This window comes from Bradyrhizobium sp. STM 3557 (genome assembly GCF_045571465.1).
In the GTDB taxonomy this organism is placed as follows: domain Bacteria; phylum Pseudomonadota; class Alphaproteobacteria; order Rhizobiales; family Xanthobacteraceae; genus Bradyrhizobium.
This window is the reverse complement of sequence record NZ_CP120697.1, coordinates 4,481,968-4,595,120: the sequence shown is the minus strand read 5'-3', so window position 1 is coordinate 4,595,120 and position 113,153 is coordinate 4,481,968. Positions and strand designations below refer to the sequence as shown.

Sequence of the window (113,153 nt, the reverse complement as noted above, 5' to 3'; positions counted from 1 at the left end):
CCAACGTCTGTTCGTGCTGACCGGCGCCGGCCGCAGCACCAATTCGGGCATTCCGGACTACCGTGACAGCCACGGCAATTGGAAGCGGCCGCAGCCGGTGACGTTCCAGGCCTTCATGAGCGACGCGCCGACCCGGCAGCGCTATTGGGCGCGCAGCCTGATCGGCTGGCGGCGCTTCGGCCGGGCGCGGCCCAACGACACCCACCATGCGCTGGCGCGGCTCGAGGCGCAGGGCCGCTGCGAATTGCTGGTGACCCAGAACGTCGACCGGCTGCATCAGGCGGCCGGCAGCAGCCGCGTGATCGACCTGCACGGCCGGCTCGATCTCGTCCGCTGCATGGACTGCGAGCGACGGATACCGCGCGCGGAGTTTCAGGATGAGCTGGCGCAGGTGAACGCGGAATGGCTTGCGCTTGATGCGGCCGACGCACCGGACGGCGACGCCGATCTGGAATGCGCTGATTTCGCTGCCTTCTGCGTGCCGTCATGCCGCGCCTGCGGCGGGTTGCTCAAGCCCGATGTCGTGTTCTTCGGCGAGAACGTGCCGCGCGATGTCGTCGCGACCGCGCAAGCCCATCTCATGCAGGCCGATGCGATGCTGATCGTCGGCTCCTCGCTGATGGTTTATTCCGGCTTCCGCTTCGTGCGGGCCGCCGCGGACCGCGGCCTGCCGATCGCAGCCGTCAATCTCGGCCGCACCCGCGCCGATGATCTGCTCACCTTGAAGGTCGAGGAGCCTTGCGAGGAGCGCTTCCTGCTCGACGATGAAAGGGAAAAATTGCTGGCGTGATCGGATTTGCCCGTGATCCGCGCTGACCGCGAATGTAACATGCAAGTCTTGGCTTCATGACCTTCTCGGACCTCGCGTCCGACTGCGGGCGTGTCCGCTCAGGGCTCAATCGGAAGTAAGCGATCGAACGACCGATAGGCAGCTTGTGAACCCACACCGGAAGTCGTGTCAGAATGGCCTTAGGAGGATGCTGAATGGCACAGCGAAGCGATGTACAGTTAGATGCGCCGATCGTATCTAGGCCGGGTGCGCCGGCAATTTCCGCTGTCGGGACATCATTGGTTGTTCACGAGTGGACTGGCTCCGGTCCCCCCTATGTGCACATTCACCACTCGGACGACGGAGCATGGCATGTGTTGGAGGGATCACTGCGGTTCAGACTTGCGGACGGGGAAGTTGACGCCCCCGCAGGAACCACGGTCTTCGTGCCCGCCGGTTCGCCGCACGCTTATTGGGAGACTGAGCCGAGCCGCTATCTAATTTTCCTGACGCCAAGGCTCGATCGCCTCATTTCCCGGCTGCACCGCCTCACCGATCAATCCAAATTGCCTGCCATACTTGCCGAATTCGACACCGTGCTGGTGGAAGAGCGCGCGAACTGAGTCCGCAACCGGCCCTTCTGCGAATTCGGATGAGCGCGAAAAATTGCTGGCGTGATCAGATTTGTCCGCGATCCGCGCTGAAAGCGGATGTATCATGCAATGCTTGGCGTTCATGAGCCGTATTATTTCAGCTCTGGGAATATTGCTTGAATGAAAGATGCATGGATTCGAGTTGCCGGGGCTCTAGCCCTGGCCGTGCTCGCGTTGGCCCACTGGAAGTGGCTGAAGCAATCGCAAGGGTGAGAAGAACTGCTACGACTCGAATCTCTCCTTGTTCTTACCCAGATGAGGTATGCGCGGTATGATTAGCATCGCCAAGGTCGATATCGTAGCAATCGCCGAGTAGCCGAATCCGATCGCCATCCCGATCGCGCCGGCAGCCCAGAGGCTTGCGGCAGTCGTAAGATTCTTGACGCTCATACCTTCCTTGATGATGAGACCCGCGCCCAGAAAGCCAATTCCGGAGACTATCTGTGCCGCGATGCGCGATTTCGAGGCCGGATCAACGGTCACCGACATGAAGGTGAAGAGCATTGCACCCACAATGACGAGCGTGTGTGTGCTAATTCCAGCGTCCTTCCCACGCGATTCTCGCTCAGCTCCCACGGCGAAGCCGAGCGTCATCGCGAGCAACAGGTCCAGAATGTATTCGATTTCGACGGGACCTATGATGGAATGCAGCATGCGATCCAAACTCAGCCGAGTGGGTATGTGTTCCCCAGAAAATCGCCAAGGAGGTGGCACTTTTACGAGCGAGTTTGTCGCAGAATCTCGTTGTCAACTGCTGTGTTCCGCGCGCGATGACCAGTTTCGAAGCAATACCCTATGGCAGGTCACCCCTCAATTTTGTGCGAGGTTGGTTTGGCGAAAAGTCTCGCGGCGCCGAATTGGTCAATCAAGCACTCCTTGAGTGCGGCGCGCGCTATGCTCGTCCAACACTCTGGCTCCATGGCCAGGGTGATCTTGAAACGGCGCGAGTCCATCGCGCGAACTGGCGATGTGGCAGGTGACCGCAAGCGCGCGACAACCGGCGGAGAGAGTTCGGCGACCTGCGGAAAGGGCCCTAGTCGCCATTCGCCCAGGCGGCGAGGATCGCGCGTTCTTCCGGCGTGATCTCGGTGACATTGCCCGGCGGCATCGCGCCCGACCAGGCGGCATTGCGCGCGATCAGCCGCATGTTGCGGCGGATGTGCTCGGCACTGTCGAGCAGCACCGCCTTCGGCGCCGTGACGATGCCGTCCCACACCGGCTCGGACGCATGGCACATGCTGCAGCGGGAGGTCACGATCTCCTCGACCTGCGCGAATGTGGGCGCAGCGGGCAGCGCGGTGACGGCGGATTGCCTCGGGCCTGCGGCCGAGAGCAGGGCGATCGCGATCATGCCGATAGCCGCAATGCCCCACACCCACCAGGGTGAGGGCCGGCCCTTGTGCCGCTCGTTGAAGAAATGCCGGATCACCGGGCCGAGCGCGAGCACGATCGCGACGATCACCCAGTTGTAGCGGGTCGCGAACAGCAAGGGATAATGATTGCTGATCATCAGGACGAGGACCGGCAGAGTGAGATAGTTGTTGTGGACCGAGCGCTCCTTGCCCGCTTTGCCGAGCTTCGGGTCCGGCGACTGGCCGGCCAGCAGTGCGGCGACGATCTTCTTCTGGTTCGGAATGATCACCGCAAAGACATTGGCGACCATGATGGTGCCGATGATCGCGCCGATCTGGTTGAAGGCGCCGCGACCGCTGAGGACATGGGTGAAGGCAAAAGTGAGCGCGACCAGGAAGACGTAGCCGCCGAGCGCGAACGGCAGCTCGTGCTGCGCAAGGCCGCTGCGGCAGGCCGCCTCATAGAGCAGCCAGGCCAGCGCGAGACTGCCGAGGCTGAACAACCCGGCCTGCAGCGGCGTCAGATCGAGGATCGACTTGTCGACCAGGAACAGGTCAGCATTGAGATAGTAGACCACGATCATCAGCGCAAAGCCGGACAGCCAGGTAGTGTAGGCCTCCCATTTGAACCAGGTCAGTTCGTCCGGCAGCTCGCTCGGGGCGACCAGGTACTTCATGATGCGGTAGAAGCCGCCGCCATGAACTTGCCAGGCTTCGCCCATCACGCCATCGGGCAGGCCCTCGCGCGGCCTCAGGCTGAGGTCGAGGGCAATGAAGTAGAACGAGCTGCCGATCCAGGCGACCGCGGCGACCACGTGCAGCCAGCGGAAGATCAGGCTCAGCCATTCCGATAGGATCGATGCCCACATCACCTGGTCCGCCGTGTCACGGTCTCAAATCTTTCCGACGTTGCGCGCCAGCGCCATGCTCACGAAGCGAGCAGGGATCGCCATGGACTTTGCGCGCGCGATTGGCTTCAATGGTGTGAAGGTGACGTGAGGCTATCGGATGAAGAGACTGGTTCTGATCGTGCTGTTGCTGGCGCAACCTGCATGGGCGCAAGTGAAGCCGAAGGATGCTGCCAAGCGGACGGACAATTGCGCGCCGATCGGCCGCACCGAGGATGGCAAGCTGGTCTATTCGATGAGATGCGAGATGCCGCCGAAACCGGTGACCGCCGCTCCTTCTCAGGCGACGCCCGAGCCGCAGGCCGCCTCCGAGCCAGAGACCGAGCGCACCGGCCTGTTCGGCATGTCCTACGACCGTCGTCCGAAAGAATAGTTGCGTCGCCTTGCCTTTCATCACCTGCCGAACTTCTCCTGCAACAGTGGAAATAACCGGTCCGGCTTGAACGGCACTGACGTGAAGCGGATGCCGGTGGCGGCGCGCAGCGCATTACCGAGCGCTGCGATCACGGGATTATAGGGGCTTTCGCTCATCGACTTGGCGCCGAGCGGTCCCAGCGTGTCGCAGGTTTCGGCGAACAGAACCTCGGTGCGAGGCACGTCCGCAAAACAGGGCAGGTGGTAGTCGCGGAAGCGCGGATTGGCGACGCGACCGGCTTCATCGATCATCATCTCCTCATAGAGTGCGGCGCCCAGCCCCTGCGCGACGCCGCCCTCGACCTGGCCGCGGCACTGCATCGGATTGGCGACGCGGCCGGCATCGGCCGCCTGCACGCTCTTCAGGATTTTGATCTCGCCGCTGTGCTTGTTCACGGCGACGCGAAAGCCCTGCACGTTGAAGGCGACCGAGCGCGGCGTGCCCTGCGAATTGCCATCTGCCGACAGTGACATGGGGCGTTGCCGTGCGGCCAGCGCGAGTTCGACAAAGGAGAGATGCCTGCTGCCATGCGCGATGCCGTCGGCTTCGAGCGTGCAGGCGAGCGGATCGCAGGACCAGATCGTCGCAGCAAATGCAGTCAACTTCTGTCTCAGGCTCTCTGCGGCCGCCTGGGTGGCGCGTCCTGCAACAAAGGTGCCGGCCGACCCATAGGCTCCGGTATCGTGGCCGCCATGGGCGGTGTCCGACTGCTTCAGCGCAATCCGATCTACGGTGGTCTGCAGAACCGTTGCGGCGATCTGCCGATGCACGGTGCTGGTGCCGTTGCCGAACTCGGCGGTGCCGACCGTCAGCGTAAAGCCGCCATCCTCGCGCAGTGCGATCGTGGCGTCCGCGACATGTCCGTCCGGCGGCACGGTGTCGATCATGGTCAGCGCGATACCGTCGCCGGTCAGCCACTCCGAAGAGAGGTCTAGTTCGGCCGAACCGTTCGCCATCGCCCGCTCCACGAGATCCAGGCACTGATCAAGCCCGTACGAGCCGTACAGCACGTCGTGATAGCCGTTGTCAGGCGGATAGAGCATGGGATCGCCCGGCTTGACCACGTTGCGCCGTCGCATCTCGAACGGGCTGATCCCAAGCTGGATGGCGAGCTCGTCGATCGCGGCTTCGACCGCGAACAGCGTCTGCGGCAGGCCATAGCCGCGGAAGGCGCCCGATGGCACCGTGTTGGTGAAGGCGACGACCGCATCGACTTTCTTGTTCGGACAGTTGTAAACGCCGAGACACTCGCCGCAGGCATGGAACAGCACGGCGGCGCCGTGATTGCCATAGGCGCCGGTATCGGAGAGCACGTCGAGCTGCAGCGCTGTGAGTTTGCCGTTTGCGTCGGCGCCGGCCTTGACGGTGATCCGCATCGGATGCCGTGTCGAGGTGGCGATGAATTGCTCCTCGCGGGTGAACTCCAGCTTCACCGGACGCCCCGTCTTCAACGCGGCGAGGGTGAGAATATCCTCGACGAACATCTCCTGCTTGCCGCCGAACCCGCCGCCGACGCGTTCGCAGAACACCCGGACCTTGTCGGGCGGCAGATCGAAGATCCGGCACAGCGCACGCCGCGTCAGGAACGGCACCTGCGTCGAGGAACGGACGTTCAGGATGCCCGCGTCATCGATCCAGGCGAGGCCGCCATGGGTTTCCAACGCGGCATGCTGCACGCGTTGGGTCGTGAACGTGCCCTCATAGGTGACGGCGGAGTTCGCCAGTGCGGTCGCGACATCGCCATATTCACCGTGGCTTTCCGCGACGATGTTGCGAGCCGCGCCGAAGATGCGCTGCTCCGGCGTGCGGTCCGGATGCAACAGCGGTGCGCCCGGCGCGATCGCGAGCGCAGGATCGAACACGGCGGGCAGCAGTTCGTAGTCGATCGCGAGACGCCGGCAGCCTTCCTCGGCTGCGGCCTCGGTCTCGGCGATGACGGCGGCGACCTTCTGCCCAATGAAGCGGACGACATCGTCCAGCACTCGCGTGTCCTCCGGATCCATCCACGCCTTCTCGTGCTGGCCGGTGGAGAACAAGGTGGCGGGGGCATCCTCAGGAGTCAGCACCATCACGACGCCGGGCACGGCAAGCGCGGCCGCGGTGTCGATGGCTCTGATGCGCGCATGCGCATGCGGGGAGCGCGCGAGCTTGATGTGCAGCAGGCCGTCGATCTCGGTATCGAAAGTGTAGCGCACGGCGCCGCGCACCACTTGCGGGCCAGCGGGCGCGGGCAGGCTGCGGCCGAAGGCCTCGCCTGCCGCGACATGCTCGACATGGATCTCGCCCTTGAGCGCATCCTCGATGGCGCGATAGCCTGTGCAGCGGCAGATGTTGCCCTTCAGCGCGGCGCCGAGATCCTGCCGCTGCGCCTGGTTGAGCGAGGCGCAGGTCAGGATCATGCCTGACGTGCAGAAGCCGCATTGGAACGCCTGTGCATCGAGGAAGGCCTGCTGCATCGGATGGATGCCGCCTTCGCCCGCGAGCCCTTCGATCGTGGTGATCATGTGATCCTCGGCGCGGAAGGCCGGGATCAGGCAGCTATGCACCGGTTCGCCGTCGAGCAGCACGGTGCAGGCGCCGCAGTCGCCGGCATCGCAGCCTTTCTTGACGCCGAAATGGCCGGTCTCACGCAGAAAGGTGCGCAGGCATTGGCCCGGTCGCGGTGTCGCAAAGATGTCCTTGCCGTTGACCTGATAGCTCATGGCCGCGCCTGGTCCACAAGTTCGCCGCGCACCTGCTCCGCAAGCCGCAAGGTCATGGCCTGGCGCCAAGCTGGCTTGCCATGGATGTCGTCGTGATAGAGTCCGTCCGGCACGTCGCGCAGGATCGCGTCGCGCAATTCATCGCTGTCGGGTGGCGCTGCAAAGCGGAGCTGGATCGGCCGCTTGGTCGATGCCGTGACCGTGAGCGTTAGATCGTTATCATGACCGCGCGTGCCGATCACCAGCGCGCCCGAGCGTCCGACCGCCGTCAGCGAGACTTGCCGAAAGGCGGCGCGGCGCTTCAGCGCGGCGCGCGGCACATCGATCTGGCGCAAGAGATCGCCTGGTGTCAGCGTGGTGCGTTGGGGACCAGTGATGAAATCGTCGACCTTGATCATCCGTTCGCTGCCGTCGGACTTCCAGATGGTGCAGACCCCATCGAGCGCCGCCAGCAGCGAGATCATCGGTCCGGCCGGCAGCGCCATGCAGAGATTGCCGCCGACCGTCGCCGTCTTCCAGATCTTAAACGAGGCGAGAAAGGCCCGGCAGCATTGATTGATCAACGGCGCGGCAAGCCAGTCGGAAGGGCAGGCCAGCGCATCGAGCGCGGCGACGGTACAGGTGGCTGAGATCGAGAGGCCAGCCTCGCTGATCGTCAGCGGGGGCCATCTCAAATCGGTGAGATCGATCAGCCGCGACAGGTGGACCTGTGGTTCCGAGAACAGCCAGGTGCCGCCGGCAAGCCAGGCATCGCCCTCCTGCCAGCGGGGCAGCTCGGCGCGGCTCCTTGGGCGGATCACCGCGGTGATGGTGTTCAGGTCCATATCGACATCGGCTGCATCGCTTCGCGAACGGAATCCTTGCAAGACCGGCGCCAACTGGCAATAGGAAGGAATTGGCCCTTCAATTGCACTTTCAATTGCGGTGTCATTCGGGGCGGAGGGAAGGCAATCGTGAGCGAGACGCAGCCGATCTGGATCAAGGATCCTCTCGCTATCCTGGCTGACGGGGCCGAGCGCGGCGTCGTGGTCAGCGAAGGACACATCGTCGAGCTGGTCGGGGCGGGGCAGGGGCCGATGACGCCGGGCACGGCCGTCTTCGACGCCACCGCGCATGTGGTGATTCCGGGACTGATCAACACCCATCACCATTTCTACCAGACGCTGACGCGGGCGATGCCGGCTGCGATGGACCGCGAGCTGTTTCCCTGGCTGAAGGCGCTCTATCCGGTCTGGGCGCGGCTGACGCCCGAGGCGCTCGACCTGGCCGTCACAGTGGCGATGGCCGAGCTGATGCTGTCGGGCTGCACCACCACGACTGATCATCACTACGTGTTCCCGTCCGGCCTCGAGGACGCCATTGATATCGAGGTCGCCGCCGCGCAGCGGCTGGGCTTGCGGGTGCTTTTGACACGCGGCTCGATGAACCGTTCGCAGCGCGACGGCGGGCTGCCGCCCGACAGCGTGGTGCAAGATGAAGATACCATCCTCGCCGACAGCGCGCGGCTGGTCGCGAAACATCACCAGCGCGGGCCTGATGCGATGGTGCAGATCGCGCTCGCCCCATGCTCGCCATTCTCGGTGACGACCTCGTTGATGCGGGCGACGGCCGATCTGGCCGAGAAGCTCGACGTCCGCCTGCACACCCATCTCGCCGAGACCGAGGACGAGAACCGCTTCTGCGAGGAGATCCATGGCTGCCGCCCGCTGGATTATCTCGAGCAATGCGGCTGGCTGAACCATCGCACGTGGCTGGCGCACGGAATCTTCTTCAACGTCGATGAGATGAAACGGCTCGGCAAGGCGAAAACCGCGATCAGTCATTGCGCCTGCTCGAACCAGATCCTGGCCTCCGGATGCTGTCCGGTCTGCGAGATGGAGGCGGCGGGCGTTGCGATCGGGCTCGGCGTCGACGGCTCGGCGTCGAACGACGGATCGAACCTGATGCAGGAAGTGCGGGCTGCGTTCCTGTTGCAACGGGCGCGCTATGGCGTCGGTCGAGTCAGCCACAGGGATGCGCTGCGCTGGGCGACGCAGGGGTCGGCGGCCTGCATCGGCCGGCCTGAGCTGGGCGAAATCGCGGTGGGAAAGGCGGCTGATCTGGCGCTGTTCAAGCTCGACGAACTGCGCTTCTCCGGCGCCGGCGATCCGCTCGCCGCGCTCGTGCTCTGCGCCGCGCACCGCGCCGACCGGGTGATGATCGGCGGCCATTGGCGCGTCATCGACGGCAGCATTCCGGGGCTCGATGTCACTGAGCTGATCCGCAATCACAGCGCGGCGGCACGGCAGCTGCAGGCGGGCTGAGGGCCATCGTCACGCCACCTGCGTTTCCAGGAAGCGCTCGGCGTAATGGCAGGCGATGAGGCGGCCGTCGAGCGGGCGCAGCAGCGGACGCTGCGCGCGGCAGAGATCAGTCACATAGGGGCAGCGGGTCGAGAACACGCAGCCATCAGGCGGACTAAGCGGCGATGGCAATTCACCCTTCGGCACGGTCCGCTGGCGTTTGCGGCCAAGGCCCGGAGTCGCATCGACCAGGGCCTGCGCGTAGGGATGCAACGGCCGGGCGAAGATGCGCTCCTTGGACCCATGCTCCATCACCACGCCCAGATACATGATCATCACATCGTCGGCGAGGTGACGCACCACGCCGAGATCGTGCGAGATGAAGAGATAGGCCAGCTTAAGCTCCCGCTGCAGGTCGACCAGAAGGTTGATGACTTGCGCCTGCACCGACATGTCGAGCGCGGAGACCGGCTCGTCGGCCACCAGCAGCTTCGGCCGCAACATCAAAGCGCGCGCGATCGCGATGCGCTGGCGCTGGCCGCCGGAGAACATGTGCGGATAGCGGCCATAATGCTCGGGCCGCAGCCCGACCTTCGCCATCATGTCGAGTGCCTGCGCCCGCCGCTCCTCTTTCGAGAGGCTGGTGTTGATAATCAGCGGCTCCTCGAGGATGGCGCCGACGCGCTTGCGCGGATTGAGCGAACCATAGGGGTTCTGAAACACGATCTGCACGGTGCGGCGCAACCTCTTCGCGGCACCGGCGGGCGGATTCACGGCGTCGAGCCCGTCCAGGATCAGCGTGCCGGCGCTCGGCTTTTCGATGAGAGTGACGAGCCGGGCGAGAGTGGATTTGCCGCAACCGGATTCGCCGACCACCGCCAGCGTCTTGCCGGCTTCGATCGCGAACGACACGCCGCCAACGGCCTGCAGATGTGCCGGGGCGCGGAACAGGCCCTGCTTGATCTCGTAGCTGCGCTTGAGATGGGTGGCGGTGACGAGTGCGGTCATGATGCCGTCTCGCGCGCAGGGATTGGCGCCTCGCCGGCCCTTCTCCGATCTGCCGCGATGCGTTCATCCCGCGAGGGATCGCCGAGCGGATAGTGGCAACGGATCAGGCCGTCGCCCCAGGGGCGCAGGTCCGGGCGCACCTCGTCGGTCAGTGGCGTCGCATACTGGCAGCGTGGACTGAAGAGACAGCCCGACGGGCGATCGTAGGCGCCCGGCACGACGCCCGGGATGGTGGCGAGCCGTCCGCCGTCGCTTGCCTCCGGGCGCGCCGCCAGCAGGGCGGCCGTATAGGGATGCTGCGGCGAGGCGAACAGGCTCGCGGTCGGCCGCTGCTCCATGATCTGGCCCGCATACATGACGGCGACCCGCTCGGTGGTGTCCGAGACGACACCCATGTTGTGCGTGATGAGGATGAGCGCCATGCCGCGGTCGCGCTGCAGGGACAGCAGGAGATCGAGGATCTGTGCCTGGATCGTGACATCGAGCGCCGTGGTCGGCTCATCGGCGATCAGGAGTTTTGGATTGCAGGCGATCGCCATCGCGATCATGACGCGCTGGTTCATGCCGCCCGAGAGCTGGTGCGGATAGGCCGACAGCCGGCTCTCCGCGGCGGGAATGCCGACCTGCTCCAGCAACTCGATCACGCGCCGCCGCGCGGCCTTGCGGCCCATCCCCTCATGGACGCGCAATGTCTCGGCCAACTGATAGCCGATCGTGAACGAGGGGTTGAGCGAGGTCGTCGGCTCCTGAAAGATCATCGCGACGTCCTTGCCGGTGAGGGCGCGCCGCTCGCGATCGGACAGCGTCTGCAGATCGCGTCCCTCGAACAACAGCCTGTCCGCCTGGACGCGTCCCGGATAGGGTACCAGCCCCATCAGGGCCAGCATTGTGATGCTCTTGCCGGATCCGGATTCGCCGACAATGCCCAGCACCTCGCCTTTTTCGAGCGTGATGCTGACGCCATCCACAGCGCGCACCATGCCGTTCTGCGACGGAAATGCGACCGACAGATTTTCAATCTCGAGCAGCGGCATCGGATCGTCTTCAATAGCTTGCGTGCATCATCGTTTGAGCTTGGGATCGAGCGCGTCGCGCAGCCCGTCGCCGAGAAGATTGAACGCGAGCACGGTCAGGAGGATCGCCAAGCCCGGCAGCGTGACGACCCACCAGGCTCGCAGCACGAATTCGCGCGCGTCCGCCAGCATGGTGCCCCATTCGGGCAAAGGCGGCTGTGCGCCGAGACCGAGAAAGCCGAGCGCGGCCGCGTCCAGGATCGCGGTCGAGATGCCGAGCGTCGCCTGCACGATCAGAGGGGCCGCGCAATTCGGCAGCACCTCCTTAAACATCAGGCGCAGCCGGCCGGCGCCCGCGACCTTGGCCGCGATGACGTAATCCTTCGAGACCTCGCTGATCACGGCGGCGCGCGCGATCCGCACGTAATGCGGCAGCAGCACGATCGCGACCGCCAGCATGGCGTTCATCAGCCCAGGCCCAAGGATCGCGACGATCACGATCGCGAGCAGAAGGCTCGGCAGCGTCAACGTGATGTCCATCAGCCGCATGATCGCGATCTCGACCACGCCGCGGAAGAAGCCCGCCACCAGGCCGAGGATCGTTCCTGAAATCACTGACAACGCCACCACCGCGATGCCGATCAAAAGCGACAGCCGCGCGCCATGGATGAGGCGGGACAGAATATCGCGGCCGATCGCGTCGGTGCCGAGCGGATGGGCGATCGATCCGCCCTGCTGCCAGAATGGAGGCTTCAGAAAGACCGCATTGTTGGTGAGGACAGGCGAATGCGGCGCGACGACGTTGGCGAACAGCGCGAGCAGAATCAGCATCGCGATCACGATGAGGCCCGCGACGGCACCCCCATTCTTCTTGAAGTCGTACCAGAACTCCAGCAATGGCGACGGCGGCGTGCCTGCTTGCGTAAGGACAATGCGGGTTGGGAGGTTCTCGGCGCTCATCGCATGTACCGGATGCGGGGATTGATCAGCCCATAGGCGACGTCAACCAGCAGATTGACGCTCATGACGATCGCGCCGATCAACAGCGTCCCGCCCTGCAGCACGGGATAGTCGCGGCGATTTATGCCCTCGATCAGCCATTTGCCCACGCCTGGCCATGAGAAGATCGTCTCGGTCAGGATCGCGCCGGTAAACAGCACGCCGACCTGCAGCCCGATCACCGTCACCACCGGGATCAGCGCGTTGCGTAGCGCATGGATCGCGATCACCCGGAATGGCGGCAATCCCTTGGCGCGGGCGGTGCGGATATAATCCTCGCCCAGGACCTCCAGCATGGCCGAGCGCGTCATGCGGGCGATCACCGCGAGCGGCACCGTGCCGAGCACGATCGCGGGAAGCACGAGATGCGACAGGGCTGAACGAAACGCGTCGACGTCGCCGGCCAGCAGCGTGTCGACGAGCAAGAAGCCGGTCACCGGCTCGATGAAATACTGCAGGCCGATCCGGCCGGACACCGGCGTCCATCCGAGCTGCACCGAAAACAAGAGGATCACCAGCAATCCCCACCAGAAGATCGGCATCGAATAGCCGGTGAGCGAGATCCCCATCACGCCGTGATCGAAGATCGAGTTGCGCCGGATCGCAGCGATGACGCCGGCCGGCAATCCCACGCACAGCGCAAACAGGATCGCGCAAACCGAGAGTTCGACGGTGGCCGGAAACAAGGTTTCGAACTCTTCGATCACCGGCTCATGGGTGACGATCGAACGGCCGAGGTCGCCACGCACCAGCCGCGACAGATAGAGGCCATATTGCACCAGCACCGGCTGATCGAAGCCGTAATCCTTGCGCAACTGCGCCAGCCGTGCCGGATCGATGCCGCGTTCGCCCGCCATCGTCTCGATGGGATCGCCCGGGATCAAGCGGATCAGCACGAACACGAGCAATGTGATTCCGATGAAGGTCGGAACTACGAGGCTCAGCCGGGTCAAAAAGAATCGCAGCATGCCGTTCTCTGTCATCTCCCATGAAGGGCCGCGGAGGTGCACGCATGTTGCGGCGAACTCAGTGTTTACCTCGCCCCGCTTGCGGGGAGAGGTCGGATTGCATCGTCAGATGCAATCCGGGTGAGGGGGTACAGGTCTCAACACGCACACCGATCGGGCGTCTGCCCCTCACCCCAACCCTCTCCCCGTGACGAACGGGGAGAGGGAGCCTGCCGCCTTCTGCGCTACAGCTTAGCTATCAGGGGCACTCTGCGGAGCAGCGCAGGCTGCTCCGCCCTCATCTTCCGCTAATCCTTGACATCGACGCCGTAGAAGGTGTGCCGTCCGAACGGCGACAGTTTGAAATCGACCACGCGCTTGCTCACGGGCTTCAACTGCACCGCGTGAGCGATGGTGAACCACGGCGCCTGTTCTTTGAAGATCACCTGAGCCTCTGCGTAGAGCTTGGCACGTTCAGCCTGGTCGCTGACAGTCTTGGCCTTCACGACCAGATCGTCAAACGGCTTGTAGCAGAACTTGGCGATGTTCGATCCCGATGCCGATTGCGCGGAGGCGCAGCCCAGCAACGTATGCAGGAAGTTGTCGGGATCGCCATTGTCGCCGGTCCAGCCGTACATGCCCATCTGGTGCTCGCCGGTCTGGAGCCGCTTGCGATACTCGCCCCATTCGAACGTCTTGATCTCGGCCTTGACGCCGATCTTGGCAAGGTCGGCCTGCATCAGCTCCGCAATCCTCTTGGCGTTCGGATTGTAGGGCCGCTGCACCGGCATGGCCCACAAATCGGTTTCGAAGCCGTTCGGGAGTCCAGCCTCGGCAAGAAGCTTCTTGGCCGCGTCCGGGTCGTACGGGTCGTCCTTGACGTCGTCGTTGTAGGACCACATCGAAGGTGGAATCGGGTTCTTGGCCGCGATGCCGGTCGACAGATACACGGCGTCGATGATCGCTTTCTTGTTGATCGCCATGCTGACGGCCTTGCGCACGCGCACGTCGTCGAACGGCTTCTTCTGCGTGTTGAACGCCAGATAGCCGACGTTGAGACCCGGCTGTTCCAGGACCGTGACGTTGGGGTCCTTCCTGATCGTGTCCATGTCGGCCGGGTTCGGATACGGCATCACGTCGCATTCGCCTTCCTGGAGCTTGGCCCAGCGAACGGATGCATCGGGTGTGATCGCATAGACGAGGTCGTCGATCTTGGCCTTGCCGCCCCAGTATTGCGGAAACGCCTTGTACCGGATCACGGCGTCCTTTTGATACTGCACGAGATAGAACGGGCCGGTGCCGATCGGATCCTGGTCGATCTTCTCGGGCGTACCGGCCTTCAGCATGGCGTCGGCATATTCTCTCGACTGGATCGCCGCGAATGGCATTGCGAGATCGGCGAGGAACGGGGCTTCCGGCTGATTGAGCGTCACCTTGATCGTATAGTCGTCGATCTTCTCGACCGACTTCAACAGCTTCGCCATTGCCATATCGCCGAAATACGAATGGTTCGGGCTCGTCACCTTGAAATACGGATTGTCGTCCTTCCATTGCCGTTCGATCGAGAACAGGACGTCATCGGCGTTGAAGTCGCGCGTCGGCTTGAACGACTTGGTCGAATGCCACTTCACGCCCTTGCGCAAGTTGAAGGTGTAGGTGGTGCCATCAGGCGAAATCGTCCATGTCTCGGCGAGGCCCGGCACCACTTGCGTGCCGCCACGCTCGAATTCGACGATGCGGTTGTAGATGGGCTCATTGCCATCGAACGACGTGCCGGTCGTGTTGACGCCGGGATAAAAATTCTCCGGACTGCCTTCCGAGCAGAAAACCAAGGTCTTGGCGAAAGCGGCCGGAGCCGCCACCAGCACTGATGCGCAGACGGCGGCGAGCAGGGTTGATTTGTTCACGGTTAGGAACTCCCGGTGATTCCGTCGGGCGCATTTGACCCAGGCGGCGAAGACGTTTCGTACGACCTTGCTATCGCGAGTTGCGGCTGTCAATGGTGCCAAGGTAATGCTCATCGAAGCACGATGTAGACGATCTGGCGGCGGATGCACCGTCTCCGACTACTTGCCCTGCATCTTGTCGTAGACGCCCTTTAATTGCGGGAAGTTGGGCAAATCGATTCTGCGATGGTCGCGAGAGCCGAACCACGAGCACGGTCGGCTCTCTCCCCCGCTAGCGGGGGAGAGGTGGAGAGGGGGAGAGGGGGCGGACACGGCAAACTCTTTGTTGTGTGGCTTGCCCCCACCCTGACCCTCCCCCGCACGCGGGGGAGGGAGGTCATCAACAGCACCGTTTCCTTGCTACTTCCCCGGCACCTTGTCGTCGACGCCCTTGACGTAGAAGTTCATGCCAAGGATCTGGGCGTCGTCGAGATGATCGCCGCCCTTGCATTCGATCTCCTTGCCATCCTGGCCGAGCACCGGACATTTGAACGGATGCAGCTTGCCCGCGGTGATCGCGGCCTGGGTCTCCTCGGCCAGCTTCTTCACGTCATCGGGCATGTTGGTGTAGGGCGCCATCTCGAACATCTTGGAATCGAGCCCGCCCCAGGTGTTCTCCTCTTTCCATGTGCCGTCGAGCTCGGCCTTGACGCGCGAGATGTAGTAGGGTGCCCAGGTGTCGAGGATCGAGGTGAGCTGCGCCTTCGGGCCGAACTTGATCATCTCGGAGTCCTGGCCGAAGGCGAGCTTGCCGCGCTCTTCGGCTACCTGCATCGCCGCCGGGCTATCAGTGTGCTGCATGATGATATCGGCGCCCTGATCGAGCAGCGCCTTGGCCGCATCGGCTTCCTTGCCGGGGTCGAACCAGGTGTTGACCCAGATGATCTTGACCTTGATATCCGGATTGATCGACTGCGCGCCGAGCATCGTGGCGTTGATGCCGGAGATCACCTCGGGGATCGGGAACGAGCCGATATAGCCGAGCACGCCGGCCTTGGACATTTTCGCCGCGATCTGGCCCTGGATATAGCGGCCCTGATACCAGCGCGCCGAATAGGTCGACATGTTCTTATCGCGCTTGTAGCCGGTAGCGTGCTCGAAATGCACGTTGGGATATTTCTTGGCGACCTTCAGCGTCGGGTCCATGTAGCCGAAGGAGGTTGTGAAGATCAGCTTGTTGCCGGCGCGCACGAGCTGCTCGATCGCGCGCTCGGCGTCAGGTCCTTCGGGAACGTTCTCCAGATAAGTCGTCTCGATCTTGTCGCCGAATTCCTTGACGAGCGCCTGCCGTGCCAGCTCGTGCTGATAGGTCCAGCCCAAATCGCCGATCGGCCCGAGATAGATGAAGCCGACCTTCAGCTTGTCGGCGGCGATTGCCGCGCTACTGAAACTGCCGGCCACGAGGAGGGCGGCGAATGCAGCGAAAAGCCTTTTCATCATCAATGATCTCCATAACGGTTAGGGTCAACTTGCAGGTCCGGGCGCCGCGCCCCATCGCACGCGCTCCGACGATTTTGGTTTCACCTGTCAGGCACGAACACGGTGCCGAGCGCAGCCGGTGCCGTCGAGCCGCTGCGGCGCGTGCGCGACAGCAGCACCAGCACGATGACAGTGGCGAGATAGGGCAGCGCCGACATGAATTGCGAGGGAATGCCGATGCCCGCTCCTTGCGCGTGCAGCTGCAGGATCGTGACCGCGCCAAACAGATAGGCGCCGATCACGAGCCGGCTCGGACGCCAGGAGGAGAACACGACCAGTGCCAGCGCGATCCAGCCGCGGCCTGCCGTCATGCCCGGGATGAAGAAGGGCGTATAGGCGAGCGGCAGGTAAGCGCCGGCAAGCCCGGCACAGGCGCCGCCGAACATGACGGCGAGCAGGCGGATGCGCAGCACGGGATAGCCGAGCGCATGCGCCGAAACATGGTTGTCCCCGCAGGCGCGCAGGATCAGGCCGGCGCGGCTGCGATAGAGAAACCACCAAACGCCGATGATGAGCGCGAGCGACAGGTAGACGAAGGCGTCCTCGCCGAACAGGATGCGACCGAGCAGCGGGATCTCGGTGAGGCCGGGGATATGGAGATGCGGTGCGGTCGCGATCCGCTGGCCGACGAAGCCGGCGCCGATCAGCCCGGACAGGCCGGTGCCGAGAATGGTGAGCGCGAGCCCCGTCGCGACCTGGTTGACCGCGAGCGCAAGCGTCATGAGCGCGAAGATCAGCGATAGCGCCGTGCCCGCCAGGACGCCGCACAGCGCGCCGATGACGATCGAGCCGCTGGCCCAGGCGCCACCGAAGCCGCAGGCGGCGCCCACGATCATCATGCCCTCGACGCCGAGATTGAGCACGCCGGAGCGCTCGGTCACCAGCTCGCCGGTGGCCGCGATCAGCAGCGGGGTCGATGCCGCCAGCACCGACAGGACGATCGCTTCAACCAAGTCCATGCGTCACCTGTCGCGAGACCAGACGGAAGCGGTAGAGGATGAACGAGTCGCAGGCGAGCACGTAGAACAGCAGGATGCCCTGGAACACCTTGGTTACATCGAGCGGAATCTTCATGGTGATCTGCGCCTGCTCGCCCCCGATGAATGTCAACGCGAGAAACAATCCTGCAATTAATATTCCAACCGGGTTGAGCCGGCCCAGAAACGCAACGATGATCGCGGTGAACCCATAGCCGGGCGAGATGCCGGGCTGCAGATGGCCGATCGGACCTGCGACCTCGATGATGCCGGCAAGCCCGGCGAGCGCGCCTGAGATCGCGAAGGTGAGCAGGATCAGATGGTCGGCGTTGAAGCCGGCGAAGCGCGCCGCGCGAGGCGCCGCGCCGACCACGCGGATCTCGAATCCCATGATGGTCCGGCCGAGCACGACGAAGGCGCAGCCAACGACGAGGAGAGCGATCAGGCTGCCGAGATGCAACCGGCCACCCTCGATCAGCAGCGGCACGGTGGCGACAGGATCGAATTCGGCGGTGGTCGGGAAATTGAAGCCGGCCGGATCGCGCCAGGGGCCGCGGACGAGATAATCGAGCAGGAGTTCGGCGATATAGACCAGCATCAGGCTGGTCAGGATTTCGCTGGCGCCGAACTTGACCCGGCAGAGCGCCGGGATCAGCGCATAGAGCGCGCCGGCCACGGCGCCTGCGAGCAGCATCGCCGGCAGCACCCAGTGACCGGCATCGGTGCCCTGGGTTTTCACCGCGATCCAGCTGCCGGCGACGGCGCCGATCAGGAGCTGGCCTTCGGCGCCAATATTCCAAGCGTTGGCAAGATAACAAAGGGAGAGGCCGACCGCGATCATCACCAGCGGCGTCGCCTTCACTGCAATCTCCTGCAGCGAGTAGCCGTCGGTCAGGGGATCGATGAAATAGACGCCAAGCGCGAGAAGCGGATTCTTGCCGAGCAGGGCGAACAGAAGGCTCATGGTGATGAGCGTGAGCCCGATCGCGATCAGCGGCGATACCAGAGCGATTCCGCGCGACTGCTCGAGGCGCTTTTCAAGCACCAGCTGCATATACAGGCTCCCTGTCTGCGATGCTGCTACCCCCCATCAACAGGCCGAGCTTTTCGCGTGTTGCCTCAGCGCGCGACAAGGATGCCGACAGCCGTCCGTGGAACATCACCGCGATGCGGTCGGCGATCTCGATCAGCTCGTCGAGATCCTGGCTGGTGACCAGGACCGCCGCGCCCGAATCCGCGAGGTCGAGCAGCGCCTGGCGGATCACGGCAGCCGCACCGGCATCAACACCCCAGGTCGGCTGACTGACGATCAGCACGGCGGGTGCGCGCAGGATTTCGCGGCCGACGACGAATTTCTGCAAATTGCCGCCGGACAGGCTCGCGGCCTCCGGATCGCGCTTGGCCTTGCGTACGTCGAACGTCTCGGTGGCGCGGTCGACGGTGCGCAGGGTCGCGGCGGCGTCGACGAAGCCGTGGTGGACCATGTCGCCGGCGGCGTGGCCGGTCAGCAGCGCATTCTCCGACAGCTTCATGCGCGGCGCCGTGCCATGCCCGAGCCGTTCCTCCGGTACGAAAGCCGCGCCGAGCCTGCGGCGCTGGGTGATCGAGAGGTGCCCGCAGGCGATGCCGTCGATGATGACGGTGCCGGGCTCGCCCGCCAGGCGCTCACCTGACAGCGCCGCGAACAGCTCATCCTGGCCGTTGCCGGCAACCCCGGCGATGCCGAGGATTTCGCCGCCCTTCAGCTCCAGCGAGATCTGCTGCAGCCGTACCCCGTGCGTATCCTCCGGTGCGAGGTTAAGGTCGTTGACGACGAGGCGCGGCACGGTGGTGCGGCGCGCGCCGGCCGCCTTCACCTGCTTGACTTCGGTGCCGACCATCATCCGCGCCAGCGAGGCCGCGGTCTCCTGCCGTGGGTCGCACGCGGCGACCTTCTTGCCGGCGCGCAGCACGGTCGCGGTGTCGCACAACAGCTTCACCTCCTCGAGCTTGTGGCTGATGTAGAGGATGGCGCGCCCCTCCGCTTTGAGCCGGTTGAGCACGGTGAAGAGCTGATCGGCCTCCTGCGGCGTCAGCACCGCGGTGGGCTCGTCCAGGATCAGGAATTTCGGGTTCTGCATCAGCACGCGGACGATCTCGATGCGCTGGCGTTCGCCGACCGAGAGCTGCCAGACCTCGCGCTTCGGATCGAGCGGCAGGCCATAGGCGCGCGCGACCTCGTCGAGGCGCGCCGACATCGCCTTGAAGCTTTCCCTGCCGTCGAGGCCGAGCGCGACATTCTCCGCGACGGTGAGGTTCTCGAACAGCGAGAAATGCTGGAACACCATGCCAATGCCAAGCGCGCGCGCCTGAGCCGGGCCGGCCAGCACGAGGCGCCGACCCTGCCAGCGCAGCTCGCCGCTGTCAGGCTGGATCAGCCCATAGATCGCCTTCACCAGGGTGGATTTGCCGGCGCCATTCTCGCCGAGCAGCGCGTGGATCTGTCCCTCGCAGACCTCGATATCGATCGCATCGTTGGCGACGAAGGCGCCGTAGCGCTTGGTGAGCCCAAGCGCCTGCAGCAGCGGTATGTCGCTGGGAGACGGATCGTCGGGGAGGAGCTCTGACATTCGCTGCCGCGCCTGAAGAAGTGTTTGCTGCCTCAATTCTGAGCTAAATCGCTCGGGCAGGTAAGAGGCGAAACGCGCCATCACCTGCTCAGTTTGTGCTCAAATCCCGGCTTGCGCAGCAAGCTCGCGTAGCCGCTGCGCGCCCGCCGCGGGATTGCGTGAGCGGTATCCGGGCGCATCCGGATTGCGGCGATGGCATGTTGCAGATTTGCGACAGTCGCGGCAATTCCGCCTGCGAGGGCAGGGCTGCTTGTTGGATGAGCAGCATCATCTCAACGCCGCGCCTCCCGAGTTTTCGTCGGCAATGACAATCGCCGCATAGCGCTGAGCGGAGTCCGGCCAGCCAGAAAATCTCAGCAATATGAACTACGAAAACCCGAAATCGGGCCAGCTCTCACAACAACTATTAGCCTCGCTACGTGGAAGTCTGATCGCAGGCAAAGCGCGACGACAGGTCCGTCGGCTTGGTCAAAGCTGCGGCAGGTGCTGAAGAAACTTGAGGCTTCCTGCGTTTCACAATCGGCGCAACTCTCCGAACAACAAAGCTTGAATCAGTCGTTACTGACTCGGGGGTGCTGGAAGATGTCGTTTCGCCGCGCGATGATAACGGCCGCCATGCTGGCGGTGGCTGCCTTTGCTTCTACAGGTTTGGCGGGGGCAGCCGACCTGCCGGTCAAGGCAGCCAAGAAGGCGGCGGACCTGCCGTTCTTCCTGGTGATCGACGATCGCGTCACGTTTTCCTGGATGCCGAAGGGCACCGATCCCGGCGTGTTCTCGGTCCGGCCGAACGGCAGCATCAACGGCACGACGGCCAAGCAGGTCTACTCCTTTACCCATTTCGATCTCTGGCAGTACGGCACCAACTTCTTCACGATCTCGGCGCTCAAGTCGGATCATAATGATCCGGCCAACCCCTGCACCAATGCCGGCGTGATCTTCAATCCGGGCACCGGTATTGCGACGCCGGCGTCCTGCGAAGGCGCAACCGAGATCTACGGCCTGTTCCGCTCGACCTTCAGCGGCAACTCGATCTTCAACACCAAGGCATTCAGCTACGGCCCGCTGCACGACATCTCGCTCGAGGTCGGCATGGATGCCAACACCGAGAACAACTATCTGTCGCCGGCCAAGCGCGACGTCGTCGCCGGCCTGCAGTTCGCGTTCGACCTGCCCTACAAGGGCTATGTCGACGTTGCGCCCCTGATGTATTGGGAGTTTCACAATCGCAACGCCTTCACCCAGTGCGGCGGCGGCTTCGCCGGCACCATTCCTTATCCGAATGCCGGCGCCAACTGCCTGACCGACGGCAACCGCAGCTTCGATCCGACCTGGGCGGTCGAGGTCAATTACTACATGGATCTCGGCTTCCTGCCGGAGAACATGCAGTTCTGGTCGATCAGCGGCCGCGCCGGCTGGTATGGCAAGAAGGGCTATGAGAACAATCCGCTGGTCGGCGTGAACACGGCGATCGAGCTCAACTCGGAGCCGATCCGCCTCACCTTCGACGCCAGCAAGGCGGTATGGGGTGCGAAGTATTCGCACTTTGTCGATCTCTGGGTGGCGTATCGCTACTGGCAGAACAAGTTCGGCATCGATCACAAGACCAGTGGTGTCTGCAACGTCTCGCCCGGCGTGAGCAATCACACCTGCACCGAGGAGACGGTGTATGGCGGCGTGACCGTGAAGTTCTAGGTCATGATGCGATTAGAAGGAATCGCATCATGATCTCATCTCTTTGATTGAGCATGATCTCCGCGCAAACGCCTTCGGCGTTTGTCGCGAGGGAAAACCGGTTTCCACTTTTCCGGATCATGCTCTAAGGCCTGATCGAAACAGGCTGGGCGGCGGGCGGTGGCGTCGCGCATTTTATGCGCGGCGCCATTTGCCTTGGCATGAGCGCTATCGCTGCCAGACGCCTTCGTGCACGGCCTCAGCTTCATCCCCCAACAGCGGGCCAATCACCTCGGTCGGACGCTGCCCTCTGCTGAAGACTTCGCGGCACGGCAGGTCCAGGGTGGGGTTCTCCGGATGATCGCCGGTCAGCAGGCGCAGCCGCCGCTCGCTGAGGCCATAGACCACGCGGCCGATGCCGGCCCAGTAAATCGCACCGGCGCACATCGCGCAGGGTTCGGCAGAGGAATAGAGCGTCGCCGTCGCCCTGATGTCGTCGGTCAGCGTCCTGCAGGCCTCCGTCGCCAGCAGCCGCTCGGCATGTGCCGTGCTGTCGCGCGCCGGCATGTAGCCGTTTTCCATTTCGATCAGCACCTGGCCCTGCTGATCGACCAGGATCGCCGCGAAGGGATGGTTGCCGTGGGTGAGCGAGCGCCGCGCCACCGCGAACGTCCGGCGCAGCAAGTCTTCGTCGCGATCGCACTGTGCCGGCATTGATGCTCCGTTCGCCATGCCCCATCTCCGTGGCGCGATTCTGCGCTTCAGGGCAGGCTGTTGTCCAAGGAAATCCGGGCGACTAACGTGCCGGTGGAATCATTGAAGGAGAAGACCATGGCGCGTGTGCGTTGTATCACGGAGATGGGCATGGGCGTCGACGTCCATGGCCGGGATGCCACCAAGGCGGCGAAGCGCGCAGTGTCCGACGCCATCCGCCATTCCAGCCTTGGCTTCTTCCGTTTCGTCGGCAAGACGCCGCATGACATGTTCGTCGACGTCACCATCGGCGTGCCGAACCCGGAGGCGGTCGATACCGCCGCGGTCGCCAAGGAGCTGCCTTATGGCACGGTGACCGTGACAGCCGTCAAGGGCGGGCTCGAGATTCCGGCCGAGTCCGGCGGTGATGCGATCATCATGGCCAATGCCGCGGTGCTGGTCAGCCTCGACGACGGCAAGGCGTCGTAGGGGATGTGAGCACTGCATTGGAGCAGTGGTCGTCGATCAGTGCAGGGATGCGGCTGGCGGCGCACGGTACGGCGACGGCGCGGTGACGTTGGTGTTGCGGCCGAGCATCGCGCCATGCGCGAGCGCAAGCGCGATCTCGTCGGCAAGCAGCGGCCAGCGCACGACGTCGACGATGCCGGCATTCACCAGCCTGTCGGCGCCGATCTCGAGGGCAGCCTTGGTGGCGAGCACGATCGGAACGCGTGGCAGCAGGCCGTGCAGGGTCGCGGCCAGCTTGAGCGATGCCGTGGCCGAGCCGGAATGGCCGACGACCACGATGTCGAAGCGGTTCGGACTGGTCCGCGCCGCGGCGAGCGCGGACTCGGCGGTGCCGAAGCCGACCGGCTCATAGCCCAGCGCCGCCAGCACCTCCTCGTTGCGCAGCACGTTGTCGTTGCCCTGGGCGGCGAGCATCACAGTCTCGCCATTGCCTTTCGGACGGCCGGTCTGGCCGGGATCGGAGGAAGCCGGCAGCGTCGCTGACACCCGCGGCAGCCAGATCTCGAACCGGCTGCCTTCGCCGGGCTTGCTCTGCACGTTCAGCGCGCCGCCATGCTCGCGGACGATCTCGCGCACGGTGGCAAGCCCAAGGCCGTTGCCGGCCGGACGGGTGGTGAAGAACGGTTCGAAGATGCGGCTCAGCATCGTCTCGTCCATGCCAAGGCCGGTGTCGGTGACGGAGATGCAGACATATTGGCCGGGATCGATCTCGTCGTGGCTCAGCGCGCGGGGCTTGTCGACCTCGTGCAACTCGGTCGCGACCTCGATGCGGCCACGGTCATGCACCGCGTTGGCGGCGTTGCGGCAGAGATTGAGCAGCACCTGCTGCAGCTTGGTGTGATCGCCGGCGACAATCGCCGCGGTGGGCGGCTGGCGAATGACGAGCTCGATCGATGCGGGCAGCGAGACGTCGAGCAGCGAGGCGGCCTCGGCGACCAGCGCGCCGACACTGAGCGGCTTGCGGCCGGCATTGCGACGGCGGCCGAACACCAGGATCTGGTCGACAAGATCGCGCGCCCGCTCGGCGCTGCGCCTGATAGCACCGAGGTTGCGCACCAGCTTGGCGTCCGCGCCGACATGCTCCTCGATGACCTCGGAGTGGCCGAGGATGCCGCCCAGGATGTTGTTGAAATTATGCGCGATGCCGCTGGTGAAGAAGCCGATCTGCTCCATCCGCTGCGCCTGTTGCAGGCGCGCTTCCAGCCGCGCGCGCTCTTCTTCCATCGCATGGCGCGTCACGGCCTGGATGATGGCATCGAGCGCCATGCTGAGCAGCGAGAGCTCGCCGTCCTCCGACACCTGGCAGGGCCGGCCGACCGCATCGAAGCCGAGCGCGACACGAACGCCATTTTCCTCGACCCGCGAGACGCAGGCCCAACCGCCAAGACCGACATCGAGCAGAGCCCGCTTGTGGTCTCCGGTCGGCATGCGCTGAACCCGCGGAATATGGATCACGACGTCGCGCCCGCCGCCGATCAGCGCCGCGAGCTCCGGCGCGCGTTCCGGCCAGCCGGCTGGTGCCGCCATGCCCGGCCGTTGCCAGACCTGAATGCGCGGGGTCTGGCCGCTCATCACGAAATAAGCGCGATCCGGACCGATGAGCGCGCACATGTCGGCCAGGGCGCGATCGATCTCGGCGCCGAGCGTCCGCGGATCGGCGGTGATGAAGCGCATCGAGATTCCCGCGATGACATGCTCGAAGGCAGCCCGGCGCTTCAGCGCCTTGGCATTCGCGCGCAGCCGCAGGCCGAGATTGACCAGGAACGCCACGAGCAGCAGCGAGGTGCCGTAGAGCAATCCCCGGTACCAGCGCGCCGTTGCGCGCGAGGCGAGCTGGCGTCCCATGATCGTGGCGCGCAGACGGTCCTGCTCCTGGCGCTGTGACAGCCGATGCAACGCTTTCAGCGTGTTGTCGACCGATGGCAGAAGCTGATTGAGCAGCCGTCCGTGAGCGAGCAGGGCCTCGACCGAATCGGCAAGGTTCGTCTCGCGGGCGCGCTGCTCGAGCTCGGAAAGACGGTCCTTGACGTCATTGACGGAGGAGGGCGAGGTGTCGAGCGCGAGGTGCAGGATGGCTGCCGCGGCGGCGCTGATGCTCGAATCAAGTTCGGGCGACGGCGGATGAACGCCGAACCGCCCGAAGAAGGACAGCGAGTTGTGCAGCAGCGCGTTCTCGGTCTTGAAACGCTCGACCAGCTCCTCCTGACGCTCCACCATCGTCGCGATCCTGTCGCACGCGGCCAGCGCCTCGGCGTTGGCCGCGGACATCTCGCGCAGGCGATGCGATGAATCGCGCAAGCTGTTGATGTCTTCGACGAGCGGATCGTAATTGCGCAGCATGCCGGCGCGCGCCGTGAAGACATGCCGGTAGAGTGCGTTCTCGATCATCTCGAACCGGCCTACCTCGGCGAAGGCCTGATCGAACGTCTCCGCTTCCCAGTTGGAGGCATGCACCGAGAACCAGGTCAGCAGGGCGACCAGGATGGCCACGATCGCCGCGGCGGGGGCTGCTTTCATGACAGGGCCCTCATGGCGCAGCTCCCACGACGGGCGAGCCGCGATAGTTGCCGGTCAACGTTTTCAGGAAAGCCACGAGCAGCCCCACCTGCTGATCGGTGAGCGTCCGGTCGAGCTGCGCGGCCGCCATCCGCCTCACCGCTTCTTCAAGCGTCGCGGCGCTGCCGTCATGGAAGTAGGGCGCCGTGGTAGCCACGTTGCGCAGGCTCGGCACGCGCACGACTTTCGGGCCGGTGCGCACCAATGGGCGAAACACGCCTTGCCGCTGAAACAGATTGGCGCCGATATTGACGCCCTGATGGCAGGATGAGCAACCGAACGACTTGAACAGTCGATAGCCCTCGAGCTCGTCGGCGGTGAGAGCCGCTGCGTCTCCGTCGAGCCAGCGGTCGAAACGGCTGCCGGGCGTCAGCAGGGTGCGCTCGAACGTCGTCAGCGCGTCGAGAACGTTGTCGTGATCGGGCGCGCGGCCATAGGCGGCGAAGAACTGGCCGGTGATGTCGGGATCGGTGGCCAGCTTGGAGGCTACCGTCGCGACATCGGTATCCATGCTGCCCGGATTTTCGATCGATGCCTCGGCCTGCGCCGTGAGCGTTCGAAAGCCGCCTTCCCAGTCCAGCCGGAAACTAAGCGAGGCGTTGAACACGCTGAGCGTATCGAGCGGCGGATTGCCATTGCCGGGTGAAGCGCTGCCCGGCCCCTTCTTGGCTGCGCGGCCGCCGGCGCCATTGGTGCGAAGGTCATGGCAGGACGAGCAGGCGAAGTCGCCCTTGGCCGACAGCCGGACATCGCTGAACAGGCGCTCGCCGAGCGCGCGTTTGCGCGGATCGACCGGCGGTGGCGGCGGGATCGGTGTGATCGGCTCCTGGTCGGCGACGCCCCTGATCGGCGGCGGCAGGTCTGAGACCGGCGGTGTTTGCGCCGCCAGCATGTCTGCGACGATCGCAGCCGCGAGCAGCGTGGCAATGCCGAGCCCAACGAGTAGACGAAGGATGGGACGGCTTCGCCATCCGGATGGCATGATTTCATCAATCATCGCGGCCTGTTGTTGCGCCGTGCAGCCGGCGCCCTGGCGGAGCGGACGATCTCCACCTGCCTTGTGGCTCGATCGCGAACGGCGGCCGGCCCGGTCACCTCGACCAGCCTCGTCATCTCGCGCACCGGCGTCGTTCGTGTCGTATCGGACACGACCACCAGGCGCGGGCGCGGCACGACGGCGGCCGGCGCTGGCACCGCCTGATCGCCGGAGTTGTCGCGGTGGTCGGTGGCGATTGGCACCGGATACATCGCCTCGGCGTAAACGGCGCATCCGGCAAGAAATTCCGAGAGCAGCCAGGAGAGGCCAACAAGCACGGCCTTGGCCACCACGCGTGTGACGTCCACGGTGAAGTGCGCCAGCATCTCCAGCATCAGCCAGGTCACCATCGCCGGAATGGCGCGCCGCGAGGACCGGATGCCGTGGGTGCCACGGGGAGCCGGCGCATTCGAGCTGGATGCAACGACGGAGAATGATCGGCTGCCGGGCAATGGCTTGGCACAGGACATCAGGGACTCCCGAACAAGGCTTGATCGGGCGACCCTGCGGGCCGGATGTTTCCGCAACATTCCCCGAAACCGGATTCTGGTTACGGGCGTAATCCCACTGGCTGCCGACGCTTCGACGATCACGGCAGCCGGCCTTCGTTGGTGCTGTCGAGGCAATGCGGGCTTCATCGGCCGCGTGCGACGGACCTCATCACACCTGCACGACGGGCAGGGTGAAGACGTAGCCGACGCCGCGTTCGGTCCGGATCAGCGACGGCGTGCTCGGGTCCTGTTCGAGCTTGCGGCGCAGGCGCAGCACCTGGACGTCGATGCTGCGGTCGAAGACGTCTTCGTGAATGCGCGTCGCCTGCAACAGGTGCTCGCGCGACAGCGGCCGTTGCGGCGCATTGAGAAACGCGATCAGCAGCGCGTACTCGCCCTTGCTGAGGCTGACCGGTTCGCCCGCCGAATTGGTCAGCAGACGATTGCGGCGGTCGAGCTGCCAATTGCCGAACCGGACGCGCCCCTTTTCCATCTCGCGCTGGGCCACGGTCTGGCCGGCCTCCCGACGCCGCAGCACGGCCCGAATCCGCGCCAGCAGCTCACGCAAGCCGAATGGCTTGGTGATGTAGTCGTCGGCGCCGAGCTCTAGCCCCACCACGCGATCGATCTCATCGCGACGATGGCCGGTGGTGATGATCACCGGAACGTCGGACTTGGTACGGATCTCGCGCAACAGGTCGAGGCCGTCGTCCTGACCGAGCCTCAGATCAAGCACCACCAGATCGGGGCGGCAGCGCGCCAACAGCCCCGCGACTTCATCGCGCCTGCCCGCGGCAAACGCGCGGATGTCGTGATCCTCCAGATAGCTGGTGACGAGATGGCGCATCGTGCTGTCATCCTCGATGACGAGGCAGGTTGGCGCCTTCTTGTCCGCGCTGTTGCCTGCGGCCGGTTGCGCAAGCGCTTCGAAATCCTTGTTGAGCTGGCTGTCCGAAGTTGTTGTCTCCTGGCCATCGGCCCGTTCTCGCATGAAAAATCTCCGCCGCCCCCGGCGCCCCTCATAAGACACGCAATTTCGCGTTGCAGCACACGTTTCGGCGACAGAGATATGATCTGTTTCACACCGGTATAGGGGTCTGGAGCGATTCCAAAGTGATAAACAGAAAAAATTCGTGCGGTATTACAACTGTAATTCAATAGCGGCACGAATTCGGCCGGATGGACGCGCGACGCGCGTCTCGCAATCCCGACACACTTGTAACTCTCGCTGGTAGTTCGCACCGTCCTAGTCTTGGCGGCGACGATCATCACGAAGGGTTGAAGCCGATGACCAAGCATGTGATTGGGACACGCCAAGAGTGGCTGGCGGCGCGCATCGCGCTGCTCGAGGCCGAGAAGGAGCTGACGCGGCAAAGCGACGAACTGGCGCAGCGGCGCCAGGCGCTTCCCTGGGTCAAGGTCGACAAGGACTATCGCTTCGACACCGACGACGGCCCCGCGTCCCTCGGCGACCTGTTCGCCGGCCGCTCGCAGCTTCTGATCTATCACTTCATGTTCGGTCCCGATTACAAGGCCGGCTGTCCGTCCTGCTCGATGATCGCCGATGGCTTTAACGGCTTCGCTGTCCATCTTGCCAATCACGACGTGATGCTCTGGGCGGTGTCGCGGGCGCCGCTGGCCAAGCTGCAGGAATATAAGCGGCGCATGGGCTGGACATTCCCCTGGGCTTCCTCGCATGGCGGCGACTTCAACTTCGATTTCAACGTCTCGCTTACGGAGGAGCAGCAGCGCACAGGCGGCGCCGAATACAACTACCGGGCCACGCCGCCCGGCGATCTCGCAAAGCTGCCGCAGCCGGTGCGCCAGTTCGCGGCGAGCTGCGGCACCGACGCGCCGACATTCATGCGCGACCGCCCCGGCATGAGCGCCTTCGTCCGCGAGGATGGCGCGATCTATCACACCTATTCGACCTATGCGCGCGGTCTCGATAGCCTGTGGGGCGCCTATCAGTGGCTCGATCGCGCTCCGAAGGGCCGCAATGAGAGCGGAGCCTGGTGGCGCCGTCATGACGAATATGCGGCGGGTTGAGATCATGAGCGTGACCGACGCGATGATGTCTCGCAGCAGGCCACAAGCCATGACGTTCGGCTGGCTCGGCCTGGCAGCAACCCCCAGCTTCGCATTGATGGCGCTGGTGACGGGTCTCTCCCATGATGGAGGTGCGGATATGCTCTGCTCGGCGGCCCACGCGCCGTGGTCGCTCGGCGGAATGGCCCCGATGTATCTGCTGATGAGCATCTTCCACGCTGCGCCCTGGTTGAGGCTCGTCGCCCAGCTCCTGGAGAGCAGCCATCGCTCCCCACCCGTCGTCCCGGCCAAGCGCAGCGCGAGCGGGGACCCATAGCTACCGATGCGGCTTGTTAACGTGATCAGCTCTCGGGAAACCGCGCGTACTGTGGCAGATCGTCGGTGATCTCGTGCCATGACGCCTTCGAGGCGACGAAGATGTGCATCGAAGGCCGGATGCTCGGGACATCCGCCAGCGTCCCCATGGTGACATGGGCGTAAGCACCGTCGCGGACGACAGAGAAGAGCAGCGAGCCGCAACGGCCGCAATGCACGTCATGCGCAGCGGCGGCCTCGCCGTAGATCAAGGCGGCGTCCTGACCGTGAGTGATCGCAAGATGCTCGCGCTTGATGCCGGCAAAGGGCTTGAAAGCGGAGCCGGTCGCGCGCCGGCACTGGGAGCAATGGCAATTCATGGCGTATTCGAAGGCGTCTGTGACCTCATAGGCGACGGTGCCGCAAAGGCAGTGGCCGGTGAGGCGGCGCGAGGGGACCGGGATCGTCGTCATCATGTCGACACCTTGTGATCTCTCTTTGTGATTTTCCTCGGCGGTCGCGCCACAAGAAGCAAGATCATGCGTCATCCTTGGCGAGTCATCGGTGCGGCCGTGCTGGCCTGCGCCGCATTCGTATTCCTCAACAACACCAATCTCCTCGTCACGTCAGCGCCCGGCCGGCCGTCCTTGCTGGCGCATCGCGGCATCTCTCAGCGGTTCGACCGCGCCGGCCTGACCAACGACACCTGCACCGCCGCGCGCATGCTGCCGCCGACCCATGCCTATCTGGAAAATACTATCGCCTCGATGCGCGCGAGCTTCGCCGCTGGCGCCGATATTGTCGAATTCGACGTGCATCCGACCACCGACGGGACCTTTGCGGTCTTTCATGACTGGACCCTCGACTGCCGTACCGAGGGCCACGGCGTTACCCGCGAGCACGCCATGAGCGAACTGCACAAGCTCGACATCGGCTATGGCTACACCGCCGATGGCGGCAGGACCTTTCCGTTTCGCGGCAAAGGCGTCGGCTTGATGCCCTCGCTCGACGAGGTGCTGGCCACCTTTCCAGACAGATCGTTTCTGATCAATGTCAAGAGCAACGACCCCGCGGAGGGACGGCTGCTGGCTGATGCGCTGCGGCCGCTGCCTGCGGAGCAGCGCGACCGGTTGATGGTCTATGGCGGCGATCAGCCGATCGCCACGTTGCAGGCCGCGCTGCCCGGCCTCAGGGCGATGTCGCGCGCGACGTTAAAATCCTGCCTGCTCCGTTATATCGGGCTTGGCTGGAGCGGAATCATGCCGCGAGCCTGCCGGGGGACGATGGTGCTGGTGCCGATCAACGTGGCGCCGTGGCTGTGGGGCTGGCCGGAGCGTTTCCAGCAGCGCATGCGTCGCGCCGGCAGCCGCGTCTTTGTCATCGGCCCCTATCACGGCGGCGAGTTCTCTACAGGCATAGATACGCCCGATGATATCGCGCGTCTGCCGTCGCGCTTTTCCGGCGGCATCATGACCAACGAGATCGAGACGGTTGCGCCACTGGTGCGGCGGGCTGACCGGGGTCCCGACTGACGCGGATAGAAGCGGTGTGCCGCCCGAGCCGTTCTGACGCCCTGAATGGAACACTGGTGCAGTCGTTGCGTTCGACACTCGTGCACGTGGAGGACGATATGGAGCGGACCATCATCGGCAGTTTTTCGACCCGCCGGCAGGCCGAGCTGGCCGTCGAGCATCTGGTTCAGGAACATGGCATCGCGCGCACCGATGTTTTCATCCAGGCGCAGGGACGCGCCAACAGCGCCGGCACCGAATTGGCCGGAGCGGATATTGAGAGCGGGCATCCCGTATTGAGAGCGGGCATCCCGGAGTTGCCAAGCGCGGTCGGCCCGAACTCGAGGGGGCAGTCGAGGTCTCGGTCGATTGTCACGGCGATGACGCCACCGTGGTGGAAGCGGCGTTCAAGGACGCAGGAGCCCGGCAGTTGCGCTCTCGCTAGCGCGGTGCGACGCCGCGCGGCGCTGCTGCCGCCGATAGCTCTGCCACCATGAGCGTGCTGGATCAGCCACGGCTGATCAACGATGTCTTCGGCGATCCCGGGCTCTACATCGACTTCCGCTTCGGTCGTCGGGCGATGCTGTTCGATCTCGGTGATCTCTCACCGCTTTCGGCGCGCGAGCTGACGCGGGTGCGCCAGGTGTTCGTCAGCCACCGCCATATGGATCATTTCTCCGGCTTCGACCGGCTGCTGCGGATTCATCTCGGCCATGCCGACACCCTGCGGTTGGTCGGTCCGCCCGGCCTGATCGACGGCGTTGCGGCCAAGCTTGCCGCCTACGAGTGGAATCTGCTCGACGACCACTCGGCCGATCTCAGCATCGTGGTAGGCGAATTCGTGAGCGATCGGCTCGGTGCTTTCGCGGTCTTCCGGGCGCGGCAGGCATTCCGGCAGCACGCCATGCCGGGCGACGCCTTGCCTGACAACATCGTATTCGATGACGGCGAGGTGCAGATCGAGGCACGGACCCTGCAGCACGACATTCCCTGCCTGGCCTTCGCTTTGCAGGAATCGCTGCGGGTCAACGTCTGGACGGAAGGCGTCGCGCGGCTCGGTCTTAAGGTCGGCCCCTGGCTGAACGCCGCCAAGAGGGCGGTCCGGCGCGGCGAGCCGGACGAGACGCCTATCGATGTCGGTCAGGGCCGGATCGAGCCGCTCGGCCGCTTGCGGGAGCATGTCCTCAAAAGCGGTCCCGGGCAGCGCATCGCCTATGTCACGGATGCGGCGTTCACGCGTGAGAATGTCGATAACATCATCGCGCTGGCGCGCAACGCAGATCATCTGTTCGTCGAGGCGGCTTTCGCCGCTGCGGATGAGGACGTCGCGCGTGAGCGCCGACATCTCACCGCGGTGCAGGCCGGCAAGCTCGCGCGTCATGCTGGCGTCAAGCGCCTCACCACCTTCCATTATTCGCCGCGCTATCTCGAAGATCCGGAACGGCTGCGGCGCGAGGCGGAAGCGGCATTCGCCGTTGCCTCGCCGACGTGAGCACTAGACTGGCGTTCCTTGAAATCGGCTGTCGGTGAATGGGGTGATTCCTCGCCATCTCCAACGCTGTCATGCTCCGCGCAGGCGGAGCATCCAGTACTCCGCGGCAGAAGAGATCGAACCGAAACGTCACGGCGTACTGGATCGTCCGCCTTCGCGGACGATGACAGCGGAAGCTCATACATAGATCGTGACTTTGGAATCGCTCCTCTGGTTTGTAATGAAAAGGCCGGGCGGAAGCTCTGCATCGACGATGCCAGCGGCGGGTGCTGGAGGTCGCGCCCTGGGGCGTGCGCTGACGGAATTGTTTGATCCAGGGCAAGCGCGCGGCTTGCAGTGCTTGATAAGAACGCGCGCATGAACAGGCGAGCTCTGATGATCGGTTTGGGCGGCACGGCAGTTGTCGCCGCCAGCGGTGCCGCAGCATGGCGGATATCGACGGGATCGACGGCCGGCTACGATGCTTATAGCGCGAAGCTGCGCGCAGAGCTTGCGTCCGGGGATATGGACGATGTGATCCGGTTCGCAACGCTTGCAGCCAACAGCCACAACACGCAGCCCTGGCGCTTCCTTATCAGCAATGACGCAATCAGCATCGTGCCGGATGAGGCGCGGCGCACGCCGATCGTTGATCCCGATGATCATCATCTCTGCGTCAGTCTTGGCTGTGCGGCGGCCAATCTTGCCATCGCAGCCGTCGCGAGCGGCCGTCCCGGCGAGATCGAGATCGCGCCAGATGGTGCTGATATTCGCTATCACTTCACGCAAGCGGCGCCGCGACCGGAGCCGCTGCTCGGCGCCATCGTGAAGCGACAGTCGACGCGGGCCGCATATGACGGCCGTGCCGTGAGTGTCGGCGACCTCGCCGCGCTGCAGGAAGCGGCAGCGATCCCGGGCGTCAATCTCGTGCTCGTCACCGCGCGGCCGCAGATGGTGCGGGTTCGCGACCTTGTCATCGCTGGTAACACGGCGCAGATGACTGATCCCGCCTTCATGCGTGAACTGAAGCAGTGGTTGCGCTTCAATCCGCGCAGCGCCGTCCAAACCGGTGATGGCCTGCTCTCGGTGGCCAGCGGCAATCCATTGCTGCCGACGCCGCTCGGGCGATGGGCCTTTGACCACCTGTTCACGGCCACATCAGAGAACGACCGATATGCCCGCCAGATCGACTCTTCGGCCGGAATTGCCGTGTTCGTCGGTGACACGGCCGATCGCGAGCATTGGATGCGGGTGGGGCAGGCGTGCCAGCGCTTTGCGCTCGAAGCGACACGGCTGGGATTGAAGCTCGCCTTCATCAACCAGCCGGTCGAGGTGGCACGGCTGCGGCCCGAGCTCGGCGCGCTGATCGGCACGGCCAAGCGTCCCGACCTCGTGCTACGCTTCGGCTATGGGCCGATGTTGCCTTATGCGCCGCGGCGGCCGGTCAAGGATGTGGTCGGTTCATGAGTCGTTCCTGTCAAGATTGACGGGAATGTCGGGCGGTGCATGGTCTGATTCATGTTCAGGGATTGTCGATGGGCGCGCATGAGCGACGGGCATTATTGCCTGGTGCGGGACCTTGGCCTCGTGAAGGGCGGCAAGGGCTTGCGCCATCATGAGGTCGTGCTCGATCTCAGCCTGCGCGGCATGAAGGTGCTGGCGAAGCAGGGCGTCACCGCGCTGGCGGCGAAGGCTGCCGCCAAGCTCGAGCCGCGCCCCGGCCTGTCGAGATGGACGGCGCTGCTGCGGCTCGGCGTGCGCGAGCCGCAATGAGCAGGATCAACGCGGCGGCTTCGACGGTCGCTTGCGCGGCTTGGGCGGCCGTTGAGGCGATGCCGGCTTGACTGGGAGCCGACGCTTGGGGGCGTAGGGGCTGTCCGGATTGATGTCGATGTCGACCTCGTCGACGCAGCGTTGCGCCTTGCTGTGCTTGCGGCCCGTGCGCCACGGACCGGCGTGCAGCTCGACGTGGCTCATCTTCGCAAGGTCGAGGCACTTCCATTTTCCGCCCGGAGGCAGGCCGCCGCGGCTGCGACCATCGAATTGATAGGCCAGCACGCGCTCCTGTCCCTTCTTGTGGCCGAGAATGCTCGGGCACACCGCGCGCGCAAATCCTTCGTAGATGCACAGGACCGGTTTGCGCTGGCGCATTGCGCGGACGATCAGCTGATATGTCGAACTGGGCATTTCATGTCCTTACGGATTCGAACAAGCCGTGGATGCACGCGTTGTTCCCACTGCGCCGCCCTTGCCACCTCACGAGGCAGCCTTAGACTGTCCGTAAGCGACGGACGAGAGATGACGAACGAGAGACAACGACATGCCTGATCTCACCGGCTTTCCCATCACCCGGAGATGGCCCGCTACGCATCCGGACCGGCTGCAGCTCTATTCGCTGCCGACGCCGAACGGCGTCAAGGTCTCGATCATGCTGGAGGAGATCGGCCTGCCATATGAACCGCACACCATCAACTTCGGCAAGGACGACCAGAACACGCCGGAATTCCTGTCGCTCAATCCGAACGGCAAGATCCCTGCGATCATCGATCCCGACGGTCCGGGCGGCCGCCCGCTCGGCCTGTTCGAGTCCGGCGCGATCCTGCACTATCTCGCCGAGAAGACCGGCAAGCTGTTGCCGTCGGATCCGGCGCGGCGCTGGCACACCTTGCAATGGGTGCATTTCCAGATGGGCGGCATCGGGCCGATGTTCGGTCAGGTCGGCTTCTTCCACAAATTCGCCGGCAAGGACTTTCCCGACAAGCGGCCGCTGGAGCGCTATGTCGCCGAGGCGAGGCGACTGCTTGACGTGGTCGAAGGTCGCCTCACGGGGCGGCAATGGATCATGGATGACGACTACACCATCGCCGACATCGCGATGCTCGGCTGGGTGCGCAACCTGATCGGCTTCTACGGTGCGCGGGACCTGGTCGCCTTCGACGAGCTGAAGCATGTGCCGGCCTGGCTCGCGCGCGGACTGGCGCGCCCGGCGGTGCAGCGCGGGTTGGAGATTCCAAAGCGCCCGTGATCGTCAACGAAGCCGATTTCGAACATTGCCTGGACGCCGTGCTGGCGACGCCAAACGTCGCCGGCGATGGCGTGTTCGGGCCGGACAGCGTGATCTGGCAGGTGCACCGGGAGGCGGCGATCTTTCTCGGCGCCGGGCGTGCGCTGCTGCTGCAGCTCGCGCATCCCTGGGTCGCCGCCAGCATTGCCGATCAGTCGCGGGTGTTCGCCGATCCGCTCGGCCGCTTTCACCGCACCTTCAACATCGTCTTCACGATGGTGTTCGGCACCCGCGAGCAGGCGATCGCGGTGGCGCGGCGGCTCCATCGCCGCCATGCGGCGGTAGAGGGCACCTTGCCGGAGGCGGTCGGCCCGTTCGCGGCCGGCTCGCGCTATCTGGCCAATGAGGTCGACGCGCTGCGCTGGGTCCATGCCACGCTGGTGGACACGGCGATGAGGGCTCATGACATGCTGCTGCCGGCGCTGCCGGAGGAGCTGCGCGAGCGACATTGGGCCGAAGCCCGGGTGCTCGCAGGTCTGTTCGGGATACCGCAGCAGGTGCTGCCGCCGGACCGCGCCTCGTTCGAGGCCTATGTGACCGCGATGGCCAGCTCCGATGTGCTGACGGTGAGCGCGGCGGGGCGCGACATCGCGCAGCGGATCTTCTCCGGCGCGGCTACCTGGGTCGGGCCGCCACAATGGTATCGCGCGCTGACCGCACAGATGCTGCCGGAGCGTCTGCGCATGGCGTTCGGCTTGCCGTTCGGAGACGCGGAGCGTCACCGTGCGGAACGAGCGCTCATATGGCTGCGGCGTACCTATCCGTTGCTGCCGGCGCGGCTGCGCACGGTCGGTCCCTATCAGGAGGCCTGCGCGCGCATACAGGGCGGGCAGGGGCCGGGCCTCGCCACACGCCTGCTCAACCGCGCCTGGATCGGCCAGCCGCAGATGGGTGATCGCAAGCCGCGGGGATAGGCATTCGCGCCGCGTCCGTCGTCGATCCACAACAAGCGCTACAACTTGTGAGCGATCTCATAACTTCAGCTGTGAGAACGCTGAAAGATGCGAAGATAAACGGCAAGCTCATGAGGGGAGGGCATCATGGATGCGTTGACGCTCTACATCATCAGGCACGCGGAGAAACCGGACCAGGGCGATCCGGATTCGACCGGTCCTGGATTCACTCATAAGGGCAGGCAGGACAACGAATCGCTCGTGATCATGGGCTGGGAGCGCGCCGGCGCCTGGACCGCGCTGTTCGGCGGTGACTTTGGTGGCCTGGATTATCTCAAGCCGAACGCCGTCTACGCCGCGAGCCCGAACCCGACGGCTGCGGACCCTCGGGTGAGCCGCCGTCCCTACGAGACGGTGCTCTCGCTGGCTGCGCGCCTCGGCATTGGCAAGCCCGATATGTCGTTTGCCAAGGGCGAGGAACAGCGGCTCGTCGACGCGCTGCTCAAGCTGTCGGGCGTCGTCCTGGTGGCCTGGGAGCACAAGGCGATCATCAGCGACATTCTTCCCAAGCTTCCAGTCAAGAACAAGGGCGACCTGCCGACACATTGGTCGGGTAAGCGCTTCGACGTCGTGCTGCGCTTCGACCGTCCAGATAACGGCTCGCCGTTCGTGTTCAAAGAACTGTTGCCGTGTTTGATGCCCGGAGATTCGAAAACGTCGTTGGTAGAATGATCACAGCGGGATGGGATGGCCGGCGCTCACGCCAGCTCGCTCGATTCGCGCGTGCGTGTTTCATCGACCCAGGCGTGGGCAGCGAACCATTCATGATGAAGGCGGCAATGCGGGCAGTAGGTACGGGAGAAGAACACGGGCATGCGCCGGAAATGCGCAGCCTCCATCTCCATCCCGGTCTCGATGCTCCGTCCGGTGTTCGGACAACGAACCATGATCATGCCCATCGCGGCCTCCTATCGCGGGCCTGATACGCTGACGATGCGAAGAAATTGTAATGCTCTGCGGACAGTTTCGTGGCAAATCTCGACAGCTGAAACTCGGCTGGTTACAGCCTTCAAAAACCGGTGAATCCGCGTGATGAACGCGACGCACACTGTCGCAGCGCGGCAGGATTCGCCGCAGAAGCACACGGACGTTTGAGAGCGCCTCGCATGAGCATCACGATCTACGGAATCAAGAATTGCGACACCATGAAGAAGGCGCGCGCCTGGCTGGACGATCACGAAGTCGCCTACGATTTTCATGACTACAAGGCGGCGGGAATCGAGAAGAGCAAGCTGAAGCAGTGGAGCGAGGAGCTCGGCTGGGAGACGCTGCTCAATCGCGCCGGCACGACCTTCAAGAAGCTGCCCGACGCCGACAAGGAAGGCCTCAACCAAAGCAAGGCGATTGCGTTGATGCTGGCGCAGCCATCGATGATCAAGCGGCCGGTGCTCGATCTCGGCAGCAAGCGCATCGTCGGCTTCAAGCCGGACATCTACGCCAACGAAGTGAAGCGCTAGGCGATGATGTGAAAAGACAACATCGCCTGATGTTGTCGTGAGCGACGAGCCGCAATCACCGAGTGGCGAGCTTCGCTCTGGAAGTCCGTCGCGGAGGGCCTCAGTTGCGCCGTGCCGGGTAAGCGGGCCGAGGCAGGAAAATTTTCTATGAAGAGGCGAACTCGCAATTGTCCTCAACGGCAGGTGCCTCCGGCGCGACCGGCGGCTTATGCCCAGCTTTCGATCTTGCCTAACTCCCTCGATTGACGGCATATTCCGCGCCGGAGGCGGCGGCCTGGAACCGACCTCGGGACAAACCCGGGCATTCTGGAGATGACCGCCGGACACAAGAACAAGCCTGACGCGGACCGGTTCTGGTCGGTACCGCGGGGCGGGGGGACACCTGTTTGGCTGATGAGTTCATTCTCGAAACCCACGGATTGACCAAGGAATTCGCGGGCTTCTTCGCCGTTCGCGACGTTTCGCTGAAGGTCCGCCGTGGCAGCATCCACGCATTGATCGGTCCGAACGGGGCCGGCAAGACCACTTGCTTCAATCTTTTGACCAAGTTCCTGCGGCCCTCGGCTGGCCGGATTCTCTATAAGGGGCAGGATATTACCGCCACGGCGCCGGCGGACGTGGCGCGCCTTGGCCTGGTCCGCTCGTTTCAGATCTCGGCTGTCTTCCCGCATTTGACGGCGTTGGAGAACGTCCGCGTCGCGCTGCAACGCCAGCATGGCCACTCATTCGACTTCTGGCGATCCAAGTCGGTGTTGAACCGCTTCAACGGCCGCGCGCTTGAGCTGTTGAACGATGTTGGCCTCAGCGAGTTCGCCCATACGCCGGCCGTCGAGATGCCCTATGGACGCAAGCGTGCGCTGGAGATCGCCACCACGCTGGCGCTCGATCCGGAGATGATGCTGCTGGATGAGCCGATGGCCGGCATGGGTCACGAGGACATCGACAAGATCGCCGCGCTGATCAAGCGCATCTCCGCCAAATATACCATCCTGATGGTCGAGCATAATCTGAGCGTGGTGGCGAACCTGTCGGACCGCATCACGGTGCTGACCCGCGGCCAGGTGCTCACCGAAGGACCTTACGCCGAACTGTCCAAGGACGAGCGCGTCAAGGAAGCTTATCTGGGGTCTGGTCATGCCTGATGTGATGACGGCCACTCGGCCTGGAAGCGCTGCTGCCGCGGGCAGCGGCACGATCCTCGATGTGAAGAATCTCGAAGCCTGGTACGGCGAATCCCACATCCTGCACGGTATGAACTTCACCGTGAATGCAGGTGAGGTCGTCACGCTGCTCGGCCGCAACGGGGCCGGCAAGACCACGACCTTGAAATCCATTATGGGCATCCTGGGCAAACGCACCGGCTCGGTCCGCTTCAACAACCGCGAGCTGATCCGCCTGACGTCCGACAGGATCGCGCGGCTCGGCATTGCGTTGTGTCCGGAGGAGCGCGGCATCTTCGCGAGCCTTGACGTGCGCGAGAACCTGTTGCTGCCACCGGTGGTCCGCGAGGGCGGGCTGTCGCTGGACCAGATCTTCGAGCTGTTCCCGAACCTGAAGGAGCGGCTGAAGAGCCAGGGAACCAAGCTGTCCGGCGGCGAGCAGCAGATGCTGGCGATCGCGCGCATCCTGCGCACCGGCGCCAGCTTTCTGATGCTGGATGAGCCGACCGAGGGGCTTGCCCCCGTCATCATCCAGCAGATCGGCCATACCATCGCGCGGCTGAAAAAGGAGGGGTTCACCATCCTGCTGGTCGAGCAGAACTTCCGCTTCGCCTCGACGGTCGCCGACCGCTATTACGTGGTCGAGCACGGCAAGGTCATCGACGGCTTCTCCAACGCCGAACTGCCGGCGAACATGGACAAGCTGCACGGCTATCTTGGCGTCTAACGGCGCCACGGCGACTCGCAGGCAAGCAGCCATAGTTCAAGCCCCGTTCGTGGGAGCTTGGGACGGAAACACCAAGAGACACCGCAGATGCAAGCCCTCTACGCACAGCTACTGGTCGGACTGATCAACGGCTCGTTCTACGCGCTCCTGAGCCTTGGGCTTGCCGTCATCTTCGGCATGCTCAACATCATCAATTTCGCTCATGGCGCGCTCTATATGATGGGCGCTTTCGTAGCCTATTTCCTGCTCAGCCTGTTCGGGCTGAACTACTGGTGGGCGCTGTTCATCGCGCCCATTGTGGTCGGCATTTTCGGCATGATCCTGGAGCGGACGCTGCTGCAATGGCTGGCCGGGCTCGACCATCTCTACGGCCTCTTGCTGACCTTCGGCATCGCTCTGATCGTGCAGGGCATCTTCCAGAACTATTTCGGCTCCTCCGGCCTGCCTTATGCGATCCCCGATCAGCTCCGCGGCGGCATGAATCTGGGCTTTATGTTCCTGCCCGTCTATCGCGGCTGGGTCGTGGTGTTCTCGCTGGTGGTCTGCCTCGCGACCTGGTTCCTGATCGAGCGCACCCGGCTCGGCGCGTATCTGCGCGCCGCGACCGAAAATCCCACCCTGGTGCGCGCCTTCGGCATCAACGTGCCGCGCATGATCACGCTGACCTACGGCCTCGGCGTCGGGCTTGCCGCGCTCGCCGGCGTGCTGTCGGCACCGATCAACCAGGTGCGTCCGCTGATGGGCGCCGACCTCATCATCGTCGTGTTCGCGGTGGTGGTGATCGGCGGCATGGGCTCGATCATGGGCTCGATCATCACCGGCTTCGCGCTCGGCGTGATCGAGGGACTCACCAAATATTTTTATCCCGAGGCATCCAACACCGTGGTCTTCGTTCTGATGGTCCTGGTGCTCTTGGTGAAGCCGACGGGTCTGACCGGACGGGCGGCCTGATATGACAACAATTACCGAAAACACCATCCCCGCCACTCCGCACGCGATGCGCGACGAGATGGTCGTGTTCGTCATCATGGCGGCACTGCTGGCCATCGTGCCGTTCACGGGTCTATATCCGTTCTTCGTGATGCAGGCGCTGTGCTTCGCGCTGCTCGCCTGCGCCTTCAACCTCCTGATCGGCTATGGCGGCCTGTTGTCGTTCGGCCATGCGATGTTCCTTGGCACCGCCGGCTATTGCACCGCGCACGCGCTGAAGGTCTGGGGCTTGCCGCCCGAGCTCGGCATTTTGGTCGGTGTCGCCGCCGCCGCGGCGCTCAGCCTCGTCACCGGCTACGTCTCGATCCGCCGCCAGGGCATCTATTTCTCGATGATCACGCTGGCTCTGTCGCAGCTGTTGTATTTCATCTACCTGCAGACGCCCTTCACGCATGGCGAGGACGGCATCCAGGGCATCCCGCAAGGGCGCCTGTTCGGCTTCCTCGATCTGTCGCAGCCGACCATCCTGTACTACGTCGTGCTGGCCGGCTTCCTCGGCGGCTTCCTGCTGATCTTCCGCACTATCAACTCGCCGTTCGGCGAGGTGCTGAAATCCATTCGCGAGAACGAGCAGCGCGCGATCTCGCTCGGCTATAAGACCGATCAGTACAAGCTGCTGGCCTTCATCCTCTCCGGCACGCTGGCGGGGTTTGCCGGTGCACTGAAAGTATTCGTGGCGCAGAACGCCTCGCTGACCGACGTGCACTGGTCGATGTCGGGCGAGATCGTGCTGATGACGCTGGTCGGTGGCCTCGGCACCGTATTCGGACCCGTGGTCGGCGCCTTCGTCATCATTGCCATGCAGCAATATCTGGCCGGCTTCGGCCAGTGGGTGACGGTGATTCAGGGGGCCATTTTCGTGGCCTGCGTGCTGACCTTCCGCCGCGGCGTCGTCGGCGAAATCGCCCATTTCTTCAAGCGATCGCTTTAAGGTATTTAGATAAGGGAGTTTTTGGCGGCGCGCTTAAGGCGGTGGATGACGAGGGCCGCCGATCCGAGGACGCTGCATCGCCGGCCGCGCTTTCATTCCAGGTGCTTCAGATCGAAAGCGGCCCTGGATTCAAAGGCTTGGTGGTGCTCTTTGTTTAAGGTCGCATAGCGGCCGCTACGAGATGATGCGACTGCGGGAACGAAGTACGGCGGCCGCCGCTTCAGTCTGAACCCGATCCGGGATATGACGGTTTCATGACGGATCGCCCGATCCGTCTTGAACGATTGGACCTCGTCCCCATGCTGCAATGGTTTCGCGCCTTCCTCCCCAAGGAGGAGCGCTTCTTCGATCTTTTTGCCCGCCACAACAAGGTGGTCATCCAGGGTGCGCTCGCCCTGCAGGACATGCTGAAGGGCGGTGGCGACACGCTGGCGCATTGCCAGCGCGTCAGTCAGTTCGAGAACGAGGCCGACAACATCACGCGGGAGGTGCTGACCGCGGTCCGCCGCACCTTCATCACGCCGTTCGACCGCGGCGACATCAAGAGCCTGATTACGTCAATGGATGACGCCATCGACCAGATGCAGCAGACGGCCAAGGCCGTGGTGCTGTTCGAGGTGCGTGAGTTCGAGCCGACCATGCGCGAGATGGGCGGTCTTCTGGTCGAGTGCTCGAACCTGGTCGGGCGGGCGCTGCCGCTCTTGCAGGCGATCGGGCAGAACGTGCCGATGATCACCGCGATTACCGAGGAGATGACCAAGCTCGAGGGACGGGTCGATGATCTCCACGACATCGGGCTCAAGGAGCTGTTTCTCAAGCACCGCAACGCCAACACGATGGATTTCATCGTCGGCGCCGAGATCTACGACCATCTGGAGAAGGTCGCGGACCGCTTTGACGACGTCGCCAACGAGATCAACTCGATTATGATCGAGCAGGTGTAGGGCCGCGCTGTGGATGCTCATCTCGGCCTGCCGGTGCTGATCGTGCTGATCGCGGTCGCGCTCGCCTTCGATTTCCTGAACGGTTTGCACGACGCCGCCAACTCGATCGCGACTATCGTTTCGACCCGGGTGCTGCGGCCCCAATATGCGGTGTTCTGGGCGGCGTTCTTCAATTTCGTCGCCTTCGCCGTGTTCGGCCTGCACGTCGCCCAGACCATCGGCACCGGGATCATCGATCCTGACATCGTCGATGCGCAGGTGATCTTTGCCGCGCTGGTCGGCGCCATCGTCTGGAATGTCGTCACCTGGGCCGCCGGCATTCCCTCGTCGAGCTCGCACGCGCTGGTCGGCGGGCTGGTCGGCGGCGGTGTCGCCAAGGCCGGCTTCGCCGCAATGGTCTGGAGCGGGCTGTCGAAAACGCTGTTTGCGATCGTGCTGTCGCCGGTGGTCGGCCTGCTGCTGGCGATGATGCTGGTCGCGATCGTGTCCTGGGCCTCGGTGCGTTCGACGCCGTTCGCGGTCGACCGCGCCTTCCGCATCCTGCAGTTCGCCTCGGCCTCGCTCTATTCGCTCGGCCATGGCGGCAATGATGCCCAGAAGACCATGGGTATCATCGCCGTGCTGCTCTATTCGCAGGGCCATCTCGGTGAGGAATTCGGCGTGCCCTATTGGGTGGTACTGGCCTGCCAGGCGGCGATGGCGCTGGGCACGCTGATGGGCGGCTGGCGGATCGTGCGCACCATGGGGCTGCGCATCACCAAGCTGAACCCGATGCAGGGCTTTTGCGCTGAGACGGGCGGCGCCGCGACCCTGTTCATGGCGACCTTTCTCGGGGTTCCCGTCTCGACCACCCACACCATTACCGGCGCCATCGTCGGCGTCGGCGCGGCGCGCCGGGCCTCGGCCGTGCGCTGGAACGTCGCGAGCTCGATCGTCTATGCCTGGATCTTCACCATTCCGGCATCCGCGCTGGTGGCGGCGCTGGCTTATTGGATGGTATCGGCGCTGCGGCACTGAGCCGGGATGGCCGGTCAATTCGCCGGTTGGAGTTGCAGCGCAAAACGCCTATATGGGGGCTGCGCGATGGCCGCGATCCCGCGCGTTTTCCCTTTAAGCACCGCTCAAGCCTCTCAAAGACGCTCGCCGCCTCATGACCGATCTTGCCGTCACGACCGAAAGCCCGACCCGCTCGCCGCTCTCCGACGAGGTCGCGCGCCGGCGCACCTTTGCCATCATCTCCCACCCGGACGCCGGCAAGACGACGCTGACCGAGAAGCTCTTGCTGTTTGGCGGCGCCATCAACCTCGCCGGGCAGGTCAAGGCCAAGGGCGAGCGCCGCAACACCCGCTCGGACTGGATGAAGATCGAGCGCGAGCGCGGCATCTCGGTCGTGACCTCGGTGATGACCTTCGAATTCGAGGGGCTGGTGTTCAATCTGTTGGACACGCCGGGCCACGAGGACTTTTCCGAGGACACTTACCGGACGCTGACGGCCGTCGACTCCGCCGTCATGGTGATCGACGCCGCCAAGGGCATCGAGGCGCGGACCCGCAAGCTGTTCGAGGTCTGCCGCCTGCGCGACATCCCGATCATCACCTTCATCAACAAGATGGACCGCGAGAGCCGCGACACCTTCGAGCTCCTGGACGAGATAGAGAAGACGCTGGCGCTCGACACCACGCCGATGACCTGGCCGGTCGGGCGCGGCCGCGACTTCATCGGCACCTATGATATCCGCGACGGCGGCGTCCGCCTGCTTGAAGGCGGCGGCGCCAAGACCGGCGCGGCGCAGCAGATCGAGATCGCTGAGCTCGGCAAGATCAACGCCAATCTCGACATGAGCCAGATCACTGACGAGCTGGAGCTGGTCAAGGAAGCCTGCAAGCCGTTCGAGCTCGAGGCGTTCCGCGAGGGCCATCTGACACCCGTTTATTTCGGCAGCGCGCTGCGCAATTTCGGCGTCGGCGACCTGCTTGAAGGTTTGGGCCGCTACGCGCCGTCGCCGCGCGCGCAGGAGTCGAACCTGCGCAAGGTCGATGCCGCCGAGCCGCGCATGAGCGCTTTCGTGTTCAAGATCCAGGCCAACATGGATCCGAACCATCGCGACCGCATCGCCTTTGCGCGGCTGTGCTCGGGCAAGCTCAATCGCGGCATGAAGGCGAAGCTGGTGCGCACCGGCAAGACCATGCCGCTGTCGAGCCCGCAATTCTTCTTCGCGCAGGATCGCTCGGTAGCGGACGAAGCCTTTGCCGGCGACGTGGTCGGCATTCCCAATCACGGCTCCTTGCGCATCGGCGATACGCTCACTGAAGGCGAGGAGCTGACCTTCGTCGGCGTGCCGAGCTTCGCACCCGAAATCGTCCGCCGCGTCCGCCTCACGGATGCGATGAAGGCGAAGAAGCTGAAGGAAGCCCTGCAGCAGATGTCGGAGGAGGGCGTCGTGCAGGTGTTCCGGCCGCGCGACGGCGCGCCGGCGCTGGTCGGTGTGGTCGGCCCGCTGCAGCTCGACGTGCTCAAGGCGCGGCTGGATGCCGAATATTCGCTGCCGGTGGAGTTCGAGGTCAGCGAGTTCTCGCTCGCACGCTGGATCTCCTCCGACGACAAGAAGAAGCTCGACGCCTTCATCGCCGCCAACGGCTCCGGCGTCGCCGACGACGTCGACGGCGATCCGGTGTTCCTGGCCAAGAACGAGTTCTATCTCGGCTACACCAAGGAGCGCGCCGAGGGCATCACCTTCTCCAACGTCAAGGACGTGAAGAAAAAGGGGTGAGCTTGCTCGATGAGCCGATGCCGTATCGCCGGCCTCGGTATCACCTCTTCCCGTCGGCGAGAGGTCGATCGCGCAGCGATCGGGTGAGGGGGCTCGGCCCTACGAGAGACCGTAACCCCTCACCCGGATTGCATCTAACGATGCAATCCGACCTCTCCCGTCGGGAGAGGTGGACCTCCGCTGCCGCGCCGGTGATGCGCGCTCCTACAACTCAATAATCCCCCGCCTTGCCGCGTGCGCCACCGCATCGGTACGGCCGGTGGCATCAAGCTTGTCGAGCAACTGGCCGACATGGAATTTCGCGGTGTGCACGGAAATCCCGAGGACGCGCGCGATCTCCTTGTTCGAACGTCCTTCGGCGAGCAGCGCGAGCACGTCGCGCTCGCGCGCCGTGAGCTGAAAATCGTCGGACCCGCGCTCGGCGGGTTCGGACGCCATGATCGTGACATTGGAAGCTTCGCCGGGCGCGGCCAGCCGCAGGCCCGCGACATTGCCGAGCATTGCCGCAAGCCGGTCGGACAGCTCGGGATCGTCGAGATCGATCGCAATCACGATCGGCGAGGCCGGCGCCTCGCTCACGACGCCGGCCTCTCGCCGATGGTGAGCGAGAAGCGGATCGGCTCGCCGCCGCGCAGGCCTGCGACCTCCACCCTCGTGCCGACGCTGTCGGGGCCAAGCTTGCGCATCAGTGCGCGCACGCCGCTGATGGGCTCGTTATTCACGGCGGTGATCACGTCGCCCTGGCGCAGGCCCGCGGCAGCCGCAGGGCCATTCTTGTCGACGCTCATCACCATCGCGCGGACGCCGTCATCGAGCTTCACCGGCTGCAGCCCGACGCCGAGATAGCCGCGCGCGATGCGGCCATGAGTTTCCAGCCGGCCGGCCACGCGCTGGATGGTCGCGGTGGGAATGACCAGGGTGCGGCGCGGCCCCGAAACGGCCATGCCGATCGCCTGTCCGGCCGCATTGAGTACGAGGCCGCCTTCCGAGCTGCGACGCAGCCGGGTGTCGAGCTCGATCCGCGCATCGATCTCGCCGCCGCGCAGGCTGCGCCAGCGTTCCGCCGATTTCGAGATCATCGCCAGCGCTGCGATCGGCGTGCCATGGTCGGCTGCCGTGATGATCGCGAGCGCACCGAGCGCGGGCACGTCGGTGGTGAGATTGGAAGGCGTGGCCGCGCCGCCCTCGACGCGCAGCAGCGCGATGTCGGTGGTGTGATCGCGGCCTACGATAGTGGCCGGCTTCTCCGTGCCGTCAGCGGACAGCACCGCAATCTCACCTTCATCGGCCAGCGCCTCGTCGGCGGTGATGACGAGGCCCGGCTTCCAGACAAAGCCGGACGCGCGCGAGCGATGCGAGTGCACCGAGACCAGTGATGGCGCAGTCTGCGCGACGGTGGCCGTGAGGGCGGAAGAGAATGAGGTGAGCGGGGATGAATCGGACATGGGACGCTCCAGATAGGTTGATCCCAATGTGGCGCGTCACCGCGCGCTCCGGTACTGCCCGGGTGGCTAGCGTTGGCTTGGCTCAGAGCGGCGTGCGCGCCTTCGGCAAGGGAAAAGCCAGATCGCCGTGCTTGGAGGTTTTCAGGCCGAGACCGACCAGCGCCTCGGCAAAGCGCACGGCGGCGGCCACGCCGTCGATGACGGGAATGCCGAGCTCGGTCGAGAGATCATGGGCGAGATCGGCCATGCCCGCGCAGCCCAGCACGATGGCGCCGATGCCGTCATGGGCAAGCGCGTCGCGGCATTCGCCGAGCAGGATGCCACGGACATTGGCCTCCGGCTTGTCGAGATCGAGCACGGCGACATCGACCGCGCGCACCTTGCGGCAATGATGCTCCATGCCGTAGTTGCGCACCAGATGCTCGGCAATGATCTTGGTGCGCGACAAGGTCGTGACGATGCTGAAGCGCGTGGCGACGAAGCTCGCCGCATGCATAGCGGCCTCGGCAATCCCGAGCACCGGCGCGGACGACAGCTCGCGCGCCGCAAGCAGGCCGGGATCGCCGAAGCAGGCGATGACATGAGCATCGGCCCCGGCCTCGTCACCGGCGGCGACCTCCTTCAGCATTCCGATCGTCGCCAGCGCCTCGTCATAATGGCCCTCGATGGAGGCGGCGCCGAAACGGGCGGTGCGGCCGATGATCCGCGTGGTCGGGCTCGCGCAATCCTGTGCCGCCTTGGCGATCAGCTCCGTCATCGTCTCCGTCATGTTGGGATTGATGACGTTGATCACGCATCCGCTGTTGCGCGCTGGTTGGCTCATCGGCTCGTCCGTCTGAGATGGATCCGCTGCCATCTAGCCGAGTTCTCCTGAGTGCGTCGAGTCCGGCAAGCCGGCGGACGGAACGCGCAGACGTGAACGGCAGCGGACTTGTGGCCGCCACGATCGGCGACAAGTCTTAGAGAGGAATCTCAGGGGTAGATCATGCTGCGCGTCCTCTTGGCATTCGTCCTTCTGATCGCGGCGGCCGGCGCCGATGCCGCCGATCGCCGCCATCAGATCAATCCGGTGCCATTTTCGCATTCGCCCTGCAGCGTGCTCGACGATGCGCCCTGCACGCCGTCTTTCTGCAGCGTGTTCAACCAGGGCCCCTGCATTCCCGAGATCGACTACCCCTATGGCGAGAACCTGCAGGTGACGGTCCAGAGCGTGCCGCCGGAGTCCGATGCCGCCAAGTACCGCAAGCCGGATCATGATCTCGACAGCATCGGCGATCTCTTTGCCGCGCTGCGCTCGTGCTGGACCCCGCCGCCGACCGATGTCGCGCGGCAGGGCATGCAGATGTCGGTGCGCTTCAGCTTCAAGCGTACCGGCGAGATGATCGCGCCGCCGCGGCTGACCTTTGCGACGCAGGGCGCCTCGGCCGATACCCGCGCGGCCTATCTAAAGGCAATCAACTCATCGCTGGACGCCTGCCTGCCGCTGAAATTCTCCGCCAGCCTCGGCGGCGCACTCGCCGGCCGCCCCATCGCGATCCGCTATGTCGACAACCGCGATCTCAAGCAGACATCGTCGGATAAGCAGTAGTGCGTTGGGCTTGCCGGGCTTCATTCCGAACGCCGGAGCAAGGCCGCAGGCACGTCATTCCGGGGCGTGCGTGAAAGCGCAGGAATCCGGAATGACTCGTGGCACAGGCTGTTGCCGACGGATTGCGATTTCATCACCAAAAATGATACCCGAGTCCTGACGACCTGCGCGCAAAGGGGGATCGATCGTGGGACTTCTGGTGATGGTGATAGGGCTGGTGCTGTTTCTCGGCGCCCACGTGTTCACGACCCGGCGCGAGGCACGCGCCCAGGCCATTGCCGCCATGGGCGAGGGCACCTACAAGATCGTCTATTCGCTGGTGGCGCTCGCGGGCCTCGTGCTGATCGTCTGGGGTTTTGCGCATTATCGCGCCGATGGCTGGATCCAGCTCTGGAGCCCGCCGAAGGCGCTCAAGCACCTCAACATCGCGCTGATGCTGCCGGCGGTGATCCTGGTGGTTGCGGCGTATATCCGCGGCAACATCTACGCCAGGCTAAAGCACCCGATGCTGGCCGGCGTCAAACTGTGGGCGTTCGGCCATCTGCTCGCCAATGGCGATCTCGGCGGCATCATCCTGTTCGGTTCGATCCTGGCCTGGGCGGTCTATGACCGCATTTCGCTGAAGCGCCGCACGGATCCCGGCAGCCCGCCGATCCCGGTCGGCGGCATCGGCAACGATGTGATCGCGGTCGTGGTCGGCATCGTCGCCTATCTGGCGCTGGCCTTCGCGTTCCACCCCGTTGTGCTCGGCATTCCCGTGATGGGCAATTAGCGTTAGCTTCTTGGTGCGTCCGAACAACAAGAGTCAGGGAGCTCGCCCCATGGAATGGTCACACACGCCAATCCCGCCGATGCGCTATGAGGCGCGGTTTGGCGACCGTGTTGTTCGCGTATTCACCGATCGCCCGAAAAGCGTCTGGGCAATGGTCGAGCAAGCTGCCGCGCGCAACGGTGATGGCGAGGCGCTGGTTTGCGGCGATATGCGCCTGTCGTGGCGCGAGGTGTGGCAGCAGTCGCAGCAGATCGCCGGCGGTCTGCAGGCGCGAGGGCTGCAGCCCGGCGATCGAATCGCCGTTCTGCTTGGCAACCGGATCGAGTTCGTGCTCGCGGTGTTTGCCGCAGCCCGGCTCGGGCTCGTCACGGTGCTGCTCTCGACGCGGCAGCAGCGGCCCGAGATCGCCTATGTGCTGGCAGATTGCGGCGCGAGGCTGCTCCTGTATGAAGCTGCGCTCGCCGACCGGCTGCCGGAGCCAGGCGAGGTGCCGGAGCTGCTCCACCGCATCGCGGTCGACGACTATCCGCCGCGCTCGGGCTTTGCTGGTCTCGCAGACCACAAGGCGCTGGAGGAGGCGGTTGCTATCAGTGAAGAGGACACCGCGATGATCCTCTACACGTCTGGCACCACCGGCCGGCCGAAGGGCGCGATGCTCGCCCATTGCAACATCATCCACTCGGCAATGATGTACGAGGCCTGCATGGGCCTGACTGCGGCCGATCGCTCGATCGCGGCGGTGCCCCTCGGCCATGTCACCGGCGTCGTCGTCAATGTCGCCAGCATGGCGCGCTGCGCGGGCGCGCTGATCATCATGCCGGAGTTCAAGGCCGGCGAGTATCTCAAGCTCGCCGCGCGCGAGCGCGTCACCTACACCGTGATGGTGCCGGCGATGTACAATCTCTGCCTGCTGCAGCGCGATTTCGACAGCTACAACCTGTCGGCGTGGCGGATCGGCGGCTATGGCGGCGCGCCGATGCCGGTCGCGACCATCGAGCGGCTGGCGGCAAAGATCCCGGGGCTGCGGCTGATCAACGCCTATGGCGCGACCGAGACCACCTCGCCGGCAACGCTGATGCCGCCTGAACTGACCGCCGGGCACATCGACAGCGTCGGGCTGCCTTGCCCCGGCACCAGCATCCTGGTGATGGATGGCGAGGGCCGCGAGCTGCCAACGGGCGAGATCGGCGAGATCTGGATCGGCGGCGGCCAGGTCATCAAGGGCTATTGGAACAATGCCAAGGCGACGGCCGAGAGTTTCACCGGCGGCTATTGGCACTCCGGCGACCTCGGCTCTGTCGACGCCGACAATTTCGTCCGGGTGTTCGACCGGCAGAAGGACATGATCAACCGCGGCGGCCTCAAGATCTATTCGGCCGAGGTCGAATCGGTGCTCGCGAGCCATCCGGCGGTGGTGGAGAGCGCGATCGTCGCGCGGCCATGCCCGGTGCTGGGCGAGCGCGTGCACGCGGTCGTGGTGACGCGCGAGCCCGTCAGCGGCGAGGCGCTGCGCAGTTGGTGCGCCGAGCGGCTGTCCGATTACAAGGTTCCGGAGACACTGGTGGTCAGCGCGGACCCGCTGCCGCGCAACGCCAACGGCAAGATCATGAAACGGCAGTTGCGCGAAGCCCTCGCGCCATGATAGCGCCGAGCGCCCGGTTCGGGCTACATTGCAGGGTGTGGGTGTGGATCCCGCGGACGCGCCCCGGGGAACATGGGTCCAGAACGGCCACTGCCGCCTTGCCACCGCCATATCATTGCGGTATCGCCGCCGCCAAGTCCGGGACTCAAGGGGGCAGGAGTCGGGGCTTCCCGCGCTATGAAAGACCGATGCGCAACCCTTACGCGGATATCACAGGGATATCGTTAAGTGTCTGAATTTTATGATGAAGTAGACGAGGAGGTCCGCCGGGAACAGCTCAAAAAGCTATGGGACCAGTACTCGCTCTATATCATTGCGCTCGCGCTTCTGATCATCGCCGGGGTCGGCGGCTGGCGGGCCTACCAGTATGTCGAGGGCCAGAAGGCCGCCGAAGCGGGCGCGACCTTCAACAAGGCGCTCGAGCTGTCGGACCAGAACAAGCATGCCGAGGCGGAGGCCGCCTTTGCCGACCTCGCCGGCAAGGCGCCGTCCGGTTACCGGATGCTGGCCCGGTTCCATCAGGCCGCCGAGGTCGCGATGCGTGACAAGGAGGCTGGAGCCAAGCTGTTTGATCAGCTGGCTGCCGACCGCAGCATCGGTGGCCCGCAGCAGGAGCTGGCGCGCCTGCGCGCGGCCGGCCTGCTGGTGGACACCGCGCCTTATTCCGCCATCAAGCAACGGCTGGAGGGCGATACCGCGCCCGGCGCGACCTTCCGCCATTCGGCTCGCGAGCTTCTGGCCCTTTCGGCCTGGCGCGCCAATGACGCGGCCGCGGCCCGGCAATGGCTCGACATGATCGCCCTGGACGGCGAAACCCCGCCTGGCTTGCGCTCGCGCGCCGAGGCGCTGCAGGCGCTGCTGCCGCCGGTCGCAAAAAGCTAACGAAAGAGCCGGTCGGCACGAGCCGACGGACAGGACTGAATTTTGATTGGGAAATCGACCATGCGCCGCGCCCAACGCCTGATCGCCGGGACTGTTCTGATCGCGCTGTCTGGTGCGCTGGGCGGCTGCGCAGGCGGCCTGAGCAATTTCGACCCCTCGGATATGCTCGACTTCCTCGATACCAAGAAGAAGCTGCCGGGCGAGCGCAAGCCGGTATTCCCTGACGGCGTGCCGGGCCTGGAGCAGGGCGTGCCGAAGGAGCTCTACAAGGGCGCCCAGCAGCAGCCTGGCGATCCCGCGGCGCAAGCCGCGGCAGCTCCGCCTCCGCCCGTCGAGGAGCCCAAGGGGAAGAAGGGCAAGAAGGCCAAGCAGGCCGCCGCAGCCACCGCCCCCCAGGATGGCGAGACGGCTGCCGTCGAGGAGGGCGCCACGGGCTTGCCGCCGGAGCCGAAGCCCAAAAAGATCGTGCGCCGGCGTACCACCGCCCCGCCGCCCGACGACACCACCCCGGCGCAGCCGGCACAGACGACCTCCAGCGCCGGTTTCCCGGCCCCGATGCCGAGCGGCAGCTTCAGCCGTTAATTTCATCCGCCATTTTCCGGGCCGGCCGGTTCGGTTTTCCGGCCGATTGCGCTAGAGCTTGCGCTTGGACGCGCTGGACGCGCATTGGATCATCATGTTCACGATCGCCATTATCGGCCGGCCCAATGTCGGCAAATCGACCCTGTTCAACCGTCTGGTCGGACAGAAGCTGGCGCTGGTCGATGACCTGCCGGGCGTCACCCGCGACCGCCGCGAGGGCGAAGCGCATCTCGGCGATCTCTCTTTCACCGTGATCGATACCGCCGGGCTCGACGAGGGCGCCAAGGGCTCGCTGACCGCGCGCATGCAGGAGCAGACCGAGACCGCGATCAAGCTGGCGGATGCGCTGTTCTTCGTGATCGACGCCCGCGTCGGCCTCACCCCGACCGACCGCGCTTTTGCCGATTTCGCCCGCCGCGCCAACAAGCCGGTGCTGCTGCTCGCCAACAAGGCCGAGGGCAAGCATGGCGAACTCGGCGCGATGGAATCCTACGCGCTCGGGCTCGGTGATCCCATCCAGATCTCGGCCGAGCACGGCGAAGGCATGGGTGAGCTTCACGATGCCCTCAGCGAACTGGTGCCGGAGGCGCCCGACGAGGATGAGGACGATCGCGAGGAGACCGATGAGGAACGCGCCGCCCGGCCGATCCGGGTGGCCATCGTCGGCCGTCCCAATGCCGGCAAGTCGACCCTGATCAACCATCTGCTCGGCGAGGAGCGGCTGCTCACAAGCCCCGAGGCCGGCACGACGCGCGATTCGATCGCCGTCGAGATCGACTGGAAAGGCCGCGGGTTCCGCATCTTCGACACCGCGGGCTTGCGGCGTCGCTCCCGCATCGAGGAGAAGCTGGAGAAGCTGTCGGTGGCGGACGCGCTGCGCGCGGTGCGGTTTGCCGAGGTCGTGGTGCTGATGATGGACGCGCAGATCCGTTTCGAGGAGCAGGACCTGCGCATCGCCGACCTGATCGAGCGCGAGGGCCGCGCGCTCGTCATCGCCGCCAACAAATGGGACCTGATCGAGGGCAAACCGGGCCAGATCGGCGGCCTGCGCACCGATGCGGATCACTGGCTGCCCCAGGTCTCCGGCGTGCCGATCGTCGCCGTCTCGGGCCTGACGGGTGACGGCATCGACCGCCTGATGGAGGCGATCGTCGGGGCCTACGCCGTGTGGAACAAGCGTGTGCCGACCTCGGCGCTCAACCGTTGGTTCGAGCAGGCCATCGCGGCCAATCCGCCGCCGGCGGTGTCGGGGCGGAGGCTGAAGCTGAACTACATCACACAGACCAAGGCCCGGCCGCCGAGCTTCGTGCTGTTTTGCTCGCGCGCGGATGCCATCCCGCAATCCTACCTGCGCTATCTCACCAACTCGCTGCGCGAGACCTTCGACCTGCCGGGGACGCCGGTGCGCATCACGCTCCGCGAGAAGGCCAACCCGTTCGCGCATAAGCGCAAGCGGCCGTCCTGATCTAAAACTATTCTTTCAAGTCACCGGGGAATAAACCGCGCTCACGCTTGTTTGTAGCGTTACGCGGCCGCTTGCGTGATTGGCAGCACATTCACTTCGATCGCAATGAAACAATGGTGGCGTTGAACTTGGGAGCTGATGTCCCGACACATTAGCTGATCAATGTCGGGGATTTCGTTTTGGTCCTGCGTATCGTCGCCATCGTCCAAGCCTGTCGCGTCAGGCGCGCCTATGGTGCTTGCATCGGACGACGCGATGCGTTGTCCGTTCAATCCGCAGGGCGGCGCGAGGCGTCGCCCGTTATATCCGTAAGGCAACGCGAAGCGTTGCCCGTTAGATCTATGGCTCAGGATCAGCCGACATTTTCGGTGTTCTCCGATGTCGAGCCTGGAGAGTGACCAATGGCTCACGCGGAACGGCTCTCCGAATTGATCGGAGACATCTACGATGCAGCGATCGATCCGGCCTTGTGGCACGACGTCGTCGGCCGCGCCGGCTTCTTCGTCGGCGGCCAGGTGGCCACGATCTTCTCGAAGAGCCCGATCGCCGGCAACGGCTATGTCTATTACGAGTCCGGCATCGATCCCGACTATCGCCGGCTTTATTTCGAGAAATACCTGAAGCTCGATCCGACCACGGCAGGGCAGTATTTTGCCGAAGTCGGCCAGCCGGTATCGGTCACCGACCTGATGCCGTATGACGAATTCCAGGAAACGCGTTTCTATCATGAATGGGTCAAGCCGCAGGGCCTAGTCGATTTCGTTTCGGCCGTGCTCGACAAGTCCGCGACCACGGCGGCGATGTTCGGCGTGTTCCGCTATGAACGCGACGGGCTTGTCGATGACGAGGCGCGCGCACGCATGCGGCTGATCGTGCCGCATATCCGCCGTGCCGTGCTGATCGGCCGGCTGATCGATTTGAAGGCCGCGGAGTCGGCCTCGTTCGCCGACACGCTGGACGGCATGAGCAGCGGGCTGTGCATGGTCGATGGCGCCGGTCGCATCATGCATGCCAATGCGGCCTGTCAGCGCATGCTCGAGGCTGGCGATCCGTTGTTCGCTATCGAGGGACGGATCGCCGCGCGCGACCCGCGGGCTGATCAGGCGCTGCAGGATGTCTTCGCGGCGGCGCGCGGCGGCGATGCGGCGGTGGGCACCAGGTGCATCGCCGTGCCGCTGACGGCGCAGAACGGTGCCCATCACGTCGCGCATGTGCTGCCGCTGACGTCGGGGGCCCGGCGCAGCGCCGGCCGCAGCTATGCCGCCGCGGCGGCCATCTTCGTCCGTCGCGCGACGCTGGACCCGGTGTCGCCGCCGGAGCTGATCGCCAAGACCTATCGGCTGACGCCGACCGAGCTGCGCGTGCTGCTGGCGATTGTCGAGGTCGGCGGAGTGCCGGAATGCTCGACCGTGCTCGGCATTGCCGAGACCACGATCAAGACGCATCTGCGCCGCGTGTTCGTCAAGACCGGCGCCGATCGCCAGGCCGATCTGGTCAAGATCGTCGCCGGCTTTGCCTCGCCGCTCGCGCGTTAGACGATCGTTTCCGGTTCTATGTATAGACCCGCGCTATCATCGCCCGCCACCCGGTCCGGCCTCCGGCCGGCCGGATGACAGGCTCGGGCGGACGATCCAGTACGCCCTGACGTTGCGGCTCGATCTCTTCTGCCGTGGAGTACCGGATGCTCCGCCTGCTCGGAGCATGACAGCGTTTCTCCTCGCCTCAGCGCTGCTTGTGGTCGCACTTGCGATCGCAGTGTGAACGCTGAGAGCCGCGAAGCAGGCGTGAGATCCGTCAGGCAGCGCGATGCCGCTGCAGCATATACGGTGTCGTCCCGGCCTTGAGCCGGGACCCATAAACACCAAACATCATTTCGCGAAGGCTGGAGCTCCAGCGCACCCTCACCACGCCAACCTGTGATTATGGGTCCCCGCTTTCGCGGGGACGACACCGGGTTTGTATTAGCCGCGTCGCGCCAAGTTGGCCGTATGACGAGACAGCAGCCGCAACAACGAGGCGCGCTGCTCTTATTTCTTCACCAGCGGGCAGTCGCTGGCCTCCAGCGGCTTGGCGGCATCCTCCGGTGAGATCGTTGCGACCAGCTTGTAGTAGTCCCAGGGATATTTCGACTCCTCGGGCTTCTTGACCTCGAACAGATAGGCCGGGATCAGGCGGCGGCCGTCGGCGCGCAGCGGGCCCTTGCCGAACAGCGGATCGTCGGTCGGAAGCTCCTTCATCTTGGCGACGACCTTGGCGCCGTCATGCGGATTGCCGCCGAGCGCTTCCACTGCCTTGAGATAATGCAGCACCGCCGCGTAATTGCCGGCCACCGTCATGGAAGGCATGGTGTGTTTCGGCGAGGCTTCCATGAACCGCTTGGACCAGGCGCGCGTCTTGTCGTTGAGATCCCAATAGAAGGACTCGGTGAAGGTCAGGCCCTGCGCGACCTTCAGCCCGAGCGCGTGCACGTCGGTGACGAACAGCAGCAGCGCCGCCAGCTTCTGGCCACCTTGGACGATCCCGAACTCCGACGCCTGCTTGATCGCGTTGGTGGTATCGCCGCCGGCATTGGCAAGCCCGATCACCTTCGCTTTCGACGACTGCGCCTGCAGCAGGAAGGACGAGAAGTCCGCGGTGTTGAGTGGATGCTTCACCGAGCCCAGCACCTTGCCGCCACTCGCCGTGACGACCGCGCTGGTGTCGCGCTCCAGCGCATGTCCGAATGCGTAGTCCGCGGTCAGGAAGAACCAAGTGTCGCCACCTGCTTTGGTCAGCGCCTTGCCGGTGCCGTTGGCGAGCATGTAGGTGTCGTAGGTGTACGAAATCGTGTTGGCATTGCACGCCTTGCCGGTGAGGTCGGCGGTCGCCGCGCCCGAATTGAGCAGGATCGAATTCTTCTCCTTGACGAGATTGGAGACGGCGAGCGCGACGCCCGAGTTCGGCGTGTCCGCGATGGCGTCGACCTTCTCATTATCGATCCATTGCCGAGCGATATTGACGCCGACATCCGGCTTGTTCTGGTGATCGCCACTCAGGACCTCGATCGTCCAGCCCTTGGCCTTGAGGCCGGAATCCTCGACCGCCATCTTGATCGCAGCCACCGAGTTGGGGCCGCCGATATCGGCATAGAGGCTCGACATGTCGTTGAGCACGCCGATCTTCACCACCTTGTCGTCGGCAAACGCATGGCCGGCAAGGCTGAGTGTCGTCGCGGCAAGCAGCATTGCGAGCCGCCGCGCATGAGTCGTCGTCATCGTATCCTCCCTGAGTGATTGTGACTGGCAGGCCCTCTTGGGCGGGGCCTTTTCCGGTCGCGAATGTCTTCGATAGCTTGTCCAGGGCGGCACGACAATGCGCAAAAGGGCGCGGGGCGCGGCCGCCGGGCAGCAAAGGTTAATGCAGCGCCTCGGGCGCGGTCAGCTTGAATTTCTGGACGCGCTTACCGGTATCGACCTCGGCGGTATAAACGTTGCCCTGCTTGTCGACGGCCATGGCATGGACCCAGTGAAACTGCCCGGCATTGCGCCCGTTGTGGCCGAAGCTGCCGACCACGTTGCCGTTCTCGCGATCGATAATGCGGATCTCGTTGTTCTCACCGTCGGCTGAGAGCAGATAGCTCTGCTTCGGATCGGGCCAGATCGCGAGGTCCCACACCGCGCCGTTGCCGAGCGTGTTCTTCTCGAAGAACCATTCTTTGACGAAGCTGCCGTCCTTCTTGAACACCTGGATGCGGTTGTTGATGCGGTCGCAGACATAGACCAGCCCGTCATTGGCGATCTTCACGCAATGCACGGGATTGCCGAACTGCTGCGCGACCGGTGCTTTCGGATCATAGGCCGCCTGCTTGGCATCATCAGGTACGTGGCCATAGGCGCCCCAGTGCCGCTTGTAGGCGCCCGTGGTGGCATCGAATACGATGACGCGGTGGTTGCCATAGCCGTCGGCGACGTAGATCTCGTTGGCCTCCTTGTCGATCGCGGTCTCCGCCGGTTTGCCGAGCTGCGTGGTGTCGTTACTACCCTTGCTCGGCGCGATGGTGCCGATCTGCGATACGTACTTGCCGTCGAGCGTGAATTTCAGGATGGCGTTGTCGTTATCGGCATTGCCGCCGATCCAGACGAAGCCGCGCTCGTCGACCTCGATGCCGTGCTCGCGCCCGACCCATTCATAGCCCTCGCCGGGGCCGCCCCAGGCGCGCAGCAGATTGCCGTCGGAGTCGAATTCCAGCACCGGCGGCGCGGAGATGCAGCATTTCGAGCGCGGCGGATTGAGGCTCGCGCCTTTCTCATCGTCTGTCAGCGAGCGCGGCCGATGGATCACCCAGATATGGCCCTGCCAGTCGACAGTGATGCCGCCGACCTGACCGAGGATCCAGTTGTTGGGTAGCTGCTTTGGCCAGGTGGGATCGACGGTGAAGGTAGGGATTTCGCTGGCGAAAGCTGGGCGAGACGTGCCGGGGAGGCCGATGGTGAGCGCAGTGCCGATGCAGAACGAGATGATCGCCTTGAGCGCAATGGTTGCGTGCCACGCACGCTTGCCGGTTCGTGCCTGCATCAGGACGTCCTCCCATTTTCTTGCTGCGGGTTGATCCGCTTGGCAGGCAGTCAATCGCGGAGAAGAGGGGGAGTCAATTAGGAGGAGGCGAAGCGTGCGCGACTATGCAAGCTGTCATCGTCCGCGAAGGCGGACGATCCAGTACACCGCGGCGTCTCGGATCGCCAACACTGCCGCGAAGCAATCCAGGGCCAAGAAGGAGATCTGGATTGCTTCGTTCGCTTCGCTCCTCGCAATGACGGAGGAGAGCGCAGCCCTCGTCTTACGTCGGCGGCTGAAAGCTCTTCAGCGTGCGGCTCTTGTAGTCGTAGAGCTTGCCGGTCTCGGTCCACTCCGGCGAGCACATCGGCACGATGAACTCGGCGACCTGCTCGGGCGTGTCGAGCGTCTCCGGATCCTCGCCGGGAAACACCGTGGCGCGCATGCGGGTGCGGATCGGCCCCGGGCTGAACAGATTCACCCGCAAAGGTGTCGTCGCAGTCTCATGCGCCCAGACCCGCGCCAGCGTCTCCAGCGCGGCTTTCGACGCCGCATAGGGGCCGAGATAGGCCGGGGCCTTGTTCGCCGCGCCTGAGGTCACGAACACGGCGCGGCCGGCATCCGAGGCTTTCAGCAGCGGCTCCATGCAGCGGACGAGCTGGAAATTGGCCGTGACATTGATCGCCATCACGTCGACCCAGGGCTTGAGGTCGATATGGCCGAGCGGCGAGGACGGGCCGGGCACGCCGGCATTGCCGACGAGGATGTCCAGCTTGCCGTGACGCTCATGCAGCGCTGCGCCGAGCCGGGCGATGCCGTCGGTGTCGGCCATGCTGAGCGGCACCAAGGTCGCACCATTGCCGGTCTCCTTGCGGATCTCGTCGTCGAGCTCCTCCAGGCCGCCTTGGGTGCGCGCCACGGCAACGATGTGGGCGCCGGCACGGGCGAGGGCGCGCGCGGTCGCATAGCCGATGCCGCGCGAGGCACCGGTAACGAGGGCGATACGGGAGGCGAGGGGAAGGGTCATGGCAAAATCTCTCAGCGTCGTCCCTGCGAAAGCAGGGACCCATACGCCGAGGCCGTTATGATGCAAGCAGACTTGCGTGGCCAGCGCCGTGCCAACCACGACGGCCCGTGAGTATGGGTCCCTGCTTTCGCAGGGACGACAGGTTAGGCGTCAGCTCGCTTCCGCCAGCAGCGAGAGCTGGCGCGGCTGAGGCTCGACCAGCACCTGGTCGGTGAGGTTGGTGGGGTAGCTGCCGGTGAAGCAGTGATCGGAGAATTTCGGGCTCGCGGCATCGCGGCCCGGCTCGCCGACCGCGCGATACAGGCCGTCGATCGACAGGAAGGCCAGCGAATCCGCGCCGATCAGCTCGCGCATCTCTTCCAGCGAATGGGTGGCGGCGAGCAGGCCGCCGCGATCCGGCAGGTCGATGCCGTAATAGTCGGGATAGAGGATCGGCGGCGAGGCGAGGCGGAAATGCACCTCGGTGGCGCCGGCCTCGCGCATCATGCGCACGATCTTCTTCGAGGTGGTGCCGCGCACCAGCGAATCGTCGATCAGGATGATGCGCTTGCCTTCGATCGCGGCGCGGTTGGCGGAGTGCTTCATGCGCACGCCGGATTCGCGGATGCTCTGCGTCGGCTGGATGAAGGTGCGACCAACATAGTGATTGCGGATGATGCCGAGCTCGAACGGCACGCCGGAATGCTGGCTGTAGCCCAGCGCGGCCGGCACCCCGGAATCCGGCACCGGCACCACGACGTCGACATCGACATGGCTCTCGCGCGCGAGCTGCGCGCCGAACGCCTTGCGCACCTCATAGACCGAGCGGCCGCCGACGATGGAATCGGGCCGGGCGAAATAGATGTATTCGAACACGCAGGGACGCGCGGGCTTGGGCGGGAACGGCTTGTGGCTGTGCAGCCCGTCCTCGTCGAACACCACGATCTCGCCGGGCTCGACGTCGCGGATGTAGCGCGCGCCGATCATGTCGAGCGCGCAGGTCTCGGAGGCCAGGATCGGGCAGCCGTCAAGCTCGCCATAGACCAGCGGGCGGATGCCAAGGGGATCGCGGGCGCCGATCAGCTTCTTGTTGGTCATGCAGACCAGGGCGTAGGCGCCTTCGATCGCGCGCAGAGCCTCGATGAAGCGGTCGATGAAGCGGGTGCGGCGGGAATGCGCGACCAGGTGCAGGATCACCTCGGTGTCGGTGGTCGACTGCATGATGGCGCCAGCGCGCACCAGCTCCCGGCGCAGGGTCAGCCCGTTGGTGAGATTGCCGTTGTGGCCCACTGCGAAGCCGCCGGCATTGAGCTCGGCGAACAGCGGCTGCACGTTGCGCAGGATGGTGGCGCCGGTCGTCGCGTAGCGGACGTGGCCGACCGAGACATGGCCAGGCAGCCGCTCGATCACCTCGCGGCGGGAGAAGGTGTCGCCAACCAGACCGAGCCGCCGTTCGCTGTGAAAGCGCGAGCCGTCATAGGAGACGATGCCGGCGGCTTCCTGGCCGCGGTGCTGCAGCGCGTGCAGGCCGAGCGCGGTGATCGCGGCGGCATCGCTATGCCCATAAATGCCGAACACGCCGCACTCCTCGCGCAGCGTGTCTCCGTCCAGTTCAGGGTCTCTCAGGTCCGAAGGTAGTCCGAAGTCCAAGCTCAAGTCCGGTTTGGCGTCATCCAGCTCGCTGGCAGTGCCGAAAGAGTCCTGGGTCTGGTCCATCGCGCCTCTCTTTTGAGTCTCGCTCACTTGCCCGCTTAGATACGCCTCACTTGGCCGCGGGTTTGTCGATCAGCTTTTTCAAGCTGTCGCGGGCAGGCTTGCTGTACCCTTCGCCGCCGGTTGCCGAAGGATCGGTGTCCGCCTGTTCGTCGTCAGGCTTGTTCTTCTTGAATTTCTTTAAAATGGTGTTCTCAGGATCATCAGGCAAGAGCGACATCAGCCAATCCCCGGTTCCCTGCAGGACCACGCGGGATTTCGCGCCCGTCACCCAGTCCGGCCGTTGCTTTTCCGGCACCAACCAGCTGAAGAACAGGAAGGCTACAACCACGATGAGCAGGCCGCGCGCCAGGCCGAACAGGAATCCGAGCGTGCGGTCGAGCGCGCCGATCCGCGAATCGAGAATCATGTCGGAGATTCGCACCGTGATGATCGAGACCACGATCAGGGTGCCCACGAAAACACCGGCGACCACGACGACGCTCGCGACCGTGTCGTTGTTGAAATAGGTCTTGGCGGTCGGCAGCAGCTTCGAGAATGAATAAAGGGTTACCAAAGCGGCCGCGCCCCAGGCTGCGATCGACAGGACCTCGCGCATGAAACCGCGGACCATCGCGAGCAGTCCCGAGATCAGCATGACGCCGAGCAGGATGAGATCGAGGATCGTTATCGGCATCGGCTGCTCAGGTCCGCTTCACTGGTCCCAGGTTTGACGAATCGGCGTCTTGGCCGGCCCTCCCAGTGGAGGACAGCGGGGTTCCCCGGCAATGCCGGAGATCGCACAATCTCGTGCGGGGCCCCGATTGCGCCGTTGTATAGCGGCGAGTCACGGAGACGTCACGGTCCGGCTAGCCATCCCGGCGGCGGAATCTCGCCGGTGTGGCATTTTTCTCCGCGGAAGTACCGCTTCGGCGAGCATTTTCTGCGGGCCCGTCGTCCGGATATCCGTGTTCCTGCTGTCTTTCGCCCTGTCGCGCCCGCGGCGTGCCCCGGGCGGCGATCTCGGCGACCAGGCTGGTCAGGCCGCCGACCGTGTTGAGGCTGAGGCCGGCCTCGCCAGTAAGCTCGCCGCGCGCCTGTTCCGGCAGCACCACGCGAGCGAAACCGAGCTTGGCGGCTTCCTTCAGCCGCGCCGAGGTCTGCGCCACCGGCCGCACCGCGCCGGAGAGCGAGATTTCGCCGAAATAGACCGCATCCGGCGGCAGCGAGGCGTTGACGAGCGAGGACACCAGCGCGGCGGCCGCGGCGAGGTCCGCCGCCGGCTCGTGGATGCGCAGGCCGCCGGCGACGTTGAGATAGACGTCATGGCCGGAGAGTTTCACCCCGCAATGGGCCTCCAGCACCGCCAGCACCATCGAGAGCCGGCTCGGGTCCCAGCCGACAACGGCGCGCCGGGGCGTGCCGAGCGAGGTCGGCGCCACCAGCGCCTGCATCTCGACCAGCACGGGCCGCGTGCCCTCGATACCGGCGAACACCGCCGTGCCCGGGCTGCCGAGATCGCGCTCGGACAGGAACAGTTCGGAGGGATTGGTGACCTCGCGTAAACCAAGTCCGGTCATTTCGAACACGCCGATCTCGTCGGTCGGGCCGAAACGGTTCTTCACGGCGCGCAGGATGCGGAACTGTTGCGACCCCTCGCCCTCGAACGACAGCACCGCGTCGACCATGTGCTCGACCACGCGGGGTCCCGCGATCTGGCCGTCCTTGGTGACGTGGCCAACCAGGATGATGGCGGCGCCTGATTTCTTTGCGAACCGGATCAAGGCCTGCGCCGAGGCGCGGACCTGCGTCACCGTGCCCGGCGCGGACTCCACCGTGTCGGTCCACATGGTCTGGATCGAGTCGATCACGATCAGCCGCGGCACCGTGCCTTCCGACAGCGTGGAGATGATGTCCTCGACCGAGGTCTCGGACGCGAGCTGCACCGGCGCATCGGCAAGGCCGAGCCGCTCGGCCCGCAGCCGCACCTGCGCGACCGCTTCCTCACCGGAGATGTAGACGGCGCGATGACCCGCGCGGGCCATCATGGAGGTTGCCTGCGTCAGCAAGGTCGACTTGCCGATCCCTGGATCGCCGCCGACCAGCAGCACCGAGCCACGCACGAAGCCGCCGCCGGTGACGCGGTCGAGCTCGGTCATCCCCGAGGAGAGGCGTGGCGCGTCGATGGTCTTGCCTGTCAGGCTTTCGAGCTGGAATTGTCGGCCCTTGCGCTTGGAGCGCAGCGAGGCTGGCGCCGAGGTCACCCCGGTCGTGTCCTCTTCCGCCAGCGTGTTCCACTCGCCGCAGGCTTCGCACTTGCCCTGCCAGCGCGAATAGGCCGCGCCGCAGTTCTGGCAGACGAAGGAGAGGGCGTTCTTGGCCATGGACGAGGGAATCAATTTGTCAGGGGGATTGGAGAGCGTTCCATAGCATAGATAGGCCGGCTGCGATCATGATGCCATCCATGACCAGGCGGAACACGTCCGGCTGCAGCTTGAGCACGTAGCGCTTGGCGATGAAGGCGCCCGACATCAAGGAGCCGCCGGCGATCAGGCCCTTGAGCAGGATGTCCGGGTTGAGTGCGCCGAAGCGCTGGAAGGTGACGGATTTGCTGAAATAGAGACCGAGCGAGCTTGCGGCCTCGGTCGCCAGGAACGCGCCTTTGGAGAGACCATAGAACAGGAACAGCGGCACGCTGAGCGGCCCGGTCGAGACCACGATGCCGGTGAGAAAGCCGATGACGGCGCCGCCGATCGCGAGATGCCAGAGGTTGGCTTTCAGCTGGTGCCGCGCCAGCCAATGCCGCACCGGGACCATCGCAATCAGGAACGAGCCGATCGCGATGTCGACTGCGTGCGAGGGCAGGACCAGGAGCGTACGCGCACCGAGTGCGGCGGCGGGAATGCCTGTGATGGAGTAGGCGGCGCACGCGCGCCAATCGACCTCGCGCCACCAGGCGAGGATGCGCGACAGGTTCGCCATCACGGCCGCGACCGCCATGATCGGCACCGCTTCCTTCGGCCCATATTCGTACGCCAGCACCGGCATCAGCATGATCGATGAGCCGGTGCCGACGATGCCTGAGAGGGTGCCGGCAATCAGGCCGACTGACAGCACGAACAGGAAGCCCAAGGTGACGTCTCCGAAAGCGCACCTCTCCGTCCGTCATTGCGAGGAGCCGAAGGCGACGAAGCAATCCAGGAGCCGGCGCAACGATTCTGGATTGCTTCCGCCGTCGCCCTTCGGGCTATGGCGGACAAGTCGCCTCGCTCGCAATGACGAACGGAGAGATGTGCTGTGTGGTTAACCGGCGGTGCAGTCGGAATCGAAAAAGCGATAGATCCTGCGCCATCATCTTTAGAATTTGAAGCGTATTCGTCTCCGTCGCATCTGCCTGTGAATTGAGGCTGCGACGATGGACAGTCAGCAATTTTCCGCGCTCGACCGCCACGCGGTCCTGACGCAATCCGACGACGGCTTTCCCTGGGTCGCGGGTGCCATGCTCGCGGTGGAGGCGGGCGAGGTGGTGCGGCTGCGGATGGAGAAGTTCGCGCGCTTTGAGGCCGATGCCGGCTGTGAGGCGCAGCTGATGGTCAGCGAGAAGATCGCCGCCGTCTTCGAGGCGGCCGCAAACTGGCTTGCCGGCGCAACCCCCGCCGCCATCATCGACCGCTACCGCGAGCATGTGGCCGCCAACGCGAGCTCGCCGCGAATCTTGCGATCGACCCCGGCCTTGACCAGGCGCGGCGCAAGAAGCGGGCTCAGCAGGAGATGGTCGAGCCGCAGGCCGGCATCGCGCGGCCAGCGGTTGCGCTTGTAATCCCAGAAGGTGAACATCGGATCATCCGGATGCAGCGTGCGGATCGCATCGCACCAGCCCTGATCGACCAGGCGTCTGAAGGCAGCGCGGCTCTTCGGCTGGATCAGCGCATCCTTGTCCCATGACTTCGTGGGATAAATGTCCAGCGGCGTCGGTGCGACATTGTAGTCGCCGGCGAGCACCACGGGCAGATCCTCCTTGATGAAGCCCGCGGCGTGCTTGTGCAGCCGCTTGAACCAGGCGAGCTTGTAGTCGAATTTCGGTCCCGGCTGCGGATTGCCGTTGGGCAGGTAGAGACAGGCGACGACGATGCCGCGCACCGCGGCCTCGATGTAGCGTGCCTCGTTGTCGTTGCGGTCCCCGGGCAGGGCGGTGCGGATCAGGACCGGCTCTGCCTTGCGCGCCAGGATGGCGACGCCGTTCCAGGTCTTCTGCCCGCACCACACCGCGCCATAGCCGGCCTTCTCCAGCGCCTCCGCCGGAAACTCCTCGTCCGTGCATTTCAGCTCCTGCAGGCAGACGACTTCCGGCTTGGCGGCACGCAGCCAGCGCTGCAGGTTCGGCAGGCGCCGGCGGACATTGTTGATGTTGAAGGTCGCGATCTTCATGATGCGAACAGTTCGACCACGAGTGGAGGCGCCATGTCCACACTGGCCGGATGTGACCGAGGTCACGGCAATGATTTGAGCTGCAGGTGAGAGTGCATGGACCCAGTCCAATATCCGTCACGCCAGCCGCGTGGGAGATCGATCATGCCCGAACTGAACTATGTCACGACCGGCGATCTGGATCACATGCAAGAGGTGCTGCTCGTCAAGCGAGAGCTGGGCAAGATCGGAATCTTCCTGGAGGGCTTCGATATCAGGATCACGGGCGTGTACACAAAGCCGCGTCCGTTCGGTTTCGACTTCGACTGCAAGCGGCCGCGGGACCTCTTGGTGCTGGCGCGCAGCAAGGCCGTGCTCAACGAGGACAAGGACGACACCCTGGAGGGCGCGGTTTCGGCCGGCCAGACGCACGGGACCGGCTTCCGGCAGATCGGCAGTGGCCCGCGGCTGCATCTCGAAATCGCCATGGACCGCAAATGCAATGTCCATATCGATTCACATGGCTACGTGGCTGGTCCGGGCCAGTATGACTGGAATCGCGCGCTCGAGCACGGCTATTGGGATCTCTTGTCGGACAAGGCGCCGGGCCTGTTCGGCGCATTCGGCGAGCGGGGCCAGGTCGGCCCGATGATCCGCCCGATGCAAGGCGTGGACGGCCGGATGCGCTGGGTGATCGGATTGACGGGGCATTGGTAAGGTATCCCGGCCAAGGCATCCCGGGCGCGGACATTGTTAATGTTGAAGGCCGCGATCTCTGTGATACGAAGCGCCACCACGACCGGAGGTGCCATGCCCACGCTGCGATTCATCGTCCTGATCGCCGCCGCCGCGGGGTCCAATGCCGCTGTTCGCGAGCAGGAGCTGCCGTTTCAGCCGACGGCGGAGCAGCGGGCTGCCTGCGAGGCGGATTACAACAAATTCTGCCTTGGCATGATCCCCGGCCAGGGCCGCATCATCGCCTGTCTGTCGCGGCAATACGATCAGCTCAGCGAATCCTGCAAGAAGCTGGTGGACGCCGCGAAAAAATAGTCGAGCTCCCTCTGCGATCGCATTCGGACGTCAGGGCGGATGCACCATGGGCTACCGACTTGCGAGTCTTGTCCGATCGGTCGTGGGATGTCTGCTTGGAGCAGCCGCGCCGCACGCTGCCGCTGCGGCGGAAATCCAGCCGGGCCACTTGCCGCGTATCGGGGCGGTCGACGAGCGCTTCCAGTCCTACAACGTCGAGATGGCGGAGATCATCGGCGGAGAGTTCTGGAGGCCCTATGGTCCCGAGGGGAAAATCGAGAACCTGCCCGCGGCGCCGCCTGGCAAGCATGCCGGGAATGATAGCAGCCTCTTTCAAGTCTTCCCGCCGCTCGATACGGCCAATCCGCGATTGTGGAAACTGGCGGCGGCGCTGGGGCCAGCCTATGTCCGCATCAGCGGCACCTGGGCGAACTCGGTCTACTTCCATGATGCGGACACCCCGCCACCGGCCACGGCGCCGCAAGGCTTCAAGGGCGTGCTGACGCGGTCGGAATGGAAGGGCGCCATCGATTTTGCCCGCGCGGCGAATGCCGAATTGGTGTCGTCCTTCGCGGTCAGCATGGGAGTTCGCGACCGAGTTGGCGTCTGGACCGCGGAGCAGGCCACGAAATGGCTTGCCTATACCAGGGCCGCCGGCGGCAGGATCGCAGCCGCCGAATTTTTCAATGAGCCCACATTGCCCGCCCTCGGCGGAGCGCCAAACGGCTACGACGCGGCCGCCTATGCGCGGGATTTCGCAATCTTCCGCAGCTTCGCAAAGCGCCTTGCGCCGGACATGACGATTGTCGGCCCCGGTGCGGTCGGCGAGGCGACGGCCAATCCCGGCGGAGGAAGGTCGGACGCGATCGCGACCGAGGACCTGCTTGCGGCTCGCCCTCGGCCTGTCTTCGACATCTACTCCTACCATCACTATCCGGCGCTCTCGATCCGCTGTGCGCCGATGGGGCCGCAGACCACCGTGGACGCTGCCTTGTCGGAGGACTGGCTCGCGCTGGCCGACAGGAGCAACGCGTTCCATGTCGGCTTGCGCAATCGCTACGCTCCTGGCGCCCCGGTCTGGATCACGGAAATCGCCGGCGCCGCCTGTGGCGGAAATCCGTGGGCCAAGACCTTCCTCGACAGCTTCCGCTACGTCGATACGCTCGGCCGTCTCGCCCGGAACGGCGTGGCCGTGCTGTTTCATAACACGCTCGCGGCCAGCGATTACGGGTTGCTCGAGCCGGGGACGTTCGCGCCGCGGCCCGATTATTGGGCCGCGCTGCTGTGGCGGCGATTGATGGGGCCCGGGGTTCTCGATGCCGGTGCGTCGCGTGAAGGCTTGCATCTCTACGCCCACTGCCTGCGAGACCATCCCGGCGGGGTCGCTCTCCTTGCTATCAACAACAGCCGAACGACGAGCAGCTACGCCGAGTTGAGCGCGCCGAGCCGGCGGTACACGCTGTCGGCGGCGAACCTGCTGTCCGAACACGTCGAGCTTAATAGTAAGTTGCTCCTGCTCGAAGCGAATGACGAGTTGCCATTGATGGATGGCGATTTCGAGCCGCCGGGAGGGGTGACCTTCGCACCAGCCACCATCACCTTCCTGGCGGTGCCCGGCGCGGAAAACCCTCACTGCCGATGACCGACTGATCCCGCGGCCGTTTCCAAGTCGTTCTCACTCTTTCACTTCCGCCCGATTATCATTGCGGCGCTCTGTCGGCTGCATCGACTGGCTCAAACAGAGCGGCATCAAGCATTTCGCGGGCGACCTGTCCGAGGCCGAGCAGAGGCTGGTCTATGCCACGCAAGGCGTGCCGGTGGCAGACCTACTCAACCGGAAGGTCGAGGGCACCGCGTGGAGGTCCAAGACGGTGGTATGTCATCGCCGAGCGGGACGGCGGGCATCTCGCGGCTCGAATTCCGACATCGCCAAGGATTTTTTTCTAGCCGAAACCCCAACTGCGGTGCCGCAGTGCAAAACTTTGGATCTCGCAAGCTGCCGATGCAGCCCGAGCTTTGTCCTGTGGCCGCGTCCCGTCTTATGCTCGAATTTCAATGCAAAATGCGGCCGGGCCGATCAATGCCCAGCAGACGACATTACGCGCTCGCGCATCGCTGGAGCCCTCATGTTTCGCGTAACGGCTGACTCATTGCAGGCCTATCTCGATTTCGATCCGAAGCGAAAGCAAGATCTGGTCAATCTCGATGAACTGATACGCAAGGCGGCTCCGGCCCTGAAGCGCTACTTCCACAAGGGAACGCCCGAAGGACATGGGGGTATGCGCATGAGGATGATCGGTTATGGAAAATTCCGATATGCGACCAAATCGGGAGAGGTGGTTGAATGGCCGGTGATCGGTATCGCTCTTCAGAGGAACTACATCAGCGTGTACGTGGCGGTTACGAAAGAGGGTGCGCCGATCGTGCCCGGTTATTCGGGAAAGCTCGGCGAATCGAGAATGGGCGGCAACAACTTCAGTTTCATGAAGTTCGACGATCTGAAGCAGGATGCAACGGTCTCGCTGATCGGAGACATTGCCAGGGCCTTCGCCTTGGATCCTGAGAACCCCGTTCGGTATATGCAGGGTTCCTAGCTCAGTGTATCCGATGCCCCGTTCCGAACCGCTTGCCGAAGCAATCTCGGGTGAATGTTCTCCGTGAGGGGAAACGTCCTTCTTATTGCGGGTTAATTCATGGGGCAGCAAGTTAAGGAGGATTCGCCGTGCGCTATCCAACACTGGTGTTGCTTGCCGCTGTTTCCTGCTCGGCTTTGCCGGCAATGGCTCAAACAGCGACTTCGACCAGCCCGCAAAACGAGGCCGATAAGGGTATCAAGACCGAGAACTCGGGCGCTTCGGGCTATGTCGGCGAGCAGGAAAGGCCCGGCTCAGCCGCGCACCTTCCAGGCGACCCGAACCGCGCCGACACCTCAGGCCATGCCGCCACAGCTCCAAGTGCCCAGAATTCCGGAGCTGGCATTGCCGGAGCTGCAGGCAATAAGAACGGTCCCGCTCCGCGGCAGGGGACCGTGGGCTCCGCTTCTCAGAACCTTTCGGTCCAGGAGCAGGACCCGTCGAACATCAAGGGTCTGCCCGGAAACAAGAGCGGGCCGCCGGTCAAACATTGAGGAATGTGGCACCGGGTCCGGCGCCGCATCGGAGCCGGGCTCTCGGCAAGGATGACCACGAGCCAGGCGGAAGCTCGCCTCCGCCATGGCCGTCCTACGATGTGGCGAGCAAAGACGCGCTGCGTTGGCGCAACGTCGCGGTATGGCTTGAGGCGAACACAGGACCCGGTGACGATCAGGCTGGCTTCCGATCCGGGCACTGTGTGCAAAGAGCTGTCGATTCCAAAGCTGCCGATTTGACGAGGGTCGCCTTGAGCCCCGGACGGTCATAAACGATTTTCGAAAAGAAGAGCCGCCGGTGAGGGCGGCTCTTTCCAAAGCGAGTAGCTTAGTATTTCGACTTTGTGTTGGATCCGGTCGTCTGGCCGGGCGCGTAGCCGGATGCACCAGGACTTCCCCTCTTCGATCCCTTTGCGTGCATTTCGTGTCCTGGTGCGTAGCCCGATGCACCCGGGCTGCCTTTCTTGGAGCCCCGGTCCTGCATCTCGTGCCCCGGCGTCTTGCTCGACACTCCTCGCGCAAAGACGGTTGGCGCTGATGCGATGAGGGCGGCGGCGGAAATGGCGATGATTGCAAATTTCATTTTCGTCCTCCTGATCGGCCCCGCCAAGCAACGACTCTGGACGACCGGACGTTCCATGAATGTGCGTTCATCATCATGGCTTGCGTCTCGATCGGTAGACCGTTGCGGCCGCCGATGTGGAAAGAGTCCGCAGTTCTCCGCGTCGCTGTGCCTCCAACTCAATTAGTTTCGCGATCCATTTTGTCGTTCTCGCTCATCCATGACGTCTTCTGTGATCCAAGGCGACGCAACCGCGGGGCTTGACGAGATCCAGTCTTTGACGCGAGACGGCAGCGCTATCGGGAGACGTGCGATTGGCGACGAGGAGGTCAGGGGAGATAGCGCCGGCGATTCGTTGCAATCAGTGCGAGGACGGATCGGGTCTACCTTTCCCAAAACTTGATTGTTGATACCGGCCATTTTCCATAATGACCTCGGATCAAAATCCGAAGCCCGTGCATTTCGTCGAGGCAGACCTCCTCGACTGTGCCTGCCTTTCCGTCGGCGAGGATGACGGTTTTGCCCTTCAATTCAGCTTGCGCCTCACCGTACTCAGCCAAGATGATGAGTGCATGGCGCTTGACCGATGGCATTGACTGCCCCTCCTCTGGCAGTGGCAGTTTCTCAACGCTTCACAATGGAAACGGACGACTGCTCCTTCCGGACTGCTCGCGACGGATACAATGCGAGCCCGCTCGCCTTGGCCACCTGCAGCGCGCTTGCGCTGCAAGGACATTTCGCCCACGGCGACCTTTGGCTATCGGTGCATGCGCCGTGCAATTTCTCGCGAGTGGCGGCTCGCGCTTTTTCAAGGCTCGCGCTTTTTCAAGACTTGCGAGAGGGTTGCAGTTCCTATCAATCCTGAAAGTTAATGTCGGCTGGATGCTGCGGGCGTCTAACGCGAGGCCAAGCTGATGTGGCGTTGCGGTGTTTCGCAAGATGCGAGCTGCTTCTGCGCTGCTTGCGTTGCGATGACGCCGAGAGAGCGCAGGCCGCTGGATGGTTTTGCTTGAGCAAGCGATGCTTGCATGGATCGCGGCGCCGCCGTCGGACAAATCACTTCCGTACCGATACCCAACGATTGAGCTTTCGCGCGAGCTTCGGACGCTCAACAATCATGTGCGTGACAGGCCGAATTTCGCGAGCGCCGGCAAAGCGGTAGGCAATTTCAAGACCTCCGCGCAAAAATAAATCTCTTTCGTTTTATCGGAAGTTGTGGTTGTCTGTCGCCATCCCGCCTCAATGAAGAGGGGCGTACGCGTCGTCACGAAAGTGGAGGCGGGCTGCGATGGACGCGATCGGTGGCGCCGGACGAGCGCTCGCGAGCGCGTACGTGAAATCGCGTGGTCCTGGTCTCCCGGTGCTGAGACCAAGCTCGCGATGCTTTCGATGAGCATCATGAGCGACGGGGGCAAGAGAGCCGGTCCCCGAGGAGAGCGCGTATAAGCGTTAAGATCGTCGCGCAGGGAAGGCCGGTTGTCCGGCTGCACCTGTGGTTCTGCCGCGTGCTTTTTTGCTGCACGCGGACCATGGGCGTCAGCCGATGCCCGGTCTTCCCTGCGCCCTCTGGATCGAAGAGGGACACTCAATGCGCAAGGCTCGGGCGAAATGCGTCGCGAGAGGGAGAACGTATGTCTTTCGCACCGCCATTGCGAGGCGCCGAAGGCGACGACGTGCCCACCGAAGCCCGAAGGCGGAAGCAATCCGGTGCGACGCACCGAGTCTGGATTGCTTCGTCTGGATTGCTGCGCTTCGCTCGCAATGATGGCATCGGCAGCGCGCGCCTCACGGAGCCGGCGCAGCAGGCTGTGGAGTCTCGCTCGGCGCAGCCGCCGGGCCACCCTTGTAGACGCGCGCATAGCGCGGCCCCAGGCTGGTCAGCACTTCGTAGCCGATGGTGCCGAAATGATGCGCGAGCTCATCGACGGTGATGCCGTCGCCAAGCAATGTCGCGAACTGGCCGCGGCGCACCGTCTTCGGCGGCAGGTCGGTGATATCTGCGGCGATCAGGTCCATCGAGACGCGGCCGGCAATGGGGCAGCGCTTGCCGGCGATGATGACGTTGGCGCCGCGGGTGCCGTCATTGGAGCTGGCGGCACGGAAATAGCCATCGGCATAGCCGGCCGAAATGATCGCGATTCGCGTCGGCCGCCGCGCGGTCCAGGTGCCGCCGTAGCCGACCGTGTCGCCGCGCTCGACCTCGCGGACCTGCACGATACGCGCCCTGAGGTCGACCACGCCTTGCATCGGATTGTCGGCCTCGGGCGTCGGGTTGACGCCGTAGAGCGCGGCGCCAGGCCGCACCAGATCGAACTGAAACGGCGCGCCAAGGAAGATGCCGGAGGAGTTCGCGAGCGAGGCCGGCACGCCGGCGAACTCGCTGGCGATGCTGCGAAAGGCAGCGAGCTGGCGGGCATTGATGGGATTGTTGAGCTGCTCGGCCGAGACCAGATGGCTCATCACAAGCGTGATGCCGTGATCGCCGGCATTGATCCGCGGAATGATGCTCTGCGCGGCCGCGATCGTGAGGCCCAGCCGGTTCATGCCGGTGTCGATGTGGATGGCGGCGCCGCCGCTCCAGCTGGTGCGGCGGCAGAACACGTCCCATTCGGCGAGCTCATTGAGGTCGCCGATCACGGGGCGGCAATTGTACTTGGCGTAGTCCTCGCCGCTGTTCTGGAAGAAGCCGTTGAGCACATAAAGCGCAGCCTGCTCGGGCAGCGCGGCACGGGCCGCCTTGGCTTCGGACAGAGTGGCGACAAAGAAGGTCTTGCAGCCGGCAGCCGCAAGCGCGGCGGCGACCGGGCCGGTGCCGCAGCCATAGGCGTCCGCCTTGATCACCCCGGCGCATTCGGCCGGCACCGCGGTCTTTTCGAGCTTGCGCCAGTTGGCGACCAGGGCATCGAGATCGATGGTCAGCACGCCGTTGGCACCGGCGGGCACATCGGGCGACGCCGGCTTGGCGTCGCCGGTGGGTTTCAGGTCGGGAACTGCGGTCATGGCCTTGCGGTTTTACGCGGGCCGCTGCCGTCGTTCAACCACCGCCCGTTAGTCGCGGTATCAATAGCCGTGGTCGGGTGCCATGGCGTCATGGCTGAGATCGCCGAATCGGGTGACCGAGGCGTCGAACTGCAGCTCGACCGTGCCGGTCGGGCCGTGGCGCTGCTTGCCGATGATCACCTCGGCCTTGCCGTGCGCCAGTCCCATCTCGGTTTGCCATTTCTCATGCTCCGGCGTGCCTGGGCGTGGCTCCTTGGCTGCGAGGTAATATTCCTCGCGATAGACGAAGATCACGACGTCGGCGTCCTGCTCGATCGAGCCGGACTCACGCAGGTCCGACAGCTGCGGCCGCTTGTCGTCGCGGTTCTCGACCTGGCGCGACAGCTGCGACAGCGCGATGATCGGAACGTTGAGCTCCTTGGCCAGCGCCTTGAGGCTGGTGGTGATCTCGGTGATCTCCTGCACGCGGTTGTCGCTGCCGCGCTTGCCGGAGCCCGCCAGCAGCTGGATGTAGTCGATGACCAGGAGATCGAGGCCCTTCTGCCGCTTCAGGCGGCGGGCCCGCGCCATCACCTGCGAGATCGAGATGCCGCCGGTTTCGTCGACATAGAACGGCAGCGACTGCAGCTCGATCGAGCAGTCGCGCAGCTTGTCGAAATCGGCCTCGGTGATGCCGCCGCGGCGGATGTGGCTCGAGGGGATGCCCGAGCGCTCGGCGATGATACGGGTGGCGAGCTGCTCGCCGCTCATTTCGCAGGAGAAGAAGCCGACCACGCCGCCATTGACCGCCTTCATGGTGCCGTCGGCCTGCAATTCACCCTTGTAGGCCTGCGCCACGTTGTAGGCGATGTTGGTGGCGAGCGAGGTCTTGCCCATGCCGGGACGGCCGGCCAGGATGATCAAATCCGAATGCTGCAGGCCGCCCATTTTGGCATCGAGGTCGCGCAGGCCGGTCGAGATGCCCGACAGCTTGCCGTCGCGCTGGAACGCCTTCGCCGCCATGTCGATGGCGACGGTCAGCGCCTGCGAGAACTTCTGGAATCCGCCGTCGTAGCGGCCGGATTCCGCGAGCTCGTAGAGCCGGCGCTCGGCATCCTCGATCTGGTTGCGCGGCGCGAAATCGACCGGCGCGTCATAGGCGACGTTGACCATGTCCTCGCCGATATGGATCAGGTCGCGGCGCAGCGAGAGGTCGTAGATGGTGCGCCCATAGTCCTGGGCATTGATGATGGTGGTCGCTTCCGCCGCGAGACGCGCCAGATATTGCCCGACTGTCATGCCGCCGAGGTCGATATCGGCCGGCAGGAAGGTCTTCAGCGTCACGGGCGTTGCGATCTTGCCCATCCGGATCAGACTGGAGGCGGTCTCGTAGATGGTCTGGTGCAGCGGCTCGAAGAAGTGCTTCGGCTCGAGGAAATCGGAGACGCGATAAAAGGCGTCGTTGTTGACGAGGATCGCGCCGAGCAGACCCTGCTCGGCCTCGATATTGTGCGGAGCGCTCCGGTAAGCCGGCGCAGCCGCATCCGGTGCAAGCTTGAGAACGTTCGAATCAGGAAGTGCCATGGAGCGTATCTAACAGCTTTGCGAATGGGCAGGGCGGGGATAAAGCGCCTGTCGCGGCTGAAGCGGAAGCAAAAGCTCGCGACTATGCACCATCGGCTGAAAACGGTGGATGAATCCGGTTTCGCCGGAACGCTCCGCTTGACGCCATCGGCGCTGAATCCGGCTGCGAGTCGGTGGCAGAACGCCGCGTTTCCTGAGTTCCGGGCGCGGCCGAAAAAATCTGTGCGGCGGCCTGAACCTGGATGGCCGCGGATCGAACCTATTGGGAGCGGAATCGAGCCGCCGCGGCGGCGCCTCAGACCAGGATCAAATAGATCAGCGCGATCAGCGACGCCGCCACGCCGGCCGCGATCAGCGCATAATCGGTGCTGAAATCGGTCTTCGGCTCGAACATGATCTGGCAATTGTTGTGCGACATGGCGCGCACCCTAGAAGCAACCGCGCCCGCGCGATGTGAGCCAGTTCACATCACCCCGTATTCTTTGGCCGTAGCGGCACGGCGAGTCCGGTCCGGAACAGCCGGAGGCGAGATGCGCGCCGGGATCCGGACACCCGCATGCGCCGTGAGCACGATGCGCCGCTATTCGCCCGCCATCTTCAGCAGCGGCCGGCTGCCGCGTTCCCGCGACCTCAGGCGAGCCTCTTCCTGGCCGATGTAATCGCGGGTCATCGGCACCACGCCCTGGCGCTTGGTGAGCTGGATCTGGAAGTTCATCATGTTCTGCTTGCGGAATGCCATCTCGGACGCCGCGAGATAGAACTCCCACATCCGGGCGAAGCGCTCGTCATAGAGCTGCACGGCTTCCTCGCGGCGCGCCATGAAGCGCTCCCGCCAGGCCTTGAGCGTCTCCGCATAATGCAAACGGAGGATCTCGATGTCGCAGACCAGGAGGCCCGCACGCTCGATGGCCGGCAGCACCTCGGAGAGCGCCGGGATGTAGCCGCCTGGAAAGATGTATTTGGCGATCCAGGGATTGGTGGAGTCGGGGCCTTCGGAACGGCCGATCGAATGCAGCACCATGACGCCGTCCTCCGCCAGCAGCTCGGCGCAGCGGCGGAAATAGGTGTCGTAGAAGGCCACGCCGACATGCTCGAACATGCCGACCGAGACGATGCGGTCGAACCGTCCCGGAACGTCGCGATAGTCCTGCAGCAGGAAGCGCGCGGAGCCCGCAAGATTCCTCTCGGCAGCCCGCCCATTGGCCACCTGCAGCTGCTCGGTCGAGAGCGTCACCCCGGTGACATCGGCGTCCGCTGTCTCGGCCAGATAGAGGCCCAGCCCGCCCCAGCCGCAGCCGATATCCAGCACGCGCTTCCCGGGCGCGAGGAGGAGCTTGGCAGCGAGATGGCGCTTCTTGGCCAGCTGGGCGTCGTCCAGCGTCGCGTCCGGCGTCTCGAAATAGGCGCAGGAGTACTGCTTGTCCGCATCCAGGAACAGCGAATAGAGCCGCCCGTCCAGGTCGTAATGATGGGCGACGTTGTGGCGGGAGCGGGAGCGGGGATTGAACTGTCTCAGGTGACGGATGAAATAGCGCAGCCACCATTGGGTCTTGGCCCATCCCGGCAACACCGCCGGCTGGTCCATCAAGACCGCCAAAACCTCGGCGATCGAGCCCTGCTCGACGACGAAATCGCCGTCCATATAAATTTCCCCGAGCGCCAGCTCGGGGTTGATCAGAATCCGCCGCTCCGAATCGCGGCTGAGGAATCGCACGGCTACGGGTGTCCCGGAACCGTCACCACAGTGAAACGTCGTGCCGTCTGCAGTCGTAAACGTGATCGACCCACGGCGAATGAATTGAGTCAGAAGACTACGCAACAAACGGTCCATCCACACCCATCCAACGAGCAATCCCGTGAGATGCTGACTTACCCGGCCCGTCGCACTCGACGCGTTGGGAACCGAATGGTTCCCATTCAACAGGTTTTTAAGATAGTGAGCCCCCTACCGCCGCACTACTGCTTTGAAGTCAAAGCGGATATTCCAAAACACGCATTCGGGCGGCGTCATCTGCGCGCTTCCTTTCCCTTGATATTCCGTTAAAAGGTGGCGGCCGCCGAGGCTGATCCGGTGCTTCCCGCCGCCAGACGGACGCTCGCATGCGAATGTCCGGGGTGATGAACTGCCGGCTAAGGACCTGATCGGCCGGCTGTTTTTGATCTGACTTCGCCGTTGTCGCTCGCGAAGGCTCAAGGGGTGCAGGCGTGCTTGCCGGGCCGACGGTGAAGGATGGCGATGGCCCAAGCTGGAGAATGATAATGGTTTGCCGAGCGCTCGGTTTCGCGGCGGTGCTGCTTCTGGTCAGTGGGGGATTGGCGAGGCCGGTGCAGGCGCAGGAGAATCTCGATGCCGGCAAGAGCCCTTCACAGCTTTTCGCCGGCACCTGCAGTGCCTGCCACAAGAGCCCGCGGGGCCTGCTCAAGACCATCCCGGCCGGCTCCCTGCAGGGCTTTCTTCGCCAGCATTACACGACCGGCCCGGACATGGCCGGCGTGCTCGCAGGCTACCTGGTTTCCAATGGTGCGAATGATACGCGCGCGACCGGCGGCAAGAGCAGCCGGGACGGCAGGTCCGAGACGAGGTCCGACGCCAAACCGGACACGGAGGCCGCACCCGTTGAGCGGACGGGCCGCAGGCATCGGCGATCGGCCACTGAGCCGGCCGGAGAGGCGGCTCCGGCCCCTGAGGCGGCCGCGGGTGCGGACGCTCCGCCAAAGCCGCACACGCGCCACAAGTCGGCCAGGCACAAGCGCGGTCGGCCGGCCGGCGACGATGCCGCCAAGCCCGATGCCGTGAACGAGGAGCCATCGGAGGCCGCAAGGCCGGTCGCCGGGGAGAAGCCTGCGGCCGAGAGCCGGGCCGAAGCGCCCAGAACCGATGCTCCGAAGGAGAGCGAGCCGACCTTGCGGGCTGAACCCGCGCCATCGGCCGCGCCGACCATCACGCAGTCGATTCCGTCCACCTCGTCAGCCGGCGCAGCCGACCCGTCGGTGCCGACTGCACCGGCTGAGCGCTGAGCTCGCGAGCGGATGCAGCTCAAATGAAAAGCCCGGCCGACGCGGCCGGGCTTTTCTGATCGGAGCCGCGGAGCTTACTCGGTCGGCTGTGCCGGCTCCTCCTGCTGGGCTTCCGGATCGAAGAACTCGCCGGCGGCAGCGATCGCCTCGGCGGCCGCGTCGCGATCCTCCTGGCGGGTCGAGATGTCCTCGCCGCGCTTGATGCGCTCGGCTTCGTCGGCGCTGCGGGCCACGATGACGGTGATGGAGGCTTCGACCTCAGGGTGGACCGCGATCGTGACCTTCTGCTGTCCGATAGCCTTGATCGGCGCGTCCAGCCAGACCTGGGGCCGGCTCACAGTGATGCCATCGGTTTCGAGCGCGCCAACGATGTCGCGCACCGACACCGAGCCGAACAGCTGGCCGGCCTCGGAGGCCTGACGGATGATGATGATATCGCGGCCGTCGATCTTCTCGGCGACCTTGCTCGCCTCCGACTTGGCCTTGATGTTGTTGGCCTCGAGCTCGGCCTTCATGCCTTCATACTTGGCCTTGTTCTCGGCGGTGGCGCGCAGCGCCTTCTTGCGCTTCAGCAGAAAGTTGCGCGCAAAGCCGTCCTTGACCTTCACGATCTCGCCCATCTGGCCGAGCTTGGCGACGCGCTCCAGTAGAATGACTTCCATCTTCTTCTCCTCGTGATGTGTGATGTTGTCGGGTTGCAGGGGATTGAACTCTTCAGGGGGCAGGCAGGGGCGGCGGCTGTTGCCGCTGCCAGAAACGTTGGCGCAGGCCAAAGGCGGCGTCGGCAAGCCCGAGCGCGACCATGATCAGCACGGGCCAGCCGAACATCATGACCAGCGCATAGGTTGAGCCGAGCCAGAACGGGCGGCTCTTCCAGCTCAGTGTCAACGTATGCAGCACCGCGAAGCCGGTGAGCCCGTAGGCCATCAGTAATGTCGAGGTCGCGATGACAGCGGCGATGGCGAGCAGCCCGCCGGCAAAGCAGAAGCCGATCGCGGCAAACAGCACTGCCAGTGTCATCGGGGGCAGGACCGTTGCTTTCAGGTCGGGCCAGGGCCGCCGCAGCCGTCCGGACGTTGCCGTGATCTTGGCCGCAAGCCAGAGGCTGAACGCCAGGGTCATCGTCGAGAAGGCAGCGGCGATCGGCGGCGACACGGTGACGACGAGATCGATCACCGGCGCGGTTTCCGGCGAGAGCGGAACGTCGGCGGCGCGCAGGATGCGCGTCAGGCCGTTGCGCAAGGTCTCATGGATGCTCGCCGCGTCACTGCCAAGCGTCAGCAGGGCGGCAAAGGTGGTGAGGGCGGCGACGGCGCCGATCCAGAGCACGATGCGCCCGACCGGATACCATTCCAGCTGCGGCGCGCCGGCGTCGGCCGCGGAAGCATCATGCGCCGCCGGCCGTCCGAGCAGCGCGAGGTGGGCCAGCCACCAAGCCGGCAGGGCCACGGCCACCGCGAAGCTGATGCTATAGGGCAGGCCGAACAGGGCAGCAAAGCCCATCGCCGCCGCGATGCCGCCGATGCTGGCGCTGAGTGGCCCCCAGCTCATCCCGGCCACCATCAGCGGCAGCGGCGCCAGCACGACCAGGACGAGCGAGATCGGCTCGCCTGAGATCAGCGAGGCGAACATCAGGGCCGAGGCAGCGCCGGCCGCAAGCGCAATGGCGATGAACGCGATCATCAGCTGTCCCGCTCTCCTTCGAGCGGTTAGAGGTTCTCGTCGACCCCAACCATCGGCGACCGGAACGACCCGGAAGCCTTATGAACCAAGTGAACTGAGAGACGGCCGGCGCTTGTCGGGACGCCGGCCGTGGATGTCTTAGCGAATGACGTAAGGCAGCAGGCCGAGGAAGCGGGCGCGCTTGATGGCCCGCGCGAGCTCGCGCTGCTTCTTGGCGGACACCGCCGTGATCCGGCTCGGCACGATCTTGCCGCGCTCGGACACGTAGCGCATCAGCAGCTTCGAGTCCTTGTAGTCGATCTTCGGCGCGTTCGGCCCGGAGAACGGGCAGGTCTTGCGACGGCGGAAGAAGGGGCGGCGTGCGGGGGCTTCAGCCATTGTTCTTACTCCTCATCCGCAGTTTCAGTGTCTTCGCGCGGCCGGCGCGGGCCGCGATCGCCGCGGAAACCGCCGCCGTCGCGATCACCGCGGAAGCCGCCACCTTCGCGCTCGCCGCGGAATCCACTGCCGCGGTCGTCACGCTCGCGGTCGCGATCGGCCTTGCGCATCATCGCCGAGGGACCTTCCTCATGCTCGTCGACGCGGACGCTCAGATAACGGATCACGTCCTCGCTGATGCGCTCCTGACGCTCGATTTCGGCGATCGCCGCCGCCGGCGCGTCGATGTTGAGCAGGACGAAATGCGCCTTGCGGTTCTTGTTGATGCGATAGGTGAGGGAGCGCACGCCCCAATTCTCGGTCTTGGTGATCTTGCCACCGAGGCCTTCGACGATGCCGGTCATCTGGGTCGTCAGTTCTTCCACCTGCTGGGTGCTCGCGTCCTGACGCGCGAGGAAAACATGCTCGTAAAGCGGCATGGCTGTCCTTTCCAAGGTTGGCGCAGGCCCCGGCGTCAAGCCCTTCGAGCCCTTTTGGAAAGGACTCGTAGAGGTTAGCTCAGAAGGCGGAAACACGGGACGACGGGCCGACTGGCCCTGTCACATCAAAGTCGCCGGCGCGATCAAGTCGCCAAAAGCGGTGATTTTGCTGAGACCGTCCGTTCAGCTCCCGGCTCGGGACCTACGGAATGGCGCGCTTATACCGATTTTCTCCTTCCTGGCAAGGGAAACCAGGCCGAAACGCGCGAGAATCAGGCCGTTCCCAGCCTGTCACACGCTTGACATGACTGCCCCGGGCGGTGTCTTACCGCGCTTTCCAGGGGAATTCGGGAACGTTTCAAGGAGCGGCCGATGACGGCAGCATTTACTTTTCCGGGACAGGGGTCCCAGGCGATTGGCATGGGCAAAGCCTTGGCCGAGGCCTTTCCGGTCGCACGGGCGGTGTTTGACGAGGTCGATGCGGCGCTTGGCGAGAAACTGACCGCGGTGATCTGGGACGGGCCGGCCGAGACCCTGCAGCTCACCGAGAACGCCCAGCCGGCCCTGATGGCGGTCTCGCTCGCCGCGTTGCGCGTGCTGGAGTCCGAGGCCGGATTTTCCGTTGGCCGGGATGCGGCGTTCGTCGCAGGCCATTCGCTTGGAGAATATTCCGCGCTCGCCGCGGCCGGCAGTCTGACCATTGCCGACACTGCGCGGCTGCTTCGCACGCGCGGGCTTGCGATGCAAAAGGCCGTGCCGGTCGGCGTCGGCGCCATGGCGGCGCTGCTCGGTCTCGACTATGAGACCGCGGTTGCGGTCGCGGAGGAAGCCTCCCAGGGCGAGGTCTGCCAGGCGGCCAATGACAATGGCGCGGGGCAGGTCGTGGTCTCCGGCGCCAAGGCCGCGGTCGACCGCGCGGTAGAGATCGCGCGGGCCAAGGGCGCCAAGCGCGCGATGCTGCTGCCGGTGTCGGCGCCGTTCCACTGCAAGCTGATGCAGCCTGCCGCCGATGTGATGGCGGAGGCGCTGGCCAAGGTCACCATCAAAAAGCCGGCTTCGCCGCTGGTATCGAACGTCCTGGCATCGCCGATCAGCGATCCGGACGAGATTCGCCGCCGCCTGGTCGAACAAGTCACAGGGACGGTGCGCTGGCGCGAGTCGATCGCCTATATGTCGGCGCAGGGCGTCACCCGATTCTTCGAGATCGGCGCCGGCAAGGTGCTGAGCGGGCTCGTCAAGCGCATTGCCGACGGCGCTGTGGGAATCGCCGTGGGTGGACCGGCCGATATCGCCGGTGCGAAGGATGCTTTGAGCGCTGCGCAGGCGGCGTAAGATCGCCGCATGGGACCGCGGCATTGAGGAGAGTTGAATGTTCGATCTGAGTGGCAGGACCGCGCTGGTCACCGGTGCGACCGGTGGCATCGGAAACGCGATTGCGAAGGCGCTGCACGCGCAGGGCGCAACCGTTGCGATTTCCGGCACGCGACGCGAGGTGCTGGAGACGCTCGCGGGCGAGCTGGGCGAACGTGTTCACGTGTTGCCTTGCAACCTCTCAGACTCGGCAGAGGTCGAGGCGCTGGTGCCGGACGCCGAGAAGGCGATGGGCCAGGTCGATATTCTCATCGCCAATGCCGGCATCACCCGCGACAATCTGTTCGTGCAGCTGCGGGACGAGGATTGGGACGAGGTCATCAAGGTCAACCTCACCGCGACATTCCGTCTCGCGCGCGCGGCGACCAAGCTGATGATGCGCAAGCGGTTCGGCCGCATCATTGCCATCACCTCGATCGTCGGTGTCACGGGTAATGCCGGGCAGGGGAATTACACCGCCTCCAAGGCCGGCATCATCGGCATGATCAAGACGCTCGGCGGCGAATACGCCAAGCGGGGCGTGACCGCGAACTGCATTGCGCCCGGCTTCATCAAGACGCCGATGACGGATGCGCTCAACGACAAGCAGCGCGAAGCCATCCTGGCCAAGGTTCCGGCGGCCCGTTTGGGTACGCCCGAGGACATTGCTGCAGCTGCGGTCTATCTCGCCTCGAACGAGGCGGCCTACGTCACCGGACAGACGATTCACGTCAATGGCGGCATGGCGATGATCTAACGCGGCCGATCTGAAGTCCCTTAAGTCACCCGGCGCAAAATCTCTTCAGGGAGTTCGGATCGAAAGCGGCACTAGAATCATTGGCTTGTTACAGCCTGCGGCTTGCGGAGTTCGCAAGCCTGTTGCGGCCATGGTGCACGGACTTCGGCAGGTGGGCGCTAGGGCACGAGCCGGGCCTTGAATACGGCGAAAAGGAGTCGCCCGGCAGCCCGTCGGGGCTTGTAGGCAAGGTTTTGCGTTTATGATAACCGAACCGCCGACGGAGGACTGAAGAACGCCATTGCAGGATTTCGAAACCCTGTATATTGGCGGGGCGAAGCTTGCCGTCGTTCGCCGGGGCCTTCCGTCGGCTAGTGCCACTGATCCTGAGTTCCTGAGGCGTCAGGAACCACGTTCGGAGCCGCACTGGACGCAATGGATTTGTGGTTGCCCCGTTTCCAAAGTTGCTCAGGGCCACGCGCTGGTCCTTGCCGATTTCGGAAACGGGGCGCCGCGGGGCACATCTAGTTTTGCGCGATCGCGAAGGAAGTTTAAACGGCCGGGATGACGCCTAATCATCCGGGGGTCGGATCTTAAGGGAACAAGCACGAGGTTGAACGATGAGTGAGATTGGCGAGCGGGTTAAGAAGATCGTGGTCGAGCACCTTGGTGTCGAACCAGAGAAGGTGGTCGACAACGCGAGCTTCATCGACGACCTCGGCGCTGACAGCCTCGACACGGTCGAGCTGGTCATGGCGTTCGAAGAAGAGTTCGGCTGCGAGATTCCGGATGACGCCGCGGAGACCATCCTGACGGTTGGCGACGCGACCAAGTTCCTCGAGAAGAACGCCAAGAGCTGACACCACGTCATGGTGTTGCAGAAACCGGCCGGACCGCGCGCGCGGTCGACCGGTTTCTTGCTGTTGACTGGAGCATGGACCCGATAGATGGACATCGGGTTTCCGAATGGATCATGCTCACATGCAGGTTGAGACCGTGATTCGATTCCGCAGGATCGTGGTCTGACCAGACGATCGTCCGCGGTCCGGAGAATTACGCTCTGGCGGAATCGTGCACAAACAATCATCTGAGGCGCGATGGCGCATCATCGGCCGTTGCGCTTTAGTCATAAGGGTCTGGAGAAGCAGATATGAGGCGGGTTGTCGTCACGGGCCTCGGCATGGTGTCGCCACTCGGCTGTGGTGTCGACACGACGTGGCAGCGCATTCTCGAGGGCAAGAGCGGCGCGCGCGTGATCGACACATTCGATGTCTCCGACCTGCCGAGCAGGGTGGCCTGCCTGGTGCCGCGCGGTGATGGCAGCGACGGCACGTTCAACCCCGACCAGTGGATGGAGCCGAAGGACCAGCGCAAGGTCGACGACTTCATCATTTTCGCGATGGCCGCTGCGAAGCAGGCGCTCGACGACGCCAACTGGCATCCGACTTCGGAAGAGGATCGCTGCGCCACCGGCACGATGATCGGGTCCGGCATCGGCGGCCTGTCCGGCATCGCCGACACCGCGATCCTGCTCAAGGAGCGCGGCCCGCGCAAGGTCTCGCCATTCTTCATTCCGGGACGCCTGATCAATCTCGCCTCCGGCTACGTCTCGATCGAGCATGGGCTGAAGGGCCCGAACCATGCCGTGGTGACGGCGTGCTCGACCGGTGCGCATGCGATCGGCGACGCCAGCCGGCTGATCGCGCTCGGCGACGCCGACGTGATGGTGGCGGGCGGCGCGGAATCCCCGATCTGCCGCATCGGCATGGCCGGCTTCTGCGCGGCCCGCGCTTTGTCGACCGGCTTCAACGAGACGCCGCAGCGCGCCTCGCGGCCCTACGACAAGGACCGCGATGGTTTCGTGATGGGCGAGGGCGCCGGCATCGTCGTGCTCGAGGAATATGAGCATGCCAAGGCGCGTGGCGCGCGCATCTACGCTGAGGTCACCGGCTACGGCCTTTCCGGCGATGCCTATCACATCACCTCGCCGTCGCCGGACGGCGATGGCGGCTTCCGCAGCATGAGCGCTGCGATGAAGCGCGCCGGCATCAGCGCGTCCGACATCGATTACATCAATGCGCACGGCACCTCGACGCAGGTCGGCGATGAGATCGAGCTCGGCGCCGTCGAGCGGCTGCTCGGCAATGCGGGCTCGAAGGTCTCGATGTCGTCGACCAAGTCGTCGATCGGCCATCTGCTCGGTGCCGCCGGCGCCGTCGAAGCGATCTTCAGCATTCTCGCGATTCGCGATAACGTCGCACCGCCGACCATCAATCTCGAGAACCCGTCGGTTGAGACCGCGATCGATCTCGTGCCGCAGACGGCGCGCAAGCGCGAGATCAACGTCGCGCTATCCAACTCCTTCGGTTTCGGCGGCACCAATGCCTCGGTGATCCTACGGCGTGTGGTGAACTGATACGCGAAGCGGCCGAACCACCGTTTCGCCGTATTCGCTGCTACATCGTTAAGACGGGCGTAGACTTCAGGTCGCTTGTGTTAGGGATCGCACGGCCGCGACAGGGCGACGGGACCGAAAGTTGCAGCAATGAGTGAAAGGCCGCCCATCTCGCCACGCAGTCCGCGCGCTGCGCTGGAGCCGGAGCAGGTGCCACCGCCGCCGCGGCGCTCCGACCGCGCGCGCAATCCCTTTGTCGTCGTCGGCAATGCCATCATCACGCTTCTGCTTTTTCTGATGCTCGGTGCCGGCGCGGTGTACTACTACGGGCGGCAGGTGCTGGAGACCCCTGGACCGCTGCAGGAAGACAAGATCGTCAACATTCCTGCGCGCGCCGGTGCGCGGGACATCGCCGAGGTGCTGAACCGGGAAGGTGTTATCGACGTCAATCCATGGATCTTCGTTGGCAGTGTCCACGCGCTGAAGGCCGCGCCCGATCTCAAACCTGGCGAATATGAATTCAGGAAGAACGCGTCGCTGCGCAGCGTGATCGCCACCCTGGTCGAAGGCAAGGTGGTGCAGCATTCCGTGACGATTCCGGAAGGCCTGACCTCGGAGCAGATCGTCGCGCGTCTATCCGAGAACGATATCTTCGCCGGCTCGGTACGGGAGATTCCGCGCGAGGGCACGCTGCTTCCGGAGACCTACAAATTCCCGCGCGGCACCAGCCGCGAGCAGGTGATCCAGCGTATGCAGCAGGCGCAGAAGCGTGTGCTGGCGGAGATCTGGGAGCGCCGCAGCCCCGATCTGCCGGTCAAGACACCGGAGCAATTGGTGACGCTCGCCTCCATCGTCGAGAAGGAGACCGGCAAGCCGGATGAGCGCAGCCGCGTCGCTGCGGTGTTCGTCAACAGACTGCGGCAGAAGATCAAGCTGCAATCGGACCCGACCATCATTTATGGGCTGGTCGGCGGCAAGGGCACGCTGGGGCGGCCGATCAAGCGAAGCGAGATCGCCCAGCCGTCGCCCTACAACACCTATGTGATCGAAGGGCTGCCACCGGGGCCGATTTCCAACCCGGGCCGCGCCTCGCTGGAAGCGACCGCCAACCCGGCCCGCACCCGCGATCTCTATTTCGTCGCCGATGGCTCTGGCGGCCACGCCTTCACCGAAACCTACGGCGAGCATCAGAAGAACGTCGCCAAATTGCGCGCGATGGAGAAGCAGACCCAGAACGATACCGTCGAGCCGGACGATGCGCCGCCGGCAGCAGCGAACGCGGCCGCCGATCCGGCTGCGGTGGCCTCGACCCCCAAGCCGCCCGCCGGGGCTGCAAAGAAGCCTCCTGCGCGGGCGCCGGCCAACGCTGGCAGGGCCGGTACGGCGCCATCTGCACCAGCTGTTCAGCAATAATCTGAACGCGCGTCCGGGACCGCAGAACCGGACTTAACATTTGCCGAAAAGGCCTTAAGGTTCGCGCGCTTTATGAGCGGGGCGAATCTGCGCCCTTATTTGCCGGAGAAAATGAAGCGATGGCACTGTCGAGCATGACCGGCTTTGCCCGAAGCCACGGGACGAGCGGCCCCTACGCGTTCGAGTGGGAGCTGAAATCGGTCAATGCCAAGGGATTGGATCTGCGCCTGCGGCTGCCGCAGGGCTGGGATGAAGTCGAAGCCTTCGCCAAGAAGCGCGGCGCCGAGCTGTTGTCGCGCGGCACCGTCTACGCCAACCTGACGGTCAAGCGCGCCGATGCCGGCTCGACCGTGCGCGTCAACGAGGACGTGCTCGCCTCCATCGTCAAGGTCGCGACATCGCTCGCCGCAAAGATCGACGCGGTGGCGCCGAGCATCGACGGGCTGCTCGCGATCAAGGGTGTGATCGAGGTGGTCGAGCCCGAAAGCGACGAGGCCGAGGACCAGGCCGCCAAGGATGCGGTCATCGCCGCATTCGACACGGCGCTGAAGAGCCTGGTCGAGATGCGCAGGCGCGAAGGTGAGACGCTGGGTCAGGTTCTCGGCCAACGCATCGACGAGATCGAGGCGCTGGCGAGGCGCGCCGAGGCCTCGCCCGGCCGCAAGCCGGAGGCGATCAAGGCCCGTCTCGCCGAGCAGGTCGCGGCGCTGCTGGAGACCTCCGACCGCTTCGATGCCGACCGGCTGGCGCAGGAGGCGCTGCTGATCGCGGCCAAGGCCGACGTCCGCGAGGAGCTCGATCGCATCGCCTCTCACGTCGCGCAGGCGCGCGACATGCTCCGGAAGGGCGGCCCGGTCGGACGCCGGCTCGATTTCCTGGCGCAGGAGTTTCATCGCGAGGTCAACACAACCTGTTCGAAATCGAACGATATCGAGCTGACCAATATCGGCCTCGAGCTGAAGACGGTGGTCGAGCAATTCCGCGAGCAGGTTCAGAATCTGGAGTGATCCATGACCGCTCATGAGGGCAGCTTCGATGGTGTCGAGCGACGCGGACTGATGTTCGTGCTGTCCTCGCCCTCGGGCGCCGGCAAGACCACACTGTCGCGTCTGCTGATCGAACGGATGCCGGGCCTGCGCATGTCGGTCTCGGCCACGACCCGGGCAAAGCGGCCGGGCGAGGAGGACGGGCAAGACTATCTGTTCGTCGACACCCAGCGCTTCGAAGAGATGGTGAAGCGCGAAGAGCTGCTGGAATGGGCCACCGTGTTCGGCAACCGCTACGGCACGCCGCGCGCGCCGGTCGAGGCGGCGCTGTCGGCAGGGCAGGACGTGCTGTTCGACATCGACTGGCAGGGCACGCAGCAATTGCGCGAGAAGGCAAGGGCCGACGTCGTCAGCGTCTTCATCCTGCCCCCGTCCGCGGCCGATCTGGAGCGGCGCCTGCACACGCGCGCGCAGGATTCCGATGAGGTGATCCGGGCGCGCATGAGCCGCGCCAGCCACGAGATGAGCCACTGGGCCGAATACGACTACATCGTCATCAACCGCAATGTCGACGAGGCCTTCGCCGAGGTGCAGTCGATCCTGAAGGCGGAGCGGCTGAAGCGCGAGCGCCGCACCGGGCTCAGCACTTTCGTACGCGAGCTGCAGCGCCAGCTCGAGCCGTGATCGCTCGAGGACTGCTGAATACGTCGTTGCGAGCGAAGCGACGTGTCCGCCATAGCCCGAAGGGCGACGGCGGAAGCAATCCAGAGCTACGCGTAAAATAGTGGATTGCTTCGTCGCTTGCGGTCCTCGCAATGACCGCGCTGGCCGTGCGGAGCTCCAACTAATTCATAACTCACAAGCGATGCAGCACGGCTCAGCCGTGCTTGGCGAGCCGCGCCAGGATGTCCTGGACGCCGTCGAGCGACTCGTCCTGGCGGATGTCGCGCATCCGCGGCCGCAGCGCCTGCGGACGCGGGATGAAGTCGAGCGGCGGCTCCGGTCCATTGTTCTCAGGCTCCAGCATCAGCGCGGGAGGTAGTGGCGGCAGCTCGGCGTCCTTCCGGCGCGAAGGGGCGCCGTCGGCCGCGCGACGCGCGCTCTTGCCGCTTTTTGGAGCCGCGAGCTTGGGCGTGGCGATCTTGGGCGCGGCCGCCTTGGGGCTGGCAGCCTTCGGACGAATGATCCTGGCATCATCGGGCCTCGCCGCAGCCGCCTGGAGCGGCGTGGCGGCATGCCTGATCGGCCCCGCAGGTGCCGGGGCGATGGTCGTCGGCGGCAGATCATCGACCTTTACTGGCGGCGCGACTCTCTTCCGGCGCGGCGTCATGGCCTTGCTCGGCTGCGACGGCTTGATCGTTGGCGCGGCGTTGACCGGGTCCGGCATCGACGGCTCCAGCTTTCGCGGCTGGACCGCTTTGACCGGCTGCGACGCGGGAGCTGGTGACGCCGGCGTTCTGGCGGCGCGGGCCTCCAACATGTCGAACAACTCCGCGGCGGGATCGACCGGCTTTGCCGGCGGCGGGCTGCTACGATGCCGAGCATTGTCGCCACCGAACCGCGACGCCCGCTCGTTCTCCTTAGCCTCGAGCAGGTTCGCCAGCTCGCTGATGGGATCGACCACCTTTGGCGCCAGATCGTTGACCGGAGCGACGGGCGGCCGCGGCTTAGGCCGAGCCGCTACCGGCTTGGCAGGCGGCGCTGGCGGGGGCGCGAAACGGGACTCCAGCAGGTTGGCGAGCTCGGCTGCGGGATCGGCGACGAGCGGCAGCCGTGGCGGCGCGGTTTCGAGTGGAGGAGGCAGCGCCGATGTGGCGGCTTCGACAGCCGGCGGCTGCGCAGCGCGCTTTGCTGCGTGCGATCCGAGCAGGTCGACCAGCTCCGCGGCCGGATCGTTGACCTTGGCCGGCGCGGCGGGCGTGACCTCGGGCGTCGGTTCGGCAGGACGCGGCGGAGCCGCCGCGGTTTGTGGCGGTGGGGCCTTGGCCGCATGGGATGCCAGCAGATCGACCAGCTCGGCAGCGGGATCGGCCGCGGCGGCCGTCATGGCGACAACCGCTTGCGGCTCGACCGCCACCAGCGGCGCTGGCGCCGGCGGCATCGTGCGAACGGCCGCAGCCGGCTTGGGCTCGATCGCGACCACCGGTGCCGGGGCCGCGCGCTTTGACGCGGGCGCGATGACCGGCCGCTGCTTGGCGGCGCGACCGCTGCGGCCGCTGGCGTGCACCACCTTCGACTTGGCGCGCGGCTTGTCGCGGCTCCGGCGGGCACGCGCGATGGCGCGCTGCCAGTTGCGGTTGCGACGGTGGCGGCGCCCGACCTTGCTGAGCCGATAGAGCGCGCTCGCCAGCAGGCCAGACAGCGACAATGCGCCCACCACGACCAACAGCAGCTTGCGGATCGGCGCGACCGGCTTCGCCGGTTTGGCCGGTGCGGCAGGACTGTCGGGCGATGGTGCCGACGCGGCAGACTCTGCTGGCAGGGCGAGTTCGTCCGGCAGTGGTGATGCGGAAGCCGTCGAAGGCGCCGAAGGCGCCGAAGCCGTCGAATCCATGTCGGCTGAATCGAGCGGCTGCCAGGACGGTGCGGCCGCGTTGCGCTGCAGGCTCTCGTCGAACGAGGTTGCCGGCTGGGTGCGCACGAGGCTCGGCGTGGCGCCGGGTGGCGTCTTTGCAGCGGGCTTGGCGTCATCGTCGGCGAGCGCGTCCGTGCTGGCGCGCGGCGCCGGGCCGTTGCCGCGTCGCGTCGTGAATTTCGGCGGCGTAGGCTGCGCGAAATCCCACGCGGAGGGCGCCCGGTTTGCCTGGCGCGGTGTGGTGTCCTCAGCGTTATTCTGGGTGGCTGCGGTCGAATCCTTCAGATACCAGCAGCGGCGGCCGCGTTCGAGGCGGTAGCGCCAGTGCTGGCCGTCGGCTTTGTCGCCGGTGGGCGCCGTCAGGCAATCGTCCGCCACGGCAGCGGGGATCCGCGGCAACGAGGTGAGCAAGGCACTTCCGACGAGACCGGCAAGAATGGCGCATGCGAATTTTGCAGTCCGTCTGGCCAATTCTTGACTCCGGTACGCTACCAACGCCGTGTTCTCGGAGAGAAGTTGGGTCGGAATGAGCCGCAATTCCGGATTTATTCTGGCCCACATAATTCCTGTGGAACTGCGGCAATTTCTCCACAGGGTGCACGCGAAAGAGGTGCGATTTCACCTGTTCTCGGAAGCAGGGATCGACAATCCGTGATTCCACCTGGCGCCGGACCGGTATTGACGATTGTGCACGTCCGATGGTTCGCGCCTTAGGAGGCGATCAGTTCGTCAGCACGATGCGGCCGACCACGCGGCCCGCACGCAATGCGTCGATCCATTTCTGGACATCGGCCATCGGCTCTTCCTGCATTGGCGGCGGCTTGATCTTGCCGGCGCGCGCGAGCCGCATCAGTTCATGCGCCTCACTGAGCGTGCCGACCATGAAGCCCTCGATGGTCATGCGCTTATAGACCCATTGCACCATCGGCAGCGTGAACTGCCCGCCCATCAGGCCGGACACCACGATCTTGCCGCCGCGCGCCAGCACCGAGACCGCGAACGCCATCGACTTCTCGTTGCCCGCGAAGTCGACGATCTCGTCGAATCCGCCATCCGTCTCCTTCAGGATGCGCTTGAAGACGTCGGGCTCGCTGGGGTCGTAGGCGATCGCGGCACCGTTCTTGAGCGCGGTCTCGCGCGCGGCCGCGCTGAGGTCCGCAACCGCAATCGGCTGCTTGAACATCGCCTGTGCGAAGGAAAGGCCCATCATGCCGACGCCGCCGAGCCCGATCAGCAGCAGGTTGCGTTGTCGCGGCCGGTTGACGAGGCGCTTCAGCGCGCCATAGGCGGTGACGCCGGAGCACATCAACGTCGCAGCCTGATTGACAGGCAGCGGATCGTATTCCAGCAGATATTTGGCGTCGGGCACCAGCACATGAGTCGCGAAGCCGCCGTCGATGGAGACGCCAAGGAAGCGCTGCTTGGCGCAGAGATTCTCGTCGCCATTGGCGCAGTCGCGGCACTGGCCGCAGCCGATCCAAGGGAATACGGCGCGCCTCGCGCCGATCAGCTCCTGGGGCACCTCGGGGCCGATCTCGTCGACGACGCCGGCGATCTCGTGGCCGAGCGTGAATGGCAGCGTCATGCCGCGCGTCGTGTCGAGCTTCTTGCCGCCACCGAGGTCGGCATAGCCATCCTGGATGTGCAGATCGGAATGGCAGAGGCCGCAACGCTCGACGCGCACCAGCACTTCGCGCGCCTGCGGCTTCGGCGTCTCGACGATGGTCTCGCACAGCGGCGCGTCGAACTTGACCAGCGACTGGCGGCGCATCAATGCCATGCGGCGGCTCCCTTACGATGTTTGTTGATTGGGTGGGATCGTGTTCGCGCGACTATTGGTCAATTCGCGGGCCATGGCAACAAATCCGGAGATCGGAATGGTTTCGGCGCGTCGCGTCGGATCGACATGCGCCGCAGCAGCGAGCCGCGCCGGATCGGCGGGTAGCGATTTCAGGCTCTGCCGCAGCATCTTGCGGCGCTGGCCGAAGGCGGCGGCTGCGACCTGCTCCAGCGCGCGACGATCACAGGTTTCGGGCTCGGCGCGCGGCACCAGCCGCACCACCGAGGAGGTGACCTTGGGTTGCGGCACGAAGGAGGCCGGCGAGATGTCGAACAGGATCTTGGTCTCGCAGCGCCAGTTCGCGAGCACGCCGAGCCGGCCGTAAGCCTCCTCATTCTCGCGCGCGACGATCCGCTCGGCGACTTCGCGCTGGAACATCAGCACCATCATCTCGTACCAGGGCGGCCAGGGCTCGATCGAGAGCCAGCCGACCAGAAGCGCGGTTGCGATGTTGTAGGGCAGGTTGGCGACGATCTTGGCTTTGATGTCGCCGACATAGGGACGGGGATCGAAGGTCCGCGCGTCGGTGCAGACGATCTCCAGCCGTCCGGGATAGCGATCGGAGATCGCCCGCAGCGCGGGGATGGCGCGCTCGTCGTGCTCGACCGCGATGACGTGGCGGGCACCGAGCGCGAGCAGCGCGCGGGTCAGCCCGCCCGGACCGGGGCCGATCTCGACTACGGTGGCGTCGTCGAGCGGGCCTGCGGCGCGCGCGATCCGCGCGGTCAGATTGAGGTCGAGCAGGAAGTTCTGTCCGAGCGATTTGCGCGCCGACAGCGCATGCTCGCGGATGACCTCGCGCAGCGGCGGCAGGTCGTCGATCGCGCTCATGCCGCTGCCGCCGCCATTCGCGCCGCGAGCTTCAGCGCGGCGATCAGGCTTGCGGGATTGGAGCGGCCGGAGCCCGCGATGTCGAACGCTGTGCCGTGATCGGGCGAGGTGCGGATGAATGGCAGGCCGAGCGTGACGTTGACCCCCTCGTCGAACGCCAGCGTCTTGATCGGGATCAGCGCCTGGTCGTGATACATGCAGAGCGCGCAGTCATAGCCTTCGCGCGCCGCGGCGTGAAACATCGTGTCGGCCGGCAACGGCCCGCGCACGTCGAGGCCCTCATTGCGCAGCGTTGCGATCGCCGGCGCGATGATGTGGTCGTCCTCGGTGCCGATCGTGCCGTACTCGCCGGCATGCGGATTGAGGCCGGAGACCGCAAGGCGCGGCCGCGACAGGCCGAAATGACGCCGCAGGCTCGAAGCGACGATGCGCGCCGTCGAGGTGATCAGCGGGCTCGACAGCTGCGCGATCGCTTCGCGCAGCGATACATGGATCGTCACTGGCACCACGGCGAGCACCGGCGACCACAGCATCATCACCGGCTGCGGTACCCGGCCGTCCTTGGCGGCGAGCTCGGCAAGGAATTCGGTGTGACCGGGATGTTTGAAGCCGGCACGATAAAGCACGCTCTTGGCAAGCGGGTTGGTGACGACGGCGCTCGCGCGCCCTGCGCTGACGTCGGCGACGGCCTGCCGGATCGAGGCGATCACGGATGTCGCGCTACTGCCGTCGGGCCGGCTGGGACGGGCGGTCGCACGATCGCCGGTTGGCACCACCGGCAGGGCATCGGCAAAGCGCGAGGCGGCTTGTTCGGGCGTGACCTCCGCGATGGGGATATCGAGACCGAGAAGCCTGGCGCGCTCCGCCAGCAGAGCGGGATCGCCCAGCAGATAGAAGGCGGGAAGCGCGGCTGCATCGCGGCGATGCCAGGCCTGCAGCGTAATATCGGGGCCGATGCCGGCCGGCTCCCCCAATGTCAGCGCCAACGGTTTGGCGGTTTCCTTGGCGGCCTCCGCGGCGATCTCCTGAGGCATCGAAAGGTGCTCCGGTTCCGACGTTCGCATCATCTGTAGCGGCCTTTAAACCCGCGAACGCCGGAAATCAAAGCACCTTCATGCAGCCTCTGTTCCGACTGAATCGGAACGGAGGCTATAGCCTTTTGTTTTGACGCGTTTTCTTAACGCGAACCGGTATCCACTTTGCTTGAAAACGCTCTACTCACCGCGTCCGGTACTCGATCATCGCGGCCTTGCGGACCTCGTCCAGATAGGCCTTCGAAGTCGCTTCGTATTTCTTGGTGTACATCTGTTCCTTGATCTCGCGCTTCTTGGGCGTGTCGATCGTGGTCGGGTTGCGTGCGCATAGCGCGACCATCTGGATGCCCTGCTTGGTCGCCTCCGGCGGCGTCAAGTGTCCGATCGGCGTGTCGTCGAGCAGCTTGCGCAAGTTCGGCGGAATGTCCGCCGAGGTCTTGACCACGATCTCCTTGATCACGGCATTGGCCGTGGTCTTGAAGGTGTTGTTGGCTTCGGCACAGGTCTGGATGCGCGCGCGCAGCGCCTCGGCTTCCTTGTGCCTCATCTCCATGGCGCCCTGGTCGGATGAGTTCGAGACGATCAGGACGACCGGTTGCATCTTGTATTCGTAGGCCTGGCCCTGCTGATCGGAATCACCCCCTGCGGCAGCGACGGCCGCCGCCACGTCCTTGTCGGAGACAAGCAGCCGTTCCTTGTAGCGGCCGCGCACCAGGCTGGTCCACACCATCTCGGCCTTGATGCGGGCCTTCAGCGTTTCCGGCCGAATGCCCTGGCTCTCGAGCGATTTGGCGAGTTGCTCGGGCGTGACATGCATGCGCGAGCCCATGCCGGCAAAGGACTGATCGATGTCGGAGGACGTCGGCTCCACGCCGAATTTCTTTCCCTCCTTGATCTTCACCTTCTCGTCGATCAGCTCGTTGATGACTTCCTGCCGGCTCGACTGCTTGTGCGTGGAGAGGAAGTCGAGCTTGCTGCGTTGCTCGATATCAAACTCGGTGATCGGCTCGCCATTGACCATGACGACGATGCTCTGGGCATGCACCGCCGGCACGCCGACGGTGAAGGCCAATGCTGCAAGACAGCCAAGGGCCAGCGCCCGAAGGCCGAGAGGGAACCCGATGGTCATGACTAAGCTTCGCCGCTCGCAATGAATCCAAATCGAAGGCCGCGCCGCGGGCTCTCCCGACCTGGAGCGCCGGCGGGGTCGGCGGCCCGCTGTTAGAATCCTACGGAGGTATTGGCAAGCGTCCGAAGACCGATCTGAAGCATGAAGGTGTTGTTCAGCACCGGCGCCGTCGTGCCTGCAGTGTAATTATAGGACTTGATATAATTGGCGGCCAGCACGAAACAATCGTCCACATAGCCGGCGCCAATCACATATTGATTGATCTTGTTCGCCTCGAGATCCCAGCGCGCAGCGCCAGTCACCACCCAGTTGTTGGCGACCTTGATCGAGCCGGAACCCAGCACGCCCTCGCGCCGCGTCAGGTAGCCGAGATCGGGCTGCGCGGCGTAGTCGCCGTAGGTGAGTCCGATCGACCAGCGATCGAAATTGGCCTTGGCTTCGGCCTCGAAGCGCTGGATGTTGAGCGTCTGCTCGTCGAAGCGGCTGCGCACGCTGAACGTGTAGGTGCGGTTCGGCGAGTAGTCGACGCTGGCGACATAGTCGGATGCCGCGCGCTGCAGGCCTGAATCGACTGCCGTGTTGGTGACGTCGTGCACCGCGAAGGAGTTCAGGCCAAACAGCTGGTAGGACTGTCCGAACAGTGCCTTGACGGTGCCGCCGCGGTCGAACTGCGTGGTGGCCTGGACGCCGACATTGGCGCGGCCGCCGCCCTCGACGCGGTCGTAACCCGAGAACTTGTCCACGCTGAACAGGTTCGAGGTGTCGAACACCATGCTCTGCGCGTCTTCGTTCGGCAGCTTGCCGGCGTAGCTCTCGTTCGGCCGGACGATCACCTGTGCGATCGGCTCGATCGTCGTGGTTCCCCACGGCTGCACATTGATGAAGGGATAGCGATACTCCAGCCCCACCGTCGGCATCAGCCGCAGCGCCTGGGTGTCGCCGGTCGGCAGGAAGTTGGACACGCCCGGCTGGTTCGAAATCTGCGCGTTGATCGCATCGGCGCGCATGATCGCGAACGGCGTCCAGATCTGGCCGATCGGGTCGGTGTAAGACCGCCGCCACTGCGCTTCCGCCGTCAGCCGCGTATAGGTTCCGGGCACGCCGCGCAGCAGGCACTGCGAGGGCAGCCGCGCCAGCGGGTCGGCCGAGGCCATGGCGCAAAGGCCGGCGGTGTTGGCCTGCGTGGTGATCGGATCGAACACCGCATCGTTGCGGGTCAGGTTGACGAAGTTGGTCTTGTAGCTGAACTCGCCGCCGAAGATCGGAGAGTTGAGCACATTCGAATAATCCAGCACCGGATAGACCACCGGCACCTGCTGCTGGTTACCCGAGAAGCTCAGATAGTACATCGCGCGGACGTCGAAGAAGCTGCGGTTTCCGACGCCGGTCAGGTAGAGCTGCGAGATCGCTTCGGTCGGCAGGCTCATCAACGACGCGTAGGGGTCCTTGAACTGCGACAACCGATAGTCCGACATGAAATAGTAGTCGGTCAGCGCGACGCCGTCCCAACCCCACACCCACTTGTCGTTGATCGCGAACTGGCCCTTGGTCTCCACTCCGCCGCGGAACTGGCGATTGCCGGGCTGGCTCCCGAACGCGCCCGGATCGAGCTGGTCAATGCCGTAGAGCCGGACCTGATAGGCGCCGTTCTCCAGACGCTGGCGGAATTCGGTCTGCAGCAATACGCCCTGCTTGGAGGTGATGCGCGGCGTGAACGTCGCGTCATAGTCGGGCGCGATCGCCCAATAATAGGGGATCTCGACACCGAAGCCGAACGCCGTCGACGACGTGAAGCCCGGCATCAGGAAGCCGCTCTTGCGCTTCACCGTCGGGTCGGGCGTCGAGAAGTACGGAATATAAGCCATCGGGACGCCCAGGAATTCGAGTTGGGCGTTCTCGAAATACAGCATCTTCTCGTTCTGGTCGTGGATGACGCGGGCACCCTTGACCTGCCACAGCGGCGGCTTCTTCGGATCGTCCTTGCACGGCGCGCAGGCGGTGTAGACGCCGTTCTCGAACACCGTGTAGTTGCCGCTGGAACGGTCGGCGCGGGTCGCCGCCATCCGGGTCTGGTCCTCGGTGTCGACGCGCAGCGAATCGACGAAGCCGTCGCGGTAGTCGTCCGACAGGTCCAGGCTGTTGGCGTAGGTGATCTTGCCGTCGGCGTCCGTCATGCGGATGTTGCCTTCGGCATGCAGGCGCTTGGTCTTCTGGTCGTAGATCACCTTGTCGGCTTCGACCGAGGTGCCGTTATAGAACAGCTGGACATTGCCGACCGCCGACACGCGCGAGTTGTTGTAGTCGTAATCGACCTCGACCGCCTGAACCAGCATCTGGTTGTCGTTGGCCACCCGCGGCGGCTTCGCCTTGGGCGGACGCTGGTTGTAGGTGAAGCTTTGGGCGCCAGCCGGCGCCACGCTCGCAAGGTCGAGCAAAGTCGCACCCGCCAGTGCCAACGCAAGGGCGAGCAGCGGACCGAACACAACGGACGCGCGCGAACGCATGCGGCGCGCAACGGCATGCTGCCGGGCCACGGCGTGATTCCGCTGAGGGACGGCGACGACAGACACTAACCGTCCTCCTGGTAGAGCAAGGCCAAAAAACCGGTGAGGCCGCCGACGAACACCGGCAACCACGCCGCAGCGATCGGATTCATCAACTCAGCCTTGCTCAAATCTTCAGTTACTTTCGACAGCACGTAGAGCAGAAACCCGGCGCCCACGCCACTCAAAACCATCTTTTGCACGCCGCCCATCCGGAAGAACCGCAAGCTGACGGATGCAGCCAGCATGACCATCGCAGCCAGCAAAAACGGCTGCGCGATCAGCTTATGATACTGCAGACGATAGCCCGCGGTCGCGAAGCCAGAGCTCTCCGACGAACGGATGTAGCTCGGAAGTTGCCAAAACGACACAGTTTCGGGGGTCGAGAAGCTGTTGCGGACCTGGGCCGGGGTCAGGGTGGTCGGCACCACATAGGTGTCCTGGTCGATCGGCGGCGCGTCGAGCGAGAATCGGCGCACGCCTCGAAACACCCAGCGGCCTTCCTCGAGCGCCGCCTCGCGCGCCTCGATTCGCTCCTTGAAATCGATTCGGTCCTTGGATTGATCCCCATCCTTGGATCGATCCGTGTCGAATCTGAACAGGGTCAGCCCCGTGAGCCGGACGCCCTGCCGCTCGCTACGCGCAGCGTTGATGATAACCTGGCCGTCGGGGGTGATCTGGTTGAGCCAGAAGCCGGAGGCATCCTGAACGCCGCCGCTGGGCGCCGAGCCGAACAGCTCGGCTTCCATTCGCTTCGACAGCTCCCGCAAATTCGCGGACATCGGATTGTAGGCCACCGTCGCCAGGAAGCCGAGCATGATCGCGCTGGTGAGCGCCGGCGCGATGAACTGCCAAGCCGACACGCCGGCGGCGCGCGCCACCACCAGCTCGAGCCGGCGCGACAGCGCGAGATAGCAGGTCATCGCGCCGATCAAGACGCAGAACGGCATCATCTTCTCGAGCAGCTGCGGCACCCGGAACAGCGACGTCTCGGCCACCATCAGCGCCGAGGCGGAGACGAGGCCTGAGGTCTTGCGCACCATCTCGATGTAATCGACCAGCACGAGCAGGATGAAGATGCTTGCGAACACGCCGACGGCCGACACCAGGAAGCGGCCGGCGAAATAGCGCCCAAGGGTGTTGGTGACCATGCTCATGCGGTGGCCGGCCTTCTGAACAGGCGCGCCAGGCGGGCATTGGAGCGGTTGATCGCCTCCATCAAGGCCGGCGGCGGCTCGACCACCACGCTGCCCACGATGATCCAGACCGACAGGCCGATCACGCCGAACAGCATGACATACTGCACCAGTGCCGCAACCGGGGTCTTCACCGTCATGACTGAACAGGCGAACCCGGCCATGCGCACACCGAACACGGCAAGAATGGCGCTGCCCATGGAAAAATTGCGACTCTGTCGCGTGGTGCGCGGCGCACCAAGGAAAGCGAAGGTCAGGGCGGCAAAGGCGAAGGGATAGATCGGCGCCAGGAAGCGATCGTGCAGCTCCTGGCGGAATTGCCCCGGGATCTGCTTGTAGATCGGGTCATTCTCATCGGGAGAGATCAGCTCCCACAGATAGCGCTCGCGAATCCCGAGCGCGACATCATGGCCCTGGCTCGAGAATTTCGACATGTCGAACGCGTAGCGGCCGAACGCCACCATCGTCGGCTCGCGCTTGCCGGCCTCGAAGCGCTCGAGATTTCCGTCCTCGAGCACCAGGAACGAGCCGTCGGCGTTCTTCACCACGGTGCCGTGGTCGGCGATGATCGTGTTGCGCTCCTTCGGGTCACGCCGGTCGTCGATCAGGATCCCCTTGAGCTCGCCGCCAGGCGCGCGCTCGCGGATGCGGATCGTCAGGTCCTGGTCGAGCTGCTTGAAGCTGCCGGGCTGCAGGATATTGGCGAGCACGTCGGCCGTGATCTCCGCGTCCCATTGCTTGATCCGCCGCAGCCCGTCAGGCGAGATATAGGCGGCGAGGAGCGTCACCATCACGGCGACCACGCAGGTCGCGTACATGAACGGACGGAACAGCCGGAAAGGCGACATGCCGGCCGCATTCATGACGATGATCTCGGAATCGGTCGCGAGCTTGTTCAGCGTGTGAGACACCGCGATCATCACGGCGATCGGAGCGATCACGCCGAGCAGCGAGGGGATCACAAGGCCGGTAATGCCGAGGAAGGTGAGGATGGTCTGGCCCTGGCTCGTCATCAGGTCGATGCCGCGCAGCGCCTGCGTAATCCAGATCACGCCGGTGAGGCTGACCAGGACCAACGCAAACGACGCGAGCGTCGTGCGGAAGATATACCTGTCGATCGACCCCATCGTTATCGTACGATTCCCCGGCCAACATTCCATCCGAGCAGCGCCGCAACCACCCTCGAAAAGGGTCCCCGCAGTTGCTCGCGCCGCGACCTTTCGACGGCTGACCTTCTCACTAGCATCCCTTTGATCCGTCAACAAAATGGCTGTGACATGGCGCGCTAGAAATATGCTTAAAATTTAACTGATGTGGCGTGCTGGCCACGCGGCGCTTGGCAGCCAAGGGGCAGGCGGGCCATAGTATCCGAGCATGCATTCCATAACGTTGCCGCCGCGCCTCACACACCAACCTTCCGGGTCAGCTTGCGGGTGGCTCATGTTGCATTTTTGGAGGATCGTTTGATGCCCGACGCCGTCAAGGTCGGTTTCGTCCCGTTGTCTGCAACGCCGCGCGGCATCGTGGTGGCATTCTGCGACGACAGCTTGCGAATCGGCGCTGCTACCCGCAAGGCGCTCAATGGGGCGGCCGATCTCATCAAGCGTGCGGCCGCCGCCGCCCAGTTCAAGGGCAAGGATGGCGCGGTGCTCGACCTCCTGGCGCCAGAGGGAATCAAGATTCAGCGCTTGATTGTGGTTGGGGTCGGCAAGGGGACTGATCTCAAGGATCGCGATTTTCTCAAATATGGCGGGACGTTAGCGGGACGATTGAATGCGGCGAGCGAAGCTGTGACGGTCTTGGCCGAGCTGCCCGAAGCGGCGATGACGCCGGACCAGGTCAGCGCACTGGCGGCCGGTGTGAAGCTGCGAACCTACCGTTTCGTTCGCTACAAAACCAAGAAGAAGGATGATGATGGCGATCTCCGGACCGACATCGCGGTCGCCGTGGCCGATCCGGCCGCCGCCAAGAAGGCGTTCGCGCCGCGGTCCCATTTGACTGACGGTGTCGTCATTGCGCGCGATCTCGTCAACGAGCCGCCGAACGTGCTGTATCCGGAGGAATTCGCCAAGCGCGCGAGCGCCTTGCGCAAGCTCGGCGTGGTGGTCGATATCCTCGACGTTCCCGCGATGAAGAAGCTCGGCATGGGCGCGCTGCTCGGCGTCGGCCAGGGCTCGGCGCGGCCAAGCCGCACCGTGGTGATGCGCTACAATGGCGGCAAGCGTGGCGAGCAGCCGGTGGCCTTCATCGGCAAGGGCGTCTGCTTCGACACCGGCGGCATCTCGATCAAGCCGTCCGGCTCGATGGAGGATATGAAGGGTGACATGGGCGGCGCGGCCTGCGTCGTCGGGCTGATGCATGCGCTGGCGGCGCGCAAGGCCAAGGTCAATGTGGTCGGCGCGATCGGCCTGGTCGAGAACATGCCCGACGGCAATGCGCAGCGGCCGGGCGATATCGTGACCTCGATGTCCGGCCAGACCATCGAGATCATCAATACCGACGCCGAAGGAAGATTGGTGCTGGCCGATGTGCTCTGGTACGTCGCGACCAAGTTCAAGCCGAAATTCATGATCGATCTCGCCACGCTCACGGGCGCGATCATGGTTGCGCTCGGCACCGAGCATGCCGGCCTGTTCTCGAACAATGACGAACTTGCGGACCGGCTGATCAAGGCCGGGCAGGAGACGGGCGAGAAGGTCTGGCGGATGCCGCTCGGTCCCGAATACGACAAACTGATCGATTCGCAGTTCGCCGACATGAAGAACACCGGCTCGCGCCATGGTGGATCGATCACCGCCGCACAATTCCTACAGCGATTTGTCAACGACACGCCATGGGCGCATCTCGACATCGCCGGCACCGCGATGGGCGCGCCGAAATCCGAGATCAACCAGAGCTGGGGCTCTGGTTACGGCGTGCGCTTGCTCGATCGGCTGGTGTGGGATTCCTACGAAGCCAAGAAGTAAGCTGGCCAATAAATAAGGTCATGACTGAAGTCCTGTTCTACCATTTGCAGAACATGTCGCTGGAGAGCGTGTTGCCACCGCTGCTCGAGAAGTCGCTCGAGCGCGGCTGGCGCGTGGTGGTGCAATCGACCTCGCCGGAGCGGGCGGATGCCCTGGACGCGCATCTATGGACCTATCGTGACGATTCGTTTCTACCGCACGCCACCTGGCGCGTCGCTGACGCGGCCGAGCAGCCGATCGTGCTCGCCATCGCGGAGGGCAATCCAAATCGCGCGCAGGTCCGGTTCCTCGTCGATAATGCGCCGCTGCCGGCCAACTCGGCGGACTATGAACGCATGGTTCTCGTCTTCAACGGCGATGATGATGACGCACTCGCTGCGGCGCGGGCCGCGTGGGCGGATTGCAAGGCGCGCGGATTCGAGGTCACCTACTGGCAGGCCGACGAGCGCGGGCGCTGGCAGCGTCGCCAATAGAGCATGATTCCGATTCCGTCTCGTCAGATCATAATCTCGCGGCCGCGGCCGGATCATGGCGAGGGGGGCGCAATTAATGATAATTTGCCGTTTTCCGGAGCGGTCAATTGGCAAAGCCACGGTCGTGCCGCAAAGTGGTGGTGGGACGAGTCGTTACGGCCAGTGCGGGAAACTGGGACATCTGCCTTGATTTGAAGGCGAATCCGGCTGCCGCAGCCTCCGAACTGACACTCCAGCGAAGTGACAATCCAGCAAGGTTCATCGTGCGAGATCCCAACGAAAAGCTGACGCGCGTCCTGGCGTTCCTCGTGCTCACGACGGCTGTGGCAGGCTGTTCCGGATCTGCGGATCTGCTGTCGAGAGACGCCGAATGGTTCTCGCGGCCAGGGCGCCTGTTCATCCGCAGCATCTCGATCGATACGCCGCCGCTGACGCCCGATAAGCCGATCACGCCGGATGATCTCGTCAGCGCCGAAGGCGCGTGTCCCGGCATGGGCGGGCCGGCCGATGCCAATGCTTCGAGCGATGCCGCCGGTGCGCCGCCGCCTGCGACAGGCGGCTCGGTGGCGCTCGGTCACACCGAATGCGACGTGGTGCGCGGCATCGGCGCGCCCGATAGCGTCAACGTCACAGGCGCCGGCGAGTCGCGCGTGGCCACCGTGACCTGGCTGCACGGCGCGCGCGCCGGCATCTACACCTTCACCGGCGGGCGACTGAGCTCGGTCGAGAAGGCACCCGACGCGGGTCCGTCGCCAAAGGCTGCCAAGCCGAAGGCAAAGACGAAGAAACACGCCTAGAGCGTTTTCAAGCGAAGTGGACACCGGTTCGCGTCAAGAAAACGCGTCAAAAGAAAGAGCTAGAGCCCCGTTCCGATTCAATCGGAACGGAAAAGGCTCTAGCCGACCAGTTTCATTCGATCAGCCATTGTAGGATCGGTTGAGCAGAGCGAAACCCATCCTACGAACTACTACGAGCTACATTGCAATCGAAGCTTGCATTAACTGGTCGCTTTGTCGTGCTGCGCGCTGGCCTCGAGCCATTGCTCCTCCGCGCGTTGCAGCGCATCAGTGGCATTGGCGCGCGCTTTTGACAATTGCGCGGCCTGCTTGGGATCTCGCGTGAAAATGTCCGGCAGCGACAATGCCGTGTCGATCTTGGCAATGATCTCGGTGATACGCTCGATCTCGGCCTCCGCCGCCGCGATCTTCTGTTTCAGCAAACCCCGCTTCTCACTGCGCGGTGCTTGCGGCTTCTCGGCCGTGCGCGGTCGCTCTGTCTCGCGCTCGGACGAGCTGTTGCGCGTAGACAGCACCAGGCGGCGGTAATCGTCGAGATCGCCGTCGAAATTCTTCACGGCGCGATCGGCGACCACCCAGAGGCGGTCGGCGCAGGCCTCGATCAGATAGCGATCGTGCGACACCATGATCACGGCGCCCGGGAATTCGTTGATCGCTTCCGCCAGCGCGGCGCGGCTGTCGATGTCGAGGTGGTTGGTCGGCTCGTCCAGGATGATCATGTTGGGGCCGAAGAAGGTGGCGAGGCCGAGCAGCAGGCGCGCCTTCTCCCCGCCCGACAGGCTTTTCACCACCGTGTCCGCTGCTTTCCCTGAGAAGCCGATCGCGCCGGCGCGGGCGCGGACCTTGGATTCCGGCGCCTCCGGCATCAGGCGGCGCACATGCGTGTAGGGCGATCCGGTCTCATCCAGTTCGTCGAGCTGATGCTGCGCGAAATAGGCGATCGACAGCTTGTCGGCACGCGTGAGCTTGCCGGAGAACGGCGCAAGGCGTCCTGCGAGCAGCTTGACCAGGGTCGACTTGCCGTTGCCGTTCGCCCCGAGCAGCGCGACGCGGTCGTCATTGTCGATGCGCAAGGTGACGCTGCTCAGCACCGGCTGCGCGGGATCGTAGCCGACTGAAACATTGTCGAGCGCGATGATCGGCGGCGACAGCGTCTTCTCCGGCACAGGAAAGCTGATCTCCTGGACGTCCTGCGTCACCAGCGCCGTGATCGGCTTCATCCGCTCCAGCATCTTGACACGCGACTGCGCCTGCCGCGCCTTGGAAGCCTTGGCCTTGAAGCGGTTGACGAAATCCTGCAGCCGCGCGCGCTCGGCCTCCTGGCGCTTGACCGCCTTGGCGTCGAGCATTTCGCGCGTGGCGCGCTGTTCCTCGAACGAGGAATAGCTGCCGCGATACAGCGTCAGTTTGCCGCGGTCGAGATGCAGGATCTGGTCGACCGACGTCTCCAGGAGGTCGCGGTCGTGGCTGATCACGATCACGGTGCGCGGATAATGTGCGAGGTGATCCTCCAGCCACAGCGTGCCTTCGAGGTCGAGATAGTTGGTCGGCTCGTCCAGGAGCAGCAGGTCGGGCGCGGCGAACAGCGTGGCGGCGAGCGCCACCCGCATGCGCCAGCCGCCGGAAAATTCCGCACAGGGCCGCAGCTGGTCCGTCGCCGAAAAGCCGAGGCCGCTCAGGATCGCGGCAGCCCGCGCCGGCGCCGAATGGGCGTCGATATCGACCAGCCGGGTCTGGATCTCGGCGATCCGGTGCGGATCCGTGGCATGATCGGCCTCGCGCAGCAGCGCGTCGCGTTCGAGATCGGCGGCGAGCACGACATCGATCAGGCTGTCCGGTCCGTTCGGGGCCTCCTGCGCGAGGCTCCCGACCCGCCAGCGCGGCGGCAGGACGATGCTGCCGCCTTCCAGTGCCAGCTCGCCGCGGATTGCTTTGAACAAGGTTGATTTGCCAGTACCGTTGCGGCCGACCAGCCCCACCCGGGCGCCGGGCACGATCTGCACGGAACTGGAATCGATCAGCAGCCGTCCGGCGAGGCGGATCGAGATGTCGGTGATGGAGAGCATCCCGCCTTGTCACCGCAGCCGCGCCCAAACGCAACCGCTTTGTGACGACTGCTGCACGGCTTGGCCGTGACGGCGCCGTCTATTCGAGGCGCGCCGCGACGTGGTCGCGCTTGCGCAATTCGTCCATCAAATATTGCAGTCGGTCCGACAATGGGGACGGTTCCGGCCGCAAGCTCTGCTGCAACCGCTCGCCCACGGCGTTGCAGATCGATCGGCTGGTCTTCCGATCAATCGGCTCCCCGACATCTGACGTGTAGACTGACATGGCCGTGTTCCGCGAGCGTCTCGAACAAGATGCCTACCAACGTCATTCCCGTTGGATTTGTTTCCGCTCGCCTTCCGATTGCGTGACCTTTTAGTAAAGATTGCATGAAGATGTAGAACCTCGCCGGGCGTGAAAAGGCCCCGGCGTGGGGAGCACCGGGGCCCTTGTGGACGTCGGCGTTGGGGGGCTCCGCCGAGCGTCTGAATCTCAAATCAATAGCAGCGATTGATCAGCCGCCAGCGCGGACCCCAGGGGGTCGGAACCAGGCGCCGCACGTAGCAGCCGCCGTAGCCGTAGGAGTAGTAGGGGCCGCCGACATAGACGCGCGGTCCGTACCAGGGGCGATGCCACCCGCCATAGCCCCAGCCGCCGTGCCAGCCGCCCCAACCGCCATGCCAATGAGCCGAGGCGGCACTTGGGACCAACGCGGCGCCCAGGGAGGCAACGGCAACCGCGACGAGGGAGAGTTTGCGCAACATGATCGTCTCCTGCATTTTGGCGCTTCCGGCGCCCACACCTTAACGACGCTCAAAGCCTTCGGAGATCGCCGTCCCGAAGCGGCGGATGATCGCCCGATGCAGGAGAAGACTAGCGCCTGCGAGCTGAATGCCGGGCCGACACGGCCTTCAGACTGGGTTCAGAATCGTGAAATCGTCGTAAGGCGGCGGTAAAGGGGACGGGATGGGATCGCTTGCGGAGGTTCGGCCGCGCCGATATAAGCCCGCAACTCACGAGACAGCTCATTCTTCCGAGGACGATATCATGGCGATTGAACGCACCTTCTCGATCATCAAGCCCGACGCGACCGAGCGCAACATCACCGGCGCGATCAACGCCCTGATCGAGAAAGCGGGCCTGCGCATCGTCGCCCAGAAGCGCATTCGCATGACCCGCGACCAGGCCGAGACCTTCTATGCCGTGCACAAGGCGCGGCCGTTCTTCGGCGAGCTGGTCGACTTCATGATCTCCGGCCCTGTCGTCGTGCAGGTGCTGGAAGGCGAGGGCGCGATCCTGAAATATCGCGACGTGATGGGCGCGACCGATCCGTCGAAGGCTGCCGACGGCACGATCCGCAAGTTGCACGCAAAGTCGATCGGCGAGAATTCGGTGCACGGCTCCGACGCGGCCGAGACGGCCGCGGTCGAGATCGCCCAGTTCTTCTCGGGCAACGAAATCGTCGGCTGATCCGATCTGGCGCAAGGCGTGGAGCGCGGCACGACTGGCGCGCCCCACCCATGAGCCGCCGCACGGCGGCGGCAATTCTGGGCGGTAGTACGGAAAGGATAGGTCGTGAATTGGCTGCAACAGCTTGCTGATCCCGCCAGTTACGGCCAGTTTCTGACCCAATTCCAATCTGACCTCCAGACCGCCGGCTTCTGGCTCGCGCTCGGCAAGATCATCTGGATCAACGTGCTGTTGTCGGGCGACAACGCGCTGGTGATTGCGCTCGCCTGCCGCGGCCTGCATGGCCGCTACCGCGTCTGGGGCATGGTGGCGGGCTCGGGCATCGCAGTGGCGCTGCGTATCGCCTTCACCGGCATCGTCGCCACGCTGATGGAGCTTCCCTATCTGAAGCTGCTCGGCGGCCTCGCGCTGCTCGTGATTGCCGCCAAGCTCCTGGTGCCGGAGGACGAAGACGACGAGATCACCGCGGGCACCACGCTGTGGCATGCGATCCGGATCGTCGTGATCGCCGACATCGTCATGAGCCTGGACAATGTGATCGCTGTGGCCGCCGCCGCCAACGGCCAAGCCTCGCTGCTGATCATTGGCCTTGCCATGAGCATTCCGCTGATCATCGCCGGCGCTGCGCTGATCATGCTGGTGCTCGACCGTTTTCCGGTCCTGGTCTGGCTTGGTGCGGCGCTGCTCGGCTGGGTCGCCGGCGAGGTGATCGCGACCGATCTTGCCGTCGAGCCGATGCTGCACCGGCTGCTGGACGGCTCGATCGTCGTCAACGTCGAAGCCGCGTCGGCGCTGTTCGGCGGCGGCCATCTCAGCGGCACGTTCGACCTGATGGAGATGACCATCTCGCTGCTCGGGGCGCTCGTTGTGCTGATCGTCGGCTCGATCTGGCGCGGCCGCGCGCTGCGGCAGCACGCCAAGAAAGCGGAGATCGCGGCCGTGCCGGCTGATGGCGCCGAGGCGCGGTAGATGTCGGCATTCCGTCTCGACGAGTAGGGGGCGCGGAGCGTGCGTCCCTTTGATTGTCATCGTCCGCGAAGGCGGACGATCCAGTAAACGCCGGCGTCTCGACTCCGATGACTGCTGCGGCGTACTGGATGCCGCCGCCTGCGCGGGGCATGACGACTGAGTTTGAAGCTACCTAAAATGGCCTTCAATCACTGGCTACGCCGCAAAGAGTGGCGCCGTGCGTTTCACTCGGCCTTCGCGCCCGTGCGGATGAGTCGAGCCGACATGCTGCCCCCGCAGCGCGGCCGTCGGACGGCCCGGCACGAGCCCGTTCACCATCTTCCGCGCGCGATGTGATGAGGTTTTGCTGTTACGCAGGGAAGGCCGCGAGGCGCTACTGATCGTCTCCATCGCTCGGAAGTCGGTCGATCGAGACCCGCGCGATCTCGTCACCAGCATCATTCCTGACCAGGATCTCGTAGCCTTGGCCGATCAATTCAGGACGGCCCTCGCGCACCTGATGCGCGAGCTCGACGCCGACCTTCCCAGCGAGATCGTCGCTGTTGAGAACCGCGTCGCTGACGTCGGTTATATTGTCGGCGCTGATCAGATCGAAATGATAATGCGGCATGGTGAACCCAAGCTCCGCCAGTCCCTCGCGGCTTCATGCCAGCCGCCATTGAAGGCGCGCGGCCGACGCCTCGAGGGTAACAGGGGAGGACTCCGCGCGGGGCGGTTGGTTCCCGAGCGCTGCCACCCTCGATGCAAGCCCATCGCAGGCACAGCGGTATTATTACCGATAGCCGGCGTGAGGGGACCGCTCTTGCACCCGATATGTTCGATGCCGGTCATAGAAAGGCAGATGTTGGGTGCGGTTGCGAAAACTCAAAAAAATCACGTGCTCGTGCTGAACCTTTGGCTATCATATGTGAGTGACGGGTATTTCGTGCCCTGCTGATGTTCCTCTCAAAACCAGGGAGGCAAAACGATGTTGATCAATAGGGCGTTCGACCGGCGCACGCTCGCCAAGATGCAGGTCGCGCTGGACCGCGTCTGCGAAACGGCCAAACACGGCGAAAGCCATGCAGTGCGCAAGCGCATCGCAGAGCACATCATCCGATGCGCGCGTCGCGGCAAGACCACGCTCGACGAACTGACCGCCGCCGGCCAGCGCGGCCTGATCGAGGATGTCCGAGAGGCGTCATAACCTCATTGCGCCACAACGCCGTCATTCGGGGGCAAGGCCGCGGGCCTTGAACCCTCGGGTGCGCCATTGCGCATCGGGGTATCTCGAGATTGGCTTGCGTTCATTCCGAACAATGCCGAGATTCTCCGTGCGCAATTGCGCACCTAAGGTTCGATGCTGTCGCATTTGCCCCGAAATGACGATTGGCCAAGCTTGCGCTCCTGGGCGTCGAAAATGGGGAGCCCGGACAGCACGCCGAGAGGTATTCACTCTCGATGAGACATTCGCTCTCGATGATATGGATGCGGGTCAGCGCGCGCCAGCTGTGATCGGCGTCGAACATGCCGGCTGGAAGGGCCGAATGAAGATCGGCAGTGAGACCTCCGGCGAAAACACGAACGACGCCTCGCCGATCCGGATGCCGCCCTGCCGCTCGTAGAAGCCGGCGACGGTCGGATTCGCATAGATCAGCAGCGCGCATCCGGCCATTTTCGTCGCGCGCTCGATGGCTGCTTCGAACAAGGTTCGGCCGACACCTTTGCGCTTCGATGATGGGTCGACAAACAACCGTTCGAGCAGGATGAGTCCGGCATAGCCGGAAGGCCTGACGGCGACCACGCCAACGACTTCGCTCTGAGCGTCCTCGACAACGAGCACGCATTTGCCATTGATCAAGCGAACGTCGGCGGCCAGAGCGGGCAACGCCCGCGCGATGAAGCCGGCGTCGTATCCTTCATCCTCGGTGGCGCGAATACAAAGCGAGGTCAGTTCATCGACCTCGTCAATTCGGGCATCCCTCACGACGAAACCGGACATCTCACCCCCAACGGTATGGGATCATGCAGCCGATTTGGGAGCAACGAGCTGCTTGCGCAAGGCGGACGGTGTCTCCCGCTCACGTGTGTCGTCCAGGGTCCATTTTTGCTATTCGCCCGTCGTACCGATTTTCAGAAAATAGCACTTGCGCCGCCGGGCAAATCAGGTTCACATTTCCGCGCGTGCGGGCCCGATCAGAGGGGCGCTTCGCGATCGTCACGAAACGTTGGGCGGGGATGCGATGGACGCGCCGTGTCGCAATGTGTCTTGCACGCAATGTGTTTTGCACATCGACGAACGGCATGGGGCGGACGACGAAATCGTGTGGTCCTGGCGCCCCGGTGCTGGCGCTAAGTCTGCGGTGCGACGAGCTCGCGGACGACAGGGGCAAGAAAGCCGGTCCCTGGGGAGAGCACGTATAAGTCCGTAAACCGTCGTGCAGGGAATGCCGGATGATCTGGCTGATCCTGTGGTGACTGCCGCCTGCTTATCTTTCTGCAGGCGGGCCATGGGTGAGGCCTTCACCCGGCATTCCCTGCGCTCTCTGTTTTCCACGAGGGCTTCGATGCAAACGCCTCGGGCAATTCATGCCGCGAGAACGATAATGCATGTTCGGGAGCAGTGGGCTGGTGCGGTCTCAGCTCCGCACGATCGATCCGGAGCGGCCGACCAGCCGCGCGAGCTGCTTGAAGCGACTGCCGACGCGGTCGGCGACGAGATCGAGCATGCGATGCTCGAACACCAGCATCAGCTTGCGGTCCTGGGTGCGGAAATGCGTCGCGGGCAGCACGCCCGGCTGCGCGGCGGATACCAGATGCGCAACGCGAAAGGCTGCGCCGAGAATGCGCGCACGCTCGATCATTGCCGTGCGCAGCGTATGCGTCAGCTCCGGCGGCTCGTTCTCGTCGCGAAAGCCGGCGTAGCGGAAGAACACCGCCAGTGCGACGAAGATGCGGCCCTGGTGGCTGATGGCGCCGAAATTGCCGTTCAGGATCACGTCGTAGGTCAATTCGCCACGATGGTCGGGATGCATCCGCCAGCCGATGTCGGACAGCAGGCAGGCGGCATGGCGCAGCCGGCGGTCGTCGTCGGTCTCGTGCAGATGCACCACCCGCACCAGCCGATCCGTCCAGTCGATCAGTTCGCGCGCATGGCGGGCCGAGCGCGACAGCAGCTCGTTCAGCGTCTGCGCGGCGCAGAGCAGGCCGTCCTTGGCGCGCTCAGCGTCCGGGAGCTTGGAATAGAGCAGGCCCTCGCGCACGCCATAGGTCGAGAACACGATGGTCTTCGGCCTCGCGGTGCGGATGACATATTCGAGCACCAAGGCCGCGTAGGCGAGCAGGGGGCGACGCGCCTCGGCCACGCTCTCGATGTCGGCCAGCGTGTCGGTGACCACGAGCCGCCGCAGCCGGCGAACGAAATCGAGCGCCTCCGCCGCCGGAATGGCGTAGCCGTGCATCACCCCAAGCGGATATTCGCTCTGGATGATGTGAATGCGCGCCAGCGCGCGCCAGGTGCCGCCGACCGCATAGAAGGTACGGCCGCGGCCCGCTTCCAGTTGCGGCAGGTTCGACAGCGCGTCGCGCGCGATCCGCTCGGCCTTCTTCAGCGACTTCTCGGCGAGGTCCTGCAGCGCCAGGCTGCCGAGCGGCAAGGTCACGCCGCTGCGCACCTGGTGCCCGCGAATGTCGATCAATTCGAGCGAGCCGCCGCCGAGATCGCCGACGATGCCGTCCGGCTTGTGGATGCCGGAGATGACGCCGAGCGCGGAGTAGCGCGCCTCTTCCGGGCCAGTGAGGATCTGGATCGTGCAGCCGCAGATCTTCTCGGCCTTGGCGATGAATTCCGCTCCGTTGGAAGCGTCACGGCAGGCGGCGGTCGCGATCGCATAGACCCGGCCGACCCTCTGCACCTTGCACAGCGCGCGAAAGCGCCTAAGCGCGGTCAGCGCCTTGTCGACGGCATCAGTCGCGAGCAGCCCGGTGGTCTGCACCTCGCGCCCGAGGCCGCACAGCGCCTTTTCGTTGAAGGTCGTGATGAGGCTGCGCTCCATCGCCTGATAGACGACAAGACGAACCGAATTCGAGCCGATGTCGATGACGCCGACGCTGGTGGTGCGTCGGTTGAGCCGGTTTACCACAGCATCCCCTTAGGACGAGCTGCGTTCGGTTCGGCGCGTGAGCCGGCGCGGCGAGGATTCCTTGAGCGATTTTCCACGGCCGGACAGACTCGGATTGGTCATGAAGTAGTTGTGCAGGTTGAACGGCTCCTCGCCCTTCGCGGCCTTCATACGCGTCGACGAACCATCCGGCAACAGCTGCCAGCTCTGCTCGGTGTCCTTCAGGTTGGCGACCATGATCTGCTCCAGCACCTGCTGATGCACGGTCGGGTTCTGCAGCGGACAGAGCACCTCGACGCGGCGGTCGAGATTGCGCGGCATCATGTCGGCGGAGGAGATATACACCGCCGCCTTGGCGCTCGGCAGGCCTTGGCCCATGCCGAAGCAATAGATCCGGCCATGCTCGAGGAAGCGGCCGATGACGGATTTGACGCGGATATTGTCCGAGAGCCCCGGCACTCCCGGCCGCAGGCAGCAGATGCCGCGGACCACGAGATCGATCGAGACGCCGGCCTGCGAGGCCTCGTACAGCGCGTCGATGATGTCGGGATCGACCAGCGAGTTCATCTTCATCCAGATCGCGCCAGGCTTGCCGTGGCGGAGAAAGTTGGTCTCGCCCTTGATGTGCTCGATGATGCGCTTGCGCAAGGTGAGCGGCGACACCGCCATCTTCTCGATGTCGCGCGGCTCGGCATAGCCGGTGATGTAGTTGAAGACACGGGTGACATCACGCCCGATCGCGGGATCGGAGGTAAAGTAGGAGAGATCGGTGTAGATGCGCGCGGTAACCGGATGATAGTTGCCGGTGCCGGTGTGGACATAGGTGGTGAGACCGCTGCCCTCGCGCCGGACCACCATCGACAGCTTGGCGTGAGTTTTCAGCTGCAGGAAGCCGTAGACCACCTGCACGCCGGCGCGCTCGAGGTCGCGCGCCCAGCGGATGTTGGCCTCCTCGTCGAAACGGGCCTTCAGCTCGATCAGCGCGGTGACCGATTTGCCGGCCTCGGCGGCTTCCGCCAGCGTGCGCACGATCGGCGAGTTGTTGGAGGTGCGGTACAGCGTCTGCTTGATCGCCACCACGTCAGGATCGCGCGCCGCCTGCTGCAGAAATTGCACCACGACGTCGAAGGATTCGTAAGGGTGATGGACGATCAAATCCTTCTGCCGGATGGCCGCGAAGATGTCGCCGCCATGATCGCGCACGCGCTCGGGATGGCGCGGTACGTAGGGCAGGAATTCCAGGTCGGGGCGGTCGAGCCGCGTCAGCTGCGACAGCTCGTTCATCGCCAGCACGCCATCGACCAGGAACACCTCATCGTCGGTGGTCGACAGCGCCTCCTGCACGAAGGCGCAGAGCTCCTCCGGCATGTTGGATTCGATCTCGAGCCGGATCACCGAGCCGCGGCGCCGCCGTTTCAGTGCGGTCTCGAATGTGCGGACCAGGTCCTCGGCCTCTTCCTCGATCTCGATCTCGGAGTCGCGGATAATGCGGAACGCGCCTTGGCCCTTCACCGTGTAGCCGGGGAACAGGCGGGCGATGAACAGGCCGGTGGCCTGCTCCAGCGTGATCAGCCGCACCGTGCCGTCCTTGGTGGCCGGGAAGCGGATGAAACGGTCGAGCTTGCCGGGCATACGGATCAGCGCATTCATCGGCTTGCCGTCCGCGATGCGCGTGAGCTGCAGCGCGACGGTGAAGCCGAGGCTCGGAATGAACGGGAAGGGGTGCGCCGGGTCGATCGCGAGCGGCGTCAGCAGCGGGAAGATGTTGGCGAGGAAGTGATCCTCGATCCAGGCGCGCTCGCTTTTGGTGACGTCCTGACCGTCGACCAGCACGATGCCGAGTTCGGCCAGATAGGTCCGGAGGTCGCGCCAGATCGCCTGCTGGTCGATCGCGAGCTGGGAGACGGTCTCGTTGATCAGCTTGAGCTGCTCGAGCGGGGTCAGCCCGTCGGGGCTGCGCTCGGCGATGCCTTCACGGACTTGTGCCCGGATACCGGCAACGCGGACCATGAAAAATTCATCGAGATTGTTGGCCGAAATCGACAAGAATCGGACGCGCTCCAGCGCCGGATGCCGCGGATTGACCGATTCTTCCA

At 64.5% G+C, this 113,153-nt stretch carries 107 protein-coding genes and 2 pseudogenes (2 of these 109 only partly in view); 51 read left to right on the top strand and 58 right to left on the bottom strand.

Annotated features, from left to right (window positions below):
- Together P6U24_RS20955 and P6U24_RS20950 are read left to right on the top strand one after the other, a co-directional pair.
- Positions 1-790: the 3' portion of an NAD-dependent protein deacetylase gene (locus P6U24_RS20955; RefSeq protein WP_407154407.1), read on the top strand. The gene continues 41 nt to the left of window position 1, outside the view; only the last 790 of its 831 coding nucleotides appear in the window; the start codon falls outside the window, past its left edge; its stop codon occupies positions 788-790.
- A gap of 194 nt (positions 791-984) precedes the next feature.
- Positions 985-1,212: pseudogene (locus P6U24_RS20950) on the top strand (hypothetical protein); the annotation flags it as partial.
- A gap of 54 nt (positions 1,213-1,266) precedes the next feature.
- On the opposite strand, the gene P6U24_RS20945 reads toward P6U24_RS20950, so the two are convergent.
- The 3 genes from P6U24_RS20945 to P6U24_RS20935 all read right to left on the bottom strand — a co-directional run bounded on the left by P6U24_RS20945 (position 1,267) and on the right by P6U24_RS20935 (position 3,643).
- Complete coding sequence (locus tag P6U24_RS20945; RefSeq protein WP_407160811.1) at positions 1,267-1,506, bottom strand: hypothetical protein; 240 nt, start codon at positions 1,504-1,506, stop codon at positions 1,267-1,269.
- A 138-nt stretch (positions 1,507-1,644) separates the two neighbouring features.
- On the bottom strand, positions 1,645-2,076 hold the full coding sequence (locus P6U24_RS20940; RefSeq protein ID WP_407154406.1) for an MgtC/SapB family protein: 432 nt from the start codon (positions 2,074-2,076) through the stop codon (positions 1,645-1,647).
- 379 nt (positions 2,077-2,455) lie between these two features.
- On the bottom strand, positions 2,456-3,643 hold the full coding sequence (locus tag P6U24_RS20935) for a urate hydroxylase PuuD (protein WP_407154405.1): 1,188 nt from the start codon (positions 3,641-3,643) through the stop codon (positions 2,456-2,458).
- Between the two features lie 139 nt (positions 3,644-3,782).
- On the opposite strand from P6U24_RS20935, the gene P6U24_RS20930 reads away from it, so the two are divergent.
- Positions 3,783-4,055: a hypothetical protein gene (locus P6U24_RS20930; protein WP_407154404.1), complete on the top strand. Its 273-nt coding sequence runs from the start codon at positions 3,783-3,785 to the stop codon at positions 4,053-4,055.
- 20 nt (positions 4,056-4,075) lie between these two features.
- Here the strand turns inward: P6U24_RS20930 and P6U24_RS20925 are convergent, their stop codons facing one another.
- Together P6U24_RS20925 and P6U24_RS20920 are read right to left on the bottom strand one after the other, a co-directional pair.
- Entirely contained in the window at positions 4,076-6,799 is a 2,724-nt protein-coding gene (locus P6U24_RS20925) for a molybdopterin-dependent oxidoreductase (protein WP_407154403.1), read from the bottom strand.
- Positions 6,796-7,623, bottom strand: a complete 828-nt coding sequence (locus P6U24_RS20920; RefSeq protein ID WP_407154402.1) for an FAD binding domain-containing protein — start codon at positions 7,621-7,623, stop codon at positions 6,796-6,798. Before P6U24_RS20920 ends, P6U24_RS20925 begins: the two co-directional genes overlap by 4 nt.
- A gap of 129 nt (positions 7,624-7,752) precedes the next feature.
- Here P6U24_RS20920 and P6U24_RS20915 point away from each other — a divergent pair, with 129 nt between their 5' ends.
- On the top strand, positions 7,753-9,102 hold the full coding sequence (locus P6U24_RS20915; RefSeq protein WP_407154401.1) for an 8-oxoguanine deaminase: 1,350 nt from the start codon (positions 7,753-7,755) through the stop codon (positions 9,100-9,102).
- A gap of 9 nt (positions 9,103-9,111) precedes the next feature.
- Here P6U24_RS20915 and P6U24_RS20910 read toward each other — a convergent pair whose 3' ends face one another.
- The 9 genes from P6U24_RS20910 to P6U24_RS20870 form a co-directional block, all read right to left on the bottom strand.
- Complete coding sequence (locus P6U24_RS20910; protein WP_407154400.1) at positions 9,112-10,089, bottom strand: peptide ABC transporter ATP-binding protein; 978 nt, start codon at positions 10,087-10,089, stop codon at positions 9,112-9,114.
- Positions 10,086-11,123 (bottom strand): ABC transporter ATP-binding protein, encoded by a 1,038-nt coding sequence (locus tag P6U24_RS20905; RefSeq protein WP_407154399.1) that lies wholly within the window; start codon positions 11,121-11,123, stop codon positions 10,086-10,088. The genes P6U24_RS20910 and P6U24_RS20905 overlap by 4 nt, the downstream gene beginning before the upstream one ends.
- Before the next feature lie 27 nt (positions 11,124-11,150).
- Entirely contained in the window at positions 11,151-12,062 is a 912-nt protein-coding gene (locus tag P6U24_RS20900) for an ABC transporter permease subunit (RefSeq protein WP_407154398.1), read from the bottom strand.
- The gene (locus P6U24_RS20895; RefSeq protein ID WP_407154397.1) at positions 12,059-13,069 is read right to left on the bottom strand and encodes an ABC transporter permease subunit; all 1,011 of its coding nucleotides are present in this window, start codon (positions 13,067-13,069) and stop codon (positions 12,059-12,061) included. Before P6U24_RS20895 ends, P6U24_RS20900 begins: the two co-directional genes overlap by 4 nt.
- A 287-nt stretch (positions 13,070-13,356) precedes the next feature.
- Positions 13,357-14,955 (bottom strand): ABC transporter substrate-binding protein, encoded by a 1,599-nt coding sequence (locus P6U24_RS20890; protein WP_407154396.1) that lies wholly within the window; start codon positions 14,953-14,955, stop codon positions 13,357-13,359.
- 399 nt (positions 14,956-15,354) lie between these two features.
- Complete coding sequence (locus P6U24_RS20885; protein WP_407154395.1) at positions 15,355-16,434, bottom strand: BMP family ABC transporter substrate-binding protein; 1,080 nt, start codon at positions 16,432-16,434, stop codon at positions 15,355-15,357.
- Between the two features lie 80 nt (positions 16,435-16,514).
- On the bottom strand, positions 16,515-17,432 hold the full coding sequence (locus tag P6U24_RS20880; protein WP_407154394.1) for an ABC transporter permease: 918 nt from the start codon (positions 17,430-17,432) through the stop codon (positions 16,515-16,517).
- A complete protein-coding gene (locus tag P6U24_RS20875) occupies positions 17,419-18,504 on the bottom strand; it encodes an ABC transporter permease (protein ID WP_407154393.1) in 1,086 nt (361 codons plus the stop codon). The genes P6U24_RS20880 and P6U24_RS20875 overlap by 14 nt, the downstream gene beginning before the upstream one ends.
- Positions 18,488-20,059 carry an ABC transporter ATP-binding protein gene (locus P6U24_RS20870; RefSeq protein ID WP_407154392.1) on the bottom strand — a complete coding sequence of 524 codons (1,572 nt, stop codon included), beginning with the start codon at positions 20,057-20,059 and terminating at the stop codon, positions 18,488-18,490. Before P6U24_RS20870 ends, P6U24_RS20875 begins: the two co-directional genes overlap by 17 nt.
- A 582-nt stretch (positions 20,060-20,641) precedes the next feature.
- Between P6U24_RS20870 and P6U24_RS20865 the strand changes: the two genes are divergently transcribed.
- On the top strand, positions 20,642-21,751 hold the full coding sequence (locus tag P6U24_RS20865; protein ID WP_407154391.1) for a hypothetical protein: 1,110 nt from the start codon (positions 20,642-20,644) through the stop codon (positions 21,749-21,751).
- Between the two features lie 207 nt (positions 21,752-21,958).
- Here P6U24_RS20865 and P6U24_RS20860 read toward each other — a convergent pair whose 3' ends face one another.
- A complete protein-coding gene (locus tag P6U24_RS20860) occupies positions 21,959-22,444 on the bottom strand; it encodes a nucleoside deaminase (protein ID WP_407154390.1) in 486 nt (161 codons plus the stop codon).
- Positions 22,445-22,561: 117 nt separating this feature from the next.
- Between P6U24_RS20860 and P6U24_RS20855 the strand changes: the two genes are divergently transcribed.
- On the top strand, positions 22,562-22,912 hold the full coding sequence (locus tag P6U24_RS20855; protein WP_407154389.1) for a Lin0512 family protein: 351 nt from the start codon (positions 22,562-22,564) through the stop codon (positions 22,910-22,912).
- 36 nt (positions 22,913-22,948) lie between these two features.
- Here the strand turns inward: P6U24_RS20855 and P6U24_RS20850 are convergent, their stop codons facing one another.
- From P6U24_RS20850 to P6U24_RS20835, 4 genes are all read right to left on the bottom strand, one after another.
- Positions 22,949-25,468 carry a two-component system VirA-like sensor kinase gene (locus P6U24_RS20850; RefSeq protein ID WP_407154388.1) on the bottom strand — a complete coding sequence of 840 codons (2,520 nt, stop codon included), beginning with the start codon at positions 25,466-25,468 and terminating at the stop codon, positions 22,949-22,951.
- Between the two features lie 10 nt (positions 25,469-25,478).
- Positions 25,479-26,489, bottom strand: a complete 1,011-nt coding sequence (locus P6U24_RS20845) for a cytochrome-c peroxidase (RefSeq protein ID WP_407154387.1) — start codon at positions 26,487-26,489, stop codon at positions 25,479-25,481.
- A gap of 11 nt (positions 26,490-26,500) precedes the next feature.
- Positions 26,501-27,013 (bottom strand): hypothetical protein, encoded by a 513-nt coding sequence (locus tag P6U24_RS20840; protein WP_407154386.1) that lies wholly within the window; start codon positions 27,011-27,013, stop codon positions 26,501-26,503.
- Positions 27,014-27,203: 190 nt separating this feature from the next.
- Positions 27,204-27,881: a response regulator gene (locus P6U24_RS20835; protein WP_407154385.1), complete on the bottom strand. Its 678-nt coding sequence runs from the start codon at positions 27,879-27,881 to the stop codon at positions 27,204-27,206.
- A 440-nt stretch (positions 27,882-28,321) separates the two neighbouring features.
- On the opposite strand from P6U24_RS20835, the gene P6U24_RS20830 reads away from it, so the two are divergent.
- Entirely contained in the window at positions 28,322-29,083 is a 762-nt protein-coding gene (locus P6U24_RS20830) for a DUF899 domain-containing protein (RefSeq protein ID WP_407154384.1), read from the top strand.
- 4 nt (positions 29,084-29,087) lie between these two features.
- Entirely contained in the window at positions 29,088-29,399 is a 312-nt protein-coding gene (locus P6U24_RS20825; protein ID WP_407154383.1) for a hypothetical protein, read from the top strand.
- A 25-nt stretch (positions 29,400-29,424) separates the two neighbouring features.
- On the opposite strand, the gene P6U24_RS20820 is transcribed toward P6U24_RS20825, so the two are convergent.
- Positions 29,425-29,853: a GFA family protein gene (locus P6U24_RS20820; RefSeq protein ID WP_407154382.1), complete on the bottom strand. Its 429-nt coding sequence runs from the start codon at positions 29,851-29,853 to the stop codon at positions 29,425-29,427.
- A gap of 63 nt (positions 29,854-29,916) precedes the next feature.
- Between P6U24_RS20820 and P6U24_RS20815 the strand changes: the two genes are divergently transcribed.
- From P6U24_RS20815 to P6U24_RS20795, 5 genes are all read left to right on the top strand, one after another.
- The gene (locus P6U24_RS20815; RefSeq protein WP_407154381.1) at positions 29,917-30,909 is read left to right on the top strand and encodes a glycerophosphodiester phosphodiesterase family protein; all 993 of its coding nucleotides are present in this window, start codon (positions 29,917-29,919) and stop codon (positions 30,907-30,909) included.
- A 14-nt stretch (positions 30,910-30,923) separates the two neighbouring features.
- A complete protein-coding gene (locus P6U24_RS20810) occupies positions 30,924-31,385 on the top strand; it encodes a hypothetical protein (protein ID WP_407154380.1) in 462 nt (153 codons plus the stop codon).
- Entirely contained in the window at positions 31,382-32,380 is a 999-nt protein-coding gene (locus tag P6U24_RS20805) for an MBL fold metallo-hydrolase (protein ID WP_407154379.1), read from the top strand. The genes P6U24_RS20810 and P6U24_RS20805 overlap by 4 nt, the downstream gene beginning before the upstream one ends.
- Positions 32,381-32,737: 357 nt before the next feature.
- Positions 32,738-33,826, top strand: a complete 1,089-nt coding sequence (locus P6U24_RS20800; protein ID WP_407154378.1) for an Acg family FMN-binding oxidoreductase — start codon at positions 32,738-32,740, stop codon at positions 33,824-33,826.
- Between the two features lie 78 nt (positions 33,827-33,904).
- Complete coding sequence (locus P6U24_RS20795; RefSeq protein ID WP_407154377.1) at positions 33,905-34,132, top strand: hypothetical protein; 228 nt, start codon at positions 33,905-33,907, stop codon at positions 34,130-34,132.
- A 6-nt stretch (positions 34,133-34,138) separates the two neighbouring features.
- Here P6U24_RS20795 and P6U24_RS20790 read toward each other — a convergent pair whose 3' ends face one another.
- The gene (locus P6U24_RS20790; protein WP_407154376.1) at positions 34,139-34,546 is read right to left on the bottom strand and encodes a hypothetical protein; all 408 of its coding nucleotides are present in this window, start codon (positions 34,544-34,546) and stop codon (positions 34,139-34,141) included.
- A 133-nt stretch (positions 34,547-34,679) separates the two neighbouring features.
- Between P6U24_RS20790 and P6U24_RS20785 the strand changes: the two genes are divergently transcribed.
- From P6U24_RS20785 to P6U24_RS20775, 3 genes are all read left to right on the top strand, one after another.
- Positions 34,680-35,384 (top strand): glutathione S-transferase family protein, encoded by a 705-nt coding sequence (locus tag P6U24_RS20785; protein ID WP_407154375.1) that lies wholly within the window; start codon positions 34,680-34,682, stop codon positions 35,382-35,384.
- Positions 35,381-36,337, top strand: coding sequence for an oxygenase MpaB family protein (locus P6U24_RS20780; protein WP_407154374.1), 957 nt, complete (start codon positions 35,381-35,383; stop codon positions 36,335-36,337). Before P6U24_RS20785 ends, P6U24_RS20780 begins: the two co-directional genes overlap by 4 nt.
- Before the next feature lie 126 nt (positions 36,338-36,463).
- Positions 36,464-37,048 (top strand): histidine phosphatase family protein, encoded by a 585-nt coding sequence (locus P6U24_RS20775; RefSeq protein ID WP_407154373.1) that lies wholly within the window; start codon positions 36,464-36,466, stop codon positions 37,046-37,048.
- A 26-nt stretch (positions 37,049-37,074) separates the two neighbouring features.
- On the opposite strand, the gene P6U24_RS20770 is transcribed toward P6U24_RS20775, so the two are convergent.
- The gene (locus P6U24_RS20770) at positions 37,075-37,275 is read right to left on the bottom strand and encodes a hypothetical protein (RefSeq protein ID WP_407154372.1); all 201 of its coding nucleotides are present in this window, start codon (positions 37,273-37,275) and stop codon (positions 37,075-37,077) included.
- Between the two features lie 207 nt (positions 37,276-37,482).
- Between P6U24_RS20770 and P6U24_RS20765 the strand changes: the two genes are divergently transcribed.
- The 8 genes from P6U24_RS20765 (at position 37,483) to P6U24_RS20730 (ending at position 45,355) form a co-directional block, all read left to right on the top strand.
- The gene (locus P6U24_RS20765) at positions 37,483-37,833 is read left to right on the top strand and encodes an ArsC family reductase (protein WP_407154371.1); all 351 of its coding nucleotides are present in this window, start codon (positions 37,483-37,485) and stop codon (positions 37,831-37,833) included.
- A 386-nt stretch (positions 37,834-38,219) separates the two neighbouring features.
- The gene (locus tag P6U24_RS20760; protein ID WP_407154370.1) at positions 38,220-38,975 is read left to right on the top strand and encodes an ABC transporter ATP-binding protein; all 756 of its coding nucleotides are present in this window, start codon (positions 38,220-38,222) and stop codon (positions 38,973-38,975) included.
- A complete protein-coding gene (locus P6U24_RS20755) occupies positions 38,968-39,720 on the top strand; it encodes an ABC transporter ATP-binding protein (RefSeq protein WP_407154369.1) in 753 nt (250 codons plus the stop codon). The genes P6U24_RS20760 and P6U24_RS20755 overlap by 8 nt, the downstream gene beginning before the upstream one ends.
- Positions 39,721-39,807: 87 nt before the next feature.
- A complete protein-coding gene (locus P6U24_RS20750; RefSeq protein ID WP_407154368.1) occupies positions 39,808-40,671 on the top strand; it encodes a branched-chain amino acid ABC transporter permease in 864 nt (287 codons plus the stop codon).
- A gap of 1 nt (position 40,672) precedes the next feature.
- Positions 40,673-41,641, top strand: coding sequence for a branched-chain amino acid ABC transporter permease (locus P6U24_RS20745; protein WP_407154367.1), 969 nt, complete (start codon positions 40,673-40,675; stop codon positions 41,639-41,641).
- A gap of 299 nt (positions 41,642-41,940) precedes the next feature.
- Positions 41,941-42,585, top strand: a complete 645-nt coding sequence (locus P6U24_RS20740) for a DUF47 domain-containing protein (RefSeq protein ID WP_407160539.1) — start codon at positions 41,941-41,943, stop codon at positions 42,583-42,585.
- A 9-nt stretch (positions 42,586-42,594) separates the two neighbouring features.
- Entirely contained in the window at positions 42,595-43,602 is a 1,008-nt protein-coding gene (locus P6U24_RS20735) for an inorganic phosphate transporter (RefSeq protein ID WP_407154366.1), read from the top strand.
- Between the two features lie 133 nt (positions 43,603-43,735).
- The gene (locus tag P6U24_RS20730) at positions 43,736-45,355 is read left to right on the top strand and encodes a peptide chain release factor 3 (RefSeq protein WP_407154365.1); all 1,620 of its coding nucleotides are present in this window, start codon (positions 43,736-43,738) and stop codon (positions 45,353-45,355) included.
- A 204-nt stretch (positions 45,356-45,559) separates the two neighbouring features.
- On the opposite strand, the gene P6U24_RS20725 is transcribed toward P6U24_RS20730, so the two are convergent.
- From P6U24_RS20725 to P6U24_RS20715, 3 genes are all read right to left on the bottom strand, one after another.
- Positions 45,560-45,934: a response regulator transcription factor gene (locus P6U24_RS20725; protein WP_407154364.1), complete on the bottom strand. Its 375-nt coding sequence runs from the start codon at positions 45,932-45,934 to the stop codon at positions 45,560-45,562.
- Complete coding sequence (locus tag P6U24_RS20720) at positions 45,931-46,800, bottom strand: S1C family serine protease (protein ID WP_407154363.1); 870 nt, start codon at positions 46,798-46,800, stop codon at positions 45,931-45,933. The genes P6U24_RS20725 and P6U24_RS20720 overlap by 4 nt, the downstream gene beginning before the upstream one ends.
- Positions 46,801-46,882: 82 nt before the next feature.
- Positions 46,883-47,623: an aspartate/glutamate racemase family protein gene (locus P6U24_RS20715; protein ID WP_407154362.1), complete on the bottom strand. Its 741-nt coding sequence runs from the start codon at positions 47,621-47,623 to the stop codon at positions 46,883-46,885.
- Positions 47,624-47,785: 162 nt separating this feature from the next.
- Here P6U24_RS20715 and P6U24_RS20710 point away from each other — a divergent pair, with 162 nt between their 5' ends.
- The 7 genes from P6U24_RS20710 to P6U24_RS20680 all read left to right on the top strand — a co-directional run bounded on the left by P6U24_RS20710 (position 47,786) and on the right by P6U24_RS20680 (position 55,266).
- On the top strand, positions 47,786-48,388 hold the full coding sequence (locus P6U24_RS20710) for a hypothetical protein (RefSeq protein WP_407154361.1): 603 nt from the start codon (positions 47,786-47,788) through the stop codon (positions 48,386-48,388).
- Between the two features lie 187 nt (positions 48,389-48,575).
- Positions 48,576-49,160 (top strand): NnrU family protein, encoded by a 585-nt coding sequence (locus P6U24_RS20705; RefSeq protein WP_407154360.1) that lies wholly within the window; start codon positions 48,576-48,578, stop codon positions 49,158-49,160.
- A gap of 49 nt (positions 49,161-49,209) precedes the next feature.
- Entirely contained in the window at positions 49,210-50,802 is a 1,593-nt protein-coding gene (locus tag P6U24_RS20700) for a class I adenylate-forming enzyme family protein (RefSeq protein ID WP_407154359.1), read from the top strand.
- 228 nt (positions 50,803-51,030) lie between these two features.
- Positions 51,031-51,684 carry a tetratricopeptide repeat protein gene (locus P6U24_RS20695; protein ID WP_407154358.1) on the top strand — a complete coding sequence of 218 codons (654 nt, stop codon included), beginning with the start codon at positions 51,031-51,033 and terminating at the stop codon, positions 51,682-51,684.
- 60 nt (positions 51,685-51,744) lie between these two features.
- A complete protein-coding gene (locus P6U24_RS20690) occupies positions 51,745-52,266 on the top strand; it encodes a hypothetical protein (RefSeq protein WP_407154357.1) in 522 nt (173 codons plus the stop codon).
- A 91-nt stretch (positions 52,267-52,357) separates the two neighbouring features.
- Positions 52,358-53,731: a ribosome biogenesis GTPase Der gene (gene der, locus P6U24_RS20685; RefSeq protein ID WP_407160538.1), complete on the top strand. Its 1,374-nt coding sequence runs from the start codon at positions 52,358-52,360 to the stop codon at positions 53,729-53,731.
- Positions 53,732-54,132: 401 nt separating this feature from the next.
- Positions 54,133-55,266: a helix-turn-helix transcriptional regulator gene (locus P6U24_RS20680; RefSeq protein ID WP_407154356.1), complete on the top strand. Its 1,134-nt coding sequence runs from the start codon at positions 54,133-54,135 to the stop codon at positions 55,264-55,266.
- 492 nt (positions 55,267-55,758) lie between these two features.
- Here the strand turns inward: P6U24_RS20680 and P6U24_RS20675 are convergent, their stop codons facing one another.
- The 7 genes from P6U24_RS20675 to P6U24_RS20645 all read right to left on the bottom strand — a co-directional run bounded on the left by P6U24_RS20675 (position 55,759) and on the right by P6U24_RS20645 (position 64,094).
- Positions 55,759-56,985: an ABC transporter substrate-binding protein gene (locus P6U24_RS20675; RefSeq protein ID WP_407154355.1), complete on the bottom strand. Its 1,227-nt coding sequence runs from the start codon at positions 56,983-56,985 to the stop codon at positions 55,759-55,761.
- A 139-nt stretch (positions 56,986-57,124) separates the two neighbouring features.
- Entirely contained in the window at positions 57,125-58,285 is a 1,161-nt protein-coding gene (locus tag P6U24_RS20670; RefSeq protein WP_407154354.1) for a hypothetical protein, read from the bottom strand.
- A 262-nt stretch (positions 58,286-58,547) separates the two neighbouring features.
- Positions 58,548-59,291 carry an SDR family NAD(P)-dependent oxidoreductase gene (locus P6U24_RS20665; RefSeq protein WP_407154353.1) on the bottom strand — a complete coding sequence of 248 codons (744 nt, stop codon included), beginning with the start codon at positions 59,289-59,291 and terminating at the stop codon, positions 58,548-58,550.
- Positions 59,292-59,441: 150 nt separating this feature from the next.
- Positions 59,442-60,986: an amidophosphoribosyltransferase gene (purF, locus tag P6U24_RS20660; protein WP_407154352.1), complete on the bottom strand. Its 1,545-nt coding sequence runs from the start codon at positions 60,984-60,986 to the stop codon at positions 59,442-59,444.
- Positions 60,987-61,032: 46 nt separating this feature from the next.
- Complete coding sequence (locus P6U24_RS20655; RefSeq protein ID WP_407154351.1) at positions 61,033-61,659, bottom strand: CvpA family protein; 627 nt, start codon at positions 61,657-61,659, stop codon at positions 61,033-61,035.
- Positions 61,660-61,831: 172 nt separating this feature from the next.
- Positions 61,832-63,346: a DNA repair protein RadA gene (gene radA / locus P6U24_RS20650; protein ID WP_407154350.1), complete on the bottom strand. Its 1,515-nt coding sequence runs from the start codon at positions 63,344-63,346 to the stop codon at positions 61,832-61,834.
- 19 nt (positions 63,347-63,365) lie between these two features.
- Positions 63,366-64,094 (bottom strand): sulfite exporter TauE/SafE family protein, encoded by a 729-nt coding sequence (locus P6U24_RS20645; protein WP_407154349.1) that lies wholly within the window; start codon positions 64,092-64,094, stop codon positions 63,366-63,368.
- 283 nt (positions 64,095-64,377) lie between these two features.
- Between P6U24_RS20645 and P6U24_RS20640 the strand changes: the two are divergent.
- A pseudogene (locus P6U24_RS20640) lies at positions 64,378-64,662 on the top strand (hypothetical protein); the annotation flags it as partial.
- Here P6U24_RS20640 and xth read toward each other — a convergent pair.
- Positions 64,635-65,390 (bottom strand): exodeoxyribonuclease III, encoded by a 756-nt coding sequence (gene xth / locus P6U24_RS20635; RefSeq protein ID WP_407154348.1) that lies wholly within the window; start codon positions 65,388-65,390, stop codon positions 64,635-64,637. The pseudogene P6U24_RS20640 and the gene xth sit on opposite strands and share 28 nt — an antisense overlap.
- Positions 65,391-65,534: 144 nt before the next feature.
- Here xth and P6U24_RS20630 point away from each other — a divergent pair, with 144 nt between their 5' ends.
- From P6U24_RS20630 to P6U24_RS20610, 5 genes are all read left to right on the top strand, one after another.
- The gene (locus P6U24_RS20630; protein WP_407154347.1) at positions 65,535-66,086 is read left to right on the top strand and encodes a hypothetical protein; all 552 of its coding nucleotides are present in this window, start codon (positions 65,535-65,537) and stop codon (positions 66,084-66,086) included.
- A gap of 93 nt (positions 66,087-66,179) precedes the next feature.
- A complete protein-coding gene (locus P6U24_RS20625) occupies positions 66,180-66,419 on the top strand; it encodes a hypothetical protein (RefSeq protein WP_407154346.1) in 240 nt (79 codons plus the stop codon).
- A 46-nt stretch (positions 66,420-66,465) separates the two neighbouring features.
- The gene (locus P6U24_RS20620) at positions 66,466-68,040 is read left to right on the top strand and encodes a hypothetical protein (RefSeq protein ID WP_407154345.1); all 1,575 of its coding nucleotides are present in this window, start codon (positions 66,466-66,468) and stop codon (positions 68,038-68,040) included.
- Between the two features lie 61 nt (positions 68,041-68,101).
- Positions 68,102-68,992 (top strand): hypothetical protein, encoded by an 891-nt coding sequence (locus P6U24_RS20615; RefSeq protein WP_407154344.1) that lies wholly within the window; start codon positions 68,102-68,104, stop codon positions 68,990-68,992.
- 236 nt (positions 68,993-69,228) lie between these two features.
- A complete protein-coding gene (locus P6U24_RS20610) occupies positions 69,229-69,525 on the top strand; it encodes a hypothetical protein (protein WP_407160537.1) in 297 nt (98 codons plus the stop codon).
- Positions 69,526-69,853: 328 nt separating this feature from the next.
- Here P6U24_RS20610 and P6U24_RS20605 read toward each other — a convergent pair whose 3' ends face one another.
- The 6 genes from P6U24_RS20605 to P6U24_RS20580 all read right to left on the bottom strand — a co-directional run bounded on the left by P6U24_RS20605 (position 69,854) and on the right by P6U24_RS20580 (position 76,481).
- Positions 69,854-70,108 (bottom strand): hypothetical protein, encoded by a 255-nt coding sequence (locus P6U24_RS20605; RefSeq protein ID WP_407154343.1) that lies wholly within the window; start codon positions 70,106-70,108, stop codon positions 69,854-69,856.
- Positions 70,109-70,470: 362 nt separating this feature from the next.
- Positions 70,471-70,680: a PRC-barrel domain containing protein gene (locus P6U24_RS20600; protein WP_407154342.1), complete on the bottom strand. Its 210-nt coding sequence runs from the start codon at positions 70,678-70,680 to the stop codon at positions 70,471-70,473.
- 1,192 nt (positions 70,681-71,872) lie between these two features.
- On the bottom strand, positions 71,873-73,087 hold the full coding sequence (gene alr / locus P6U24_RS20595) for an alanine racemase (protein ID WP_407154341.1): 1,215 nt from the start codon (positions 73,085-73,087) through the stop codon (positions 71,873-71,875).
- Between the two features lie 60 nt (positions 73,088-73,147).
- On the bottom strand, positions 73,148-74,650 hold the full coding sequence (locus P6U24_RS20590; RefSeq protein WP_407154340.1) for a replicative DNA helicase: 1,503 nt from the start codon (positions 74,648-74,650) through the stop codon (positions 73,148-73,150).
- Positions 74,651-74,945: 295 nt separating this feature from the next.
- Positions 74,946-75,068 carry a hypothetical protein gene (locus P6U24_RS20585; RefSeq protein ID WP_407154339.1) on the bottom strand — a complete coding sequence of 41 codons (123 nt, stop codon included), beginning with the start codon at positions 75,066-75,068 and terminating at the stop codon, positions 74,946-74,948.
- Between the two features lie 162 nt (positions 75,069-75,230).
- Positions 75,231-76,481: a class I SAM-dependent methyltransferase gene (locus P6U24_RS20580; protein ID WP_407154338.1), complete on the bottom strand. Its 1,251-nt coding sequence runs from the start codon at positions 76,479-76,481 to the stop codon at positions 75,231-75,233.
- A gap of 428 nt (positions 76,482-76,909) precedes the next feature.
- Between P6U24_RS20580 and P6U24_RS20575 the strand changes: the two genes are divergently transcribed.
- Entirely contained in the window at positions 76,910-77,668 is a 759-nt protein-coding gene (locus P6U24_RS20575; RefSeq protein ID WP_407154337.1) for a hypothetical protein, read from the top strand.
- Between the two features lie 74 nt (positions 77,669-77,742).
- Here the strand turns inward: P6U24_RS20575 and rplI are convergent, their stop codons facing one another.
- The 4 genes from rplI to rpsF form a co-directional block, all read right to left on the bottom strand.
- Positions 77,743-78,330, bottom strand: coding sequence for a 50S ribosomal protein L9 (gene rplI / locus P6U24_RS20570; RefSeq protein WP_407154336.1), 588 nt, complete (start codon positions 78,328-78,330; stop codon positions 77,743-77,745).
- A 52-nt stretch (positions 78,331-78,382) separates the two neighbouring features.
- Entirely contained in the window at positions 78,383-79,351 is a 969-nt protein-coding gene (locus P6U24_RS20565) for a hypothetical protein (protein ID WP_407154335.1), read from the bottom strand.
- 138 nt (positions 79,352-79,489) lie between these two features.
- On the bottom strand, positions 79,490-79,729 hold the full coding sequence (rpsR, locus tag P6U24_RS20560; protein WP_008963441.1) for a 30S ribosomal protein S18: 240 nt from the start codon (positions 79,727-79,729) through the stop codon (positions 79,490-79,492).
- Positions 79,730-79,734: 5 nt separating this feature from the next.
- Positions 79,735-80,208: a 30S ribosomal protein S6 gene (gene rpsF / locus P6U24_RS20555; protein WP_407154334.1), complete on the bottom strand. Its 474-nt coding sequence runs from the start codon at positions 80,206-80,208 to the stop codon at positions 79,735-79,737.
- 372 nt (positions 80,209-80,580) lie between these two features.
- Here rpsF and fabD point away from each other — a divergent pair, with 372 nt between their 5' ends.
- The 7 genes from fabD to gmk all read left to right on the top strand — a co-directional run bounded on the left by fabD (position 80,581) and on the right by gmk (position 87,772).
- The gene (fabD, locus tag P6U24_RS20550) at positions 80,581-81,540 is read left to right on the top strand and encodes an ACP S-malonyltransferase (RefSeq protein ID WP_407154333.1); all 960 of its coding nucleotides are present in this window, start codon (positions 80,581-80,583) and stop codon (positions 81,538-81,540) included.
- A gap of 37 nt (positions 81,541-81,577) precedes the next feature.
- Positions 81,578-82,315 carry a 3-oxoacyl-[acyl-carrier-protein] reductase gene (gene fabG, locus P6U24_RS20545; protein ID WP_407154332.1) on the top strand — a complete coding sequence of 246 codons (738 nt, stop codon included), beginning with the start codon at positions 81,578-81,580 and terminating at the stop codon, positions 82,313-82,315.
- A 599-nt stretch (positions 82,316-82,914) separates the two neighbouring features.
- Positions 82,915-83,154, top strand: coding sequence for an acyl carrier protein (locus P6U24_RS20540; protein ID WP_006610957.1), 240 nt, complete (start codon positions 82,915-82,917; stop codon positions 83,152-83,154).
- 290 nt (positions 83,155-83,444) lie between these two features.
- Positions 83,445-84,710: a beta-ketoacyl-ACP synthase II gene (fabF, locus tag P6U24_RS20535; protein WP_407154331.1), complete on the top strand. Its 1,266-nt coding sequence runs from the start codon at positions 83,445-83,447 to the stop codon at positions 84,708-84,710.
- Between the two features lie 129 nt (positions 84,711-84,839).
- On the top strand, positions 84,840-86,102 hold the full coding sequence (mltG, locus tag P6U24_RS20530; RefSeq protein ID WP_407154330.1) for an endolytic transglycosylase MltG: 1,263 nt from the start codon (positions 84,840-84,842) through the stop codon (positions 86,100-86,102).
- 119 nt (positions 86,103-86,221) lie between these two features.
- A complete protein-coding gene (locus tag P6U24_RS20525) occupies positions 86,222-87,109 on the top strand; it encodes a YicC/YloC family endoribonuclease (protein WP_407154329.1) in 888 nt (295 codons plus the stop codon).
- A 3-nt stretch (positions 87,110-87,112) separates the two neighbouring features.
- The gene (gmk, locus tag P6U24_RS20520) at positions 87,113-87,772 is read left to right on the top strand and encodes a guanylate kinase (RefSeq protein ID WP_407154328.1); all 660 of its coding nucleotides are present in this window, start codon (positions 87,113-87,115) and stop codon (positions 87,770-87,772) included.
- A 193-nt stretch (positions 87,773-87,965) separates the two neighbouring features.
- Here the strand turns inward: gmk and P6U24_RS20515 are convergent, their stop codons facing one another.
- The 8 genes from P6U24_RS20515 to lptF form a co-directional block, all read right to left on the bottom strand.
- Positions 87,966-90,041, bottom strand: a complete 2,076-nt coding sequence (locus tag P6U24_RS20515; RefSeq protein WP_407154327.1) for a hypothetical protein — start codon at positions 90,039-90,041, stop codon at positions 87,966-87,968.
- 343 nt (positions 90,042-90,384) lie between these two features.
- Entirely contained in the window at positions 90,385-91,443 is a 1,059-nt protein-coding gene (locus P6U24_RS20510) for an alcohol dehydrogenase (protein WP_407154326.1), read from the bottom strand.
- Positions 91,444-91,455: 12 nt separating this feature from the next.
- A complete protein-coding gene (gene rsmA, locus P6U24_RS20505) occupies positions 91,456-92,334 on the bottom strand; it encodes a 16S rRNA (adenine(1518)-N(6)/adenine(1519)-N(6))-dimethyltransferase RsmA (protein WP_407154325.1) in 879 nt (292 codons plus the stop codon).
- Positions 92,331-93,368 (bottom strand): 4-hydroxythreonine-4-phosphate dehydrogenase PdxA, encoded by a 1,038-nt coding sequence (gene pdxA / locus P6U24_RS20500; RefSeq protein ID WP_407154324.1) that lies wholly within the window; start codon positions 93,366-93,368, stop codon positions 92,331-92,333. The genes rsmA and pdxA overlap by 4 nt, the downstream gene beginning before the upstream one ends.
- A 184-nt stretch (positions 93,369-93,552) precedes the next feature.
- The gene (locus P6U24_RS20495) at positions 93,553-94,497 is read right to left on the bottom strand and encodes a SurA N-terminal domain-containing protein (RefSeq protein WP_407154323.1); all 945 of its coding nucleotides are present in this window, start codon (positions 94,495-94,497) and stop codon (positions 93,553-93,555) included.
- Positions 94,498-94,589: 92 nt separating this feature from the next.
- A complete protein-coding gene (locus tag P6U24_RS20490; protein WP_407154322.1) occupies positions 94,590-97,067 on the bottom strand; it encodes an LPS-assembly protein LptD in 2,478 nt (825 codons plus the stop codon).
- The gene (lptG, locus tag P6U24_RS20485; protein ID WP_407154321.1) at positions 97,067-98,197 is read right to left on the bottom strand and encodes an LPS export ABC transporter permease LptG; all 1,131 of its coding nucleotides are present in this window, start codon (positions 98,195-98,197) and stop codon (positions 97,067-97,069) included. Before lptG ends, P6U24_RS20490 begins: the two co-directional genes overlap by 1 nt.
- Positions 98,194-99,363 (bottom strand): LPS export ABC transporter permease LptF, encoded by a 1,170-nt coding sequence (lptF, locus tag P6U24_RS20480; RefSeq protein WP_407154320.1) that lies wholly within the window; start codon positions 99,361-99,363, stop codon positions 98,194-98,196. The genes lptG and lptF overlap by 4 nt, the downstream gene beginning before the upstream one ends.
- Before the next feature lie 339 nt (positions 99,364-99,702).
- Here lptF and P6U24_RS20475 point away from each other — a divergent pair, with 339 nt between their 5' ends.
- From P6U24_RS20475 to P6U24_RS20465, 3 genes are all read left to right on the top strand, one after another.
- Positions 99,703-101,202, top strand: a complete 1,500-nt coding sequence (locus P6U24_RS20475; RefSeq protein ID WP_407154319.1) for a leucyl aminopeptidase — start codon at positions 99,703-99,705, stop codon at positions 101,200-101,202.
- 20 nt (positions 101,203-101,222) lie between these two features.
- A complete protein-coding gene (locus P6U24_RS20470) occupies positions 101,223-101,675 on the top strand; it encodes a DNA polymerase III subunit chi (RefSeq protein WP_407154318.1) in 453 nt (150 codons plus the stop codon).
- Positions 101,676-101,983: 308 nt separating this feature from the next.
- Positions 101,984-102,472 carry a hypothetical protein gene (locus P6U24_RS20465; protein WP_407160536.1) on the top strand — a complete coding sequence of 163 codons (489 nt, stop codon included), beginning with the start codon at positions 101,984-101,986 and terminating at the stop codon, positions 102,470-102,472.
- A 200-nt stretch (positions 102,473-102,672) separates the two neighbouring features.
- Here the strand turns inward: P6U24_RS20465 and P6U24_RS20460 are convergent, their stop codons facing one another.
- The 3 genes from P6U24_RS20460 to P6U24_RS20450 form a co-directional block, all read right to left on the bottom strand.
- A complete protein-coding gene (locus P6U24_RS20460; protein WP_407154317.1) occupies positions 102,673-104,538 on the bottom strand; it encodes an ABC-F family ATP-binding cassette domain-containing protein in 1,866 nt (621 codons plus the stop codon).
- A 79-nt stretch (positions 104,539-104,617) separates the two neighbouring features.
- Positions 104,618-104,803 (bottom strand): hypothetical protein, encoded by a 186-nt coding sequence (locus P6U24_RS20455; RefSeq protein ID WP_407154316.1) that lies wholly within the window; start codon positions 104,801-104,803, stop codon positions 104,618-104,620.
- Positions 104,804-105,015: 212 nt separating this feature from the next.
- Positions 105,016-105,282: a sulfur globule protein precursor gene (locus tag P6U24_RS20450; RefSeq protein WP_407154315.1), complete on the bottom strand. Its 267-nt coding sequence runs from the start codon at positions 105,280-105,282 to the stop codon at positions 105,016-105,018.
- Positions 105,283-105,565: 283 nt separating this feature from the next.
- Here P6U24_RS20450 and ndk point away from each other — a divergent pair, with 283 nt between their 5' ends.
- Complete coding sequence (ndk, locus tag P6U24_RS20445) at positions 105,566-105,988, top strand: nucleoside-diphosphate kinase (RefSeq protein ID WP_407154314.1); 423 nt, start codon at positions 105,566-105,568, stop codon at positions 105,986-105,988.
- Positions 105,989-106,093: 105 nt separating this feature from the next.
- A complete protein-coding gene (locus P6U24_RS20440; RefSeq protein ID WP_407154313.1) occupies positions 106,094-106,957 on the top strand; it encodes a YjbE family putative metal transport protein in 864 nt (287 codons plus the stop codon).
- 373 nt (positions 106,958-107,330) lie between these two features.
- Here the strand turns inward: P6U24_RS20440 and P6U24_RS20435 are convergent, their stop codons facing one another.
- Complete coding sequence (locus P6U24_RS20435; protein WP_407154312.1) at positions 107,331-107,567, bottom strand: DUF6894 family protein; 237 nt, start codon at positions 107,565-107,567, stop codon at positions 107,331-107,333.
- A gap of 357 nt (positions 107,568-107,924) precedes the next feature.
- Between P6U24_RS20435 and P6U24_RS20430 the strand changes: the two genes are divergently transcribed.
- Positions 107,925-108,143, top strand: a complete 219-nt coding sequence (locus tag P6U24_RS20430; RefSeq protein WP_407154311.1) for a hypothetical protein — start codon at positions 107,925-107,927, stop codon at positions 108,141-108,143.
- 288 nt (positions 108,144-108,431) lie between these two features.
- Here the strand turns inward: P6U24_RS20430 and P6U24_RS20425 are convergent, their stop codons facing one another.
- The 3 genes from P6U24_RS20425 to P6U24_RS20415 all read right to left on the bottom strand — a co-directional run.
- Positions 108,432-108,938, bottom strand: a complete 507-nt coding sequence (locus P6U24_RS20425; RefSeq protein WP_407154310.1) for a GNAT family N-acetyltransferase — start codon at positions 108,936-108,938, stop codon at positions 108,432-108,434.
- Between the two features lie 637 nt (positions 108,939-109,575).
- Positions 109,576-111,078, bottom strand: coding sequence for an exopolyphosphatase (gene ppx / locus P6U24_RS20420; protein WP_407154309.1), 1,503 nt, complete (start codon positions 111,076-111,078; stop codon positions 109,576-109,578).
- A gap of 9 nt (positions 111,079-111,087) precedes the next feature.
- On the bottom strand, positions 111,088-113,153 hold the 3' portion of the coding sequence (locus P6U24_RS20415) for an RNA degradosome polyphosphate kinase (protein WP_407154308.1). It continues 130 nt past the right edge of the window; only the last 2,066 of its 2,196 coding nucleotides appear in the window; its start codon lies off the right edge, out of view — the gene reads right to left on this strand; its stop codon occupies positions 111,088-111,090.

What these genes read in the sequence shown, in the direction of transcription:
- P6U24_RS20880 (WP_407154394.1), bottom strand. Translation starts at nt 17,432, where the DNA reads ATGGACTTGGTTGAAGCGATCGTCCTGTCGGTGCTGGCGGCATCGACC.
- P6U24_RS20575 (WP_407154337.1), top strand. Translation starts at nt 76,910, where the DNA reads ATGGTTTGCCGAGCGCTCGGTTTCGCGGCGGTGCTGCTTCTGGTCAGT.
- P6U24_RS20680 (WP_407154356.1), top strand. Translation starts at nt 54,133, where the DNA reads ATGGCTCACGCGGAACGGCTCTCCGAATTGATCGGAGACATCTACGAT.
- P6U24_RS20900 (WP_407154398.1), bottom strand. Translation starts at nt 12,062, where the DNA reads ATGAGCGCCGAGAACCTCCCAACCCGCATTGTCCTTACGCAAGCAGGC.
- lptG (WP_407154321.1), bottom strand. Translation starts at nt 98,197, where the DNA reads ATGAGCATGGTCACCAACACCCTTGGGCGCTATTTCGCCGGCCGCTTC.
- mltG (WP_407154330.1), top strand. Translation starts at nt 84,840, where the DNA reads ATGAGTGAAAGGCCGCCCATCTCGCCACGCAGTCCGCGCGCTGCGCTG.
- P6U24_RS20600 (WP_407154342.1), bottom strand. Translation starts at nt 70,680, where the DNA reads ATGCCATCGGTCAAGCGCCATGCACTCATCATCTTGGCTGAGTACGGT.
- P6U24_RS20930 (WP_407154404.1), top strand. Translation starts at nt 3,783, where the DNA reads ATGAAGAGACTGGTTCTGATCGTGCTGTTGCTGGCGCAACCTGCATGG.
- rpsR (WP_008963441.1), bottom strand. Translation starts at nt 79,729, where the DNA reads ATGGCTGAAGCCCCCGCACGCCGCCCCTTCTTCCGCCGTCGCAAGACC.
- pdxA (WP_407154324.1), bottom strand. Translation starts at nt 93,368, where the DNA reads ATGCCTCAGGAGATCGCCGCGGAGGCCGCCAAGGAAACCGCCAAACCG.
- P6U24_RS20940 (WP_407154406.1), bottom strand. Translation starts at nt 2,076, where the DNA reads ATGCTGCATTCCATCATAGGTCCCGTCGAAATCGAATACATTCTGGAC.
- P6U24_RS20865 (WP_407154391.1), top strand. Translation starts at nt 20,642, where the DNA reads ATGTCGTTTCGCCGCGCGATGATAACGGCCGCCATGCTGGCGGTGGCT.
- P6U24_RS20580 (WP_407154338.1), bottom strand. Translation starts at nt 76,481, where the DNA reads ATGGACCGTTTGTTGCGTAGTCTTCTGACTCAATTCATTCGCCGTGGG.
- fabF (WP_407154331.1), top strand. Translation starts at nt 83,445, where the DNA reads ATGAGGCGGGTTGTCGTCACGGGCCTCGGCATGGTGTCGCCACTCGGC.
- P6U24_RS20460 (WP_407154317.1), bottom strand. Translation starts at nt 104,538, where the DNA reads ATGCTCTCCATCACCGACATCTCGATCCGCCTCGCCGGACGGCTGCTG.
- P6U24_RS20795 (WP_407154377.1), top strand. Translation starts at nt 33,905, where the DNA reads ATGAGCGACGGGCATTATTGCCTGGTGCGGGACCTTGGCCTCGTGAAG.
- P6U24_RS20885 (WP_407154395.1), bottom strand. Translation starts at nt 16,434, where the DNA reads ATGATGAAAAGGCTTTTCGCTGCATTCGCCGCCCTCCTCGTGGCCGGC.
- P6U24_RS20815 (WP_407154381.1), top strand. Translation starts at nt 29,917, where the DNA reads ATGCGTCATCCTTGGCGAGTCATCGGTGCGGCCGTGCTGGCCTGCGCC.
- P6U24_RS20665 (WP_407154353.1), bottom strand. Translation starts at nt 59,291, where the DNA reads ATGACCCTTCCCCTCGCCTCCCGTATCGCCCTCGTTACCGGTGCCTCG.
- lptF (WP_407154320.1), bottom strand. Translation starts at nt 99,363, where the DNA reads ATGGGGTCGATCGACAGGTATATCTTCCGCACGACGCTCGCGTCGTTT.
- P6U24_RS20720 (WP_407154363.1), bottom strand. Translation starts at nt 46,800, where the DNA reads ATGTCCGATTCATCCCCGCTCACCTCATTCTCTTCCGCCCTCACGGCC.
- alr (WP_407154341.1), bottom strand. Translation starts at nt 73,087, where the DNA reads ATGACCGCAGTTCCCGACCTGAAACCCACCGGCGACGCCAAGCCGGCG.
- fabD (WP_407154333.1), top strand. Translation starts at nt 80,581, where the DNA reads ATGACGGCAGCATTTACTTTTCCGGGACAGGGGTCCCAGGCGATTGGC.
- P6U24_RS20830 (WP_407154384.1), top strand. Translation starts at nt 28,322, where the DNA reads ATGACCAAGCATGTGATTGGGACACGCCAAGAGTGGCTGGCGGCGCGC.
- P6U24_RS20895 (WP_407154397.1), bottom strand. Translation starts at nt 13,069, where the DNA reads ATGCTGCGATTCTTTTTGACCCGGCTGAGCCTCGTAGTTCCGACCTTC.
- P6U24_RS20790 (WP_407154376.1), bottom strand. Translation starts at nt 34,546, where the DNA reads ATGCCCAGTTCGACATATCAGCTGATCGTCCGCGCAATGCGCCAGCGC.
- P6U24_RS20755 (WP_407154369.1), top strand. Translation starts at nt 38,968, where the DNA reads ATGCCTGATGTGATGACGGCCACTCGGCCTGGAAGCGCTGCTGCCGCG.
- P6U24_RS20435 (WP_407154312.1), bottom strand. Translation starts at nt 107,567, where the DNA reads ATGCCGCATTATCATTTCGATCTGATCAGCGCCGACAATATAACCGAC.
- P6U24_RS20430 (WP_407154311.1), top strand. Translation starts at nt 107,925, where the DNA reads ATGTTGATCAATAGGGCGTTCGACCGGCGCACGCTCGCCAAGATGCAG.
- P6U24_RS20935 (WP_407154405.1), bottom strand. Translation starts at nt 3,643, where the DNA reads ATGTGGGCATCGATCCTATCGGAATGGCTGAGCCTGATCTTCCGCTGG.
- P6U24_RS20630 (WP_407154347.1), top strand. Translation starts at nt 65,535, where the DNA reads ATGCCCGAACTGAACTATGTCACGACCGGCGATCTGGATCACATGCAA.
- P6U24_RS20605 (WP_407154343.1), bottom strand. Translation starts at nt 70,108, where the DNA reads ATGAAATTTGCAATCATCGCCATTTCCGCCGCCGCCCTCATCGCATCA.
- P6U24_RS20945 (WP_407160811.1), bottom strand. Translation starts at nt 1,506, where the DNA reads ATGAACGCCAAGCATTGCATGATACATCCGCTTTCAGCGCGGATCGCG.
- P6U24_RS20805 (WP_407154379.1), top strand. Translation starts at nt 31,382, where the DNA reads ATGAGCGTGCTGGATCAGCCACGGCTGATCAACGATGTCTTCGGCGAT.
- rpsF (WP_407154334.1), bottom strand. Translation starts at nt 80,208, where the DNA reads ATGCCGCTTTACGAGCATGTTTTCCTCGCGCGTCAGGACGCGAGCACC.
- ndk (WP_407154314.1), top strand. Translation starts at nt 105,566, where the DNA reads ATGGCGATTGAACGCACCTTCTCGATCATCAAGCCCGACGCGACCGAG.
- P6U24_RS20690 (WP_407154357.1), top strand. Translation starts at nt 51,745, where the DNA reads ATGCGCCGCGCCCAACGCCTGATCGCCGGGACTGTTCTGATCGCGCTG.
- P6U24_RS20750 (WP_407154368.1), top strand. Translation starts at nt 39,808, where the DNA reads ATGCAAGCCCTCTACGCACAGCTACTGGTCGGACTGATCAACGGCTCG.
- rplI (WP_407154336.1), bottom strand. Translation starts at nt 78,330, where the DNA reads ATGGAAGTCATTCTACTGGAGCGCGTCGCCAAGCTCGGCCAGATGGGC.
- P6U24_RS20670 (WP_407154354.1), bottom strand. Translation starts at nt 58,285, where the DNA reads ATGCAGGCACGAACCGGCAAGCGTGCGTGGCACGCAACCATTGCGCTC.
- P6U24_RS20455 (WP_407154316.1), bottom strand. Translation starts at nt 104,803, where the DNA reads ATGTCAGTCTACACGTCAGATGTCGGGGAGCCGATTGATCGGAAGACC.
- gmk (WP_407154328.1), top strand. Translation starts at nt 87,113, where the DNA reads ATGACCGCTCATGAGGGCAGCTTCGATGGTGTCGAGCGACGCGGACTG.
- P6U24_RS20625 (WP_407154346.1), top strand. Translation starts at nt 66,180, where the DNA reads ATGCCCACGCTGCGATTCATCGTCCTGATCGCCGCCGCCGCGGGGTCC.
- P6U24_RS20905 (WP_407154399.1), bottom strand. Translation starts at nt 11,123, where the DNA reads ATGCCGCTGCTCGAGATTGAAAATCTGTCGGTCGCATTTCCGTCGCAG.
- P6U24_RS20470 (WP_407154318.1), top strand. Translation starts at nt 101,223, where the DNA reads ATGACTGAAGTCCTGTTCTACCATTTGCAGAACATGTCGCTGGAGAGC.
- P6U24_RS20655 (WP_407154351.1), bottom strand. Translation starts at nt 61,659, where the DNA reads ATGCCGATAACGATCCTCGATCTCATCCTGCTCGGCGTCATGCTGATC.
- P6U24_RS20525 (WP_407154329.1), top strand. Translation starts at nt 86,222, where the DNA reads ATGGCACTGTCGAGCATGACCGGCTTTGCCCGAAGCCACGGGACGAGC.
- P6U24_RS20765 (WP_407154371.1), top strand. Translation starts at nt 37,483, where the DNA reads ATGAGCATCACGATCTACGGAATCAAGAATTGCGACACCATGAAGAAG.
- P6U24_RS20675 (WP_407154355.1), bottom strand. Translation starts at nt 56,985, where the DNA reads ATGACGACGACTCATGCGCGGCGGCTCGCAATGCTGCTTGCCGCGACG.
- fabG (WP_407154332.1), top strand. Translation starts at nt 81,578, where the DNA reads ATGTTCGATCTGAGTGGCAGGACCGCGCTGGTCACCGGTGCGACCGGT.
- P6U24_RS20820 (WP_407154382.1), bottom strand. Translation starts at nt 29,853, where the DNA reads ATGATGACGACGATCCCGGTCCCCTCGCGCCGCCTCACCGGCCACTGC.
- P6U24_RS20540 (WP_006610957.1), top strand. Translation starts at nt 82,915, where the DNA reads ATGAGTGAGATTGGCGAGCGGGTTAAGAAGATCGTGGTCGAGCACCTT.
- P6U24_RS20825 (WP_407154383.1), top strand. Translation starts at nt 29,088, where the DNA reads ATGAGCGTGACCGACGCGATGATGTCTCGCAGCAGGCCACAAGCCATG.
- P6U24_RS20850 (WP_407154388.1), bottom strand. Translation starts at nt 25,468, where the DNA reads ATGAAAGCAGCCCCCGCCGCGGCGATCGTGGCCATCCTGGTCGCCCTG.
- P6U24_RS20860 (WP_407154390.1), bottom strand. Translation starts at nt 22,444, where the DNA reads ATGCCGGCACAGTGCGATCGCGACGAAGACTTGCTGCGCCGGACGTTC.
- P6U24_RS20715 (WP_407154362.1), bottom strand. Translation starts at nt 47,623, where the DNA reads ATGAGCCAACCAGCGCGCAACAGCGGATGCGTGATCAACGTCATCAAT.
- P6U24_RS20770 (WP_407154372.1), bottom strand. Translation starts at nt 37,275, where the DNA reads ATGGGCATGATCATGGTTCGTTGTCCGAACACCGGACGGAGCATCGAG.
- P6U24_RS20450 (WP_407154315.1), bottom strand. Translation starts at nt 105,282, where the DNA reads ATGTTGCGCAAACTCTCCCTCGTCGCGGTTGCCGTTGCCTCCCTGGGC.
- P6U24_RS20585 (WP_407154339.1), bottom strand. Translation starts at nt 75,068, where the DNA reads ATGTCGCACAACAATTGCCAGATCATGTTCGAGCCGAAGACCGATTTC.
- P6U24_RS20495 (WP_407154323.1), bottom strand. Translation starts at nt 94,497, where the DNA reads ATGACCATCGGGTTCCCTCTCGGCCTTCGGGCGCTGGCCCTTGGCTGT.
- purF (WP_407154352.1), bottom strand. Translation starts at nt 60,986, where the DNA reads ATGGACCAGACCCAGGACTCTTTCGGCACTGCCAGCGAGCTGGATGAC.
- P6U24_RS20425 (WP_407154310.1), bottom strand. Translation starts at nt 108,938, where the DNA reads ATGTCCGGTTTCGTCGTGAGGGATGCCCGAATTGACGAGGTCGATGAA.
- P6U24_RS20590 (WP_407154340.1), bottom strand. Translation starts at nt 74,650, where the DNA reads ATGGCACTTCCTGATTCGAACGTTCTCAAGCTTGCACCGGATGCGGCT.
- P6U24_RS20920 (WP_407154402.1), bottom strand. Translation starts at nt 7,623, where the DNA reads ATGGACCTGAACACCATCACCGCGGTGATCCGCCCAAGGAGCCGCGCC.
- rsmA (WP_407154325.1), bottom strand. Translation starts at nt 92,334, where the DNA reads ATGAGCGCGATCGACGACCTGCCGCCGCTGCGCGAGGTCATCCGCGAG.
- P6U24_RS20925 (WP_407154403.1), bottom strand. Translation starts at nt 6,799, where the DNA reads ATGAGCTATCAGGTCAACGGCAAGGACATCTTTGCGACACCGCGACCG.
- P6U24_RS20740 (WP_407160539.1), top strand. Translation starts at nt 41,941, where the DNA reads ATGCTGCAATGGTTTCGCGCCTTCCTCCCCAAGGAGGAGCGCTTCTTC.
- P6U24_RS20855 (WP_407154389.1), top strand. Translation starts at nt 22,562, where the DNA reads ATGGCGCGTGTGCGTTGTATCACGGAGATGGGCATGGGCGTCGACGTC.
- P6U24_RS20910 (WP_407154400.1), bottom strand. Translation starts at nt 10,089, where the DNA reads ATGACCGCACTCGTCACCGCCACCCATCTCAAGCGCAGCTACGAGATC.
- P6U24_RS20745 (WP_407154367.1), top strand. Translation starts at nt 40,673, where the DNA reads ATGACAACAATTACCGAAAACACCATCCCCGCCACTCCGCACGCGATG.
- P6U24_RS20875 (WP_407154393.1), bottom strand. Translation starts at nt 18,504, where the DNA reads ATGCAGCTGGTGCTTGAAAAGCGCCTCGAGCAGTCGCGCGGAATCGCT.
- xth (WP_407154348.1), bottom strand. Translation starts at nt 65,390, where the DNA reads ATGAAGATCGCGACCTTCAACATCAACAATGTCCGCCGGCGCCTGCCG.
- P6U24_RS20835 (WP_407154385.1), bottom strand. Translation starts at nt 27,881, where the DNA reads ATGCGCCATCTCGTCACCAGCTATCTGGAGGATCACGACATCCGCGCG.
- P6U24_RS20840 (WP_407154386.1), bottom strand. Translation starts at nt 27,013, where the DNA reads ATGTCCTGTGCCAAGCCATTGCCCGGCAGCCGATCATTCTCCGTCGTT.
- P6U24_RS20845 (WP_407154387.1), bottom strand. Translation starts at nt 26,489, where the DNA reads ATGCCATCCGGATGGCGAAGCCGTCCCATCCTTCGTCTACTCGTTGGG.
- P6U24_RS20565 (WP_407154335.1), bottom strand. Translation starts at nt 79,351, where the DNA reads ATGATCGCGTTCATCGCCATTGCGCTTGCGGCCGGCGCTGCCTCGGCC.
- P6U24_RS20710 (WP_407154361.1), top strand. Translation starts at nt 47,786, where the DNA reads ATGCTGCGCGTCCTCTTGGCATTCGTCCTTCTGATCGCGGCGGCCGGC.
- P6U24_RS20785 (WP_407154375.1), top strand. Translation starts at nt 34,680, where the DNA reads ATGCCTGATCTCACCGGCTTTCCCATCACCCGGAGATGGCCCGCTACG.
- P6U24_RS20475 (WP_407154319.1), top strand. Translation starts at nt 99,703, where the DNA reads ATGCCCGACGCCGTCAAGGTCGGTTTCGTCCCGTTGTCTGCAACGCCG.
- P6U24_RS20800 (WP_407154378.1), top strand. Translation starts at nt 32,738, where the DNA reads ATGAACAGGCGAGCTCTGATGATCGGTTTGGGCGGCACGGCAGTTGTC.
- P6U24_RS20730 (WP_407154365.1), top strand. Translation starts at nt 43,736, where the DNA reads ATGACCGATCTTGCCGTCACGACCGAAAGCCCGACCCGCTCGCCGCTC.
- P6U24_RS20620 (WP_407154345.1), top strand. Translation starts at nt 66,466, where the DNA reads ATGGGCTACCGACTTGCGAGTCTTGTCCGATCGGTCGTGGGATGTCTG.
- P6U24_RS20700 (WP_407154359.1), top strand. Translation starts at nt 49,210, where the DNA reads ATGGAATGGTCACACACGCCAATCCCGCCGATGCGCTATGAGGCGCGG.
- P6U24_RS20775 (WP_407154373.1), top strand. Translation starts at nt 36,464, where the DNA reads ATGGATGCGTTGACGCTCTACATCATCAGGCACGCGGAGAAACCGGAC.
- P6U24_RS20510 (WP_407154326.1), bottom strand. Translation starts at nt 91,443, where the DNA reads ATGGCATTGATGCGCCGCCAGTCGCTGGTCAAGTTCGACGCGCCGCTG.
- P6U24_RS20870 (WP_407154392.1), bottom strand. Translation starts at nt 20,059, where the DNA reads ATGTCAGAGCTCCTCCCCGACGATCCGTCTCCCAGCGACATACCGCTG.
- radA (WP_407154350.1), bottom strand. Translation starts at nt 63,346, where the DNA reads ATGGCCAAGAACGCCCTCTCCTTCGTCTGCCAGAACTGCGGCGCGGCC.